This window comes from Paenibacillus hemerocallicola, from assembly GCF_006265175.1.
Taxonomy (GTDB): Bacteria; Bacillota; Bacilli; order Paenibacillales; family NBRC-103111; genus Paenibacillus_AB; species Paenibacillus_AB hemerocallicola.
In genome coordinates, this window is record NZ_VDCQ01000004.1 from 58118 (window position 1) to 173460 (window position 115343).

Here is a 115343-nt window from a genome sequence, read left to right on the forward strand (position 1 = left end):
TAGCGCATGCTGCTGGACGACAAGATCGCCTTGCCCCGGCGCACCCAGTCGGCGAATACGAGCAGATCCGCTTCGTTGTCGACGAGCGGTTTATCCACGAAAACGGGAATTCCCGCCTCCACGAACGGACGACATCGTTCCACATGCTCATGTCCTTTGTCGGTCGAGACGATTACCGCGTCCACTTCTCCGATGACGTCCTCCGGGCGGGATACGATATGCGGAATGAGCGACGCCCGGGATACCCGAACCGCATCCTCCGGATCGTCGGTCCATATATGTGTCACATTCGCTCCACCGATTCTGAGCGTGCGCTTCGGCTCTTTCCCCAAGTACGCCGGAATAGCCGCATACGGGCAGTGCTTCATCTCTTCCGGATCGTAGCCGTTGAATATGGCGCTCCAGGAATATGGATGTCCGTTCCCATCCACCATCCCGAGCATGGCGAGACGGATCGTGTCCCGCTCGACCAACGGACGGACGGCAGCGTTTGCAGCCGTTCTCTGTACTGTCATGTCGGCTTTCCTCTCCCTATTTGCTATTATTTCGTCTCTCATTATGAGACTATGTATCTAATTAATATTGCAATTTCATTATATCCGACTTTGCCGGGGCTGTAAATCTTCATTTGATTGCCCGGATTCGAAATGGCGCATGTCGCGATTTGCATATTTGCGGAAAATGAAAAAACCTTCGAGATCGCCGGTTATCGTCAACGATTTCGAAGGTTTTTCGCTTTGTACGTTTCTATACGTTCACTTGCTTGATCGCTTTCTTCATCTCTTGCGTACTGTCGCTCAAGACGGAGGACGCCTCGCTCACCTGCTTCATCATGTCGAGCTGACGGCCGCTAAGCGTACGGATTTTGCGGCTCTGCTCGGAGACGCGGCTGGCGATATCGGCGATGCTGCCTACCGTTGCGGCCACTTGCTCGGAGCCTGCCGACAACTGCTCGGTAGTCGCGGAGATGTCGATTATCTGCTCGCTGACAAGCCGGAACGCCGATACCGTATGCCCGAACGATTCCGCCGCTTCGCCGGACAGTCGGACGCCCTCGGTTATATCGCGTGACGCTCCTTCCATCTCCTCGCTAATGCTGCCCGATTCCTTGCCTATATTGCCTAGCAGGTCGGTAATCCGATGAACGGCCGAGGCGGATGCGTCGGCGAGCTTGCGTACTTCCTTCGCAACGACCGTAAACCCTTGACCGTGCTCGCCGGCCCGTGCCGCTTCGATCGAGGCGTTCAGAGCGAGCAGCTTCGTCTGCTCGGCGAACTCGCGGACCGAGCCGAGCACATCGTCTATCTCGTCCGTATATGCTTTCAGCCGTTTGGCGTTGTCGAGCGTCTGCGCGGCCGTCGATGCGATGTCGCGAATTTGGCCGTTCATCGAGCCCATCGCCAGCTCGCCGGCACGGGCGATTTCAAGTGCGCGGATGGCCGCATCGGAGACGGTGGAGGACGACTCCGCTATGCGCACGATACCTTGGGAGATCTCTTCCATCGCGATCGCGCTGTCGTCGGCGCTTTGCTTCTGGGACTCGGCGCCCGCATCGATGTGCCGGACCGATTCGTTCATCGTTTCGCTTAAAGCGAGCATCCGATCGGCATGGCCCGCGAACGTTTCGGAAGACGCGACGAGCTGATCCGACGTTTTGTCCATATTGACCACGAGGCCGCGAACCCGTTCGTGCAAATTGCCGGACATCGTCAGCATCGATTTGTAGGCCGTGCCGATCTCGTCCGCCGAACGGACAGGCGTGGCGCGCAATATCGCGCTCGCTTGAGCGAGGTCGCCCCCGGCCATCAGCTCCGCGCTTGCCGTTAGCGTATGGAGCGGCTTGAGGGCTCGTCTTACGAACCAGATGACGATGGCGATACCCGCAACCGTTACGGCCAAAACGAGCGCATATAACGGTATGCTGTCCTTGATGATATTTGCGGTGAGCCGATCGAATACGGCGGCGTCCGTATCGATGCCGAGCGCTCCGACCAACGTGCCGTTCGCCAGCTTGACGGGAGCGTAAGCGGACAAATAAGTGCCGTATTCCGGGTTCACGATAATCGGAGTGCTGGCCGTACCGCCGGCTTTGACCGCCTTGATCGCATCGGGAGGCATGTCGGCAAGCTCGTTGATGGGAGACGCATCGGTGTCCCCCTGGGGCCGGCCGTCTATCATAATCCGCGGCTCGTTATTTTCATCCAGCTTGACGAAGTAAACGTAGAGCGCCCCGATTTGCTTGCGGAACCGGTCCAGCTCCTGACGCAGCGACCAGTACAGATCGCCCTCCTCCGGACGCTGCAAAAACTCGGCGTACCGCTCAGGCTGCAGCTGGCCGGCGTAGCTCTCGGCTATTCGCATATTGTAGCTGTTGACCGCTTCTTCGACGGCGGATTCGGTTTGAACGATTTGCGTGACGACGTTGCCCGCGGCGATCGCGACCATAACCGCCGTAATGACGGCGAGAATGCGAACGACCAAATGCTTCTTCATGAAATGTACCATGACCCCGATTCCCTTCCGTGCCCTGCTTCTCTCTAATGCCGAATTCGACAAGCACAGGCTGTCATATGTCCTATTTTACCATCGCTCAATAGGCCTTTGTTCTTATTTCCCTATTATACCAGATCGGTTCGAAAACTTATTGAAAAATGTGCGAACAAGCCCGCTCGCCCGCTACACGGTTCGTTTCCGGTATTCCCTTGGCGACAACCCGGTTTTCCGTTTGAAAATGGCATGAAAATGCTTCATGTCCTTGAAGCCCATCGCTTCGGCGATCTCGTACACTTTCCGATCCGTCGTCCGCAGCTGCTCGCAGCAACTCTCGATTTGCAGGGAGTGCAAATAATCGGTATATGTCTGTCCGGTCGCTTTCTTGATCAAACGGTTAAATTGCCTCTTCCCTATATTGATTTTCGAGGAAATGTCGGTAAGCGACAAAGGCGCATCCAGATGGAGTTGGATGTATCGGATCGCTTCCTCTATTCTCGAATCGGCATCGGCATACGTACTACGGGAATATCCGCCATCCGTCGAACGGTACAACGTCAGAAGCAGCTGGACCACATAGGTGAGGATCATCAGACCGCGGCCTTCCTGCCTCAACGCATATTCCTGGTAAAGACGCTGCACCAGATTTCTTACGTCGGCCGATTGTTCCTCAGCCTTAAGCCACTCGGTTCGGCTCCGAACGGCCAGCAGAGCGCCCGCATCCTCCGACGGGAGGAGCAGCGAATGGCTCCGGATAATCCGGTCGAACAGCTCCAGTCCGAAAATGCAGTTGTACACGATCAACGGCTCCTTCACCGCGGCGTCCGCCGGCCGGAACACGTGGGAGATGCCGACCGGGATGTAGAACAGATCGCCTTTCCTGACCGGAACGATCTCGTCGCCTATATAATGAAAGCCTTTCCCTTCCGCTACGTAAGCGATTTCCACGAAATCGTGCGAATGCTCCTGCAGGTTGAACGTCTCGCTCGCCCTGTTTACGTACACGGGAAAATCGTAGCCGAAATACATTTGGCCTTGCATCGATTCGATCGGTCTTCGTATCGTCATGACAACCTCCGGAACGGATCCTATCGTTTCATTCGGGATTCCATAGTGTCAGTATAGTCCTGTAAAAAAGTCAATTTCAACCTTTATTCGGCTATTAAGAGGAACATCGCGAGCAGCCTGTTTTGATATTCGGGGTTAGAGAACCCAGATGTTATTGCTTAGGCCGGCTTGGTCCGCCGATGAGACGGGAAGACAGAAATAAGGTTGAAATGGGCACTAAAGTCGGCGCAAAGCGGGAAAACGATGCGGATAGTGCTGAAATCAACCTTATTTGGGACGCAGACGGATGAATTCCTGTCGAAATCCGGCTTGCTGAAGGAAATAAGGTTGAAACAGGCATTAAAGTCGGCGCGAAGCGGGAAAACGATGCGGACAGTGCTGAAACCAACCTTATTGTGGCACGGACGGAGATGAAATCCGGCCAAATGGCTTCTATTTCGGCAGCACCGCCTTTACTGATTTCAATGACCTTTTCGGCACTCTGCTTCGCCTTACATTCTGCTTTCCAAGTTTCCAGACTTGGTTTTCGATAACCCCTATCTAGAAATTCGAAATAGGGACCTAAGCAGTAACACCCGGATTCATTAATAATGAACTTCATTTTACTCATTCCAGCTTAGGCAGCAGCTGGCTATAAATAAATAACTTCAGGTTGACGCTTCTCTCCATATTGTAACAATTCGTACGTGTATTCCATTCGAGCTTGGATTACAATAAAGTAAGAGACCGGACGGTACGGTTTCTAAAAATGAATGGTATTTCCGTCCTGCCGAGATGACGGTGTGGTAGCTCTTCGGACTTTTTACTCAAGTGATGATCGGCTTGAAAGACGCCGAACATGCAGCTCAGTATCCGAAATCTAATATTTTATGAAAGCGAAGGAGGATTTACGATGCATGTGCAAATCGTGTTGTTCGACGGATTCGATCTGCTGGACGCTTTGGCGCCATATGAAGTATTTTGTGCCGCGAAAATGTACTCGGGCGGCGCCTTGAGCGTGGAGCTCGTCACCGCCGAAGGAGCGAGATCGGTCGCCAGCGGAATCGACGGCCTTCCGATTGTTGCAAGCGGAGTGCTCGACCCGGAACGGGCGGGGATCATTCTGATACCCGGCGCGTCAGGAGAAGTAACGGGTGACGGACCGGCTTCCGTTCCGGCCATTTTACGGAGGACGGCGGAAACGCAGCTACCGCTCATGATCGGGCAATCGTTCAAGCGGTCCGATATTACCGTCGCTACCGTCTGCGGAGGGTCCCTCGTGCTTGCGTTGGCGGGATTGCTGGAAGAGCGTTACGCGGTCACCAACCGTCTCGGCATGGACGTTCTCGGAGCGACGGGCGCGCATCCGGTGGCAGCCAGAATTGTCGACGACGGCAATCTGGTTACCGGCGGCGGAGTGACATCCGGTCTGGACGTGGCATTATACTTGGTCGAGCGCGAGCTGGGTCCGCGAATCGCCCATGCCGTCGAAACTTTGTTCGAGTTCGAGCGGAGGGGAACGGTATGGCGAAATAGGGGGCTTGCGCCGGTCGACGGCCCTGCCATGCCCGTCTCGGAAGAAGAGCCCTCTCCCTTTGTACACCATGATGAATCGCTTCAATCGGCACGCAATCCCGGCGATCATTCCCGATTCGACGGCGACTGGAACGTCGCCATCGCTACGCCGGTAGGCAAGCTTTCCGTCTTGCTAAGCATTTCTTCCAAGGATGGCCGGATAATCGGAACGGCTAAGCAGGGCGGCGAGGTTGCCGAGTTTCAAAAGCCCGTCATGGACGGAAACCGGCTATGCTGGTCTCAGCGGGTAACGAAGCCGATGAGATTGAATCTGAAATTCGAAGTGACCGCATCCGGCAATGTCATGTCCGGAGTCGCCAAAGCCGGTCTGCTCCCGGCTTCCAAGCTGGCGGGCGAGCGAATTGCAGAACAGGGGAGATAGGCTGGATGTCGCTGCGCCTCTCCTCTCCATACAACGGAACTGCAGATCAAAATCCCGCCCCTGCCTGTCATCGGCCTGGACGGGATTAGCGTTACTTCAAAAAATAAATGAAAGGAATTCGCGGCACGCTGCGCCGACTACAAATTCCCTTCGCTCACCCAGGTGCCCGGCGTACCGGTTGCGGTACACCTCCACCCTTTCGGCGCGCCGGCCGCGGGAGTCCGGTTCGCGAGGGAGTCGCCCGCTCGCCAATATCCCGTCGTCGGCGCTGCGTTCGCTAGGCCCTGGAACGAGCCGCCAACGTACATACCCTGAATCGCACCGGCGGCGATCAGCTCCGCCCCGTTCCTGCAAGTGTTGCCATATATGCTTATTTTCCCCTTCTCGGAAGCCGCTGCGGATTGGGGACCGATCGCGACGGCGGGCAACGCGCTGCCGCCAAAGTCGTTGTCGCTGATCGTGACGTTGGAAAGCTCGGCGTTTCCGGCAATATGACGGTTAAGGAACGGATTGCCCTGCGGCTCGAATACGCAACCCGTCACGGCGATTCTGTCTCCGCTCGTCCCGAGATGGATGTTCGCCATCAAGGAGCCGTCGTTTTTGTGCCCGCATGCTTCAAATCGCGAATGATCGATTCGGATGCAGTCCGACCGGCTGCCGGACAACAGCACGTCGTATTTGCCGTTGAGCGCAAAATCCGCTTCTATCCGCGCTCCGTATACGTCGGACAGCATGACGCCCTGCTCCCATTTCGAGAAACTGCCCGTTACGGTCAGACCGGCGCATACGAGCTTGATCGCCACAGCCGTCCCGGCCGCTTCGGAAACCCTGGAAGGCTCGATCGGCACCGCATTGGCCTCCGTTGCGCTCAGAGGCGTCGTCTTGGCGATGATGACCGATTTATCTTCACCGAGCCAAATCCGGTGACCTCTCGGAACGGATACGGCCGGGCTGATCGCGGACAACAACATCGTCGTCGCCCCTAAGGCCAGTGCGGTCGTCAATGTGCCGGCGAACGTGGCGCCCGCAGCCGTCAATCCGGTCTTGCCTCCGGTTTGCGCCGCCGCCGTCCCCGCAGTCCGCGCATCGATCGTACAGCCGATGCACCCGTATATCCGGCTGCCGTTGGCAGTCGCGCCGGTATAGGCGATCCGGCAGTCATTGCTGTATTCGACCAGCGCCAAGTACTCGCCAACGGATTCGAAGCCGACGGCCGTCACGTCTTCCAGTGAAACGCCGGATGAGTAGTACACGAGAATTAGCGGACTGCCGCCGTATGCTTTCTCCGGCGACAATGAATAGGCGACTCCGCTTATGCGAATGGACGATATCGCGTCCAGCGTATAAGTCGGCCCGATGGGCGTACGCACCGTGGCGGAGGAGCCTTGGATAAAAATTGGCGCGGACGCCTTGTTGGCGGGCCTTGCCGGCGGGTCCCCTATTTCGACGTCGCGGATGACGATGCCGGTCTGGACTTTGTGCTTCTCCGCGTATACGGCAACCTGGGCGTAGACGTCGCCCGGAAGAATGCGGATCGGGCATATCCATCCGTCGAAAACGATATTTTCCACGATTATGTCGTATACCGCCGACAAGATGATGCCATAGTTGCCGACTATGTCGTTGTATGGCAAAAAGCGGATGTTGCGAATGACGCCGTCATGCGGATGGTACGAATACGTGACGGGCTTGTTATGAGCATCGCCGCTGCCGACATCGCCTCCCCAGTGAACGATAATGCCCGCGTCGAAGGGACCGTAGAAGACGATATCCTCCAAAGCGAAATCGTTTACTTGTCCGAGCACCTCGACCGCCTGCGCTTTCCGGGTGGCGTTAAGGCAATACAGCTTGGCGCCGTACACTCTGACGTCGGAGCAAACTTCCCCCGCAACGGCCTCATAGTCCCCTAGGCGAAACACGTTCCCGGTATTGCCGTCCGGCGGCGAAGCCGTATTCGTAACTTCGAAGGTCGCGTTCAGCACCCGCGTATTGGAGCGCAGCAGCAAACCGTTGTCGTTCGCTCCCAGCTCGAGCACGAGAACCGCGCCGTCGTCGAAAGCCAGCGTACAGTTTTCCACGACGATATTTTTGGCTTTCCAGCGTCCTTTCGGAAAACGCACCGCGCCGGACAAGCCGCCCTTCGCGGCGTCGATGGCGCTTTGGATAGCGTCCGAGGCGTCCGCCACTCCGCCGGAAACCGCCCCGTAATCGACGATATTGATATCCGCCGCTCCCGCTCCGTATACGGCGTTTGCGCTTCCTCCCATAATCCCTCCCGCGGCCATAGCCGCCCCGGCCAAGCCGAGCGATGTCAGCATGGCCCTTCTCGTCATGGTGTTGGTTTCCTGCATCTTTTAATCGCCCCGTTCCGTCAGAAATACGTTGCGCACGGCTTCCAAATAGGCCATACCGTATTCGGTATCCGGCTCGAGGTAGCTGCCCTCCGTCCATTCGTTCCATGCATTGATGGAGACGATGCGGGGACTCCGGTCCGTTTCCTCCACGAAAGCTTTCGCATCCCGTAAAGCCTGCTCGAACTGCTCCGGCGTATTGTCCGCCAGTACCGGCATGTACGGATATCCGAGATTGTCGAACCGGTCCGATTGGATCGTCCGGGGCGAGGAATCCCAGCCCATCGTCACATTCGGGAAATAAGGCAGCCGGTACTGCCCGGTCAGCGTCTCCATCGTCTGCTTCGCTTTCTCGCGGACTTCGCCGTACGGCGTCTCCGGAAACCGCTCCAGCCTGTGATGATGGATCCAGACATAAGAGGCGACCGAATCGAACCCGAGCAGATCGAGCATTTCGTTCGCGTTCGTCACCTTCTTCTCGCCGGGCAGCAGCTGCACGCCCCATACGACCGCATTGAGGTGAAGCTCCCCCAGCCCCGCATCCCGCACCATGCTACGGAACCGCTCCAGCGCCTCGCGCGTCGCATCGATCGAACCGAGCCCGGCGACGAGGCTCATCAATTCGTATATAGAAACATATAACCCGCCGTCAACGCGCCAGTAGGACGGGTGATGGAGGTAGGTGCGAATCATATGCTCGCACGCCTCAAGAAACGCCTTTCTCGAGACGGCGCCGGAGGCGAGCGTCTTGTACGGCCGGCTTCGCGTGGCGGGGTGAATATCTTGCCAGTCGTGGTTCGCCCACATGAGCGAAAATTTTATCCGGCCATTGTTCTCCGCCTTCAGAAATCCTTCCTCCAGGGCGCGCTGCAAATAAGGTCCGTCCTCGTACCAATACCAGTCGAAAATGAACGCGTCGATCCCATGGTCGGAAGCGGCGTCGATTTTCCTCGCCATTACCTCCGGATCAGCTTCATCCTCGCAGCCCCAGAGCGGCACCTTCGGCTGCGCATGTCCCGGAAACCGGGGAGTCGCCATCCGGACGAGCTCCCATTCGGTCCAGCATTCGCCATGCCATTTCGCGTTTCTCGGATCGGGGTGGTAATTCGGAAAATAATACGCCGCAACTTGAATGCGGTCCGGCTGAGATTTCTCCATACGTCACTCCCCCTTTGTCGGCCGCCTCGTTCAAGGGGCAAGCTCGAACAATTGAATTTCATTCAACCCGGCCCATCCGAACGATGCCGTTACCGTCACTTTGACAAAGCGGATCGTTTTGCCGCAATCGAAATATTTGTAATCTACTTCGTTCATGCTCGCGTTCGTATACATCTGTACGTTATCCCAGTTAATGCCGTCCGTCGATATTTGCACGTCCGCGGTTTCCGCATAGCCTAATTTTAGTAAAATACCGATAGTTCCAATCGTATGGTTGCCTTGCAAATCGATCATGAATGTCGCAGGAGACGTCGGTGTTGCGGTCGCATTTTTGAAAGCTGCGCTGCCGTAGGCGATGCTGCCGTCAAGCGCGCCTTTCGGACCTGTGGCCGAGTTGTTCGGGTCCGAATACTGCATATCCGCCGTCACGGTAATGGCCGATGACTGGTACATGCCCGCGAGGTTCATCTTCGTGCCGAAATCGCCTTCCCAATTGCCGAGCTTGGAATACGTGCCGCCCAGGATCTGCTTATGCGCATCGTAATAGACGGTAAACAACCGGCCGTCATCCAGCAGGACGGTGGATGAATAACCCATATCGGACGTCAGTCTGTTCGAATATAAAAGCCGGCTTGCCGAGCCGTTCCACGGGTCGCTCAGGTCGCCGATTTTCACGACGACCGGGCGGCCCCCGCCAGGATACTGAAATTCGCTCCATGCCTGGAATATTCGATCGGTACCGGGAATGCGGAACAGCTCCGGGGCATGTATTTTCTTATCAAGCTTTACGGGAGTGCCCCATGTGGCGCCGTAGTCATAGGAATTTGCCTCATAGCCCAAATTGTCCGCCGATGACACTCGGATGAGCCCGCGAATATGTCCGTCCTCCAGCTCGGCGATCGCTTGCTCCACCATATGAATGCCTTGTATGTAGCCCATAACCGTCTCGGTCGTAGAAGGCCATGTCGCCCCCTGATCGGTGCTCCGCACTACGGTAGTTTGCTGATAACCCTGACCGGGGGCAGGGCCGTACAGCGGTATGAGCAAATCGCCGCTCGACAGCTCGATTATTTTGGACGAAGTCGCCGCCCAAGCCATATTCGTTCCTACCGTAACCGTACTGCCCCAAGTCGCACCGTTGTCCGTACTGCGAATAACGCGTACGTCGATAACCCCTCCGCTGTACGTGAACCACGATACGAGCAGCGTCCCGTCCGATAATGCGGCAATCGACGGATCGCGATCGTCGTATGTCGTATCGGTTACGGTTTGCGCCGCGCTCCAGGAGACGCCGTCATCCGTGCTCCGCTTCATCATGATCTTGCCATTGCCGCCTGCATGACTTTCGGACCAATAGTAAACGACGACCAAATCGCCATTGCCCGCTTTGACGATATCGGGAAAATACGGCTTGTAGCTGCCGGAGGCCGATACGACCGTACTATCCGGAATGGTCGTATGCCGCACCTCCGCGAGCGCCCTGCCTGCGGGAAAAAGCAGAACAACGAATAGCCATAACGATACCGCAATCGCCGCATAAGAAATACGCTGAATGAAAGTCGCTTCCATTTCCGATTCCTCCTCGTTTGTTCTTGTTCCTATGCCATCCCTTCCCCGTCGGACCCTCGCGGATGGCGGCGATCAATCAATCTCGCAGATCGTTGCCGCGATGTATCGATGCCGCTCGCCCGGCACCGAATAGTAGTACATGACGATTACCCGGCCGTCCTGAAGCTGGATGGCGCTCGTGTAGCCGATGTCGGAGCCGTGTCCGTCTTCGCGAAGAATGACTTCCTCCGCCTCATCCAGCCGTTCGCATTCGGCGTCCAGCAGCACGGCGCGAATGCCGAACGGCCGAAACCGGTAACCGTAAGACATCAGCACCCGGCCGTCGGCAAGAGGGAGCACATGGAACGGACTGGGCGAATAATACGGATGCCGGACCGGGCGGCTCCAAGTCAGTCCTCCGTCGCTCGATTCGCATGTGACTAGCGGATAAGCCGACTGGCCGTCCGCCGGCTCGGGCTTCGCTTTGTGACAGCGGATGAACAAGACGAGCTTGCCCGACGGCGTTCGATGCAGGTTCGGCTCGAAGAGACCGTAACCCGCTTCGGGAGCGATTTCGGCATGAACCGACCATGTAACGCCAAGGTCGTCCGTCTTCCCGACGACTACCCTCGACACGCCGCCTTCCGAACCGTAAAACGGGACGAGCAGCGCTCCGTCGTCCAGCTGGACGCAGTTACCGCGGATATATACGTCTCCGAGGTTCACGGCCGCCGGTTTATCCCACGTCCTTCCCCCGTCGGACGAGCGCAGCGTATAAGAACCGACCGGCCTGGCGGCCCATTTTCCGAAGACGGTGTGCGTATACCCTCCGAGCCGCTCCGCGTCTGTCTGATCGGCCACCTTCAGCATGAACAGCGTGGCGAACAGGCTGCCGTCCCGAAGCACGTTCAGGCACGGGTCCTGCACGCCATAGAAGAAGTCGTCGTACAGCACGGATGCTGTCTTGCTCCATTCGATCCCGTCTTCGGACGTAACGAGCACCCCCTTGGACGACGGATCGATATGATCCATGCCGTACGTATCCAGCCGGTTCGGGGCTTGCCGGAAAGCGGCAACGTACAGTCCTTCCCGATTGCGGATAACGTTCGGAAACGTATTGTATTGCTCATCCTTGTATACGATCATGTGGCGGACAGGCTTGATTGACAATGGACTTGCTCCTCTCTGATAGGCATATTCTTCTTCCCGGAAAACCGAAAACCCAAGTACTGACGGCCTACTTCGCCTTTTCCGCCTTGATCGCGGCGTTCGCCCGTTCGGCCGCTTCGCGCAGCGCGGTATTGACATCCTTTTTCTGCAGGACGTTCGCTTCCAATGCATATTGAAGCTGGTTTCTGGCCAAGTTGTTGAATTTCGTGAACGCCGACGCCTTCGCGTACTTGGCCGGCAGCATCGCCTTCACGTTTTTCCCTTTATACATGGCGGTGTCCTGCCCGAACGAATTGCGCAGCGTCTCGCTCGCCAACGCGGTCGGGAATTGGCCTTGCTTCACCATCGGCAGCTGGTACTCTTCGGATGCCAAGAATGCGATCACTTCAAACGATACGTCGCGATGCTTGTTCGTCGCCGTCATGTAGAACGAAATCGGGTAAGGCTGCGGCCCTACGCCCGGCAGCTCTTTGAACTCGGGAAAAGCCGCCATATCCCAGTTCATTCCTCCCAGCTCTTTCTCGGTATATAGCGTGCTAACCGGAAGAAGCATGGCAAGCGTCTTATCTTTTGTGAACATGTCGCGCATGGTACCTGCCGACAGCTTCTGCTGTGTCGGTTCTACGCCTGGCAGTTCGAAAAACCGGGCCACATTGGCCGTCATTTTGTTCCATTTCTCGTCGGCGAATGAAGTCGTGTCCGTGGCCGGGTCGACCATATTGAGCGAGAACTGGTTGCGCACCATCAGATGCTGGAACGATACCATGAATCCGTAATATTGAACGGAACCGTCTTTGCGGGTCACCTTTTTGGACAGCTCGTACAAATCGTCCCAGGTCATGTTGTCCTTCGGATACGGAACCCCGAACTTGTCGAATATGTCTTTGTTGTAATAAATAGGCGACGGCGACATCAAAGTTGGAAGCGCATACATACCGCCTTTGGACATTTCCTTCATCATGTCGACGGATACCGGATCGATTTTGCCGAGATCGTACTTGTATTTCTGGATAAGCGGCGTAATATCGGTTTGCATGTTGTACTTGTTAATGACGTCGTTGAACAGCCCGCTCGAAGCGAAAATGATATCGGGCGGCTGGCCGGCGGATATCAAATCCTGCACTTGGGTCAGCTTCGTAAACGGCGAAAATCTCGGCGTCACGTGCGGAAATTTCTTCTTGATCGGCTCGCCGATCTCTCTCATGAACCGCTCCTCGGTATAATCGGATACCCCGTCGTAGAATACGAGCTCGACCGGTTCCTTCTTCGCGACCGCCTCCTTTTCTTCGGGCTTGGCCGCCTTGCCCGGCTCCTGTTGTCCGCTGCCGTTCGAGCAGGCCGCAGCTATAAGCAGCGATCCCGACAGCAGCGCCAATGCGCTCTTCTTGAACATAATCATCCAACCTTTCTTGTTTGCCCCCGATTTGCATGGCGATATCGGCTTGCAATAATGATACTATTTTGCCGGCGATAACCGCTGCTCCCACATAGAAGGGAAACGGTTTCATTCGGCGAAAACCGTATTGATATATTTAGAATATACGGTACAATGGTTATTAACAATAGAATGAAATTTCGATAAGGGTGCATTATTTTGCTATATCCTCACGCCGAGTTGGAGCGCCAATCGTTCCATACCCGCTACTTGACCCCGATGGCGGACAGCCTTCGGCTGACGTCCATCGGCTGGGAATACGTCAATTCATCCGCCTATAAATGGGACGGCCTGAACCGCCTGTCGCAGGACGCGGGCGTCTTTCAGTTCACCTTGTCCGGGCAAGGCGTCATCCGCTACAACAACCGGGAATACGTCGTCCCGAAACATTGCGGCTTTCTGTGCACGATACCGGGCGACCACGTCTACTACTTCAACGAAGACGATGGCGATTGGGAATTTATGTTCATCTCCGTTCAGGGCGAAGACGCGATCCGGCACTGGAAGTCGTTAATCCGATTGTTCGGGCCGGTCATCTCGTTTCAGGACCAACCCGAACCGATGTACATCGTCAGCAGACTGTACGCTCATTTGTACGACAACCTCGACTTTGACAAATACGCCGTCTCGGTCGAGCTGTACCGGTTCGTCATGGAAATGCAGCGAATCGCGGAAGGACACGATATCGTACAGCTCGCGGAAACGCCGGAGCCGATCCGCCGCTCGATCCAACTGATGCGGTCGCAGTACGCCTTGCCGCTTACGCTTGAAGAGCTCGCGGATTGCGCCGGCATATCCAGGTACCATTTCTGCCGCACGTTCCATGCGAAAACCGGGCTGCAGCCGATGCAGTATTTGCGCAAAATCCGCATCGAGAAAGCGTCCGCTCTCCTCAGCCAGACGCGCAAAACGGTCGAGACCGTCGCCCGCGAGACCGGCTTCGACAACAGCAACTACTTCATCCGGGTGTTCAAGCTGCTCGTCGGCATGACGCCGAACGAATACCGCCAAAGCTGCAGCGCGGAGTCGACGCATTCGCTGCGCATCGAGAAATGATGACGGTCACAGCTCGATGCGGACCACCGTTTCCCGGCGGGACGCTACGTCTTCCGTCGGACAGAACACCCGGTACAATCCGGCCTTCTCGTCCGCCGTCTCCACATCGGCGGGCTTGCCGTCGACGAATGCCGAGAGCGGCTTCCTCTCCGAGACGAACGAGAACGTGCCGCCGTCCTTCAGCCTCACCTGCACGTTTCCCCCTTCCCATGCAGTCTCCAATACGGCATCGGCGGCGACCAGCTTGTCGGTCAAGCCGATTGCGGTGAACGGACCTATGGCCGCCGGGACGATCAGGAATAGCGCGGCTTCGAGCCGCTCCAGACGGACCGGGACCGTTTCTCCCCGCCGCAAGCGGTGCGCCGTACCGCGGAACGAATCGTATACGACAAACGCCTTGCCGGCCAGTCCGGGAATATCGTCCGGGCCTATTTCACCTTCGACCGGCCGATCGCCGTCGTACACGTGAAAAGCGGCTACTATGCCCGCCCCGCCCGCCGTATTCCATACTTTGAACGCACCGGGAGTAATCAGCGGATTGACTGTCAGCCATTCCTTCGTAGGCTGGCCGACCCGTTCGCAACGGATGATTTTGCCGTCGCCGTATACAAGCGGCCGGATGATGTCCGGGTTCGTCCGTCCCGGACCGTCGCTGAAATAGACCGGCCCCCCGCTGACGGCGCGCAGCGTCATATGAGGAACGGCGTCGTGGTGCCCGGTCCAGAACATGTCCCAGTCTCCCCAATAGAACGGGCCGTGGTACACCGAGTTGTATGCATTTTGCAGCGCGTGTTCCCCGAACCCGTCGGCGATTTTCGGCAGGAAATCGTTGCTGCTCCGGGATACCGAGGTCAACGGCCGGTGCCAGACGTTCTCCGACGCCATGCCCATGCAGTTGATCATGCAGCCGTCGAAATGAAGGGCGACGGACGCCTCCAGACCGGCGTGAAAGGCATGCGCCGTTTTGGCGATCGACTGCTCGCCGCCCATGTACGAATAGAGCGAGCTTTGGTTGTCCACTTTGACGAAATCGATGCCCTGCCGCTTCAGACGGGAATGCCACAGCTGCCAGAAGCCGAAGTTTCGCCCCGCGTCCGGATGCGGGATCCACCTGCCGGTTCGCGTCTTGTACCCATAGTTCCGCGCCTCCGCAAACGCCTCTCCTTCCGGATCGATCCCACCCCAATAACCGGCAATGTTGTGCCACGCCCCAACCCAGCGGATGCCGTGCTCATCCTTCAATCGGCGTACGGTGCGGCCGAGTCCGCCGGGAAACTTCTCCTTATCGGCGCCGAAGGAGGCCAGCTTGCGATCCTTGACATCGGACCAACCGTCGTCGATCATGAACCAGCGTACGGGCAGCCCCAGTCTTCCAAGTTCCGCGGCCTTCTCCTCCAGTCCCTTCTCGTCCACATCGGCATAGAAGGCGTCCCAGCTGCACCAGCCCAAATATTCCAATATTTCGGGGTACGCTTTCTCTTCCTTCGGAACCCCTCCGGCATCCCGCTCGGCAAACCCTACAGCAGCGGCATCGGCTGCCAGAAGGTACGGATCGATTCCAGCACCGAGAACGAAAGAAACGGTACGAATCGATTCGCGACCGCTCTCGAAGGCGGATATTTGAACGGCCAGCCCGTCCTCGCACCCGGTCAGGTCGGTTCTGTACAGCTCGTCGCACACGGGAAGCATGTAGCCGTACCCTTCATCCGTTTTCCACAGCAGCGACTGGGTCCGCGCCGGAAGAAGGCGCAGATCGGTATCGAAATGCGGCCTCGTCCACCATTCCTTATGCCTGGAGGCGGCCAACAGCCCTTGCAGCCCGTCTAATTGCCGGAACACGATGCGGATGCCACCTTCGGCCGCGAACGTGCGCTGGGCGTGGTATGCCGTATCGTTGCGGATAACGGCGTCCACGCGCACCGCCATGAACGGCCCATTTGCCGACAAATGCAGCTCCGCCCGGATTCTCCCCTGCGAATCCTCGTACAGCAGCTTATACTGCTCCGTCCGAGTGCCGGTACTTGCATCCGGTGTTGCCGGGTTCGCGGATTTCAGCAGCAATTCGATTTCTCCCTCGCCAGCGACGGACACCCGGACGCCGAATTCCTTCAGGACGATGGCGGGTTCGCCGGTGAACGCGATGGATGTTGTTTCTCGTTCGAATACGAACATAGCTTGTGTAATCTCCCTTATGCCATATTATCGAAGCGCGGCGTTCCAGACGAATGCAGCTCATCGTTGACAAATTAACCATATTCGTTCCCGCAAAGTCCGACAATAGCACGAAGTTTCGATCGGATGGAACGATTTTGCTCGTGGAGTTCAGCTGATACCAAATAGTCACCAAAGTACCGGTTGGAGTAATACGCGTCCCTGTTAGCCGAGAAAAAGAACGGCTATAATGCAGGTAACATTCACGCGGAGCATCTTGGAACAACGACGAGAGGAGGGCAAATCGGCAGTTCTCGACGCCTGCTTGCACGCGGGCATAATCCGGCATCCAGAACGACTACCGAACAAACCATCGTTATTGGAGGGTATTTATGGTCCGAACATGGATGAGAGCGATACTCGCATCGGCACTGGCGCTGGCCTTGACTCCTGTCGCCGCATTCGCGTACACCCCGGGACAGGAGGTCCCTATCCCGTTTCCGAAACGCTATTTGCCATTCGACACGCCGTACGTCAACTTTACCCCAACAGGAGGACAGGTCCTCGTCTCGAACGCGCCGGAAACGATTAACGAGAACGGCGCGAAGCGTGCGGACGGTAGCGAAATAACCGGACAATACAACGCCGCATTGTACAGGGACACGGTAACGGGGCCGTTCCGCTTCTGGGCATCGCATTACAACAAAACGACGCATAAGCTGAAGTTTTGGCTGCATGTGAAAAACGTCTCCGGCGAGCCGATCCGGTTTTACAAAACGATGGAAGCTTACGACGATGCGAATGTCACGGCAGCGGCGAGCAATGTGACGAAACGGTTTATGAACGCTGAGCCGAACCCGGCGCTGCTCGCAACGATTCCCGCAGACGGTTCGTATTATTTTGCGATCTCGGATGCGGATCATGTGAGTATCGGGGAATCGATGGTCTATTTGGCCGAATTTAACGCCGTAGCGGAGGACGACGGTGCGAGCGCCAACGTATTGATGTCGCATGTGGTCACAACGGACTCGGTTAACGACCCTACTCCTTACGCCGCGACCGCGACGATCGCCCGTACGAATGCAACCGCCGACCGGTCCGACGACTATCGCGGATTGTTGGCGCACTGGGGTAGAGCGGGGGCTGTCAACTTGACGCTGACGGACGCCAACCCGTTTACGGGATTGAGGATCTCCGATCTGGGCTATTCGGGAGAGCAAGAGAAGCTGATGACGCGGTGGGACGTGCTCGGAAACCCTGTGGAACAGCGCGAAGTACGCTTCATCACCCCGACGGTGAACAAGCTGCGTTTGGCTTATTGGTATACGGACTATAACGTCGATGTGAACATTACGAACGAGACCCGTTATCCGATCGTCCATACGTTGTACGGAAGCAACGGTTCGAATCCCGGATTCGTCAATTATCAGGTAAACGGGGCGCCGGCGCTGAACTATCACTTTAGCACGAACACGGTAGTACCCGTCGCATCGACCGGAACGTATCGGCTAAGAACGATGGTCATGCCGTCGGCTTCGCTACCGTTAGGATTGTTTTTCGCTGCGGGAAGCCCCGATGCGGTTCCGAACGAGCTCGCCGTCGTTCAAGCCGAGACGACAGCCCTTCAATCGCATGCGGATCAAGCCCGGACCACAGTCAATGCGATGGCGGATAGCGCGGATAAAACAGCACTGCTGCAAAGGCTCGCAGCACTTCAAGCGGTCATTGCCGCATCCGGGAAAATGCCGGCGGCGGAACAGGCGGCCGCCGCATTCGAACAAACGCTGCAGCAGGCGGATTTGTCGATCGGCAACCCGAAGGAACGCGAGCGAACGCTCGCCGGTCTGCGAACGGAATTGCAGAAAGTCCGGGATTTGCGCGAGAACGTTCAAAGCTTGATCGTCGCTTTGCCGGCATCCGATCAACCGGTTGTACAAGGTCATATCGATAGCTTGGCAAAGCGTTCCGCCCGTATCAACGGCATCGTTCAATCTCTTCAAGCCATATTAACCGAAGCGGAAGACCCGATGAGACAAGGCAACGGAACATTGCCCCGTTTTAAGGCCGAGCGTGGAGCAACGGTCGATTTGGGAGAAATGGCCGCGGATGTCGTCGGAACGGCCCCCGCTATCCGCTGGATCTCCTTCGACTCCGCGATCGCATCGATCGATCCGGAGGGCAGGCTGACGGGGAACCGAAACGGCGTTGTGAAAATCGCCGCATATGACGATCTGGGAGTACACTATGTAATCGTCGTCGTTCATCATTGAAACAGTAAAGCCGCTCCCGAAAGGAAGCGGCTTTTGAATTGGAGGTTTGTCCATCTTTGAGCCCACGGCTGCCCGGTGCTGTTCATGATCTTACCGTTCGCCGGCCGGTGCCCAAATTAGATCATGACCTTGATCACGATTTTTTTGACCGGTAGGGCCGTTTCAAGCCGGATGCCGGGCATATGCACGTCATGCGGAGCGAACAACGCAAAGTGTCCTTCATGGAGCGTGAAAAAATCGCCCGATGCCGCGAATAAGGCGTAGTCCCCGTCCTTGTCATAAGGGCGGGTCACTTCAGTCCGATCAATCGGGACATACCCCAACGTCTCGCTGCCTTCCGCCATATACTGAACGTCCAAATATTGCCGATGCGCCTCCCAGAGCCCTTTCTCCTTCGGCTTGGTCTCATAATGCTGAACAAGGGCATACACATGATCGCCGTCAATCTCGTATTTCCCCGGTTCCAGCATCTCGCAATCGCGGGTCGCAAGAAATTGCGCCGCCAGCTTCAGCCTGGAGTGCACGCTTGCATATTGTCCGATGTGCCGTAACGAATCTGTAATCAATGCGGGTTCTCTCCCTTGTATATGCTTTATGCTTTACATAGCCGACAGCCGGCTTTAAGTAGTCAACACTTTCCCGGGGACCGAATTAAATTCGCCGCTGCCCGGAACGAACGGATATTTGTTTTTAATCTCGTCGGTCATAACGATGCCGAGGCCGGGCTGCTCCGGAGGCCATACGAAGCCCCCTTCCAACCGGAACGAATCGCGCACGATATCGCTGTGAAGTCCGGCGTAATCGGGCGGAATTTCCAAGATGAGCGTGTTTCCGCTGGCGAAACCGCAATGAATGTTCTGCATGAGGCAGCCGCCCGCTCCCCAGGCATGGGTCGCGATTTTGCGTCCGTTCGCTTCCAGCATGGCCGCCACTTTCATAAATTCGCCGAGTCCGCCGGTAAAGGCGGCATCCGGCTGGCCGATATCGAAGCAATTCAGATCGTCAAACAGCTTCCATTCGCAGCTTCCGGTCAAGCATTCGCCGCCGGCAATCGGAACCGTCGTTTTTTTGCGCAACTCGGCATAGCCCGCCGCATCCGTATAATGCAGCGGCTCCTCGAAAAACAACAGATCGTAAGGCTCGAGCGCCTGCAGCACCGTAACGGCCGTATCCACATCCCAAGTATTCGTCGGACTGTTCCCCATATGCCCGTCAAGCATAAGGTGAACATCCTTGCCGACGCGGTTGCGGATGAATTCCAGTTTATCGGCTTCGAATTCGGCGATTTCCCTCTTCGAATTCGGCATGTGCCAGCCGCCGCGGCTCGTATCTAGACAGCCGGCTCCCAGCTTCACTCCGTTGAAGCCGAGCGATAAATAATGATCCAGCTTGGCCGCAAGCTTCTCCTTCGGATAATTGCTCGGACCTCCCGTGGCATAGCAAGGAAGGCGATTATATTTCCTGCCTCCCAGCAATTCGTATACCGGCAGTCCGTACATTTTGCCCTTCAAATCCCACAGCGCGGCTTCAATGCCGTTCAGTACGGAAAGGCCCATGCCGACCCTGCACCAGAAATTTCCGCTATGGTACATGCGTTGCCACAATTCCGCAATGTTATCCACCGGCTGTCCGATCAAAATCGGTTTGAAGAAATCGACGATTGTCGGCACGCTTTCCGGAAAAAAGTAGCCGATATAGGTCTCGCCGATGCCGACCAGCTCCGTATCGGTCCCAATCTCGATAAAGGCGGCGCTGCGCAGCTTGCGCGATTCGCTTAAAAACGGATCGTTCGTGCACGGTCCTGTCAGCAGAACCGTGCGAACATCGGTAATTTTCATAGTCATAGCTCCCTAAGGTATCATTGTCCTTCCAGTTGGGCGGGCGACAATTCGTTCAGTAGAGGCTCCTCTTGGGCAAACCGCCTCACGTTGTCCACAAATATCGACCATATCCGCTGTTTGAAATGCGTGCTCTGCGAAGATCCGGAAATATGCGGCGTCATAATCACATTCGGAAAATCCCAGAGCGGATGGTCGGGCGGCATCGGGTAATGGTAATGCGTATCCAATGCCGCTCCGGCGATCCAATGCTCGCGCAGCGCGCAAAGCAAAGCGTCTTCGCGAATGATCGGCCCGCGGGACGGATTAAGGACGAAAGCGGTCCGCGGCAAAGCTCGCAGCTCCCGCTCCCCGATCATCCCCTCGGTCTGCCCGGTCAAGGGGACGGCTACGACCAATACATCCAAATCCCGCAAAAAATCCGCCTCCTGCCCGCGAGCGAATACCCGGTCAGGCAGCGTGCCTCGGGGATCGCCGGTGCCGGGAACGCGGTACGTATGACCGCGTTCCTTAACCTGCTCCCGAACGAGCACTTGAACATGCATGCCCATCGCTTTGGCGAGACGCGCCGTCTCCCGCCCGATTCCGCCATAACCCCATATCCCTACGTGCAAGCCGCGGATTTCCGTCTGAAACTTTGCCGAGCGATCCCATACTTTATGCTCCTGATTGCGGAACATCCCTCTCATATCGCGCGCCAGCTGAAACATCATCGCCATATTCCATTCCGCGATCGGCACGTCGAATACGCCCTGCGCGTTGCAGGCGCGAATGCCCCTTTCCGCCAAACCGACGTTTACGACTTGGGTATAACCGACGGAGCTGATCTGGATCAAACGCAGTGCAGCGCATTCGTCCATGTTGGACGGCGGGAATGTGCAAAACAAAATGTTCGTGTTCTTTGCCAGTTCCTCCGGCAATGGCTCCGGCCTTTCGCGTGGAGCAATCGTCCGGACACGGACGCCAGGCATGCTCCGCAACTGCTGCAGCAGCTCGTCGTCTATCGGCATATCAACCAATATGTTAAACATAGGAACCTCCAACGGGTCCCCAATAAGTGAAGGCAGCCTTCGAAGCTTATTCCTAGTACTTTTCGGGGAGCCCCTTCTTAATCATCAAAACCATTCATTTACAAATTCAGCAAAAACCTCGTTCCTTTCTCGTACCAGCGGTCGCCCATCGTATGGCCGGGATCGTCGGTACAGAAAAACTCGACCAGCGATTCGGGATGGCCGCAAGCCAGATTACGCTCGGTCAGCTCCGTATACAGCTTGCAGCAGCTTAACGTGCTTACCCGGATATCCCGATTGCCGATAGCGATAAACAACGGTTTGCCCGCCAAGTTCTCGACATAGCGGTGAAGCTTGAGCGCATCCACTTCGTCCGAATCCTTGATCGCGCCGAACTCGCTCAAATAACGCCAATCCGTAACCGGCGCAAAGCCCGCTGCCCGCGTTACCCGCGAGTCGGCGATAAGCAACCGAAAGGCCAAGTACGCTCCCCTGGAAGCACCGCAGACCGCGATTTTGCCCGGGGTTGCAAAGCCGGATCGGATGCAGTCATCAATGACTGCCCTGGCGTCCCGTACGAAACGTTCGAAGGGATCCTCCCCGGATCGCAATGCATTGCAAAATCCGCCAATCCCTTCGCCATAAGGCTCGATGCGCTCTCCGTGACAGGGGATATCGAAGCTTATGGCATAATGGCCGTTAGCCAGAAAACCGTCGGCGGTCGCGCGGTAAGGCTCAGTTGCCAGAGGCGTTCTCCAATCGGCGCCGACCGTAATGAGAAGCTGCGGATCGTCATGAATACGGTGACCTGCCGGACGCCTCATTACATATTTCAAGCTCTCGCCGCAGCTTTGAATCACATGCTCGGAAACCAGTTCCTTACGATCTTCTTCCATTAATCAACACCTCTTCGAATAGCGGAGCGCCCCTTATCCCGCGAGGAGCACTCCGGTTTCTCAACCTTTCACGGCGTTATCCTCCGATCGGGGTCGGTTCGACGCTACTCAGGCTTACTCCGTATACGGCATACAAGATGGGCTCCTCGGCGCCGCTCCTATGGAAGACAACCCTGATACGCACCTTTCGCCCTGCCAGTCGCTCAAGCGGCTCGCCCGGCCACTCCATAGACGATTCCAAGCCATCCTGACGAACGATCCCGCCGTTTTCTCCCGAGAATCCGGCAAGCGGACGGAACTGTTCGTCCGATAGTTCGATGCGAATTCCTTGTACCCCCTCGGCATTGACCCGAAACTCGAAATCGCGCTGGGGCAGCGTAACCGGCGAAGACCATAACGACCCTTCCTCTTGATCGGAATGCAGTCGCATTGAGCCCCAACGATCGCGGGGCAGTACAGCGAGAGCAATTTCCCCATAATAGCGATCGAGAACATCATTCCATGTATTCCGCCATCTGCCATGATAAATCCGGGTTTCGTCGCCTACGTTCAAAAATCCGTTCGCTTGGCAAAGCACGGTGTGGTAATACTTATCCGGGTGCGGTGTAACAAGCGATTGCTCACTATGCAAGTACACGTGTCCCTTTACCGGCTCGCGATAACGCAAACCGTCATCGCTCAGCACCAGACCGAAATCCCCGCTTATTTCCGTAAAGGTTTCGCTATTGTGCCAGATCGAGTACAAACCAACGGCAACATTCCCATAGATCATCGGCGCCGTCCCAAGATGCACTTGATCGTAGCTGCCTTGTTGCCCGCGTTTGGCCGGATCTTGCGGGTCGGGGAGCGCGAACGATTCCGCGGTTTCCTGCAGCCAGCTGTCGAAATCGGCCGAAATATAGGCGAAGCCCTGTCTGCCCCGATCCGATCCTCCCTCGCCTTTCCGCCACCCGTTGCTTGAATGGCCGTTAACGATGTAATAGCCGTTGAACTTGTAGAAAGAGCAGTGCTCCACGAATTCCTTGACCGGAACTTTGGCGCCCGCCGTCCAATGGAGGCCGTCGGGACTAGTCGCCGTACGCATCGTCGGCCAGTTGTTCGTCTCTTCCGTATGGAGGTAATACTGGTACACCATTTTATAGCGCCGACTCGGGTCCGGATCGTCTTCATCCTTAATTAGCGTTGGGCAATGGATAATGGAGTCGGGAAAAGAAATGGCGTTGTTGTTTTTGCCGCCATGAAACGGCAGCTGCCCCAAATTCGGCTTTTCCCACCGGATACCGTCCTCGCTTTCGGCATAGCAAATCGGTCCCTGCAAAATTTTGGCAAGCGACTTCCTTACCCGAAGCTGTTCCAAATCCTCCGGGGGCATGTCGGGATTGAGTCCCAGACTCATACCCACATACCACATCCTGAATTTCCCTTCGTCAAACAACACGGTGCCGTAAAAATGCGAGGCCAGCGAATCCGGCTCGCCCGGACCGCCTGGAGTCAAGACAGGCTCCGGTCTGACGATCGGTTTGTTCATATGCACGCATACATTTTTCCGGAACGGGAAGCAGCTGTCGTCGAATGAAAACAGGCTCGCCCTCTCTGCAGCTATTCCCGTGGATTGAAAATAAAACATGCTTGTATTCCCCCGATCAAGTTTTAACAGACTTTGAAATTCCTTCGCGCAAGCAGAAACGATGGCTGTGCTTTCTGCTAATAGGCGTTGTCCACCACGATCAATTTCTTGAGCTCCTCGACTTTCTTCAACGCCTCTTCTTCGGCTTTGCGCAATGCCGTGTTCATATCCGCGGTACCGAGCAGCACCGAGTTTCCGCCGTTGGCATAGATCGTATTCAGGTCGACTGCCATGGCGCCGTTATACGTAAAGGTGGCCCATTTGTTGTAGTAAACCGCGCCCCAGTTTTTGCTTTTAAAGAAATTTTCAGTTCCCAGCAGCTTCTGCACCTCTACGTTTTTCACTACCGGAGCGATCCCTTTCTTCGCCAATTCGCTTTGGACTTCATTGGAGACAATATAGTTCAGCACTTCCATGGCGGCGTCTTTGTTCTTGGCCATCTTCGTAACGGCCATCCCCGTCGTAATCGGCTGCGGACCCGTACCGGGCAGCTCCTTCCATGTCGGCAGCGACACCAGATCAAAGTTCATGGGCTCGAGCTGCGCTCTGGAACTTATCATATTGGCGCCGACAAGCGTTCCCATTGCGCTCGTGCCGGCCGTAAGAAACTCGTTAATATCGTTGCGGCCTTTAAAGTATGCCGGCTCGACCGTATTTGCGGCATCCGCAATATACTTCTGGAAAAAAGTTTTCCATCTGTCGTCCGTATTGATCGTGGGAGTTGTTGTGCCCGGCTTCAACATCGGGATGGAAAGGGGATTCGCACGGAACAAATAATTCAGGGAAGGTATGTATCCCGAATATTGAACCCCTCCCTCGTTGCGCGTCAACCGTCGGGATACGGCGTACAAGTCGTCCCAGGTCATCCCGTCTTTCGGATAGGGAACTCCGAATTTATCAAAGAGCGTTTTATTGTAGTACAGCAGGGGAACGTCGGCTTGCACCGGGAAATAGTAAATGCCTCCGCCAAACGATTTACCCAAGATGTCGCTATAGGATGGATTAAACCGGCTTAGATCGACCTTGTTCTTTTTGGCCAGTTCTGTCATATCGTATGCGTAGCCGTATTGGAACAGCTGCTTCTCGAGCCAGCCGGTCGAGGCGAAGACAAGATCCACATGCGTTCCGGTCGTGGCCAATCTTGTCAGCTTCTCGTCGTTATTTCCGGCCGTATCCGTCATATACTTGATCGTATAATTCGGAAATTTTCGGCGCACCTGATCGCCGAACCGCTGGTTAAAGTAATCCTCCGTATCGCCGGCCATCGTATAGATGACAATTTCTGCCGGCTCTTGCACACTTTTGACGATCTCCTTTGCCTTCCCTTCCGAGCCGGTGCCAGGATTGGCGTCCGAGTTGTTGCAAGCGGAGAGTATAGCTATCGTCGATAATGCAATGAAAAAGCGGCCGCTTCTCTTCATGGAAAATGTCCCCCTCGTTTGATCATTTCCGACGCAGCCCAGTCAAAACTGCGATACCGCTTGCTGTTGACGATCCAGTCCGCCCCTGTGATACAATGTAATAAATTTGACCGCGAACTTTGCCGTTGAGGAGTGAACCCCATGACGAATTCGCAAATCCGGACCGTCCCTGTCACTTGGGATCAATTGAACTTTAAAGTCCGCTTCGGCTCGCTGCTGTTCGACTTTCTGCTCGACAGCAATATTTACCCGATGAAGATCGACTACAACAAGAAGCACAACCATGCCGCGATCGAACTCCAATTCATCGATTCCGGTATCGGGACGCTTGTATTGGAAGATCGCGAGCAGCATCTTGAAACCGGTTCCATTCATATCATCGGCCAACACATCTTTCATTCGTTCAAGCCGGATCCCGTTCATCCGGGGGAGCGCTCCACTCTCCGCTTCACCTTCCGGGACGTTCCGACCGTGGACCCCTGCTTTCCGCAAGAGGAAGCGGAACAGATCAAGTCCGTGCTATCCGGGCTGACTTACAGCCAACTGACCGACGCAACCCCGAATCGTGCCATTTTCAGCTTGCTGTCCGACGTACGAACCGAAATTGAAGCGCCTTCCATAGGCTCCTATACGAAAGTACTCAGCTTGTTCGCCCAGATTATCGTCGATCTAATACGCGCCATCCAAATGGAGCACAAGACGAATCTCGGATATCCAATGCCCAACAAGGAAAAGCACGACCGTTGGTCTCCTCTTATCGACAGCTTCTTCTCCGATTGCCAGCAGCCTCTGACGCTGGATATGCTGGCGTCCACGCTGAATTTGAGTACCAAGCAGACGAATCGGCTTCTCAAAAAACATTTCAATACCTCGTTCAAGCACAAACTGATGGATACGCGGGTGGAAGTAGCCAAGGACCTGCTGCGAAGGAGCAAGCTGTCTATCGAGAGTATCGCGGGCGATATCGGCTATGCGTCGACTCAGTATTTCTGCTATCTGTTTCAACAAAAGACCGGCATGACCCCCTCGGAATACCGCAACATGGAACAAAACCGAAATACCGTGCCCGGTAACACTTGATGCTGCAATGGACGAGGCTGCATCACCTCCTTGTCTGCCATACTCGCGCGATGACTTTCACCACAAGTGTAGCCGACGAAACGAGCAGCCAACAACAAGCTGAACGGACATCTTTCTGCGAATATTGTCCTGAAATAGGAACGACGGTGCGGCCGGCTTTCGCAGTACACGGAAAGAGCGGCCACTCCGTGTTTCGATTCGAGTCCAAGCGAATTGTTCCATATCCGTATTCCATTTTGTGGTATGATACGGATAGTTGAAGCGGCGGGAGAATCGATAACCCATGAACATGGCGGAAGCCGAAGCCATACGTTCCATTCATTTCGAGAAATGGAACCGCAAAACGTTGAACGCGTATTGGATTGTCGTCCTCATTTCGGTCGTCGCCGAACTTGTCGGGGCTTTTTTTGTGTGGCGGCTCGATTCGCGACCGCTAGGCCTCTATTTCCTCGAGACGCTGCTGCTGCCCTCCTCTCTTGCGGCCGCGACCGTGCTCGTCTCGGAATGGGTCAACAAGCACTTACCCGCATGGAGCATCTATTTGCTCATCACGGCCGGCACGCTGATCGCCGCCATCTTCGTGACGATCCAGCCGAAAATCGACGGCCTGCAAATGACCTTCGTCATACCGATGCTCGTCTCGGTCTATTACTTTCAATGGCGCAAGCTGATGTTCTCCTTCGTCGTAAACCTTGTCGCCTTGTGCCTCATCCTGCTGCTTGATCCCGAGTATTCGGCCGACGTCGACTGGCGCGAGGTAGTCAGCGCCGTTACCCTCATGACCTGCGGCGTCGTGCTGGCTTACGGCATTATGAGCCGCGGAGCGGAAATCCAACAATATTGGGTGCGCACGACCCAGGAGCAGCAGGAGCTTCTCGTACGCAACGCGCTGATGGAACAGCTGTCCAAGACGGACGCGCTTACCGGACTGTACAACCACAAGACGTTCCACGAATATTTGGACCGGCTCGTCGAGCAAGGCGAGAAGCACGGATTGAAGCTTCAGCTCGCGATTATGGATATCGACAATTTCAAGACGATCAACGATACGTACGGCCATTGGGTCGGCGATCTGGTATTGAACCGGGTCGCACAGACGATCAAAAGCTCGCTGACCTGCGACGATTTCGCCGCACGGTATGGAGGGGAAGAATTCGTCGTCATTTTCGCGGATAAAACGGAGGATGAAGCATTCGGGACGGTAGAGCTAATCCGAAACGCCGTATCGCGATACGACCATGAGGAGCTGGGCCGGCAGCCCGTGACGATTAGCGCGGGATTGCGCGGTCATGTCCCGGGAATCGGGAAGGAGCGGCTGTTCAAGGGAGCGGACGAAGCGCTATATGACGCAAAGCTTGCGGGGAAAAACAGGACGGTCGTATACCGGAGCTCCGCGGAATAGCCGAACCGGTTAACGGTGATCCGAATTCCCGAATCGCAGGTACAGAAAAAAGTCTCCGGACGGATTACCGGAGACTCTTCTTGAAATTGCTCTTACTTTACCTGGAACGCATACAAGTCCGCATCCTTCATCCGGAAGCGTAATCGGACCGGTCGGTCCTCCAGTCCGCGAAGTCCTGTACCGGACTTCCATCGCACCTCTTCCTGCAGCGAATCCCCGTACAACGGCAGCATATCGTCGAACGACAGCCCATCCAACGCGACGCCGGATTCATCGGCAACCTCGACTTGAAGGAAGCCTGCGGCCGACGTCGAGTAGTTCAGCATGAGCCGTTCTCCCGCGAACCGAACCGGCTCGGTCGCAAATTCTCCTCCGGCGTAATCGGCGTGTACGGACGCGAAGCCGTGCTTGCGGACGGCCACCCGGCGCAGGCGAACGGTTTCGAAGCGATAATGCTCCGTAATATAGAACGAAAATTCCGTATCGCTCTCCACGCAGCCGTACGCCGTCATAATATTCCGATCCGTCCAATTGCGCTCGTCCAGACCGGGCCGGATCCAGCCTTCCATGAAAGTCCGGTCCCAAGTCGTTCCGTCGCGACTCGTCATCAGAACCGCGTCGTTTACGCCGACATGCCGGTGTGCTTCCACCTTTTTACGCTCCTGAACGAACCTCATCGGGAACGACAAATACAGATGCTCGGCTTGCGGGCAAACGATCGTGGCATTCGTATAAAATTGCTCCAGCGGGACGTCATGCGCATATGCATTTCGCTGCTGCAGACCCCAGTGGATAAAATCGTCCGATACGGTGCTTTGTATGCCCCTGATCCTATCGTGGGTAAAGTAGCGGTTGTAACACCGGTATTTGCCGATGTTGACATCCCAGAAGGCGATATTTTGCGAGTCGAACGCTCCGTCCGTCAGTACGGGCTCCTCCCTCAGCATCGACCAGCGGATGCCGTCCTCGGAGCGCAAGGCATACAAAGGCGATTGGTTGTTGAGCGTCTGCACCGAATTGCCGATTCCCGCAACGCCTTTATACCGCCCTGTCGACTCCGCTCCGGGGGATCGGTCGTAAAATGGGGCGAAATTGTGCGCCAGCACCCCTTTCAGAACGATATTGTTCCGCTTCGTTCCGTTAAACTCGAACAGTCCCAGCTCCGGTTTGACGAAATGAATGCCGTCCGCGCTCTCCGCATAACAGGTGACCTGCTCCTCCGAATCGTCGGTCGAACAATTGCCGCGGTAATACATGCGCACTTTCCCGCTGTCGCTATCCTGTAAAACCGTGAAATACGTGCACTGCGGTCCTTCCCACGATTCCGGAAACGTAAGCACGACTTCCTTGCGCTCAGGCCGGTTCAGTTGAAGTCGCAATCCCCGCATATCGGCGATAAGCCGGTCGTCCGTGAACATTTCGATACGCGACCCGATCGATATCGTTTCTTTCATTCCCAGCCGCCTCCTATTTATGCTTTACAAATGCTACCGATACCAACTACAATGAACTCGGGAAACACGCTGTCTCTAATCGTGTCACAATAAATGCATTCATTACAAGTATGGGAGAGATCGAATTGATAATCGACACAGTAGCCAACCTCGGCCAATATGCCGGAGTGCATCCCCGCTTCAAGCAAGCGATCGAGTTTCTGAACACGCATGACGTGAAGCAGTTGGAGCCCGGGAAGTATGAAATCGACGGCTCGCACCTATTCGCTCTGGTCCAGCATTACGAGACGAAGCAAAAGGAGCAGAGCATCTGGGAAGCCCACCGCAAATATTTCGACATTCAAATCGTCGCCGAAGGCGAAGAGACGCTGGGCCATTCGCCGATCGGGCTGACCGAGGTTACAACCGCTTACAAGGAAGAGTCCGACTACGCCTTGTTCTCGGCGGACAGCGGCAATTTCTTCACGCTGAAGGAAGGGCATTTCGCCTTCTTCGCCCCTCAGGACGTACATATGCCTTGCGTTGCCGTCGACGGCAAGCCGGGTCCGGTAAAGAAAATCGTCATCAAAGTGGAAATCTGATTCGCTCCGGGTGGCCGTACGCCGCTTTCTTCCGAGGAAGAGAGCGGCTTTTTGCGCCGCGATCGGGCGGATTCCGCACTCAGATTTCGATAGACTTCACCGACCATTCGGGGATCGCTTCTTTCAAAGGAATGAATACGGCCCTTTCTTCCGGCGACTTGTTCGGAATATGGTAGGTCAGCATCCACTCGTCCTGCAAATCGCGGAATATCATGCCGTGTCCCCCGTCTTTCCCGAACAGCGTCCGTTCGTCATGAGTCCAGGGCCCAAGGACCGAGCCGGAGACGGAACGGGATAAGCCTATCGCGTATCCGTCGCGGCCGAAGCTCGACCACATCATGAGCAATTGGCCCCCGGAGCGGAACAGCCACGGACCGTCGGTAATATAATCGATGCCCGTCCCCCTCGGCATCGCCCAAGGCGCCCCGGACGCATTGAACAGCAGCGTCGGCTCGCCGGACGGCCCATCGAGCGAATCGGTCAGCGGTATCGCGCACATTTCGCCGTCGTGCACCTGCAGCCATTCGTGGCAAAACACCATCCAAGGCTTCTGCCGCTCATCGATATACAGCGTGCCGTCCAAACATTCCCAATCCCGTGGAGTAACCGGGCCGTCGCTGCATAGACGGAACGGACCGAGCGGATGCTCCGCTGCGAAAATTTGCGTTCCCCTGCAAGCTCCTTCCGCCTTCAGGGTAGCGAACATATAGTACCGTCCGCGGTACTCGTGAACCTCGGGGGCCCAATAGTCGCGGTCCGCCCAGAAACCGGCTTCAGGACGAAAAGCGGGAAACGGCCCCTCCCAATGCTCCAGATCCCGGCTCGTATATACGTCGAAGCCTATCAAATGATTCGTTCCGTACAAATAATAGAGCCCTTCTTCGATGTCGGTCAGGACGTACGGGTCGCGTATTCGCAAATTTTGCCGTGATATCATGCTCGGGAATCCTCCTGTCTCCTTCACCGGAATCGCACTCCGTTTTGTTCACCTATTATCTTATCTGCAATACGATCGGATCTATATAGGATTATGTTTCGATCGAAGTAAACTATATTGCTGCAGCTTCCATTGAAAAGGTTATCTCTCAAGCGAGCAAATCGTCCCCGCAATGTAGCGCTCCCGCTCGCCCTCCAGGGAATAATAATACGCGATCAGCACTTGGCCGTCGTGGAGCTGTACGGCGCACGTGTAGCCGATATCCCCGCCGTATCCGTCCTCGCGGATAATCGTCTCCCGCGCTTCCGGCCAACGCTCGCATTCCGCGTCCAGCATGACGGCTCGTATGCCGTACGGCTTATACCGGTAGCCGTAGGTCAGCAGCACGCGTCCGTCGCGCAGACGAAGCGGATGAAACGGACTCGGCGAGCAGAAAGGACGACGGACCGGAGCGCTCCAAGTCAAACCGTCGTCGAGCGACTCCGCCGTAACGAGCGGGTACGCCTCGCGGCCGTCCTCCGGCAGCGGATTCCGTTTATGGCAGCGGACGAACAGAACGAGCTTGCCCGAAGGTGTCCGGTACAAATTCGGCTCGAACAAACCGTAGCCTTCCTCCGGTTCGATAACCGCATGCTCGGACCATGCAACTCCGCGATCGTCCGTTCTTCCCACGACAACTCGCGATACGCCGTTCCGGACGCCGTAGAACGGAACAAGCAGGCTCCCGCCGTCCAGCTCGACGACGTTGCCGCGAATCGCCAATGTTCCGAGTTCGATCGGAAGCGGGCGATCCCACGTTTTACCGCCGTCGGCCGATCGGAGCGTATAAGCCCCGACCAGCTTGCCGAGCCAGTTGCCGTACACCTTGTACTCGAACTCGGGGTTTTGTTGCACATCTTCGCGTTCCGCAACCTTCCACATGAAGCAGGTGGCGAATATCGTGCCGTCCGCCAGCACGTTCAGACACGGGTCCTGCACGCCGTAGAAGAAATCGTCGTACAGGTCGTTCGCCTCGGAGCTCCAGCTTTCTCCGTCCGCGGATGTGACATACACCGCCTTGGACGACGGATCGACATGCTGCAAGCCGTACGTGCTTTGCCGATCCGGCGCTTGACGGAAGGCGGCGACGAACGTTCCCTCGCCGTTTGCGACGACGTTCGGAAACGAGTTGTACCGCCGGTCCTTGTACAGAATAATATGTTTTACAGGTACGATTGTCATAAGTCCCTCCCGATTCCTCCGTCAACGTGCAGCTATCCGCTCCGCGTACGGTTCAAGTCAGGCTGGCGACGACGCCGGAGCCGTCCTTGAATTTCAGCTTGCCGTCGGCGGAATCCATGAACAAGGAGCCGTTCGGAACGGAAGCCGCTGCGCTCAGCAGAAACGACACGAATTCGCCATTAAGCGCTTTGGCGTTGACATAGCCGTTCTGCAGCGTTTCTTTGCCCGTTCGATCGCCTACGGATAAAGCCCCTTGCCATGCCGCTTTCATGAGCGGCTTGAACGTGCCGTTCGACATGGCGTTGAACTGCAGGTCGGCCTTCTCCGCGCCGGCCGACGAGCTTTGCTGCAAGGCGACCACTTCGCCGTACAGCGTTTTTTGCGCCGAAGCGTTATGGGTGTACATCCGCATGCCGAATGTCTCGGCGGCCGCGTTGCGTTTGTATGCCTCCGCGTATCTCGGTATTCCCGGCTCGACGACGTCGGTCGTATCCGGAGCCGTATTGACGATAAAATCGCCCGATTGGTTGAAGCCGAAATTGTCGATCAGCTTGGAGCCCGTCGCTCCGTTGTGAATACCGTTTTTATGTGCCGCGCCGTTCGGCACCGTCGATCGGATCATATTGCCGGCGATCATGTTCTGCGAACCGGCTCCGATACGGATGCCGGCATATAGGGAGCCGTCGATGTCGGCCCGTTTGTTCGGGGACAAAATGTAGTTGTCCTGTATGACTCCCGCGCTCAAGTTGTAAATGTATATGCCGTCCCGGTTCGTAAAAGTAATGACGTTGTCGTTGATAAAGCCGTTCTGCAGCAATGCCGTTTCCGCTACGATGCCGTGATTCATCTGCTGGGTGGCGTCGCTCGTCGTCTTGTTCCAGCCGAGATTTTGCGCGCCGACGAATATATTGCCGCCAATCTCGTAGCCTTGCTGGAACAAGGTCGTCACGCCGTCGGCATTGACGATTCTCACGCCATCGCCGAACGAATTGTACGCCTGGTTGTCGTTGATCGAGCTGCGGTCGACCGGGCCTTTGTAAAATCCTTTGCAAAAATCGGCCATATTGCCGAGCACCTGATTGCCGTATGCCCGTATCGACGTAAACTCGATGCACCACGATTCGACGCCGGGAGCAAGCGAGGACAAATCTTTGCCCATCGAGTGGAACCGGTTCTGGACGAAGCGGTAGCCCCGGCACTCCGCGTTCGGATACTGGTCGACGATGATCGCTTTCACGCTGTTGGAAAAAATGTTGTAGTTGAAAAAGACGTTGCGGCCGACGCAACGGACGCATTCGTTCAGTTTGAAAAATCCGCAAAACTGGATGTCTCCGTCGAGATTGGACAGCGTCTCCGCCCCGGTTCCGTCGGAACGGTCGAACAGAATGCCGCCGACGGTCGGCACGTACGGATTTTGCGTCAGAACGCCGTCGCCTTCGAGCTGCAGTCCTTTCATGCAAAAGGCGTAGTGCTTCGCCCGGACGATCCAAGTGTTTGCTGTCGTACACAGAATACGCGGCGTATATTCGCTCTTGAAGTCGGAATACAATGTCACTTCGGGCTGGCTCACGACGAGCGATGCGGTAATCCGGTACGTTCCTTGCGGGAAGTAGATGTTGCCTCTCGCTCCGCCTGCGTCGATCGCGCTCTGGATAGCGGAGCCGTCATCGTTCGCGCCATCCCCTTTCGCCCCGAACCATTTGACGTTCAACGAACCGTCGAACCGCCGTTTGAATCGGGCTCCCGAAGCCGACACGAGCACCGTGCCGCCGTTATCCGCCGACGACGTATCCCCGGGGACGTATAGGAAAGGTCCCGCCCGCTTGTCGTCGGTGACGAAATAAACGCGCCCCTCTTCCGGCACCGTCAACGAACGAAGCTCGTCGATCGTGACGGACAAGCAACAGTCCAAGCCGTCCGCATTGGACGAGCCGCATCCATATACCTGGTTCGTTACCGACGCTCCCGCTCCAAGCACCGTGCTGGTCGTCCCGCCCATTACGCCGCCGACGGCCATGGCGGCCCCCGCCAGTCCGAGCGAGGAAAGCATCGCCCTTCTCGAAAGCTGCCGCGGCCTGACCGCAGCTCCATTTTCTTCATCCGGCATCGCTATCGATTCGCGTTGTTCCGCCATGTCCGAAGCCTCCGCTCCCGTATGGAATAATAAACCGCCTTACTCTTGGCTACTGTTTATAAGATCGACCCATTTGCCCCATATCGTAAAAGGATTCGGGCTCGGGAATCCGTCAGCGAAGCTGAAATGCCAGTTCGCCCCTTTGTCACCCGTCAGAAACAGACGGTTGTCTGCGCCTACGGCGAGGCCGGTATATCCAGTCGTCGTGCCCTCGTACGTTGTCGCGAAAGAAGACCAGTTGCGTCCGATACCGTCCTCCGACAACAACAAGCGCGTATCCGGACGGCCGTAGCTGAGCACGAGCTTGCCGTCGGGAAGCGCACGCAATGCCGGCAGGACGCTGTAGGCGAGCTCCGGCTCCGGCCCCGGCAGGATAGTCGGCTCGCTCCACGTCCGTCCGTTGTCGGCGGAACGCGATTGGTACAACGGCTTGTTGCTGCCGATGCGCATGACGCACAGTAACGTACCGTCCGCGACGCGCGCTACGGTCGGCTCGCAATACCCTTCGGGGCCGATCGCAGGATCATAGGCGACCGTCGATACGATGGTCCAGGTCACGCCTCTGTCCGTGGACTCCGCCCATACCGTCCTGTATTTCGTGTCTGCTTCGTAGTAGCCGTACAGTACCGCGCCCAGCACCCCGGCCCCCATATCATGCATCCAGGTGAAGGCAAATCCGCCGCGGCCAGAGCCTTTGACGACGCTTCTCATCGGGTGCGGCGAGATCAGCCGGCCTTCGATAACGCGCCAGGTCGTTCCGCCGTCAGGCGACTCGATCCAGCGGACTCGCTGCTCGCGCGACACATCCCCGCCGACCATCTCCGTCACGAACGACGGACCGCCGATCGCGCCGTCCGCCAGCTTCGCGAGAGAGATCGGAAACCATTCGTGGGACTGGTAATGCGGCCACGTAGCCCCGCCGTCGTCGGACATGCGCAGCCCGACGGAGGGTGGGATATTCGCGTCGTCCTTCGTCTGGCTGAAATAGACGAACAGTCTCGTAAACGATTCGTCTCCCGAATCGACGGGAAACGCCGCAGCCGCGGGGAAGGCGCAAAGCCGTTCCCCTTCCGCCTTGTCGACGATAAACGGCTCTGTCAGTCGAAACTCGCACCGGCTCGTCGTCATTCGTCTCTCCTCCTTCGCGATCAATGATAAGCCGGCAGCCAGCTGCCGTGCCGTTCGATCAGATCGTCGCACATCGATACGATATCGTCGATCGACAGCTCTGCCGCCGTATGCGGATCGAGCAGAGCGGCTTGGTAAATCGCATCCTTCTTCCGCGTAATCGCGGCTTCGAGCGTCATCAGCTGGGTATTGATGTTCGTCCGGTTCAGCGCCGCGCACTGCGGCGGAAGATCGCCGACATGGGTCGGCGTAACGCCGCTCGAATCGGCGATGCAGGCGACTTCGACGCACGCTTCCCGAGGCAGGTTCGTGATCAGCCCGGTATTCATCACGTTGCCGCCGAATTTGAACGGCACGTCGGTCTCGATCGCATCCAGTATATACGAGATGTATTCGTGGGAGCGCGTATGCGTCAGTCCTTCGTTGCCGACCAGCTCGTCGCGCATCGTCTTCCACCGATCGATCGCCCAGACGCAGCGGCGCGGATACTCGTCGAGCGGAATGTTGAACCGTTCGATCAGCTCGGGGTAATTCCGTTTAATGAAATACGGATGATACTCCGCGTTATGCTCCGACGACTCGGTAATGTAATAGCCGAACCGCCGCATCAGCTCGAAGCGGACCATGTCGCCGTGCTTTTCCCGCTGCTTCTCGGCCGCACGGCGCTTGATTTCCGGGTACAAATCTTCCCCTTTCCTGGTCACCTCCAGCAACCAGGCCATATGGTTGATGCCGGCTATTTTCCACTGCACGTCCGTCGGGTCCATTTCGAGGTGCTTCAGCAGCCGTGGCGCGCACACCTGTACGCTGTGGCACAGACCGACTGTCTTCACTCCGCCGTACGTATTCATCGCGTTCGTCAGAACGGCCATCGGGTTCGTATAGTTGAAAAACAAGGCTTCCGGGCAAACCTCCCGTACGTCGCGGGCGATATCCAGCATAACCGGAATCGTGCGCAAATTGCGGAAAATGCCGCCAATCCCGACCGTATCGGCAATCGTCTGACGCAATCCGTACCGGTTCGGCACCTCGAAATCGGTAATCGTGCACGGATCGTAGCCGCCGACCTGGATCGTGTTGATAATATATTTCGCTCCCCGCAGCGCCTCCTTGCGATCGGAATAGGCCTTCACGGAGCTGCTGCTGCCCAGCTTGCCGATCAGATGGCTAAGCATCCGCTCGGCATCCTTCAGCCTCTCCGCGTCGATATCGAACAAGGCGAACTCGAACGACTGCAGCGACGGCACCAGCATACAATCGCCGAGCACGTTTTTGGCGAACGCCACGCTGCCCGCTCCAATAAACGTAATTTTGTCCACTTTCCATTCCCTCCGAAGCAAATGTCATTTCTTTGCTCTATATTTGTGCTATAAAATCTCTTACAATCGTTATCTTATCTGCTATACTATTGAATATATATAGCAAATTCTGATGATCGGGGTGGATAATATTGCTCTTCCCGCATGAGCAATGCAGCCGTAAAACGTTTCAGTACCGGTACTTGACCCCATCCACGTTAAGCATGCGCCTCGGCGGCATCGGCTGGGAGTACGTAGATTCGCCGAGCTACCGCTGGGACGGGATCAAGCGTACGGACGGCGAAGGCGTCATTTTCCAGTTCACGCTGTCCGGTCAAGGCGCGATCCGGTACGGCGACCGTGAATTCGTCGTACCCAAGCATTGCGGCTTTTTGTGCACGCTGCCGAGCGATCATCTTTACTTTTTCGATTCCGCGTTCGGTCATTGGGAATTTCTGTTTATCGCCGTACGCGGAGAGGACGCCATCCGGCATTGGCAGTCGCTGATCGAGCAGTTCGGACCGGTCATCTCGTTCGAGCATCAGCTGGATCCGATTGCCTGCATCAGCGAGCTGTATTCGCTCATTTACAGCAATACCCAGCTCGACAAATATTACGTCTCCTCCCAGCTGTACCGGTTCGTCATGGAGCTGCACCGCATTTCCGAAGGCTACGATATCGTGCAGTTCAAAGATTCTCCCGAGCCGGTCCGCACGGCGATCCGGTACATGCAATCGCAATACGCCGCATCGCTCTCGCTGGACGATATCGCCGACAAGGCCGGACTGTCCAAATACCATTTCAGCCGCGTCTTCCTGGGCAAAACCGGCATCCAGCCGATGCACTATTTGCGCAAAATCCGCATCGAGAAAGCGTCCGCGCTACTCAGCCAGACCGGCAAGACGCTCGAGATCATCGCCCGCGAAACCGGCTTCGACAACAGCAACTACTTCATCCGCGTCTTCAAATCGCTCGTCGGCATGACTCCGAACCAATATCGACTCAGCACGGGTGCCCAATCCTCGCACGCGCTGCGCATCGAGAAGTGAACGGAGTGCGCGCTCGACTTTCCATATCCCGGCTGCCGTTCCGTCCCGCATCCGGCTTTATTTGCTCTTCTCCTTGGCAAGCTCCGCCTTCAGCTTCTCGTCGAGCTGTCTTAAGCCCGTGTTGATGTCCGCCTTGTTCGTGGCCACGTCGTGGAAGGTCTGTGCCATCGAATCTTGCTGGATAACGGTTGCGACGTTGGACAGTCCCGCTTTCCGCTTGGGCGAGTACGGCGCCCATTCCGAATAGTAAAACAGCGCTTTGATGTTTTTGCTCTGCAAGTCCGGACGCTCTTTTCCGAATGCGTCCTGGATGCTTTTGTTCGCCACGGTCGGCAGCATCCCTTTCTTGGCGTCGGCCAGTTGGATTTCGTCGGACACCATATCCATGATGACCTGGAACGCATCGTCTTTGTGCTTGCTCGTCGCCGAGACGGACCAGTAGGCGGAACCGCGCCAGGCCATCTTTTTGGGCGCATCCTTGAACGTCGGGTAAGAGACGATGTCCCAATCGATTTCGTTAGGGATCGGCAAATATTGGCTGTATTGATTGATTTGCATGGCGACGTTGCCCTTCTTGAAGGCGTCGTTGATTTCCGCCGGACGCGTCGCCTCGATCGTATTGTTCGGCAGCTCGTAAAATCGTTTGAAGTTGCCGAACAGAGGCTTCCATTTCTCCGGATCGTACAGCGCGTCGGCGTTCGGATCGAGGATCGGATAGCCGTACGGGTTGTCGCGCAGCATCGCCATAATGTTCGCGCTGAAGCCGCGGTACGTTTTGCCGCCTTCGGCCCGGCTCATTTTCTGGGCGATTGCGTATACGTCGTCGAATGTCATGCCGTCCTTCGGGTACGCGACTCCGAACTGGTCGAACAAATTTTTGTTGTAAGTCAGCACCATCGGAAAGTAAGGCGGATACGGAATGCCGTACAGCGCCCCCGTCTGCCCCGCATCGATCATTTCCTGGATAAAAGGCGCGTTGAAGCGGGTCAAATCGACCTTGAACTTTTTCACGTATTCGTTCAGATCGGTGCCGAGCTTCAGATCGAGGTAGTTGTTTTTCAAATTCGGCACGTCGGTCCGGATCAAATCCGGCGTTTCCCCGCGGGCGACCAGCTCCGGCAGCGAGTTGCCTTTATCCGGCGGGATGTATTTGAACGTGATGTATGGGAACTTCTTCTCGAGCGCGGCCCGGAACCGGTCGTTGAACTCCTGCTCGGGAACCCCGAGCCCGAATACGGTTAGCGTGATCGGATCTTTTTTTACTTCCGGAGTTTGCGACGCAGCCGGGGGTTGCGTATTCCCTTGTGCGGATTGTCCGTTGGAACCGCCGCATGCAGATAGTGCCAGCATCGCGCCGCCAAGCACCAGCGTAAGCCCGAGTTTCTTTTTCATTGATAGGACCTCCCCATGAAATATGACCGAATAGTTGTAAATATGGAACGAACAGGAACGTATGTTCGATTCAGTGCGCGGCATCACCTCCCTAACGCTTGCTGCTCCGTCTTACGGAGAGACGATCGGGCCGAATGCTTTAAACTCGGCAAGCGGTCCCTCGTATCGGAGGACGGCCGTTCCGTTAGAAGCAATCCCGCCCGTATGGGTCGGCTCGGCCGTTCCAGTCGCCCCCGCCGCCGTACATCGATACACCCGCTTTGCCGTCGTATACACGACCGAGCCCGCAGTCAAGGACGTCGAGGCGCTCCAGGCTGCATTCGCCATCGTTCCGGCTTGCGTGCATACCCACCCTACGTACCCTCCGGCTGCCGGGGCCGTATTGTATACAAGATCGGCGGCCATCCAAATACCGGCAATCGGTGCCATCGCGGCTCTGACGATCCGGTTGCCGCTATCCGCCAGCGCATGGCTCACTCCGGCGCCTTTGCGAAGCTTGCCTTGGCCTAGCAGCCGGTTCGCTTTATACGTGTTCGTCCCGAGAGCCAGCGCCGCCGCATTCTGATCGAAGAAGTCGAAGGCATATTCCGTTGTATTTCGGACTCCGAGCGAAATGTTGTCCTCCACGACTGTGTTGGAGCACGTATCGTGCACCTGAACGGAGTAGGCCGTTTCGTTGGCCTTATCTCCGAGCACATTGTCGCGGATCGTCAGCATGTTCGTATTTTTGGCTACGATTTGCCCCGTATAGGTCGGAGAAGCGACGTTCGGATCCAGCACGTTCACGCCGCAACGGCGGATCCGATTGCGCAGGATCGAGACGTTGGACAAGCCGACCGACGAGCCCATGCCGCCGTAAATGCCGTAGTAGAACAAGTTGTCCATTTCGCAATCTCTGACGGTAACGCCATCGACATGGAACGGATAATAAACGCCGGAATGGCCGTTCCGTATGCTGCATCGGACAATGTCGATTTCGCGCGCGACGTTCGAGGAGATGATTTGCACGCCCGCCGGCGCCGCAATCGCGGATGGCTCGATATGGAATGAAGTTGCCGTAGTCGTAACGTAGTAATCGCTTACTTTAACCGTACCCGCACCGACAATTTCAAGCAATTGGCCGTATTCCAATGAATCGAAGCCAGCCGTCACCGTCACCGTCGTATCCCCGACCTGCAAAGGCAGCGCCAGCGCAACCGTTTTGAGCGTTCCTTCGATGCGCACCGGATACGCATCCGCATCGTTTCTCACATTGGCTTGTTCCAGCCGGATGTTCCCGTCCGTGATTTTGACATGGCTGCTTTGCTGGATCATGACGCCTCTCTTCACATCCTGCAAAATCAGGTCGGACAAACGAACGTTGTCTACGCGATACATATATACGGAGTAGCCCTTATAGTTGGCCGCCCGGATATGGTCTATCGTCAAATTGGAGAAGCGGTCGATCTGAAAGGCATAATGGGACGTATCGAGGCCGCTAACCTCCACATTCCTGATCATGCCGGACGATTGTCTCGCCCTGTACCAGACCGTATTTCCTTGCGAGTCCTTGATGGCACCCATCAGGCCGAAATAAATCGCGGTCGTCTCGACCTTTTCCGCGTACACATTCTCCAGCACAATCCCGGTCATCGCCTTTCCGCGCTGGTCTTCATGCGTCGTGCCGTTCCCGGCATAGCTTCTCGAATCGCCCAAGTCTCCGGGAATCGCCCGGAACACCGTTTTCACGTTTCTGGCCTTGAAGCCCGATACTCTGAAATTGTAGGTGGACGAAGGACAGATGGCGGCTTCCTGCGAATCCTCGATATCGACGTTGCGTATCTCGATATCGTGCGGATGGTACGACACGAGGGAGTTGTTGTTGGCGGGAGCGTCGCCGGACCAGTGCGCCATAATGCCGATAACGTTTTTGCCGCGAACCTTTATATGTTCTACCAGCACATGATGCGCGTCGCCCGAAATGGCCAAGGCGTTGTTAAGATAGCCCGTATCCTGCCGGGTCAGCCATAAATCCCGGATGACGATATTGTGCAAATTTTTGTAGCTCGCCGACTCGTACTCCCCTACTGTCACATTGTTGCCGCGAAACCCGTGCAGGGTGGAGGTCAGTTTCACGTCGATGTACAGCCGTTCGACGACCAAATCGGACCCCAGCACGAGCACGCCCGTTGTTGTAGCGGTATTGCCGGCCAGCTCGAACACGAGCTTGGAGTCGGCATATTGCCCCGTCAAGTTCATCCTGTCGTTCAAGACTAGCGCTTTCTTCAGCAAAAACGTGCCCTTCGGAACGAAAACGGTCCCTCCGTTCGCCCGTACGGCGTTCAACGCATTTGTGAAAGCGGCGGTATTATCCGTCACACCGTCCCCAGTCGCACCGAACCAGGTAACGTTGATCGGCTCTTTGAATATGCGCTTGAACCTGTGACCCGCACTCGACACCACGATCGTACCCATATTGGAAGCCGTATCCGTATCGCCGGGATCGTACAGGAACGGCCCTTCTTTGCCCGGATCGACGACAAAGTAAACGTATTGGGGATTCGGATCGTTCGACGCCTCCAGGTCGGCAATCGTGGTCGCTATGCAATAGTTCAAGTCCGGCAAGCCGGATTCTCCGCCGTATACGGACGTCCATACCGACTGCCCTCCTTCGCCGTTCGACAGCGCATTCACGTTCCCTACTGCGGACATGGCGGCAGCCGCTCCCGCCGTACCCAGCAAAGCAAGCAGCTCCCTTCTGCTGACATGCGACATTAGCGTCATATCTTTATTCCTCCCTTATCAAATGGTCCCGCGCACAAAAGGTAAACGCTTACAAATCGGGCGAATCGCAAAAGATTGCTGCTGCTCCATGCGCAATTTCCAATAGGCGTATATCGCTTCGTAAGTCGTAAAATTGCTTGTTACTTGGATTATATAGATTATCGGCCAAGTTAAAAATAGGAGATTGTTTTGATTCCAGTTCAAATTATTGCTGTCTGACTACGTTCTCGACTGCGGGACGAAGGCGGCCTTATGTCGGAGCAAACACAAAGAAACGACGGAACCGATCTTTCGGATTCGTCGTTCGCTCCGGATTATAAGCAATCTTGCAGACTAAAAAATACGGTGTTTTTTTATTCGGGTATACTTTCGTACTGTCGGCCATTTTCAACTGCCGGCATCATCCTTCACGAGGAGTCGCCGCCACGCAATAAACAGGCTCAGACGCCGGAACCTTTCCTGTATTGCAGCGGGGTGCAGCCGGAAGTTTTTTTGAACACTTTGCCGAAATGCGCCAAGTTTTGAAAACCGACATGCTCCATAATGCGCTGCACCTTCCACTTCGTCTCGCGAAGCAGCTTCTGGGCGGCATATATTCTGACGGTGGCGACATACTCGACGTAAGTAAATCCGGTCATCTTCTTGAACAAGCGGCTCAAATGATAAGGACTTATATAGAACCGGGCGGACAGAGCATCCAGCGTAATCGGCTGTCCGTAGTTGTCGTTAATAAAGCGGACGATCTCGGAAATTTTCTGATGATGCGGGTCGTCATACTCGTTCGTCTTGTCGCTTGCGGCCCGGTTGTGCCTTATGCCGACGATCAGCAGCTCGGCGAGGGCCGCTCTGATGACGCCTTCGAACGCGATGTTGCGTTCGCGGTATTCGAGCTCCATCGTTCGGAATATTTCTTCCACCCTTGTACGGACGGGCAAGGGCAGCGAAAGCACATGACGGCCCGAGGCGAAAGGGGACAGCTCGTCCTCGATCCAGACCCGATCGTCGCCCAGAAACGTTTTGCTGAAATTGATTACGATACTGTCATTATAAGGAACGGACGTATTCGTCGCCCGATGCAATTCATAGGGGGATATAAACACGAGATCGCCGGTAGAGATCCGGTAAGTCCTGTCTCCGATCAAATAGTTTCGTTCACCGGAAACCAAATAATAAATTTCGTAAATATCGTGAAAGTGGGATTGTCGCATTTCGCTGCTGCTCCTGAATCCCTTCTGTAAATAAAACGTGCACTCCGCTTCGTCGGACAAGGCCGGTGGAATACTCAGCTTGGTTCGGATAACCGGCACCCCCCTTCCCAGTTAAGGTATCGCAGCAACGTCGGGCTTCGTTTTGCCGCTTAGCCCAGTTTAGCACTTTAGGGTCATGAAAAGAGCAAAAAAAACAGCATTTTTCGTAAAATCGGCAAAAAAACCGGAAGAACTATACGGAATTTTATCATACTTTTTAAAGTAAGACTTTGCAGCATGTTCTCATTCCGATTAATAAAAAACCAAAATGGCGGTGAACACGATGGCGGACCACCTTTTATTCGCGACGGACCACTACATGGACAACTTGCACGATCAAACGGCTCGGGAGTTCGACTATACCCGCGTCTTAAAATCCGGAGATTGGACCTTGTGGCAGCATGCGTTTCGAAACCGATTGGCAGATTTGACAGGGCTGACCCGCATGCGGGAGCTGTATCGGGATGTTCCCCTTAATCCGAGAACGGCGGAAGTCGAGTCTTTTCCGGGTTACTCCAGGGAAAAGCTGTATATTTCCACCGAACCGGGAGTCGAGATCCCGTTCTACCTGCTAATCCCCGAGAGCGGCACGAAGCCTTATCCGCTCGTATTGACCCCTCATGGTCATGGCAGAAGGGGGAAAGAAGTGTATGTGGGCAACTTCGCCGACGACGGGGAGCGCCGTGAATCATTGGCGGGCGAACGTGATGTCGCGCTGCAAGCGGTTGCGGAAGGCTATGCGGTGATCGCGATGGATGTGCGGGGCTTCTGGGAAATGTCCCGGGAAGAGGAGTTCGGCAAAAGCAAGGTGTCCTCCTGCGACGAGCTGCAGAAACGGGCGTTCATGTACGGGCGTACTTTAATCGGCGAAAGGGTTCACGACATGGGACGGCTCATCGACTACGCCTCCACGCGTCCCGAGATCGATACAAGCCGGATCGCCATCACCGGGAACTCGGGAGGCGGTACCGTTTCGTTTTTTGCGGCCGCCTTGGACGAACGAATCTCGGTCTGCGTGCCAAGCTCGTATTATTGCACGTTCCGTGGCTCGCTGATGCATGTCCCTCATTGTCTGTGCAATTTTATTCCGGGCGTCATGGAATTGGGCGAGATGTACGACATCTCGGGACTGATCGCGCCGCGACCGGTATTGTTCGTAAACGGCGTGAAAGACGCCATATTCCCGATCGAACAAACCCGCGAAGCGTTCGCCCATACGAAGATGATTTACGAAGCGATCGAACGGACACGCACGGACCTGTGTGAGCTGTATGAAGGAAGCGGCGGGCATCGGTATTATAAAGAGCGGGTGTGGCCTTTTATCCGGCATCACTTCGGGCATTGAGCGCCCAGTCCTCCCACCGCCAAAGCCGGAACGGCTAACGTTCAAATCAGCACTATTTCTGAGATTTACCGCGAGTCCGTCGCGAATAGCGTTTGTTTAAGCTTTATTTCTTGCGAATCGGTACCTTTACCTGAATATCAAAGTATTTGGATAAAAATAAGGTGCGTTTGAGCATTATTTTCATGGAACAGCGCCTCGTCGGCGTACACAGTGTTCATTCCAACCTTATTCTCGGTTCTTTTGAATGAAGAAGCGGCAGCCGCATTAAGCTTTCTGGAACGTTAAAGATGCTCTCCAGCGGGAGAGCATCTTTAACGCATTCGTCCGCCGCATTACTTTTGCTTGCTTTTCAACAATGCAATCGTGTCCATCGACAGTCCCGTTACTTTGGCTACAAGAGTCGCGTCCAAACCTTCGCGCAGCATGTTCGCGGCAATTTCGCGTTTCTCGTGTTCAATGCCTTTTTCTACGCCTTTTTCTATCCCCTGTTCAAATCCTTTCAACATGCCCTGTTCTTCGATCCATTCCAAGTTCCGTTCCAGATTGGAGATCACGGCCTTCAACCCTTTCTTCCGAATATCCGATACGATGTTCTGAACATCCAGCTCTTTGTCCTTCGTCTTCAGCAGCCTTAGCAAAATATGCTCCAGCCAAACCGCAAATTGCTCCCGCTGCTCGGCAGGCGTACGATCAATGGCCGGAGCAAGCTTTCGAAACAAGCCCACCAATTCGCTGATCTTCAAATCCGACTGCTGCTCGATAAGAAACACCGAGCCGAACAGGTTGGATAACTCCTCGAGATCCTTTGGCGTACATGAGGATTGTGGACGGGCTCCTTCTGTTCCGACATCTTCAGAACCTCTTCTTGGTTTTAGCTCCATTATACCATACACGAGCAAAGTTGCATGATTCGATTGCGCTGTGCGACATAATGCGGATCACAGTTAACGAACCCGGTCCCATCTTCACCGCTCGAACATCTGCTCCCTGCGGGGCCCGACCGATACCATCCGCACCGGCACACCGATCAGCTCCTCGACGCGACGCACATAGGCTTGCGCCTCCGCGGGCAATTGCTCGAACGAGCGCACATCCGAAATTCCCGTTCGCCAACCCCGCATCGTCTCGTATACCGGCTTCGCCGATTCCAGCTGCGCGTTGACCGGGAATGCGTTGGTCGTTCCATGATCGGTCCGATACGCGACGCACAGCCTGATTTCGTCCAAATAGCCCAGTACGTCGAGGTTCGTCAGCGCTACCTCGGTCGCCCCCTGCACCATGCAGCCGTACCGCGTCGCTACCGCATCGAACGAGCCGACCCGGCGCGGCCTGCCGGTCGTGACTCCGTATTCGCCGGCGTCCCCGCCCCGTTTGCGCAGCTCTTCCGCTTCCTCGCCATGAAGCTCCGTAGCGAACGGCCCGGTGCCGACACAGCTGGAATAGGCCTTCGTCACGGCGACTACGCGGTCTATCGCATAAGGAGGAAGTCCCGCCCCGACCGAAGCGAATCCGGCCAATGTCGAAGAGGACGTCGAGTACGGATAAATACCGTGGTCCGGATCGCGCAGCGCGCCGAGCTGGCCTTCGACCAATATCGAATCGCCCCGCTTCCACGCCGTCTGCAGCAGCTCGGTTGTGTCGCATACATAGGGCTTCAACCGTTCCGCGTCGGACAACAGCTCCTCCGCCAATGCGGCGGCATCGAGCTCCGGCTTGCCGTACAAATGCCGAAGCAGCACGTTTTTCGCTTCGAGCGCCGCTTCCAGCTTGCCCAACAGCCTGCTTTTATCGAACAAATCGGCCACCTGGATGCCCAGCTTCAAATATTTGTCCGCATAAAACGGCGCGATCCCTTTCTTCGTAGAACCGAATTGCCGGTCGCCCAGCCGCTCCTCCTCCAAACCGTCGAACAGGATATGATACGGCATGACGAGCTGGGCCCGCTCGGACAGTCTCACATCCGGGACGGGAACTCCCTTGTCCGCCAAATTGTCCAGCTCCGCGAAAAAATCTCCGGCATGAAAAGCCACTCCGGGTCCGATCACATTGATCGTTCCGGGACGGCATACTCCCGACGGGAGCAAGTGCAGCGCAAACTTGCCGTATTCGTTTATAATCGTATGTCCCGCATTGCTTCCGCCTTGAAACCGGACCACCATATTCGACGTTCCCGCCAAAGCGTCCGTAATTTTGCCTTTTCCCTCGTCTCCCCAATTCGCACCGACAATCGCCGTAACCGGCATAATGGCATAACCCCTCTCGTTCTTGGCATCTTCCTTGCAATCCGATTATAATAAAGCTGTTACCATAAATAAAATGAATAGTATTGATAGCTGATATAAATTGAATTAATACTAAATGGACAAAGGATGTTCGCCATGATCGAAAATATGGAATGGTACCGCGCGTTCTACGAGGTAGCCCAGACGGGCAGCTTCTCCAAGGCGGCCGAGCGTCTGTTCATCACGCAGCCTGCGGTCAGTCACGCGATCAAGCAGCTTGAATTCCGGCTCGGGGGCGCGCTGTTTTTCCGCACGTCCCGCGGGGTCAAGCTTACGGCCGAAGGGGAAGTCCTCTTGAAGTTCGTCTCCCAAGCGCATCATTTTCTCGAGAACGGGGAGAAAAAAATAGCCGAAATGCGCAAGCTGATGGCCGGAGAGGTGAAAATCGGGGCAGGCGATACGCTGTGCCGCTACTATTTGCTCCCTTACCTGGAATCGTTCCACCGCGATCACCCGAACGTCAAAATTCAGGTGACGAACCGGACGACCCGGGAGACGGTCGCGTTGCTGAAGGAAGGCCGCATCGACTTCGGCATCGTCAATTTGCCGATCGATGACCGGCAGCTGCAAATTCGCGAAAGCATCGCGCTGCATGATTGCTTCGTCGCCGGACCGGCGCATTCCGCCACAGCCGCGCTTCCGTTAAGCTGGGAGCAGCTGGCCCGCCTCCCGCTGCTCATGCTGGAGCGGGGCAGCAGCATACGCCGCCACGCCGACGCCTTCGCCGAGCGGCAAGGCGTCCGCCTCCGCCCGGAAATCGAGCTCGGCAGCATCGAGCTGATCGTCCAGTTCGCGCGCATCGGCCTCGGAGTCGGCTGTGTCATTCGCGAATTCGTGGCCGGAGAGTTGGCTGACGGGACGCTTCGCGAGCTGCCGCTGGAGGAAGCTTTGCCTGCCCGACGCGTCGGTCTCGTCACTCTGCGCGATGTCCCGCTGTCCGCAGCCGCACAGCGATTGCTGGAACTGCTGCCCTGACCGGTAGCCGCCTTTTTTCTTGTTGGATGCATATTCGGTGCCGCATGGGCAAAAAATGGATTTGTTCGCAAAAATTGCCCAGGAGGATTTACAAATGAATTCGGACCAAATGCACGGAACGAACGCCGCCGGAGCGGGAAGCGCCGCCGATCCGAGGATGGGGTCGGGCGAAGGCGAGATGACGCTTACCGATCGCCAAGGGCACCCGATCTCGGACAACCAGAACATCCGCACGATAGGAAGCCGCGGACCGTCCACACTGGAAAATTACCATTTTATCGAGAAAATATCCCACTTCGATCGCGAGCGAATTCCGGAGCGCGTCGTGCACGCACGCGGAGCCGGCGCTTACGGCTATTTTGAAGCGTACGGCAAAGTCGGCAGCGAGCCGATCGCCGCCTATACCCGGGCCAAGCTGTTCCAGGAGGCGGGCAAGCGCACTCCCGTATTTGTCCGCTTTTCTACCGTCGTGCACGGCGGCCATTCGCCGGAAACGCTGAGGGATCCGCGAGGCTTCGCCGTAAAGTTTTATACGGAGGACGGCAACTGGGATCTGGTCGGCAACAATCTGAAAATTTTCTTTATCCGCGATCCGTTGAAGTTTCCCGATATGGTACATTCGTTCAAGCCCGACCCGGTGACGAACATCAACGACCCGGAAAGAATGTTCGACTTCCTGTCCAACTCCCCGGAAGCGACGCATATGGTGACATTCCTCTTCTCCCCGTGGGGCATTCCGGCCAATTACAGGCAAATGCAGGGCTCCGGCGTCAATACGTACAAGTGGGTAAATGAGGAAGGCAAAGCCGTCATCGTCAAGTACCATTGGGAGCCGCTAAAGACGGCGATCCGCAACCTCACGCAGAAGGAAGCCGACGAAATACAAGGAAAAAACTACAGCCACGCTACGCAAGATTTGTACGAGGCGATCGAACGAGGCGATTATCCGGAGTGGGAGCTGGCCGTGCAAATTTTGAGCGACGACGAGCATCCCGAGCTCGACTTCGACCCGCTGGACCCGACCAAGCTGTGGGATGCCGGGCAGTTTCCTTTTTTGCCTGTAGGCAAAATGGTGCTGAACCGGAATCCCGAAAACTATTTCGCCGAGGTGGAGCAAGCCGCCTTCGGCACCGGAGTGCTGGTCGACGGGCTGGACTTCTCCGACGACAAGCTGCTGCAGGGCCGCACGTTTTCCTATTCGGATACCCAGCGGCATCGCGTCGGGACCAATTATTTACAGCTGCCGGTCAACGCCCCGAAGAAGCATGTGGCTACCAACCAGCGGGACGGACAAATGGCTTTCGTGGTCGATCGGGCGCCGGATCAAAACCCGCACGTCAATTACGAGCCGTCCTCGATCGGCGGACTGAAGGAAGCCGTCCCTACTGGCAAAGAACACGAGCCGGCCTATAGCGACAAGCTGGTCCGCCGCAAAATCGAGCGCGCCAACGACTTCAAGCAAGCCGGGGAAACGTACCGCCGCTTCGAAGATTGGGAGCGCGAAGAATTGATCGCCAATTTGACCGATGCGCTCCTTGTATGCCGTCCGGTCATCCGCGAGAAAATGATCGAATATTTCACGAACGCCGACCCGGACTATGGCCGGAGAGTGTCCGAAAGCTTGGCGAAGGCGGGCTCGATCGGCGAACGGATGGGCTCGGTCTATGAGCAGCAAGGCGTAGAGATGGCCGACGAAATGGGCCGCAGCACGGACGGGTATTGACGCTTCGACGACGGCGGCGCGACTCGACTCGACCGGCCGCGTGCGGCGCTTGCGCTGACGTGTCCGGGGGGACGTCCCGCTTCAAACCGGCCGCTCGCGCGGGCTCCAGCTCCCCCCGGATCGGGCTTGCTCCGGATCGGCCGAGAGTACCCGGCCTAGGCCAACGATCACGGGAAATAACGGAATTTAATTCCTCTATTCCCCGTTTTTTTGTTACTTCGAGAAAATAGAGGAAATTTATTCCGCTAATGTTCTCCTATGCTGGTATCGGAACGGTGAAATGAAGAAATAGCGGAATACAGTTCCTCTATATGCTGAAAGTTTGTTGTTTTCGCGCAAATACCGTACTGGAGTTCCGCTAATAGTTGGAGCTGCTCGAACGCAGACCGCTAAAGCTGCTCGAACGCGGACCGACTCGCATCCGGTTGTGGGGAGCGGGCTTGTTCGCCGCTCACCCGACTGCACGAAACCGATAGCCTGTCATCGGCTCAACTATAAGCGCCATGCCGAAAAGCCGAAACCGCCGCGACCAAATAGGTCATGGCGGTTTCGGCCGAATCGGAGCCCTGCCGCGTCGGGCTCAGTGGAACTCGATATCGATCTGCTTTCTCGGCGGCGGCTGCAGCTTCCGCATGCGGATTTCCAGAACTCCGTTCCGGTAGCTCGCTTTGATGCCATCCTCGTCGACGGCGGACGGCAGCGTGACCGACCGGTGAAAACGCCCGAAGAAGCGTTCGCGCTGATGCATCTGCTCTTCCTTCACTTCATGCGTCCGGTTGATCGAGCCGGCTAAGGTAAGCATATTGCCCTGCACGTCGATTTGCACGTCTTCCTTTTTCTCCAAGCCCGGCAAATCGCACGAAGCCACGACTTCCTCGGCCGTTTCGTGCACGTCGATCCGATGCGCGCCAAACTGCTGGTCCCCGCGCACGAATGCGGGAAAGTCGTTGAACAAACGGTCGAAATCTCGTTTCCAGCCATCCACATTGCGGAATGGCTCGAATGGAATCAAAGCCATGATCGGCATCCTCCTTGGGAATTGTCGTTCATGTACAGGTTTCCATTGTATGGACAAAGGTATGCATCGCCTGCCGGGGCAAAAGCCGGTTTACGGCTCCATATGTCCCGGGGCGCATCGATGGGTCAAAGACCGGCTGAAATAATCGTCCAGAAGCTCCAGTTTGAACTCGGAGATCACCTCCCGAACCGTAAACTCATCCGTTTCGCTGGAAAGGAGAACCGAACCGAGCAGACCGGGATCGTGGATCTTCACCTTGGAGCCGTATTTCTGCTTGATCGCCCGGAAGTGGGCGCCGTTCTCGTCAATGTGCAGGACCGCACAGTCCAAATTGACCGTGGTCGTCACGTACGGGTAATAATTCGTGCTTTGGGCTACCGTTTCGCCGAGCGGCGAGACGATCGAGCACGGCAAGCCGGCGATCGATCCGACGAAATGGGCGCGGCACGAATACGCCCAATAATTTTGCATAAGCGCCCCGTGATACATCGACGGGAAGACGATCAAGTCGGGCTTCGCCTGTACGTATTTCAACCTCAGCTCGTCAAAGTTCAAATCGAAGCAGATGGCGCAGGCGACCCGCCCGAAATCGCACTCGAACACGGGGGCATCCTTGCCGTACAAAATGCCGTTCAGGTTGTACTCGTTGGGGACGAGATGATTTTTGTGATAAGTGCCCGTCACCCGACCTTGCCGGTCGATCAGCTGCGCCGTATTGCGCCAGCTTCCGTCTTCGGCTTGCATGTGGCTCGGGTATACGATGTTGCAGCCATGCTTTGCGGCAATGCCGGCAAAAAAGTCGCGTATCCGGTTGCCCCGCACCCGGTAATACTCCATCCGCCGTTCTGTCGGATACGACGATTTGCTCGGTCTGTCGCACGCCTCCGGCAGGACGATCAGATCCGGCTTGTCGGGAAGCACGAAACCGAGCATCCGCTCCCAATGCGCGATCATCCTTCCGACCGCTTCCTCCGCCGGGACGGTTGCCTCGATAACGCAAGGCGCCGGACCGAGACTGCTGATTTTTACATAGTTGGCCATCTCACGCACTCCTTCTCCCTATATCGTTTATTTCGTTTTCTGCTTCAATTCCTCCAGCGCCTTGTTCAGCTTCTCGTCCGCCTCGCGCATCGCCGTGTTGATATCTTTGCCGCTGTAAACGATTTCGTCGAACGCATTATTGGCGAAAGTATGGGCGGCTACGCCTCCGAACGTCTGGATGCCGGCCATCTTCGGTTTCGTGAAGGCGACCATATTTTTCGAAGCCAGCTCCGGGTAGGTTTTGCCGAATTCGTTATGAATCGGCTGGCTCGTCAAAACGGACATCCACAAATGGCGCGACATGTCGAGCTGCACCTCGTCGGACAGCATGACGGAAATGACTTTGAAGGCGGCCTCCTTCTGCTTGGCGCCGTTCGGGATCAGCAGGAAATTGGGGTCGACCCGGGCTCCGTAGCCCGGAGCTTTTTTATTCTGCGGATACGTCACGATATCCCAATTGAGCCCCGGCACGGTCCTCATCGATCTTGCACGCGTAGCGGAACTGGCGATCATCGCCAGGCTCCCTTTCGTGAACAGGCCCAGATTGTCGGTGCCTTTCGGCGGAAAGCCAGGGACGTTGTACAGACTGTACCATAGCTCATACAGTTCCTTCCAGCCGGGAGACTGCAGCATGCTTTTGTTCGTCTGCACATCGACCCAAGGCAAGCTCAACTGATAGGCTCCCCGGAAAATATTGTCCGGGTACAAGCCATAGTAGGATACGCCGCCGTCGTCTCTCCTGAATTTGACCGCCAAATCGCGGATTTCTTCCCAAGTCATATTGTCTTTCGGATACGGCGACGCCATCTTGTCGAACAAATCCTTGTTGTAGAACAAGGCGAAAGCCTGATTGTAGAAAGGGAGTCCGATCAAATCTTTCCTGCCCGTCGTACTCTTGATCGTATTCAATATTTCCGGATTGATTCTCGCCGTGTCGAATTTGTTCGTCTTGATCAGTTCCTCGATCGAATATTCCAGCCCGAGCTCCGCGTACTGGGACAGATCCAGCGCGCCGTTCATATACAGGTCGGGTATTTCCCTGGCGGCGACGAGCTCCGTAAGCGTCGTCCCTTTCTGGCTGAAATCGATCCGCTCCACCGTAATATGAGGGTATTTTTTGCTAACCGGGACTTTGACGAAGGTATCGAAATCCTCCGCTGTAATCAAACTGCCGCTCATCGCGAATTTGACCGTTACCGGTACCGGCGGCTTCTCCGCCTGTGTCGTATCGGCACCGTCTTTCCCCGACGCCGGCTCTCCCGCGCCCTTCCCGTCCGAACATCCTGCCAGCGTCGATACGATCAACGCCATTGCGCATACTGCGACCGTCCCCCGAAATCCCACTGTCACCGCACCCCCCGAACTTGGTTCCTTGCCTCTTCCCTGAATGGTCCATTCCGGATAAAAGTATGAAACTCGTTCCCCCGTCGATGCCATGCTTGCAAATCGGACATGCTCGCATTATCGCGGCACTAAGCTCATTGACGTCAACACCTCACTCTTTGGTATTTTCTTGGTATGTTATTGATTATATGCCGCCATTGAAACCGCTGTCAATACATGAAATCCATATGTCCAACTGTCGATCGATCGCACCGCGCCATGACAAAACGGTCCATTTGAACTATAATAATAGATGAAAAAGGACGACATGCCTTTGGCCCAATAACATACCAGCGTCCTGTCATGCAGCATTTGATTTGGATCACACGGAGGATAGCCATGAACGTATACGAAGCGAAGACGACTCCCAAGGCCAGACTCCTCAAAATGGTCACGACATTGCGCGAGGAAATCGTTGCCGGCAAACGCAGGGAAGGCGAATTTATTCCTTCGGAGCTGAATTTGTGCGAGCAGTTCCGGCTAAGCCGCAGCTCCGTTCGCAAAGGACTCGAGACGCTCGTGGCCGACGGCTATATCGAGAAGGTCGAGCGGATCGGCACGAAGGTCAAGAAGCGGCCGCAGTCGGATACGGTCAACTTGATATTCGGCATCTATTCCAGCCTGCTGAACGAAGTCAATCTGCAGGAGCTTATCGACGTCTTTCACGGGAAATACCCCAATATCCGCATTCAGATGGTCGATCATTATTTCCCCAACAACAGGCCGGCGATCATTAGCCATACGCAAACGAAAGGCATCGACGTCATGATCGTCAACGCCTACCATTTCGAGACGATCGAGGGGAATGGGCAGGAGGAGCATTTGCTGGAGCCGCTCGAAGCGAATGCCGGCATTTATCCTTTCCTGACCGAGCACTTTACGAAAAACGGCACGCTGCTCGCCCAACCGTTCATCTACTCCCCGGTCATCCTGTGCTACAACAAAGACCATTTCCGCGAGTTGGGCTTGTCCGAGCCGGACAGCAGCTGGACTTGGGAGGACGTAAGGACGGCCGGGAAGCGGCTGTCCAATGGAAACGACAGGTACGGACTGTATTTCCACGTGCTGTCGGATAACCGCTGGCCGTTGTTTTTGCTGCAGAACGGAGTAACCTTTCAGAAAAACGGACAAGGAAAATACCAGTTGGACGACCCGAAAATCAGGGAAGGCCTGCAATATTGCATGGACCTGATGAACGATCGCGATTTGTTCCCGGCCTATTTGTCGGAGAGCAATGTCGACGTGGAGGCGTTGTTCCTGAAGCAGAAAGTATCCATGATCGTCGTAACCTACAACAGCCTGAACGCGCTCCGCGACGCGCCTTTTGCCTACGATATCGCACCGTTGCCGTATTATCGCGAGCCGAAAACGCTGCTCAGCCTGATCGGATTGGCCGTGAACCGGCAATCGAAGCAGCAGGTCGCCGCCAAATTGTTCATAGACTTTCTGGTATCGCACGAATCGCAGCTGTCGATCCGCAAAAATACGATGAATATTCCCGCGCTGAAAATCGCCGCCGAATGGAACGGCGATGAAACGGTCGGCAATCGGCCTTCCCGCTTCCATCTGTTTCGCGAAATTATGCCGACGTTCCGCTTCTTTACGGAGCTGAACGTCCCGTTCACGAGCTTCTCGCTGATGCGGGACGAGCTGAAATTTTACTGGGCCCGTCTGGACGACCTGGATACCGTGCTGCAAAGGATGGAGGACAAGCTTTCTTAAACGCTCCGGCCCCGACCGTACGGCAAAGGAGAGCTCGCCCTTCCGCCGGCTTGCAACGGCAAAAGAGAGCTCGCCCTTCCGCCGGCTTGCAACGGAAAACGCGAGCTCTCCTTGTCGGATTTCTGTATGACCGCAAAATAGGGGCGAGCTCATCGAACGAACCGAACCGAAATCCTCGGGTCTCTAGCTCTCGATCGCGCCGAATCGCTTCCAGACGCCCGGGTTGCCCGCGGTTACGCAGACGAAGGCCGCATACCCTCCAGGCGTCGCGCTTCGAATCGTCACCTTGTCCCCTACGGCCCAGCGGCCGGCGGTGGGCGCCGTATCCGAGGCTTGATCGTAAACGAGGCGAGCCGGGTAGTAGGTCCCTTTCACTTTGTCCAGGTCGACATCAACAAATTTCATGCCCGCGCCATTGGAGCTTGTCACCACATACGAATTGGGGGCGGCCCCGTTAAACACGTACATGTTCGCTCCGGGGTTTCCGATGATCGTGTCGCCGACCGCAAGCCGGTCTATTTCGGCGTTCAAATCGCCCAAAGAAAACTTGTATGCCGACAAATAGTTGCGAATCGTATTTCCTTGAGAAAGAATGGTTCCGACCGGCCCCATGACGATCCCGGTACCGACACCCGCTATGCAGTTGTTTTCCACGTAAAGCTCTTCGAGCCGCAAGGCGACGACGCCGTTCCCCCTGTTGGCCGGAGACGCGATGTTGTTGCCGGATATGACCATTCGTCCCCTCTTTTGGTTGTTCACTTTGTACAGCTGGATGACATTTCCAAACGCTTTTGACCGCATGCTGTTGTTCGTAACTTGAAAATTCGCTTCGGACGCGATGGCCGTATCATCCGAATAATCGTTCAAATAAATGAGATCGGAAGCGGGCTGATTGTCTGCCGGGCTGCGATCGTTCTCCATTATGTTGTTGTCGATGGCGATGGTCAATGGCGGAACGCTCGTTCCCGGGTTCCAATCCATCAAAATCATTTTGAAAGCCGAGCTATGGATATTGACGACCTGAAGCGTACTCCGGTTGATGTAGCTTACGGCAAACGAAAGCCGGTTGCCCGCAATCGAAACGTTCGAGCCGCGCGTAATTTTAACGCAATATTGATAAATTTCCGTAAACACATTGTCGGCCAAATGCAAGTTGGAGCAGCCGAGATTGGACAAAAAACCGTAATAGGTCGGCAGCGACTGCTGCCCCCCGACCGTCGATATGCCGCTGTCCCTTTTGCCGTCCACCATATTTCCGACGATCGCCGCGCCTCTCGCGTTGACTTGTATGCCCGCCCAGGCGGCGGCGCGTATCGTGTTGCCGACGATGGTCAAATTCGAATGACGCGCCGCGTTTTCCATCAAATCGGCGGCAATGCCCCTACCGCCCATATCGCTGATAACATTGTCGGCAATCGTAATATTTTCGCAATGCGTTCCGCCCGGAGTCGCGTCTTCCCCATACCAATTGTCCAAACAAATGCCGTTTTCCGACTTCTCGATCATGTTGTTCGAGACGATCACATCTTTGCATTTGGAAATGTAGATGTTGCCGGAGCCTTCGCCGTTGCGCGTAAAATAGCAATTCGTCACCAGCACGTCTTTGCAGCCGTAAATGGCGAGCGTAACGCCTTGTCCGTCGATCACTCCCGCCGGTGGAAAGGAAACCCCTGCTCCGGTCACTCCTTCTATCGACAACCCGTCGATCGTAATGCTTCTTTTGTCCTTGGCGTTCAGCATGTTGATCCCGGTCGGGTTCGATTCCATAAAAATCTTCGCAGAGCGGGTTCCGCGAATGCAGGAACGATCCCGCAAAAAGAGCGGATTGCCGATTTTATAGTCGCCCGGCGGAAAATAGACGTTCGAGTACGAATCAATCGCAAGCTGTATCGCATTCGTATCGTCTGCGACGCCGTCACCTTTCGCTCCGAACCATTTGACGTTCGCCGCTCCATCGAACGTTCTGCGGTACCGGGCCCCCGAAGCGGAAACGAGAATCGTCCCCGTATTGTCCGCCGACACCGTATCGGCGGCATCGTATACGAAAAGCCCTTCTTGTCCGGCATCCGTCACATAATAGACGTCATCGGCAGCTGGAGTAGTCCAGGAGCGAATTTGCGCGATCGTGGCCGGTTCGACGCAGCGGGAACATCCTCCGTTGCCGCCGTATACGGCTCCCGATACCGTCTGTTGTCCTTTTCCTTGCGCCGATCCGAACGCCGTTCCGCCCAGCGCCGCCGCTGCGCCCGCCATCCCCATCGCCGCCAACAGCTTGCGTCTGCTCATCGTTTGCTCCATCCGAGCTTGTTCCATACGCGATCAACTCCCATAATCATAATAGGATTTGGAAATTTGGTTTATTTGGCCCGTTCTTCGGCGATTTTCTTGTCGGCAGCTTCCTGGGCGTCTCTCAGCGCCGTGTTCAGATCCTTTTTATTCGCCAGCATGCTGCTCAGCCCTTGGGCTAATAACGTGGAGGAAATGACGTCATAGTCCGTCGGCGTTACCATCCGGGCCGGCTTGCTCTTAAGCGCCGCAGTCAGATCTTTGCCCTTCATGACCGCCAGCTCGCCGCCGAATTGATTTTTGATCGCATCGTTGTTCAGCACGGTCAATCTGCCGTTTTTGGTGATCGTAGTCTGGACTTCTTCGCCTGCCAGAGCGTTCAAAATCTCGAAAACCAGTTCTTTATGCTTGCTCGTCTTGGATACGGTCATCAGGTGGAAATCGACCGCTCTTCCTATTCCCGGTCTGCCCTTAAAGCTTGGGTAAGTCGTCATCCCCCAGTTCACGGGCTGTCCGTTCTTCTCGAGCTCCGTCAGAGGGCCGATCGCATTGGAGATCCACTCCGCATTCATGGCGAGCGTGCGATCTTCCATAAACGTTTTCAGCGCCGCAGGCGTTTTGCCGTTGTCCGAAGCTCCGGGTATGGCATAGAAAGGCGCCATAAACTCGAATACTTGTTTCCATTCGTCGTTATGGATGGTCGCTTTATGCTTCTCCTTATCGGCATAGGCGAGGGATAGCTGATCGCCTACTTGCTTGATGGCCGGCATGATGATGCCCCGGAACTGGGTCGTTCCGTCCATTCTCGTCAGTTTCTTCGACAGCTCGAGAATGTCGTCCCATGTGGACATTTCTTTGGGGTACGGGACTCCGAACCGATCGAAGACATCTTTGTTGTACAATAGGGCGGCGAAATTAAGCGAGAACGGGACGGCATACGTATTCCCTGCGGTTCCGTACTTGGCCAGGGCGTCCACGACCGAGGGCTCGAAGCGGTCCAATTTCATGTCGTCCTTCTTCATAGACTCGTCCAACGTTTCCGCCAACCCCATCTTGATGACGACTGGCAGCGAATAATTACTGGTGAAAATAATGTCCGCCTGATCCCCGGAAGCGAGCATCTGCTCCAGCTCGCTTGCATTGGTAGTCTTCGCGCTCACGAAATTGATCGTGACGTGGGGAAACTTACTTTTGACGGGCTTGGCGATATACTGGTCGAACTCCTGCTCCGTAAGTCCCGCGTAATACCGGAACAGCGTAAGGGATACGGGTTCCTTGGCCGGGACCGGATTCGCGGCCGAGTCTTTGGGCTCCGTATTGGAGCAGCCTGTGGCCACAGCGGCGGCCAGCACCGCCGCAATCGTTATTTTCTTTATCATGGGACACCCCTTCTGAATTAGATGCATTCGTGCATCGTCGGGCCGACAACCCGGTTCCGAATGTTGCGAAACGATCGTATCGTATACGGATTTCGCCACGACTCCTTAGATAGCGCTTTCGCGATTTTTATCACGCGTCGGCCCAAGCCTTTCGTTCCGTCATTCTGAAGTTGCGGATGGGAGGCAAGCGCTTACTCGCTTGCCCGGGGGCGGAGCCCTTGAAGATGTTATCGGTTCCGGCATCCCGGTTCGCGGCATTTCTATATTTTCAAACGTTAAGCCGGGCTTCCGAACGATACACGCTTGGCGGACATCCGACCGTCCTTGCAAACAGCCGGTTGAAAAAGGAAGGGCTTTCGTACCCGACGAGAGCGGCAATGCCGATAATCGTTTCGTCCGTTTCCCGCAGCAATTGCTTTGCCCGTTCCATCCGATTGTGGTGCATCGTTTCCATGACGCTCAAACCCGTTTCATTTTTCAATATCCGGTTGAGCTGTCGGGAGCTGACGTGGAACAATCGGGCGATCGATTCGACATCGATGGCTTGAAAGCAATGCCTTTCCAAATATCCGCTAATGCGCCTGGCTCTCATATCGTCATCCACATCCGTTATCCCTTCCGCAACCGTTTCGTTTAGCTGCTTCTTATAGTACCGTGACAGCAGCACGAGAATTTCGACAAGCTTCATCTTGATTAACGTACGGTAGCCGGCGCTCGTCTCCTTCCATTCCTCGATCATGCCCTCCATTAGATGCAGGACGGTAGCGGATTCGCGGCCCGCAAGCCGAAGCCGGTGGTGAAAGCGCTCTCGGTCGTTCAGAAAAGGAAGCACGTACAAAAAATCCATCGCTTTCATCAACTGAAGCTCGTGCAGCAGCGACTCGTGAATGAGAGCGGGAGTAAACAAGCAGTTGATAATCTCCAACGTTTTCCCGTTCCTGATTCTGTAGGTGTGCACCTCCCCCGGATTAATGATAAACACGTCGCCGGGTCCGATCGAATAGCGCTCGCCCTCGAACTCGTGGATCGCCTCGCCTTTCTCCACATACACCAATTCGACGAAATCGTGGAAATGGGGAATGCGGTCCGAATCGTGACGATACTTTTTGATCCAGAACGGAAATTCGGCATCCATAAACATATGGGTCGCATACTTGAACGCCATGCCGTATCATCATCCTTTGAATGGTTTCGTTTATCGCCTGCATCCGACTTTCGTTTTGTTCATCCCTTACTCCCGCCCCCTCGCAACGGATGGACACCTCCTTTAATCGGACACTTCTACTGATAGGATAGAGCGAATGGCTCTTGTTATCAACGCCGATTCAGACATCGCATGCATCCGTTTCGGACACCGTGGAATAGCGATGAAAAAAAACTACGGCAGCTTAATCCGCATACAACCTGGATGCCCTTTTGATGAGGCATGAGCAACACATTGCCGTATATAAAGGAACTGGATTCCGTTATTGTCCCGAATTTCGCTCCACCCCTGAATATAACGGCACAGGCTTCCGTTATTTCGATCTATCAGGGTGAAAATGGGTAGTGAACAGCAGAATAGCGGAGCGGATTTCCGTAATGTTGGTATCGACACTGGGAATGGGGTCAATAAGATACGCCAGTTCCGCTATTCCATGGATTCGGGTCTCCCGAGCGCCGGTAAGGCGGCAAGCCTTCACCGATCATCCGATGCATGCACTTCTGTACGCGAATTATGCTGTCGTAGAAAAAAAAGAGAGCTCGCGCTCCCCGTCAGCCTGTGACGATGGGCGCAAGCTCCCCTTGTTGAATTTGAACCATTTGATAATATTTCCCTTGCCGCCGCATAAGCGTATCGTGACTGCCCCGCTCGACGATTCGGCCGCGGTCGAGCACGAGAATCAGATCGGCGTTCTTGATCGTGGACAGCCGGTGAGCGATGATGAACGTCGTCCGGCCTTGCTTCACGACCTCCAGCGCATTCTGGATAAGCGCCTCCGTCTCGGTGTCGATGTTGGATGTCGCTTCGTCCAAAATAAGGATGGCCGGGTCGAACGCGAGCGCCCGCGCGAATGAGATGAGCTGCCTCTGTCCCGCGGACAGCGTGCTCCCCTTCTCGATTACCGGCTCGTCGATGCCCTTCGGCAAATGCTTGAGCAGCCGCTCCGCTCCAACATCGGCAAGCGCCTGCTCCACCCGCTCCCGGGTTATTCCCGGGTCATCGAGGGAAACGTTGGAGGCGATCGTTCCGGTGAACAGGAACGGGTCCTGCAGCACGATGCCCATATGCTCGCGCATCGTTTGTCTCGGCATTTCCCGGATATCGACGCCGTCAATCGTGATCTTGCCCCGGGTCGCGTCGTAAAACCGGAACAGCAAGTTGAGAATCGAGCTTTTCCCCGAACCGGTATGACCGATCAGCGCGACGGTCTGGCCTTGCTTCGCTTCGAACGAGATGCCTTTGAGCACGTAGTCGTCTTCCTTGTAGGCAAACGAAACGTCGTCGAACTTCACATTGCCCTCGAAGCGCTTCATGCTCCGGTCCGATACGTCCTCGCCCTCCTCGTCCAGCAGAACGAACACCCGCTCCGCCGATACGAGCGCCGTTTCCAGATTCGGCAGCTGATTGACGATATTGACGATCGGATTGAACAGACGGTTCAAATAATCGACGAAGGCGTACAGCACCCCGAGCGTCACGACCGACTCCGGACTGCTCACCGCCTCGCCGCCGAAATACCAGATGAGCGCTACAAGGGCGATATTCCGGATGACGCCGACCAAATTGTAGCCGGTCCACGAGTTCAGACCGAGCAGCTTGTTGCGGAACGCGAACAGCCTCGCGTTGATCGCCTCGAACTCCGCCTCCATCTTTCGCTCGCCGCGAAATGCCTTCACGACCTGCATCCCCTGAATCGACTCGTTGATTACGCCGTTAATTTCGCCCACGGCGGAACGGATCGTCCGGTTGTAACGCTTCGCTTTTCTCCCGTACACGTAGATCCATACCGCCAGCACGGGAAGGATAAACAGGCAGATGGACGCCAGTCTGGCATCGAGAACGAACAGAGCGGTAAAAATGCCCGCCATATAAATCGTCCCGGTGAAAAAGTTGGCCAGTACCGTCACGTACAGCTCGCGAATCGTCTCCGTATCGTTCGTAATGCGCGAGACGACTTTGCCAGCCGGCAAATTATCGAAATAGCGAATCTGCAGCCGGTTCATTTGCCCGAATACGTCGGAGCGCATATCGCGGATAATCCGGTTCGAGGCGGCTTGCAAAACATAACGCTGGCCGTACGAGAACGCCGCCGATACGACGAGCAGCCCGAAGTAATACCAGCATAGCCGGATCAGCCCGCCGAGCTCCGGCCGGAAGAACGCGTACAGCTCCGCCGAAGCAAGCTTGCGCGCGTCGTACAGTCGTTCCTCCGAGCCTCTCTTGATGTGCAGCTTTCCGTCAGGCGTCACGCTTCTCGCGCCGTCGAAGGCAACCGGTCCGGCAATGAAATAATAATTCCGGTCCGCCTGCAGCACTCTCGCTTCCGCTCCGCGCGGCTCGCCTTCCCCGAAATGATCCGTTCGCTTGAATGTGGCTCCGTCGTAACCGACCGCATAGGGGCCGTCCGCCTCCGTCCGGTGCCACGGCTTCTCGATGCCGGTAATGTGGACGTCGATCAACCGTTTCGCCACAAGCGGCCCCGCCAGCTCCGTGCCGACGGCGACGGCGAGCATGAGCAGCGCGAGCAGCAGTTGCGTTTTATAATGCAGCGCGTACTTCACCAATCGTTTCAACGTCTGAAGCTGGTTCCCCGTAGACCGGTCGAGCTCCAGATCGTAATGTTCCGTTTCATCGTTCACTTATTTCTCACCGCCTTCCGATCGTTTCGCTTCCACCTGCTGCTTCTCGAACTGCTCTTTATACCAGCCGCCCAGCTGCATCAGCTGCTCATGCGTGCCCTGCTCGGCGATTCTTCCTTCGTCCATGACGACAATATAGTCCGCCTCTTGAATGGCCGACAGACGGTGCGTGGCGATCAAGGTCGTCTTTCCGGCGCGCGCGGTGCGGATGTTCCCGACGATTTCCGCTTCGGTACGGGCATCGACCGCGGACAAAGCGTCGTCCAGCATCAGGATCTGCGGATCGGCGATCAGCGCCCGCGCGATCGACACCCGCTGCTTTTGTCCCCCGGACAGCGAAACGCCTTTCTCTCCGACCGTCGTCTCGAGACCTTTCGGCAAAAACGCCATGTCCCCCGCCAACGCCGAGTTGGCGATCGCGCCCTGCAGCTCGGCTTCTGTCGCATCGCCGCTGCGGCTGCCGAACAATATGTTCGCCCTGACCGATCTGGAGAACAGGAAATGCTCCTGCGGCACATAGCCGTACCACGATTTCAACCGGTCCATGTCGATGCGTTCGACCGGAGCGCCGGAGACGGACACCGTGCCTTCGCCCGGCGGATATTCCCGCAGCAGCTGCTTGATCAACGTCGTCTTCCCGCTGCCGGTTCGTCCCGCGATGCCGAGCGTCCGGCCGGGCTCCAGCTTGAACGAAACTTCGCGCAAATTGTCCACCGCGGACGACGGATAGCGGAACGTTACGTTGCGGAATTCGATTGTCCCGGGACGCTCTTCCACCGGGACCGTCTCTTCGCGCTCCGGCTCCGCCACGTCCGGCTTCCAGCCGAGCGAAGTATGGACGCGGTCCAGCGACGCGTTGCCGCGCTGCATAATATTGATCAGCTCGCCGATGGCGAACATCGGCCAGATCAGCATCCCCAAGTATACGTTGAACGAGACGAGACCGCCGATCGTCAATTCGTTGTGATACACGAGATAGGCGCCGTAGCCGAGACCGATCAGGTAGCTCGCTCCCGTCAATATTTTCATCGTCGGCTCGAATAGGGCATCGATCCGCACGACCGCCAGGTTTTTATCCAGCACGTCCTTCGTCACGGCGGCGAAGCGGCTCTCCGCCGCTCGTTCCTGGACATAGGCGCGGATGACCCGGATGCCGGATATCGTCTCCAGCACGCCGTCGTTCATCGAGCCGAAGGCGTCCTGCGCGTCCATAAACCGTTTATGAATCCATTTGCCGTAAATGCTGACCAAAATCGCCATCAACGGCAGCGGCAAAATCGCCGCCAGCGTAAGCTTCCATGAGACGAACACGCACATCGTCGCAAGCAGGGTCATCATCCACAGCGTAGAATCGATGAATGTCAATATGCCGAAGCCCGCCGTTTGCGCTACCGCCTGCAAATCGTTCGTCGCGAGCGCCATCAGGTCGCCGGTCCGGTTCCGCTCGTAGAAAGTCGGCGTCATTTTCAGAAAATGCCGCATCAACCGCGAGCGCATCAGCCGCTCGACCACGAACGCCCCTCCGAACAGCTTGTAATGCCACACGAAATTGATCAAATAGGCGCAGGCCGTAATGGAAAGCAGCTGCACCAGGGTGAGCCGGATCGTTTCCCAGTCGAGTCCTCCGATGTTGATGGCATCGATCGAGCGTCCGACCAGCATCGGAGGAATGATCTCCAATATGCCGGAGATGACGATCAGGACGACCGCGACCGTATATCTCTTCCATTCTTGCTTGAAAAACCAGCCCAGCTTATGCAGTACGGAAAGCATTCTCTCTAACTCCTCTCCTCATCCCCGGGGGATGCAAACCTTTGGCGTCCGACGACTACACACCTAAACTTCTCCAACAACAAAAAACACACCGCCCGCGAGCGATGTGCATGCCGTATCAAGAAGGCGCACGCCACGAGCTGACGTGACTTGCGCCTTGAATACCGAGGATGTTCGGAACGCCGAATTTAACGCGTCCGTGCCGTTCTCCCGTCCGTCAAGGATACCCTGTCACGTAGGATGAAATTCCGTATAGCTTCATGCCGACCGGCATTGCGGCGGAATTTATCGTTATTCATGACGGCTGCTCCTTCCCGGGCTCACAAATGATGCTTACATAGGATACGTTATCACGGGCGGATTTCGTCTGTCAATCGTTCGTAAGTCGAAAAAATGATTAAAACGATTCGCGCCCGTACCGAAAATGCTCAATAAAAGCAAATAAGACGCCGAAGGACAATGCGCTCCCTCGGCGACTTTGCTTTCTTAAACTTGCTTACCCGTTACCCGTTGGTCACGGCTTGTCCGCGGATCAACCCGTAGCTTTCCACAAGCGGCTGCATCGCTTTATCGCCGAAATTTTGACCCATGATCGCGTAGCCTTGACCGTTCGGATGGAGGTTATCCGGCAAATGCTCGGCCGACTGCTCGTCAAAAATAGTCAATCCTTTGACGTAATGCAGATGCTTGTCTCCGAGGGCGGCCATACTCGCTATCGCTTCCTCGATCTCCGCCCGCATCTCGATCAGGGTAAACCCTGCCGTATTTTTCACGTCCTCGCGCGGCGGCGACCAGATCGGCGACATCAGCACGATCGGCGTGTCCGGATGCTTCTCTCGGATGATTTGCACAAATCCGATTACGGCCGATTGGAACGTCCGCTTATTCAGCGTATTGCCTCCATAGACGTTAATGCCCAGGCAAAGCGAGATGACGTCCGCCTCCAAATCGCGGATCAGACGGGCTACCATCGGCTCGATATGGCAATTGCCGGAATAGCCGAGACACGTCAAATGCAGGCCGAACCGGCGCGCCACGATCGCCGGCCAAGTCCGAGCCGGGCTGAATGCGGCGTTGCATTGCGTGATCGAGCTGCCGTATGTAATCCATTTCGGCCTCGAATCTTCCGGTATATGCCATCCAGCTCTTTCATCGATGCGAAGCGCTTTCACGACGGTCGGCGCTTTTTGCGGCAAATAGATCTCGATTAGCTTCTCGCTGCCCGGCAAGCCGTCAAACGTAACGACGGATTCGCCCGCCTCCACGATTTGCGTTTTGACAAGCTCTTTTCCAATAACGAGATCAAGCTGGACCACAACCTCCACCGGTTCGATCTCGACCGTTACCGATGTCGTATCGCTTGCAAATCCGATGCGCACCCCGGCCGAGAGATGCGCCGTATTGTTAATCCCGTTCGGCGGAAACAAAGCGTACTCCTTGTACGGAATTCGCCATGGCTTGATTCCGCCGCCAACCTGCTCCAGAGAGACCGCTCCTTGAAACAAGGCACGATCCAATTCGATGCTTTGCATTCGATCCTATCCCCTCTCCAATGATCGTCTCTTCCTAATGTACAGGCAGAAGGCCGGTCATGCAACCTAAATATTCCCACCGTCCATGAACGAACCCTCCCTGCTATTCCGACATCAGGGAGGGAATATATCCGCAACGACAAAGAGTAGCCGAATCCTGCTAAAGAAATCCGATTATATACCTGAGCGGGTCGCTTGCGCTTACAAGGGTAATCTGATTGTTCGTGTCGATCGACGCAATGAGCTTGCCGTTGGACGTGGCCACATTCAAATAGTCCGTCCCGGGTCGGAAGCCGGACGTATACCAGCCCCTTGCGGTTTCGTGGCGCAGATCTCCCCCGGAGACGGAGCCGGTCGCCACGATCAAGCTTCTATACTTCGTTATATCGTCACTCAGAGCGATCGTCCCGCTCGTCGCGTTCAGATTGGCGGTCAAAAACCGCTCGCCGTTGTCCGCAACGACCACCGTATCGGCCGCATCGCTGCGGATCGTACCGGACGCGCCGGGAACCGCCGAGTTGCCGCTTATTCTGACGTCGGTGCTGCCTGCCGGAATATAGACGGCGTATTTGTAATTGTTCGCATAGCCGGCATTGCTGATCGAATTGCCGGAAATATCGACGTTCGCGCAGCCATCGGCGCGAATTCCGTAGTATTGGTTGTTCTGCGCCTGACAGACGCCCCGGAATACGTTATTTCTCAGCACGATATCGTTTGTATTCGTTATATATGCCCCTTCGCGATTGGCTGCCGAACTGTAATTCCCGTCGATGACGATACCCGATCCTCCGATTACGCGGATGGGAGAGTTGGCCACATTCGTGACGACGTTGTCGGACACGGTCACGTTGACGGAGGGCTCGTCGAAAACGCCGGCCGCCGTTTTGCGGGAAATGGTGATGCCGTGCAGGCTTGTTTGGCGAACCGTGTTGCCCGAAATGATCGTATTCCGGCAAGAATATGCGGCAATACCGGCACTGCCCGCATTCTCGATCGTATTCCCCGTGACAACGGCGTTCCGGTAGCTTTCCGGCTTGATCGCGATATCGGCTATGTTTCGGAACAAATTGTTGACGATCCGGATATTGTCGTGAAATATTTGGCTGCCCGCGCTGTCGTATTTGGAGCCGTGGGTGCCGACCCCTCTATGCCCGTTAACGAATGAGCAGCCTTCGATCAGCACGTCTTGGCAAGGGGTATCGTCAAACGCTCCGAAAGTCGGAAACGCCTCGGCCGTGGCGAAATCGATCTGTACCATCTCGTACTGGCCGGACGACGCGACGACTTGGTCCTTGAACGTGCAGTGAAGCAGCTTGACGTTGCGGCTGGAATTGAATTCGATGATATGACCGTTATGGCCGTTGATGAAATGGACTCTCTCGATATGAACGCCGTCGGCATGGGCGATGCCGAACGCCTGGAAATTGCGCGCCGGGTTGGTTGGCGGATTCGATTCGCCGCACAGATCGATCGTCCCGCCTATGACGGAAATGTTGCCATCGCCTTCGTAGCCGTTGGCATAGTAGTCGTCGCCCATGTCGCCGTTCACGAACAGCTTCAGGTTGGAATCGGGATTGCCCATTTTCTTCAGCACGGCCCCGTCTTCCATCCGGATATACGTATTTTTGTGAAGACGGAGCACCCGTGTGATGACATACGTTCCGGGAGGTACATAGACGACTCCGCCGCCGCCCTCTTTCACCTTGAGCAGCGCCTGCTCGAAAGCCGCCGTATCGTCCGTTGCACCGTCTCCGTTCGCCCCCAATCGCCTGACATCGTAAACGTGCGCCGGATCGTGCTTGCCCGGATGCGGATTGCCGGAGTAAACGCTTTCCGTCACGGAATGACCTCCGCCCTCCTCTTTATCCTTCTCCGTAAAAGGCTTGCCTTGAGCCATTGCCGCTCCGACGGAGCCGACGGCCATGGCGGCGCCCACGGCGCCAAACGTTTGCAGCAGCTTCCTTCTGCTGAGCTTCGACTTCGAAGCGGGGTTATCCCGATTGGACGACATCTTTCTCCACCTCGCGGCAATTATTGGCCTTTCGCCTTAATATCGCTGTTGATCTTCTCTTCCGCATCCCTCAGCGCCGAATTGACGTCCTTGTTTTTCTGGAACATATTGCGAAGCTCCGCTTGGATGACGGTCATCGCGCCCGTATCGTACAGCGACGGCTTATACGGATCGGCGGTTGTCGTCTTGAATACGGCCGCGATGTTTTTGCCTTTCAGGAACGGCAAATCCTGGCCGAACGCCGTCTTGTATTTGTCGTCTTTCATGATGCTGTTGCGGCCCTGCTTCGCCATATCGAGCTGAACCTCGTCGGAGATCACCGTCTGGATAACGTTGTACACCGCATCCGGATATTTGCTCGCGCTCGTCGGTACCATGATGTGCAGATCGGGCCCCATTCCTTTCCCGGGCGCTTCGGGGAACACCGGATATGCCGCGAAGTCCCATTTCAGGTCGGTCAGCTCGCCCAATCGCGCGGTGGTAATGATGTTGACGTCCGCGAGCATGGCGAGCGTCCGGTCTTTCGTGAACGCGTTGATGCCCGACGTTTTCCAGGCATGCTTTTCATTGCCCGGAATTTTGTATATATCGGCCGCCTGCACAAGCACTTTTTTCCACAGCTCGTTATTGATGACAGATTTGTTCGTGTTCGTATCAACGAAAGGCAAGGACAGCTGCATGGCCATCCGCTCCGGTACGTTCGGCTCCAGCCCGCGATATTGGGTCGTGCCGTCCAGCCTCGTAAGCCGCTTCGCCAGCTCCGTCGCCTCCTGCCACGTCATGCCGTCCTTCGGATAAGGGACCGCGAATTTGTCGAAAATGTCTTTGTTGTAGTACAACGCGCTGAAGCTTCTCGTGTACGGAATCGCGACCAGATCGTCTCTCTGCGCGGCGGCTTTGATCGCTTCCAGCGACTGGGGCTCGAAGCGAGTCAAATCGACGGAGTGCTTCTTCAGCCCTTCCGTCATGGACGTCAACAGCTTCGCGTCGCTGATCGCGGGAATCCCGTTGACGTTATTCGTGACGATGATGTCGGGAACTCCGTTCGAAGCGATCATCTCGGGGATCAGCTTGTCGTCGTAGTCGATTCGTTCAGTCGTAATCCAAGGATATTTTTTGACGACCGGATCGGCAAAAAATCGCTTGAACTCTTCATCCGTCAAATAGCCGCTTTTTTTGACGCCGATTTTGAGCGTAACGGGGGCGTGTTCTTCTTTCTTGACCGCTGTCTTCGGATCGGCGGATTGCGAGCAAGCTGCCAGCGCGGCTATCGCTGCAACCGGGATTGCATATCGCAGCGTGCTGCCGGCCGTTGTTTTTACATTTCTCCAATTAAACATGTACGAGGACTCCCTTCGGAAATACGCTTTTTCGTAATCGATTACATTTCGGGAAACGCTTAGCGGTTGCTGTATGAATCCATCTTGCACGTACGATCTCCGGCTTTGCTCACCCCCTTAGCTTAATTCATACGTGACGGTTCGGGAAGCGGAAACTTCGCGGGCTGTTTCCGTAATCGATTACATAGTAAGCTGCACGCGATTTCCCGATCAACACCACAATAGCAGCGTATTGTAAAATCGGATGCCGGTTTTCGTAAAGAAATGATGAATTTCCGGCGTCCGCCCGTCAAGCCCATTTGAAAAACGTCTCCATATCGGACATTCCGTACATACTGATGCCGGCAAAGCGCAGCCTCAATCCGCTCATGCCCGGCTCCATTCGCTCATTCAGCCGCCGAACGGCTTCCTCTGCCTTCTCCCCTAGCTCCTTATTGCCCAAATATCCGATCGATACGTGAGGACGATACGACTTCGATGCGGTTGCGATACCGAATCTCTCTTCGAATAATTGATTCAGCTTCTCTCTCTCTTCCTCGATCCCTCTCAGGACGTCTTCCGAACGGCTGTCGGCCGGCTTCAGCCTCGCCACGATCGAAGCATTGTTCCATTTCTCCAAGCGATCGAATTCGAATTCGATCGGGTCCATGCGAATGCCGATCGGTTCGCCGCCGCGTCCGGCAAGGAGCCCATGCTCCGGATCGAACGAGCCCGGCAGCCCTTGCAGCCATCTCTCCGCTTCGGCCCGTTCCCCTTCAGGCAGCCTGCGCACATTGAAATCGTTAATGCCGTCCCATACCGTCACATGATACGAATGCAAGGGCAGCGGACAAAACAAGTACGAGCATACCAATTCGCTCGCGCCGCTGCCGACGTCCCACAGTGTCCGGTAAAAAGACAGCTCCGGCCGATCGTAACGGCAATCCATCTTTGCAAGCCTCGGGAAATCGCTTAACCGCGAGCAGCTGTCTCCCGGATTATCGAATAATAGGGAGAAGCCTTTGAACGGAGCCCAAACGGGCACGAAGCCTTGCACTTTCGGATTGGAAATCATATTCATTTTTGCGTGCTCCTTCCGACCGCTTATCAGAACCGTCGTCTTGAATTGTCGCGAGAGTCATTTGTAATCGATTACATTTTAGTCATAGAAACAAACGACTTTTACATGCATCGTCATGTTTCTCTTATAACCATATGGTGGGGCAGTAGGACGAGGCCTTCCTCTTCCCCTGCCTCTGCGGATTCGTTGACCAGCTTCAATATGAGCTTGTGGACCGAGGTGTAGCCCAGATCGTACAAAGGCTGAACGATCGTCGTAATGGTCGGATTCGTAATCTCGGCCAGGAACGTTCCGTCAAAGCTGATCATGCCGACCCGTTCGGGAAGGGCAATCGACTTTTCCTTGATCCCTTTCAAGATGTATGATGCCTGGAGGTCCGAATGAGTGATGATTCCGTCAATCGGCAATCCTTGGCCGATTATGCCGTTGACCGCTTCCTTGACATGATCGAACCTATTTTTCGCGCCGGCGATCCTATCCGGCCGGTACGGAATGCCCGCTTCCTTCAACGCCTCTTTGTATCCTTCGATCCGGGCCGTAACCGAGCTGGACTCCCTGTTCCCGGTTATATAGGCGATATGGGAGCAGCCGCGGCGAATCAGCTCCTTGGTCGCCTCGTAGCCGGCTCTTTTGTTGTCGATCGCGACGCAGGTAGCGTTGATCCCCGGGTAATATTCCGTGCACAGCACGATCTTGTACTCGTCCATCAGCTCCTCGAGCAATTCCTTGTTGACGCTGGACGATACGAAGACGATGCCTTCCGCCAAATTCGTCTTGAGCATATTGATGTACGTATCCAATATCCATCGCTTCGACTCGATCGTACCGATAATGATATTATAAGCGTTGTCGTATGCCGCAGCCTGAGCCCCTCTGGCGATTTCCGAGAAATAAGGGTTCGACATGGACGGCAGCACCATCACGATCGTCCGGCTCGCCTGCTTCCTTAAATTTTTGGCCAGCATATTCGGCTTGTAATTCATTTCTTTAATGACCCGCAGCACCTTGTTCTTCGTGGCGGGCTTGACGACCGGATCGTTGTTCAGCACTCTGGATACCGTCGCGACGGATACGTTGGCTTGCTTGGCAACCTCTTTGATCGAGCTCATGGCTGACCTGTCTTCCTTTGCGGATAAGGTAATGGCAGTAAAGCTGGAGGCTGCAGCAAGCAGCTCCGAGTGTAATCGATTACAAAATGATGCGATATATAAAAGATACCACATCGAAGTGGAAATATCTACATCTGTTTCTACAAGGGCGGGAGCGAAGAAGACTGTGAGCAGTGAAGATTTGAAAGCAGCGGTGAGAAATCGCGCGATTCCAAACGTACCCTGAACGAATGCGAAAGTCCGCCAACCTGCTCTTCCAACGCAGTGTCCAGTAAGAGCGGTTTGAGACCGTTATTGGCCCCGTAATCGAGACGCAACAAACAAATGCTCCCGAATAAAAGGTACGAGAACCTCTTATTCGGGATACATTTTCAATTTGGCGTCAACCAAGAGGTGCAAGCGGCTCTTATTATTTCATTCCGATACCGCCGTCAGCCGCTGCAAAGCGATGCCGGCCAGCAGCGCCGCGCCTACGGGGATGCAGCTCTCGTCCGGATTGAAGCGCGGACTGTGCAGACCGGCCGCCCGCTCGGCATCCTCCTGCGGCCCTGAGCCCAGCCAGAAAAAGCAGCCTCTGGCGAACCGCAAATATTCCGCGAAGTCTTCCCCGTACGTCATCGGAACCGGCTCCGACCGATTATCGCGCCCCAGCATACCGTCCGACACTTCGGCGACAAAGCCCGTCAGCGTCTCGTCGTTCAGCACCGGCGGCACTTGCTCGATATAGTCGACTTTGCCGGAACAACGGTATGCTCTGCTTGTGTCCTCCACGATTCTGGCAATCGTGGCGGGCATCGTCGCCCTCCACGACGCATCGAGATTGCGCACCGTTCCGGTCAGCTCTACAAAGTCGGGAATAATATTGTTCGCGGTCCCGGCGTGTATCGTGCCGATCGAGACTACGACTCCTTTCGTCGGCGGCGCTTCCCGGCTGACGGCCGACTGGAGTGCCATGACGACCGCGGAGGAGGCGATGATCGGGTCGAAGCACGTTTCCGGATAACCGCCATGCCCGCCTTTGCCGTCCACGCGTATTTCCAGACGGTCGATGGAGCCCATCAAAACTCCGGTCTTCAGACCGATCGTCCCGGCCGGAAGCGACGGCAAGTTATGGAGGCCGTATATCTCATCGACGCCGTCCATGACGCCCTGCTCGATCATCGCCTTGGCTCCGGCCAATATTTCCTCCGCCGACTGGAAAATAAACCGGATCGTCCCCCGAAGCTCGGCTCTCTTCGCCGCGATAATCTTCGCCGCGCCAAGCAGAACCGTCGTATGAATGTCGTGGCCGCAAGCATGCATGACGCCGGGAGTTTCGGAGGCGAATTCAAGCCCAGTCTCCTCCAGTATCGGCAGCGCGTCCATATCCGCGCGCAAGGCTACGGCGGGACCGCTGTGCTCGCCCTGCAGGTCGGCCACGACGCCGTGTCCGCCGACACCCGTGCGGACTTTCATTCCGAGCCGTTGCAGTTGCTCGGCCACAAGTGCGGCCGTACGTGATTCTTGAAAGCTAAGCTCCGGATGGCGGTGAAGCTCCCTGCGCAGCCCGACGAGCTCCGGTCCGATCCGGCCCGCCTGTTCCAAAAGCTCTTTGTACTTGTCCATCAGTTCCGCTCCTTCTGTTCCTTGCCGTATTAGTGGAGAATGCCCGCGACTCTCGAATCCCGGTCATATATAAGCGCGTCCACTTGGTGGCTACTGTGCCTGATGCCGCGCTTCGTTCCTTCTTTATCTTAATCTTAATCGCTGCCGCCTCCATATACAACAACAAGGTTGAGAGAAAAGCGTCTTTCATTTTCATATAGAAGCCGGTCGGCAAAGGGCAAACAGCCCGCAACCGCAAAGGATGGCGGGCCGTCGGAAACCGATAAAGCGAAGCCGAACCGTTACTCCGCCTTGCGCTCTTCAGCCTCCCCGATAACGATGCCGATTCGTCCGTCATCCACCCGGACGGGGTAACTGCGCGTTCTCACTTTCCCGTCGAAAAGCGACCTGCCCGTCTTGATGTCGAATTCCCAGCCGTGCCAAGGACAGCGGACGATTTCCCGGTCTTTGCCGTAAATATATTCGTACACGCCGGACGCCAGCGTCGTCCCGCATATCGGACCTTTGCACAGCTTCGCGCCCTGATGCGGGCAGTAATTATGAATGGCGTAATATTCGCCCTTAATATTGTACACGCCGATCGATCTTCCCGTGACATCCACGATTTTGAAGGAGCCTTCGGGAATATCCGCGGCGTCTCCAGCGTCAAATATAGCCATGGTGCTCTTCTCCTTCCGTTACAATCCGTACAGCTCTTTGGCATTGGCATAAAAAATGCGGAGTCTCGCATCATCCGACAATCCCGGCAATATCGCCGAAGGATCGTCGAAATCCCAATCCGGGTAGCCGCTTGCGAATACAATCATGCGTTCCGCATCGGTCATGTCGAACAGTTGGCGCATAGAGTCCGGATGATCCGACTCGTCAATCGGCTGCGTCGTAATGTAGAAATGATCGCGAATGTATTGGCTCGGCATTTTTTTCAGCAAAGGTACCGTAGATCGAAGCGCCTTGTAGTTCCGGTCCATCCGCCACATCAAATGGGGAAGCCAGGCGATTCCGGCACCGGCGATTACGAATTTCAGAGACGGAAATCGTTCGAAGACGCCTTCGCCGATCAGGCTGATCATATGCGCTATCAGACTATGGGGAAGCGCGGTATGGAACTGGAAATAATCGCTTACGTAACCGGCTGCGGTGGGCGGATTGGCAATGCCTCCCCCTTCCGTGCCGGGGTGGATCGCGATAGGCAGTCCGCGACGCTCGGCGGCCTCATATATCGGGTAGTAGCACCGCTGTCCGTAAGGAACCGGCGCGCCGCTGCTTACGCCGATCTGTACGATGTCCGGATGACCTCCTATCCTGTCGATTTCCCTTGCAGCCTGCTGCGGATCCTGCATGGCGACCGTCATAGCTCCTTTGTATCGCGGACTTTTCGGCAGCCATTGCCCGACGAGATGATCATTGTACGCCGATGCCAGGGCAGCCGAATAGTCGGGGTCGGCGTGAACCGAGATCGCATACATGCTCCCGGTCAAAATCGCATACTCGATATCGTAGGCGTCCAGAAATGCCCCGCTCAATCGATCCGGATCGGCGGCGGCGTCTGCGCCTTCGGGCACATAGGCGGAAGCGACGTGCGATTTTCCCGGCGGTCCGTATGTGCGCGGGGAGCGGAAGCCGAATTGCTTCACCTGCGTTTTCCATGGCTCCTCCACGTACGGCAGCAAATCCGCCGGACTGCGGAATGCGTGGTGAACGTTGCAATCGATAATCCTGGTCGGTGTTCTCATCTCTCCACCCCATCCTTTCCAGCTGTATTGGTTTCTTGCTAAGTATAGAAAAAGAGCAAGCACTCCACGATAAAGAAATCAACGATTATTTGGACGATTCAACAACCGCGGAAGGAGACGACCGTCCAATCTATAACTACTTAAAGGGGAGGTGGATGCGCTTGTTCGAATTGGTATCCGTATTTACGGAGGAGGTTGGCTCGGACTGGCATAAGCCAGAGTCGGTCATGGAGTACGACGTGTTCCTGTTCGTCGAGAGCGGTTGCTTGACATACGTCATCGACGGGAATCGTCTTCCGCTCGTCAAGGGCGACCTGTTGTATTTTCCCGCCGGGAGCTTGCGTTACGCGGCTGCAGACGGTATTCACGGCCATCAAAAATATGCCGTGCTCTTCCAGCGCACCGTCGCGGAAACGTCGATTCCGCTGCTGGACAACCGCCTGCATCGGCTGGTCCATAGCCGCAATTACGATTATGTGAAGCAGCGCTTCTCGCTCCTGATCCAGCAATGGCTCGGCAAGCTGCCGCACTATGAGACGATTTGCCAGGGCATTTTGCTGGAAATGCTCGGTATCGCCGGACGCGAGCTGGAAAACGCCCATTTGCCGGCGAAGAAGCTGTCCTTGGCAAGCGAAATTCAGCAATATATTTTGTCGCATTACCGGGAGACGATCCGCATCGAGACGCTGGCGGAGCTCGTAGACCGCACCCCGAACTATGTCACGAAAATATTCCGGGAAGTGACGGGGCAAACGCCGATCGGTTACTTGCATCAGGTTCGCATTACCGCGGCGCGGGAATTGCTCGTCAATACGCACCTGACGATCGGGCAAATTGCCGACATGCTGGGGTTTTGCGATCAGTCGTACTTCAACCGGGTATACAAAAAGATGATGGGATACCCCCCCTCCAGCCATATAACGGAAAAGAGAGCCAAATAGACGGCTCTCTTCCGATTTTGAATCAACTAACACCCGTGGGGTCAGCTCAAGTTGTAGAGCTGCTTCGCATTCCGGTACATGATCTTGTCCTTCGTTTCTTCGTCTATGCCTCTCATGATCATAAACGGGTCGTCGAAATCCCAATGCGGAAAATCGCTGGAGAACAGCAAAATGTTCTCGGCGTCCATCATTTCGAATATTTGCTGCAAATGCTTCGGATTTTCCGGCTCTTCGATCGGCTGCGTCGTCAGAAAGCAATGCTCGCGAATATACCGGCTGGGCATTTTTTTCAGCCAAGGGGTCGTCGCCCGCAGAGCCTTGTAATTTTTGTCCATCCGCCACAGCAAATGGGGCAGCCACGCGACCCCGCCCTCGACAAGGACGAACTTCAAGCTCGGGAACTTCTCGAATACGCCTTCGCAGACGAGACTGACCAGATGAGCCATGAAATTTTGCGAAAGCGAAGTATGCCATTGCATATAGTTGCTCACAAAGCCCGCCGCGGTAGGCGCATTGGAAATGCCGCTGCCTTCGCTGCCCGGATGGATGGCGACAGGCAGGCCGTGCCGCTCCGCCGCTTCGTAGATCGGATGGTAGTAGCGATGCCCGTACGGGATGCGAGCCGCGCTGGCCAATACAAGCTGTACGATGTCGGGATGCGGGCCGATCCGGTCGATCTCGCGTTCAGCCTGCTGCGGGTCCTGGACGGCAACGGTCATCGAGCCTTTGAACTTCGGATTGTGGGGCAGCCATTCGTTGATCAAATGATCGTTGTAGGCAGCCGCTACGGCACAAGCGTAATCGGCGTGCGGGTGGACCGAAATGTCGTAGGAACCGCCCGTCAATATGGCGTATTCCATCTTGTACGGCTCGATCAAAAATTCGGTCAAAAGCTGCGGATCGGCCGCCGCGCTCTCTCCCTCGTCGGCATAGGCATCCTTGCGATGTACGCCGATCGGCGAAGCGTAAACTCCCGCTCCGCCCCCGGGGATAACGCCCTTCCAATGCCCGTTCAAGTAAGACATGAACTGGCTATGGTCCTTGAAGGAATGATGGACATCGCAATCGATCACTTTTGTCGCCTTTTTCATAACGCCATCCCTTTCATATCGTCGTCGAATCAAAACAAGTATAGAGCCAATCCCGCCGCTTCACGATAAAGAAAACTACTGTTTTTTGGATCATTCAACAGTTGGTCCGCGGACATCGGCTTCGGCAACCGAAAAAAGGGAAACCCCTTAACCGCATCCGGAACGAGGCAGGTCGAGGGGCTATGGGAAAGGATACGTTATTTGGCGCCTCTGATCTCGGCGATCTTCTTCTCGATCTCCTCGGCCGCTTCCCGCAATGCCGTATTGCTGTCCTTCTGGCCGCGGATCACTTCGACCGCTTTGGACACCAGCACGCCCGAAGCCGCGCTATCGTATTTGGTCGGCGTCGTCGCCGCCGGGATTTTGTTGATTTGCAGCGATTTCATATTTTTCGATTGCAGGAAGCTGTCGCCCTTGCCGAGAGAATCTTTTACCGTAGGATCTTTTAGCGTTGGGAAGCGGATCAGCCCCCCGCCTTCTATTTGCACTTCCGCAGAAGTGAGCAACGAAATAATATGGGTAGCCAGCTCCTGCTTGCCGTTAGCAGCGGAAACCGCCCAAACCGCGCCAAAATATTGAGTTCCTATGCCGGGGGCTTCCTTGAACGTGGGCAGCGAAACGATATCCCAATTGAAACCCTGCCCCTTCTTCTCGAGGTCGATGAGCATCGGGTAAACGGCATTTCCGGCCCATATCGCAACATTGCGTTTCGTAATAAACGCTTTTTGGCCCGAGGCGTCGAAATCGGCCGGATCGACCTCTCCTCCCAGCTTGTAAAGCGAAGCAAACGTATCGAGAATCCGTTTAAAGCCTTCCGCCTGAACGAGCGCTTTGTCCGTTTTCGGATCGACTAACGGGAGCGACAGCTGATTTTGCCCCAACATATTGCCGAGATTAAACATGATGCCGCGAATGCCGTCCTGCGGTCTGTTCAATTTGACGACCAAATCCCGCAATTCCGGGCTGTCCCATGTCATGCCGCTTTTCGGATAGGCGATTCCGTAACGGTCGAATATGTCTTTGTTGTAAAACAAAGCCGTCGAGCCGTAGGTCCAAGGAAGCCCGAACAATTCGCCCTTTGCGGATATTCCGCGGATCGATTGAAGCATCGGGTCCTCGAAGACGGTCAGATCGATTTTGTTCGTTTTGGCGATCGGGTCTATGTCCGCCAACAAGCCCCTTTCCAGCAATGCGGGAACGCCGTTTGTTGCGGTCAAATAAATGTCGGGAATTTTCTGGGCCGCTATCAGACTGTCCAACCCGTTTCCGGGGTCTCCCGGATTGATATGCTCGATTTTGACATTCGGAAACTTCTTCTTGATATGCGGCTCGACGTAGTCTTTGTAGTAATCCGGCGATACGGTTCCGTTAAACATGGTCAATGTCGCGGATTGCTGGAAGTCGAACGTTTTGTCGGCCGTCTTTCCCGTCTCCCCCGCATTGTCCGCTCCCGTCCCGGATTTGCCGCTGCAGCCAAGCGCCCCCATAATGAGCACCATCGAAACAAATATCAAACCCGCCCTTTTTCCTTGTCGTTTCCTCATCCCGTTCCCCCTTCTCACCTGCATTGCGTTTCGTTCACCATGATTATATTGGAAAGGCTTTCAAAACGATATTAACGATTCCACATTTATTAGCACCATTCAACAATCGCGTCAAACAAGGCGAACCTCCCACAGACTCGAAGCCACAAAAACTATGACAGCATAAGCCGTATGCACTCTTGATGCAGGGCTGACGCATATGGTCGTAAATAGAGGAACTGGATTCCGTTATTGCCTCAAAATCCGTTTCACTTTTGAGGATAAAGGAACAGACTTCCGTTAACTCGATCTTTCGGGATAAAATTGAACGTACAACAGCGGAATAGCGGAATCGTTTTCCGTTATCTTGCAGCCGACAGAACGACTCGGGGCCAATAACATACTCCGGTTCCGCTATTCGATATTCACGGTTCCGCGGTCACCGGCAAAGGCTGCCAGTCTTCACCGTTCATGGATACATGCACTTTTGTACGCGAATGTGCCGACATAGAAAAAAAGCCCGCGGATCGCATCATCCGCAAGCTTCCAACCTTATTCCCGGCCCAGACCGAAACGCACTTCACGATCCGATCGTTCCGAGCGGCTTCCACGTACCGGGCGATCCGCTTGCCGCGCATGCCCGGCCGGTCGTGCCCCCCGCCACAGGCGCATAAAAGACCGGCTCATATATAACCGACGATCAAATCTCCAGGTCCGACGTCGAACATGGAGGCGCCTATGATATAGTTGTAGCCGCTTCCGTGAATATTTGACAATTCCTATTTGGGGTGGGCACGGGTCTCGGGCGGCGCCTTCTGTCGTAACGGTACACAAACTTATCCACCAGCGGGAATATTGCGCGTAGCGTAACCGCATCTTCTCGGGCATCAGAACGTTTGCTTCAAATAGTCGATAAACACCTTCGTCGCCGATGAAATAAACATATCGTTCCGATACACGATGCCGACCACCCTTTGAGGCGTAGGATCGACAATCGTTATGATGCGAGTCCGCTTCGGATCGACCCCGGACAAGAACGTATCCGGCAAGATCGTCAAGGCGATATTGCGGTTGACGAGCTCCAGCAGCGAATCGAGCGTAGTCATCTCCACGACGGGATCGAACCGGAACCCTTTCGATTTGGTCGCGATATCGACCATTTGCCGCACCAGAAATTTGCGCGGCAGCAGCGCCATCGGCGCGTGCTTCAACTTTGCAAGCTCAACCTCGTCGCTGGCGGCCAACGGATGATGGTATGGCACGGCCAACGACAGCTTTTCCGTATACAGAGGAATGCTCTCCAGCTGCTCGCCCTCGACGGGCAAAAATACGACGCCCAAATCAAGCCGGTTGTCCAGCAGCCCTTGTCTCGTTTCCTCGGTGCTTAATTCCGCCACATTGATTTGGATGCCCGGATACGACTGGTGAAACGAAATAATGGAGTTGATCAGCATATGATTGCCCGAGCTGCCGATGCGGATTTCCCCTCTCCTTAAGCCCTTCAATTCCCGGATCGCGGTCTGCGCCTGCCCGAGCTCGTCGAACATCCGGACGCAATGGCGGTATAAGATTTTTCCGGCCTCGGTCACGACGACCTTTTTGCCGACCCGATCGAACAGCAGAGTGTCCGTTTCCAGCTCCAACGCGCGGATTTGCTGACTGAGCGTAGGCTGGGAGATGCCCAGCTTCTCCGAGGCTCTCGTAAAATGAAGCTCTTGGCACATCGTCATGAAATATTGCAAATGCCTAAGCTCCATGCCCATGTCCTCCTCGCCAATAATTGGTATTACCAATGATAATAATAGAAACGATTGGATTGTTCAATGATCGGAATAGGACTATAATGATTAAATAAGCTTATCGAAACCGACAGGGAGTGGAACAAAGATGAACGAAATCCGTATCGAGAAAAGCGCCTCACTCAAACCGAAGCCCGACGCCAGCCAGCTGGAATTCGGCAAGCTGTTCACCGACCATATGTTTTTGCTCGATTACTCGGAAGAGCTGGGCTGGCACGATCCGCGCATCGTCCCGTACGGTCCGCTGACGCTCGATCCCGCCTCGATGATTCTCCATTACGGCCAAGCCGTCTTCGAAGGCTTGAAAGCATTCCGGACGAGCGATAACCGGATTTTGCTGTTCCGTCCGAACAAAAACGCGGAACGGCTGAACGTGTCGAACGAGCGTCTCAGCATACCCGAAATGGACGAAGCCGCTTTTGTCGAATATGTGAAAGCGCTCATCGCCATCGATCGCGATTGGGTTCCTTCCCTCGAAGGCACATCCCTGTACATCCGGCCGTTTATTATCGCGACCGAGCCTTGTCTGGGCGTCCGTGCGGCCAAGCAGTATTTGTTCGCGATCATTATGTCGCCGGTAGGAGCGTATTACAAGGAAGGCATTCATCCCGTCAAAATCAACGTGGAGAACAAGTACGTCCGCGCCGTTCGCGGCGGAACCGGCTTCGCCAAGACGGCCGGCAACTACGCCTCGAGCATCAAGGCACAGGAAGAAGCGAAGCACGACGGCTTCTCCCAAGTGCTGTGGCTGGACGGCAAAGAGCATGCCTACATCGAAGAAGTCGGGAGCATGAACATTTTCTTCAAGATCGGCGGGGAAATCGTCACCCCCGAGCTGAACGGAAGCATTTTGGCCGGGGTTACCCGGGATTCCGTCATCGGCCTGTTGAAGAGCTGGGGCTATCCGGTTACGGAAAGAAAAATTTCGATCGAGGAAATTCGCCGCGCGTCCGAGGAAGGCAAGCTGGAGGAAGCGTTCGGGACGGGTACGGCCGCCGTTATCTCCCCTGTCGGACAGCTGCACTGGGAAGAGCATACGATGACCATCAACGGAGGCGAAACGGGCGAGATCGCACGCAGGCTGTATGACACGATTACCGGCATCCAAAGCGGAAAGCTGGCGGATTCGCAAGGATGGAACGTAGTGGTGGAGTAGTGATTAAGTAAAACGAAGGACCTCCATGCGGTGGTCCTTCAGGCTGTTGAGAAAGTCATAAAGAGAATAGAACCCTCTAAAAGGGGGTGGGGAAATGTACGTAAAGCGAAGCGTCTGACTTTATAATCGAGTTGTAACCACTACTTTTCATGAAGACAACACGATTTTAACAGAAGTGGAGTGCATTCCCCCACCCCATTGCCTTCGATGCATCCTCTTTTTGATCACTTTCTCAACGACCCGAAGGACCTCCATGGCGAGGTCCTTTCTTTAACCGAAAAACGTCCGGTACAGCAAGTAGGCATTCAAAGCGATGATGACGGCCGCTATTACCCACGCCACCAGCTTCAGCCAAGGCGGATTGGCGAATTCCCCCATTTTCTTCTTGTCTCCGGTGAACTGGATCAATGGAACTACCGCGAATGACAGCTGCAGCGACAAAATGACCTGGCTCAAAATGAGCAGCTCCGTCGTTCCCTTCTCACCAGCTATGGCCGTGACGATAACCGCGGGTATGATGGCGATCAGCCGGGTAATCAACCTGCGCAGCCACGGGGCCAGACGAATGTTCAAGAACCCCTCCATGACGATTTGTCCGGCAAGCGTACCGGTTAGCGTCGAGTTTTGTCCCGAAGCGAGCAAGGCGACGCCGAACAAAATGCTTCCGAGCGTCGTGCCGAGCAATGGCGTCAGCATCCGGTAGGCGTCCCCGATTTCCGCGACCTCGTTCATTCCCGCCTTGTGGAAGGTGGCAGCCGAGACGATCAAGATCGCCGCATTGATAAAAAGAGCGAAGCAGAGGGCAATCGACGAGTCCCATGTCGCATATTTGATCGCTTGCCTTTTTCCCGAGCGGGTCTGCTCGATTTGCCTCGTCTGCACGATGGACGAATGCAGGTACAAATTATGCGGCATGACCGTTGCGCCCAAAATGCCGATGGCGATGTACAGCATAGCCGGATTGCTGACAATGTCGGTACGCGGAATAAACCCTTGCATAATGGCTCCCGTATCCGGTTTGGACAAAAAGATTTCGGTGGCGAAGCACCCTCCGATCGTCACGATCAGTACGACGACCAGCGATTCGATAAACCGGAAGCCTTTATTTTGCAGCAACAGCACGAGAAGCACGTCAAGAGCCGTAATCAGAACCCCGTATACGAGCGGAACGCCGAACAGCAGATTCAGCGCGATCGCCGAACCGATTACTTCGGCCAAGTCGCATGCGGCTATCGCCAGCTCGCATAAAATCCACAGCGTAAAAGCGATCGGCTTGGTGTAATGGTCGCGGCACGCCTGCGCCAGATCACGCCCGGTAACGATGCCCAGCTTGCCGGCCAGAGCTTGCAGCACTATGGCCATCAGGTTCGACAGCAATATGACGGATAACAGCGTATATCCGAACATAGAGCCTCCGGCAATGTCCGTCGCCCAATTGCCCGGGTCCATATAGCCGACCGCCACCAAATATCCCGGCCCGACGAAAGCGAGAAATTTTTTGATCCACGAGCCTGTTTTCGGAACGGAGAGACTGCCGTTCACTTCCGGAAGCGTCGGCATCGTTCTTGCCTGTCTCCAGCCTTCTTCGCTCGTCGCATGCAAGTTTGACCCGTTATTGCTCATGATGATCACCTGATTTCAGTAAAGTTTCTCTACGTAAAATATGTTTACCCAAGGAAACTCTTGGAGTAAAAAGAATTGCACGACTGAGGTCATGCAATGGAATCCGAGTAGTTTGCAGTCATTGTTTCCGCTGCCGGTTGAGGTTGATGATGTTTATATCCGATGATGTTTATATCCCAAATTGTACTCGCGCAACTTTTTTTGTCAAGGAAAACTTAATGGGGCGCTTGCGCTTTGCCGACGCTCGCGAGACTGCGAACCCAGAAATAGCGGAACCAGCGTATATTATTGACCGTATACAAGTGTCGACAGCAAAATAAAGGAAAACCATTCCTCTATTTCGCTATTCACTACCGATTTTCACCGTGTGAGATCGAAATAACGGAAGTCTACTCCGCTTTATTCAGGAGTGTAACGAAATTCGAGACCATAACGGAATACAGTGCCGTAATAATTCGGGCAACGTCTTGTCACGCCCGCCAAAACGCCTTCGCCTGTATGCGGATTATGCGCTCGTATAAAAAAAACGGACGGAATCATTCACTCCGCCCGGCTTTTCTGCGACGCTGCTGGTTTTGCTTCATCTTCTCTTCCGTCCCCTGCTCGGACGCTTCGAAAAACACGGTGTCGCGAATCGCGTCCGGCAAATATTGCTGCTCCACGTAATGTCCGGGAAAATCGTGCGGATATTTATACCCGGTATGCCCGAGCTGAGTGGCGCCTTTGTAATGCGCGTCTCGCAGATGCAGCGGCACGTCAGCGGACTTCGTACGCTCGAACGATTGCATGACGTTCGCGATCGCGATCGGGATCGAGTTCGATTTCGGGCTTTCCACCGCGAACAGGATCGCTTGGGCGATATTGTATTTCGCCTCCGGCCAGCCGATCTTATGATAGGCGTCCATCGCCGTGACGGCCTGCACCATCGCCTGCGGATTGGACAGCCCGATATCCTCGCTGCACGCCACGATCAGACGTCGCAAAAACGTCATCGGGTCCATGCCAAGCCGCTCGACCGCGTACAGAAACCAATAAAGCGCCGCGTCGCTGGAGCCGCGCACGCTTTTGTGAAAAGCGGACAGCACGTCGTACTGGGTCGATTCGTCGGCCTTGATCGTCGGCTTGCGGATCGATTCCTCGGCCACCTCGAGCGTAATCCGGATCGTCCCGTCCGGCTCGGGCGATGTCGTAAGGGCGGCCAGTTCCAGCGCGTTCAACGCCCGGCGTATATCGCCGTTCGCCATTCGCGCTATGTGCTGCAGCGCCTCCTCCCCGGCTTCAATCCGCATAAAGCCCAGACCGCGCTCCTTATCCGCCAGCGCCCGCTTCATCGCTTGCAGCGAATGCTCATGCGTCAGCGACTTAAGCTCGAACAACGTAGACCGCGACAGAAGAGCCCCGTTCACATGGTGGAACGGATTTTCTGTCGTCGCGCCGATAAACGTAATAATCCCCTGCTCCACGGCGGGCAGCAGCGCATCTTGACGGGACGTGTTGAAGCGGTGCACCTCGTCGAGAAACAAAATCGTTTTTTTGCCGTATAGCGATTTGTTCGCCTTCGCCTGTTCGATCACCTCGCGCACATCTTTGACCGAAGCATCCACCGCATTCAGTCGGACGAATTCCCCATTCGTCGCGTTCGATATAATATTGGCGAGCGTCGTCTTCCCCGTCCCGGGCGGTCCGTACAGCAAAATCGAGCTTACCTGATCGGCCTCGATCGCCCGGCGCAGCAGCTTCCCGGGTCCGACGATATGCTCCTGACCGAAATATTCGTCCAGCGTCCTGGGCCGGATCCGGTCGGCCAGCAGCTTCCCGCCTGGCTTTGACGCGTCATCGTAAGTGAACAAATCCACCGATTTCCCCCACCTTGCCGTTAAATCCCCCCACAAGGTTATGTCGTAGGCTTTGCAGCTTATTCCAACTCCTTTGCGAGGGGACCCGAAAGTGTGCACAAAAGCCGTCACCAGGGCGATGACGGCTGTGTGCCTTGTCCTTGTTCAATTATACCAGCGTATTGCGCCCCGAATCAAACGGGTTCGTCCGAATGCGAGCTGACATAGGCAAGCCCGCTCTTCGCTTTCCCCCCCGATTCGATCCGCTCCTTCCGATCCATGAACGGCCACCAGTTGGCCGGGCCGAACATTCGTACCATGACCGGAATGAACAGCGGCAGGATGACCAGCGCGTAGAGGAACAGCCCGCACAGCACGATCGTGGCGATTTGCAGCAGCGACATGACGCCGGAGGGCAGCATCGCCGCGAAGGTCCCGCCCAGTATGACGGCTGCGGACATAATGACCGTCCCCATTTTTTGCATCGCCTTGAGAATCGCTTCCTTCGGAGGCATATGGCGATACTCCTTGAACCGGTCCATCAGGAAAATGCTGTAGTCGATGCCGAGCGCCATCAGCATGACGAAGCCGAAGAAAGGCACAGCCCAACTGATTCCGGTATATCCGAGTATCCGGACATAGATGACCTCGGTAATCGCCATCGACGTATAGAACGTCACGAGAAGCGACAAAATGAGATAAACCGGCATGACGATCGAACGGAACAGCACGATCAAAATAATCGTTATGCCAATTAGCATGAGCATCATCGTGCGGGAATAGTCGTCCGCGGAAATGTGCTGCAAATCGTTGTTCATGCTCGTGACCCCGTCTACCGCATACGCGGCTTTCTCGAAGCCTGTTCCTTGCAACGCCCGTTGCACGGCGGCATTCAAGTCGTCGGTTTTGCCGAGCGTTTCCGTATCGTAAGGGTTGCCTGCAAATACGACGTCGAATTTGACGATTTTCCGATCCTTGGACATGTAAACGTCGAGCGATTTCTGGAAATCCGCATTCGCAATCGCTTCGTTCGGAATGTGCCAGCCGGTCAATTGCTTGTTCGGCGCGCCAGAGAGCTCGGTCAGAAACGATTGCGCCGAGGAAAGGCCTCCCGTCACCTGCTGCAGTCCGCCGACGCTTTGGTCCAAGCCGCTCGTCAGCTGACCCAACTGGTCGTTCAAATCGGCGAAGCCGGATTGGAGCTGACGTTGGCCTGCAGCCAGTTCGTCGATTCCTTTCGTCATATCCGGAATTTTCGCGACGATTTGCCCTTGGCCGTTCGCAGCTTGCTCGATGCCAGCCTGCAGCTGTTCTATTCCTTCTACAAGCCGGCCAAGCCCTTCCGCCAGCGCCGACTGACCGGCTGCCGCTTGCTCGAAGCCCGCATTCGCTTGCCCGATTCCCGCATGGATCCCGTCCAGCTGCGCATTCAACCGCTTCAATCCGTCGCCAATTCCGACAGCACCCGTCTGAAGCTGCGTCACCGAGCCGATCATTCTGGCATAATCCGGGTCCTGCTTCAGCTCCGGATATTTTTGCTCCAGTCCTGCGAGTCCGCTTCCCAGATCCGCCAACCCTTTCGCGACATTTTCTTGCCGGGCGGCCAGTTCGCCGTACGTTTGGGCCAATTGGCCGATGCCGCCGATTTCCCGGTAGCTTGCCAGCAATTGCCGGCTACCGGCGGCCAGCTGCTCCGCGCTCGCTTTCGCATCCCCCAGGCCGGCAATTAACGAATCCGCACCCGCAGAACCGTCGCGCAAGCCGGCTTCGATCCGCTTCATACCGTCGCCCAATTGGACAACGCCGGTTTTCAGCGCATTCGTGCCTTCAGACAATTGCTCCGCGCCTTTAACGGCCTCGTTCAGCTTCGGGGCGTTGCCGCTCAGCGCCTTGCTTGCCTCGGATAAGCCTTGACCGATTTGACCCAGGCCGTCCTTGCTTTGACCGAGACCGTCATCGACCATCCCGATTTGATTCGTCACTTGAAAATTCTGCATCGCGTCTCCGGTAGGCCGCGTGGCGCTGCGTACCGTTTTGACGCCTTCCACCTTGGCGAGCTCCCGGGATATTTGCTCGACGGCGGCCAAGCCCTCAGCCGAATCCATCGGCTTGTCGGATTTGATTACGACTGCGGAAGGCAACGAGTCGCCGGGTCCGAAGCTGTCCGAAATGACTTGGAACGCCTTGACCGAATTGTATTTGTCGCCGATCTCGTCCAGCGAATTGAAAGAGATCGAGCCTTTGTAGGCACTCAGAAACGGAACGATGAGAACCGCCAATACGACGAGCGCCCAGATCGGCTTTTTCAGCGAAAAGGAACCGACTGCGCCCCATAGCCGGCTCGGCTTGTGCTCAAGCGATCCTTTTAACGGCCAAAATATCGCTTTGCCCAGCACGGCCATAAAAAACGGAACGAGCGTGAACAACGCGAGCATCAGCACCGCAACGCCGACAGCTACCGCAACGGCGGAACGATACAGCACGAAGGTGGACATCCCGATCGAGGCGAATCCGACCAGCACCGCAAGTCCGGAAAACAGCACCGTCCGTCCCGCGGTCCGGTACGTCTCGACAATCGCTTCCGTCGTATCGCCGCGATGGGCCAATTCCTCCTTGAAGCGGCTGATCAGCAAAATACAATAGTCCGTACCGATTCCGAACAAGACGGCAACGAGAAAAATTTGCGTAAAGTTCGAGAGCGGAAAATCCAAATAATGAACAAGAAAGGCCACTGCCGACTGGGATACCAAGTACGTAAGCCCGACAGACAATAGAGGGATCAACGGCGCAATCGCCGAACGGAATACGAGGAACAGAATGGCCAAAATAAACACGACCGTAATGCCCTCGGTTTTCTTCAGCCCTTCCTGCGAGCTCTCGACCACGTCCTCGTTAATGAGCCAATTGCCGGTATAATAATGATCGACTTTGACGTCCGATACGGCGTCGTACAAGGACGATCTGACTTCCGCGGGCGTCCGGCCGTCCGACGCGGAGCTGACGAGAACGAGCACCGTTTCGCCGTCCTGCGATACCATCTGCTTCTCCAATTCCTTCATATCGAAGTGCGTCGTGACCGAAGCAATTCCGTAGACGTCTTTGCCGTTCTTCAGCTTGTCGACACCGCGCTCGACCTCGTTCATATCGGCGGAGGACAAACCGCCGTCCTTATGGAAGACGAGCACGGAGGATAGGCCGCGCGCTTCTCCGGCGCCTTCATTGCCCGCATTCATCTCCTTCAGCAGCTTCGCCGCCATCGTCGAGGAATAGCCTTCCGGGACAGTAATTTGTCCTTTGTCCCGCACCAATTCGGCCATGTTCGGCGCCGTCAGGAGCAGCGCGACCGCTCCCGCGAGCCACAGCGCCAAAATGAACCATCTCAGCTTGATGATCGTCTTCATCATCCTGTCGTGCTCCCTTCAAATATTTCACCCGAATCCGCGAATATTGGCTTACTTTTCGCTTTTCGGGGTCGGGTCGGCCTCCAGCAGCACGCGGGCCAGCTTCTCGTAAGTCGCGATAAACGCCTCGCCCTCCCGCTCGTCGAATTGCGCGATATACCGGGTCAGCAGCAGTTGGATTTTCCGTTCCATCTCGCCCGTTACCCGCTTCCCCTCTTCAGTCAGCTCCAAATAGGTGACCCGTCTGTCCTTGTCGTCGGGGATGCGCCGGATCAGCCGCTTGTCGAATAAACGCGTAATGATTGCCGTAATCGAGCTTTTCCCTACGCAAAACGTATCCGCCAGCTCGGAGGAAGTACATCGGCCATGCGCGCACAAGTAACGCAATACAAACACCTGATCGACCGTCAGCTCTACCGGCACCAAGTCCCGCAGCAGCGCGTTAAGCCTGCGGTTGACGATGAACGATGCGTTCTCATACCGGGTAATGACTTGCTTAAGCATTTCTTCGTTCATGGGGGCTCCCTTCCCGATAACTTATTCTACTCTAAAATTATTTCACTATAGAACTATTTGATGAAAGAACTATATCACACCTCGTTTTCATCGTCAAACTTAACTTTTGCCCGGCTTTCGTCGGTCGAAAACTGGCCCTAAGTCCGGAATTCGCTTCCGCCGCCGGCCCGTTGTCCGGCAAACGCCTCCGATGCTACACTGAGTACAGTAAGCTACGCCGGAACAGGAAACAAAAACTATAACCATTCGATAAGGTAAGGTGAACGGATCATGAAAAATTTTTCAATACTTGGAGTCGTTTTGATCGTGGTGCTCGTCTGGGGCGCTTTGACGATGTGGGATTCGGGGAAAGGCTTTGCATGGGGCTGGTTGTCGTTCGGCACGAATAAAGTGGACATGGCCGAATCGTTTGACGCCGGCCGCTACCGGAATGTCGGGATCGAAGTCGGGAGCTCCGACGTGAACGTCGTTCGCGGAAGCACGGACAAGATCGAAGTCCGGCTCCACGGCAAAACGGATAAAGGCAATGCCGGCAAAATCGGGCTGAAGACCGATTCGAAAGGGGATACGCTGAATTTGGGCATCGAGAAACCGGAAGGGATGCAGCTCGGCTTCCGCATAGTCAGCCTGACGATGACCGTGGAACTGCCCGAGAAGCAATGGAACGAGCTTAAGGTGAAAGCGGGAAGCGGCGATGTCGAGGTCGCGGAATTCGAAGGAACGTCCATCGAGGCCGAAGCGAGCAGCGGCAATGTAGAGCTTTCGGCAAGCAAAGCGAAGAAGATTGCGCTCAAGACCGGCTCCGGAGACGTGAAGGCGAGCGACTTCAAAGCCGATACGGTCTCGTTCGATTCGAGAAGCGGCAACGTCGTCTTGAAGGACGGGGAAGCCGAGCTGAAGGGCGAGACCGGCTCCGGCGATATCCGGATCGAGATGGACGAGTTGCTCCACGATACGGACGTGTCGGCCGGCAGCGGCAATGTGACGATCGGGCTGGACCGCGAACCGAAATCGTTGACCGTCGATTACCGCGGCAAGTCCGGAGACGGGAAGATCCGCTGGAAAGGCTTCGACTATCAAGAAAAGGACGAGGAAGGCCACACGATCAAGGGCGCGTTCGGTAGCGGCGGGACTAAGCTCAAGGTCGCAACCGGATCGGGGAACTTCACGCTGGACTAATCCTATTTCGAAGCGGTAGCATCCGGGAGCGCGAACGAGCGCTCCCTTTTCTTTCGTTCATTCACGCCCGAAGAGCGGCATCTTTACAACGGATTGACTTGTACCGCCGCTTGCTTGCCGCTGAGCTGGATTCCCGTAGCCGGGCGTCCGGACGGCTTCAGCTCTTTGATCAGCGATTCCAGCAGCTCCTTTGCCTTGGCGCCTTCCTTGCCTTGGATGCGGACTACGAGCAGGACGGCGTCTCCGGACTGCAAATGCTTCTCCGCCTGCCGCTTCTTCGTATCGTAGTCATGCTCCTCGATGTGCGGAGTCAGGCGGATTTCTTTCACTTTGGCCTCCCTATCGCGCTTGCGGACTTGCTGCTCCTCCCGCTTCGCGGTTCCGGCCCCGACCAGCCTGCACGGCGGCGGACTGCTCAGCAGCGACGTGCAGACCAGATCTACCTTATGCTTTTTGGCCAAAGCGAGCGCCTCGGACGTCGCGACAATACCCAGATCTTCACCGTTGATGCCGGTCAGCAAAACTTCGGACGCTTTGATTCTTTCATTCATTATCATTGTGGACACCCCCGAACTTTCGCTATAATGTTCCATATTACGTGTTCGAAGGGGATTATACAATGCGCGATAAAGAAATGGAAGAACGCATCATCCGCAACTACGAGCGCGACGAGAACATGATGATTCTCGTATTCGCCCAATGGTGCGTCAACAACGATCTCGATCCGGTCGAGCTGTACAAGCTCGCCTATCCGGATCAAACCGACAATCCCGCCCTGCTCCAGACCATCGAGCTGACCGTGCCGAAGGACGAGGCAGGCGATATTCCGGACGATACGGTGCTCGGCGTGCTGTCGCTGTTCGGCAACGAAGAGCTTGCTTTCGTCGTAACGCAGGAGATCGGCAGACGCGGCAAACGAACGTAAGAGCCGCGATGCATAAAGAGGCCTCCCGGCTCGGGACGCCTTATGAGAATAACAATCCTTTATGCTTCAATGAGGTGGACAGCAGGCTCGCCTTGCTGACCAAGTCGCGGAAGGAAAGCGAGAAGAAGCCGGGCTCTCGCGAGCCCGATACGACGCCAACCGCCGTCGAGACGGGAATATCCTCGATGACAAGCGGCTCGCGCAAAACGTCAAGAAGCTGTTGAAGCGAAGCTTCCGAGCGAAGGGTGACGATGACGAATTCGTCGCCGGCATACCGGCACAAATAGTCGTCCGCCGTGCCGATCGACAGAAGCAGGTCGGCAAATCCTTTAATCATGTCGTCCCCGACCGGATGACCGTATCTTTTGTTGATTTCCCCGAAATTGTTCAAATCGATAAACAGCAGGTGAAACCACTCCCGTCTTCGGAGCAGCTCCGAGCCGATCGACTGCACGTAAGCCGGGCGGAACAATCCCGTCAGCGGATCCTGCAGCTCGCTCAATTGGATCCGGATCGTATCGCGGGTAATGAGGCCGCACACCCGGTCCTTGTCGGTTACGAGCAGACGCTCGATCCGCAGCCGTTCCATCGTGCCGAGCGCATCCCACACGAAATTGTCCGCGGGCACGCTGACCGGATTCCGCGTCATCGCATCGGCTACGATCCGATTAGGATGCGTTTGGCGGACGTCGCGCGACGTCACGATCCCCACGATGCTTCCGTGATCCTGCACGACGAGGGAGCCGATTTCCAGCTTGGCCATCAGCTCCGAAGCGTGCCGCACGCTTTTATCGGATGAAACGGTCCGGATCGGGGAGGACATCAGCTCTCCCACCTTCATGAAAGCTCCACCTCCCGCTGAACGGATACTTCGATTTTCAGCTCGGAGCGTATGACCATCGTATCGCTGATCATGCGGTCCGCCTCCTCCAGAACGATATTGATCAAGATGTCCTTGTCCAGCATTTGCAATAGCGAAGTACGGATCAGTACCGCCTCCACCTTCGGATGCTCGATCGTGATGATCGTGAATTGCTCGGGCGAGAGCGCCTCCGCCATCCGTCTGACCGCTTCGGGCCCGATCGGAGCTTTACGCCCGATCACGAGCAGGTCCTGCATCGGCGGCACCTCGAACTCGGACATTTTCAACGACAGCGTGGCTCTTCTCGAATAGATTCGTTTTTGATTCATGGATGAGCATACTCCTTAAGCCCAATCATTTCCCCCTCCGGAAAGATTGCACATAGAATAACGTTCCTTCGACGGCAAGCTGCTCCAAGCGAACCGGACTCGGATCGTACAGCATCGGATCCGGCAAGCTCAAAAATTGCCGTACGTAACCTTCGTCAAACTGGATGCCGCTTTGTACGGCCAACTCCTCCTTCGCTTGCTCGATGGTCATGCCCTCTTTGTAAGGCCGATCGGAAATCATCGCGTCGAAAGCGTCTATGATCGAGCACATTCTGGCCATGGCGGGTATGTCTTCGCCCTGAAGCCCCATCGGGTACCCTTTGCCGTCCCATCGTTCGTGATGGAATTTGACGATGTCGAGCAGCCGGCTATCGGTCATCTGCTGCTCCAGCAGCAGCTTCTCGCCGCATTCGGGATGCGTTTTCATCACGTCCCACTCGTCCCTGTCCAGCTTCGAGGTCTTGCGAAGAATGGCGCTGTCGATCAATATTTTTCCGACATCATGCACGCAGCAGCCTACAATAAAAGCTTGCCTGTCCTCTTGAACGGGCATTTCGTAGTACGAGGTCCAGCATTGCGCCAGCGCCCCGACTCGCAGCACATGCCCGAACGTCTCCCTGTCTTTAACCGACAATCGAATCAATAGACGGTTGATCGCGTTCAACATGAGATAATCCCCCTTATTCGGCAAAAAAACGGTTTCAGGATCGAACGGGGCATTGTTATGTACGGTCAATCCGATCAACAAAAAAAGCCCTCGAATTCGAGGGCGCCCGTCTCACAATTCGGTAACCTGGCTGGCGTGATGTAAGTCGAATTACATGGTAGCCCCATTGGTTTTGCGACCCTATCTTTCGATAAGTGTGCCTTTGGATTCGTTTATGAACACGATTATTGATTCTATAAACCTATTGCATGCAAATTAAAATGATCCGATAGTTTGATTGTACCCCATTTGTATATTTTTGTCACCACCATCCGCAAAACTTGTCGAATGTTTAGGGCGATCGAACGATCAACGAGGAAGACCGGACTATCCACGCACGAGCTGCGCAGATCGGGCCAGTCCTCCTCGCCTATTAAACGAAACGGAATGCCGTTCGGGGGCCGATAAACCGGAGCAGCCCGCGATCCTCCGGAACGACTCGACCGAGGACGTTTACCCGCTCGTCGGCCGGGAGATCGATGCGCGCAACTTGCAGCTCCCCGGCGTAACGGGTATATAGCGCGTTGTCCATCGTGACCGTCCCGGCAGGGCGTGCGTCCGTATTCGACGGTGCCGGAGCGATGCCGCGCTCCAGCATATACTTGCGGCCTCGCGCGGAACGGATTACCTGCTCCGCGCCGTCCCACGGACTGGTATGCGTCTCGGACAGAAGCGGCATCAGCTCCTCCGGCGGCGTCTCCGTCCACGCTACCCGCAGCGGGATCGTTCCGCCGGCGATAAGACCGGCGGCCATCCAGGCATACTCGTCTGGCGCCGGGTCACCGTAATAGACGATATCCGTCAGCTGCTCCGCCATCAGCTCGGCTGCGGCTAATGCCGAAGTCATGTGCCTGTGGGCCTCGACTGTCGGCAAACCGGCATACAACGGCGCTCGAGGCTCGCCGTGCGCGGGGATGAAGCCCGCCGTCCGGATGCCGCGCTCCTTGAACATCCGGTTCTGCATCCGGTAGAAGGATAACGATACTCCCGTTTCCCGGCGCGGGTAAAAATTATGCACGGCGATCAACCGCTCCCGCTCGATACCGTTGTTCTCCATCTCCAGTAAATCGCCGGGTGTCGTCGAGCCCGCATTGATCTGGAACGAAAAGCCGGGACTCCGAAGCATATGCAGCGTCTCCTCCATCGTGAAGCCATGGTCCAGGCGCAGCGTACCGATGCCGAGCCCGGCGATGGGAGACAAATCGTCCGGGGCGGCACCGAACATGGAGAGCGACGCCCGGCTCACATCGGCCGCTACGCTAATTCCGGCGCCGGCCGCTATCTCCAGCAGCCGCCTTACCTCCGCCCAGTCCTCCACCTCCGCTTCCGGTATATGCAGGGAAGTAAACAAATGCTTGCACCCTGCCCGGATCGCGTCGTCAAGGTGCCGTCGGGCGGCACTTAATCCCAGTGTCGGGTAAAACGATCGTCCTAATTCCGTCACCGTTTAGCCGCCTCCTTGCGTTATCGTACTCCCGATCACGATGCCGATCTTGCCGTCACGCAATTCCACTTTATAGCTCCGGGCTCTTACCTTCTCATTAAACAGCGACTTGCCCGTCTTGATATCGAACTCCCAGCCGTGCCACGGACAGCGTACGATCTCGCCTTGACGCCCGTATTCGTACCGGTATACGTCGGACGGCAAATTCGTTCCGCATACGATTCCCGCGCACAGCGGGGCGCCCTGATGGGGGCAGTAATTGTGAAGCGCGTAATACTCGCCGCCGATCCGGTAAATGCCGATTTCGCGTCCTTCCACGCTTACGATCGCATGGCCGCTTTCCGGAATGTCGCCAGCATTCATCACGAAATGAACCGGCATGGCCTTTTTCCGCCTTTCCGTTACAGGTTATAGAGCGCCCGCGCATTTTCGCAGAAAATTTTCCGTTTTGCCTCCGGCTTCAGCTTCTTCAATATTTCCGTAGGCGGATCGAAATCCCAATGCGGGTAGTCGCTAGAGTACAAAATCATATTCTCGGCGTCGATCATATCGAACAGATCGACCAGGTGCTGCGGATTGTCGGGCTCCTCGATCGGCTGGGTGGATACGTAGCAATGATCCCGGATATACTGGCTCGGCAGCCGGTTCAGCCAAGGCACCGTGGAGCGGAGCGCCTTGTAATTTTTGTCGAGCCGCCACATCAAGCCGGGCAGCCAGGCGATGCCGCCTTCGACCAGCACGACCTTGAGCCGCGGAAACTTCGCGAACACTCCTTCGCACACCATGCTGACCAGATGCGTCATGAACATCTGCGACAGGCACGTATGCCACTCGATATATCTCGACGGGTAACCGGCCGCGGTAGGAGGCGTCGAGCTGCCCGCCCCCTCGGCGCCAGGATGGATCGCCAGCGGCAATCCGTTGCGTTCCGCCGCCTCATAGATCGGATGATAGTACCGGTGCCCGAGCGGCATGCGGGCCGCGCTTGAAATAATGACCTCCACGATATCCGGATGGCCGCCGATCCGGTCGATTTCCCGCGCGGCCAACAGCGGATCCTGCGTGGCGACAGCCATCGCGCCTTTGAACTTCCTGCTCTTGCCGAGCCACTCCGCGATCAGGTAGTCGTTGTAGGCAGAGCAGACCGCCGCCGCGAAGTCCGGATCATGGGTGGCCGATATGTTATAGATGACCCCGGTCAATATCGCATACTCCATATCGTATTCCTCGACCAGCTGCTTGAGCATGAAATCGGGATCGGAGCCGGCTTTGCCTCCTCCGGGGGGAACCGAGTCCCGGCGCAGTACGCCAACCGGCGAATAATAGCCCGAACCGGCCATGCCGATGCCGCCGGCGGCCACCCGGCTTTTCCAAGGCTCCGGCAAATACGGCACGAATGCGGAATCGTTTTGTTCGTTATGGACATCCACGTCGATGACTTTGAAACGTTCGGACATGCGGGCTCCTCCTCGCTTCTTACTTGCCGTATGTGCGCTTGTAGGACGTATTGTACATCGCGAGCAGGTCATCGGAGCCGAGCTTCTTCGCCTGCTCGATAAACTGGTTGTAGGTCGTGTCGTTGATCGGCGTTTTGCCGGTGACGAACTCGGTCAGCCTTTGCTCCAAAAACTTGTTCAGGTTGCTCAGCTTCGACTTTTCCAGCTCGAGCTCCTCTTTCGTTTTGACGATCGCTTTCGGCGCGGGAATGACGTACGGCGCATACTTCGTATTGATCGCCTTGCTCTTCTCGTTCATCCCCCGCTCCCAAGCGTCACGCGAGATGGCGTTATTGAGCGTAATGTTGTCGTACCACACCCCGAAATCGCGGCGCAGCGGAACGTATGGCGTTTCCCCGAATTCCTTCATGTACACCGGCTTGCCGTTGTCCAGCGTATACGACTTGCCTTGGATCCCGAGCGACAAATAGTTGGTGCCTTCCTCGCTCAGCAAGTAATCGAGGAACTGGACCGCCCGGTCTTTATCCTTGACCTTCGCCGAGATCGCCCGGCCGGTGGCGCCGACGAGCGCGCGGGAAAATTGGTAAGGCTTGATCCCTGGGGCGGCGAACGGAGTGATGACATCCAGCTCGTAATCCGCGGGAGCTCCCGCCTTCTTGGCGCTGTCGGTCAACGTCGGCAAATTCGCTTTCCAATAATAGGAAACCAGAGCCTTTCCTTTCATGATCCGCTCATCCCACTGCGTCCCCGTCAGGAACGGATATTCCGGGTCGAGCAGCTTCTCGGCGTACAGCTTGTTCATGAAGACGATCGCATCTTTGTAGCCTTTCTGGTAAGGGGCGAACGCGTATTTGTCGTCCAGCGGATTGAGGTTGAAGAAGCCCTGGATGCCGGTAAACATGCTGCCCATTACCGTGTACAGTCCAACTTCCCCGACCATCGTCTGCGGAGAGAACGGGTACGTGTCCGGATATTTTTCCTTCAGCGCCTTCAAATATTGGTAAAACTCGTCCGGCGTCGTCGGATCCTTCAAGCCGACCTTGCTCGTCAAATCTTTGCGCACGAGCCAGACGAAGTTGAAGCCTTTTCCTTCCGCATCGCCCTCCAGCACCGGCACCGTATACAAGCCGCCGTCCGCGCCGGTCGCGAGCGCCTTCGCCTCCGGGAAGCTGTCGTAAAACTTTTTCAGATTGGGCGCCTTGTCCAAATAATCTTTCAAGTTCAGGAACACTTTCTCGGGACCGTTCTCGCGGCCTTCCTGCGCCGTCACTTGAATGAAGTCGGTTACCGAATTCGTCGCGATCATAATTTGCCGCTTCTCGTTCAGCCCTTCCTGGCTGACGACCTGGAAGTCGAGCTTGACTCCCGTCTTCGCCTCGATTTCCTTGAATATTTCCCAATCCTGGCGCACCTTGCCCTCCGTCCGATCATACACGAGCCACGAGAAGGTGATCGGTTTTTTGGACGATCCTTCCGGCGCCTTCGCGTCGCCTGCGGGCTGATCCTTGCCGGCCGTACATCCGACGACGACTCCTCCGAGCATTACCGTTGCTAGAGCCGTTGCGATCCGTTTCTTCATTTGGCCTGCCTCCCTTTTCAAACGAATGGTTGTATATAGCGACGAATGCCCGGATTGCGGATGACCCGGGAACCCGCAACTAGCCTTTGATTCCGCCGATCATGGCCCCTTGGACGAAATATTTCTGGATAAACGGATAGACGCAAAGGATCGGCAGCGTCGCCACGATAATGAGCGCGTATTTCAACGTCTGCAGCTGGCTCGTGTCGCCTTCCACTTGAATGGTCGCCCCGGCGACGAGAATGTTGCGAAGCATAATTTGCAGCGGGTACATGCTGCGGTCGTTCAAATAAATCAACGCGTCGAAAAAGGCGTTCCATTGGCCGACCGCCGTATACAACCCGATCGTGGCCATAACGGGCATCGAGAGCGGCAGCACGATGCGAACCAGCACCTGGAGCGAACCGCAACCGTCTATCGTGGCGGCATCCTCCAGCTCGTCGGGCAGCGCTTCGAAAAACGTTCGCATGATGAACAAGTGCCAGGTGCTGATCAAGGTCGGAAGCACGATCGCCCATATGGAGTTTAGCAGCCCCAGCTTCTGGACCACGAGGAAGGTCGGGATCATCCCCCCGCTGAACAGCATCGTGAATGCGGCCATAAGCAAAATCGCTCTGCGGCCGGGCAGCCATTTTTTCGCGAGCGGATAAGCCATCGCGGAGGTGACGATCAAGGTAAGCACCGTGTGCACTACGGTGTAGCGAATCGTATTCCAGTAGCTGATCCAGACGTCCGGATTTTTCACGATCGTCTCGTATGCATGTAGCGTCACCGCCTTCGGCAGCAGCAGCACTTGCCCGCTCGCCACCATCGCATCGTCGCTGATCGACGCGGAGAACACGTACACCATCGGGTACAGCATGACGATGACCAGGAGGATCATCAGCAGCACATTGAACGTGTCGAACAGTCTGGACGCGACGCTTTCTTTGATTTTCATCGGGTTCCCTCCTTTACCAAAGACTCGTCTCCGAATATTTGCGGACGATCCGGTTAGCCAGGACGACCAAGATAAATCCGATCGCCGATTGGAACAAGCCGACCGCCGTCGCGAAGCTGAAATCCGCGTCCAAAATCCCTCTCCGGTAGACGAACGTGTTGATGACGTCCGACGTCTCATAGTTCATCGAGTTGTACAGCAGCAATATTTTCTGGAACCCGGTTTCCATGAAATGGCCGAGATTGAGCACGAACAGGATGATCATGACCGGAACCATGCCGATAAACGTAATGTGGCGCACCTGCTGCAGCCGGTTGGCGCCGTCTATTTTGGCCGCTTCGTACAAGGTCGGATCGACCCCGGATATCGCCGCCAAGTATAGAATCGTGCCCCATCCGATCTTCTGCCAAATTTCCGAGCCTACATATATCGTTCGAAACCATTCGGGCAAGCCGAGGAACAGGACCGGCTCGATGCCGAACCCTTTCACGAGCAGATGGTTGACGATGCCGGTCGACGGCGACAGAAACGTGACGATAATGCCCGCGATAACGACAGTGGACAGAAAGTGCGGCATATAGCTGATCGACTGGACGAGCCGTTTGAACCATTGGATCCGCAGCTCGTGGAACAGCAAGGCCAGCACGATCGGCGCCGGAAAATGGAACAGCAGGTCGTATACGTTCAGCATGACCGTATTGCGGATCAGCTTCCACGAATCCGGCGTGTTGACGAAAAACTCGATGAAATGGTCCAGTCCGACAAACTTGCTGCCCAGCATGCCCCTGCCGATCGAATAGTTTTGGAAGGCGATGACGATTCCGTACATCGGCACATACTTGAATAGGAGGTAATATAAAATGCCCGGCAGCATTAACAAATAGAGCGCCTTATGCTTTCTGAGCGACAGCCCGAAGCGGTACATAACCTCACCCCTTTCTGAAAGCGATTTCACATTTCGATTGTCCATTCATCCGCTTCCTGGTGCCTACTATACGTTTCTCCGGGACTTGGCGTAAAGCGCGCATATTTTGGCGGAGTCGCCATTATTGCATCGCCAGCAAAACCGCACAGCCGCGCGGGTCGGGAGGAAAAAAAAGAGACTTCCGAAAAAAAGAAGTCTCATCATATCGAGAATGTCTGATTAGGCGTGTGCAACGTTCGCGTATATAGAGGAACCGGATTCCGTTATTATCCCGAATTCCGTTACACATCTCAACATAACGGATCAGGCTTCCGTTATATCAATCTTTTCGGGGTAAAATTGATCGTGAACAGCGGGATAGAGGAACGGCTTTCCGTTATTTGCCGTCTACACCGATTTGTTGGATCAATAGCATACTCCAGAACCGCTATTTATGGATTCGCGGTCTCAATCGCCTGCAAGGCGGCAAGCCTTCATTCATCATGCGCTGCACGTACTTCTGCAAGTGAACTATGCCGTCGCAGAAAAAAAGCAGTCTCATCTTTGGTAAATGGTCCGGTATTTGGCCGGCGTGATGCCTTCATATTTGCGGAATATCGGGATAAACGAATTTCTTCCCCAGTAGCCGACCTTCTCGGCGATCTCGTCGATTTTCAAGTCGGTCTCCAGCAAATATTGCTTCGCCTTCCCCATCCGCACCTTGGCGATATATTCCACATATTTCTCTCCGACCTCCTCCTTGAACGTGCGGCTGAAATGACCGACCGACATGTTCATTTGCTGGGCGAACCGTTCGATGGACAGCTCTTCGGCATAGTGATCATGAATATATTGCAAAATTTCGGCAAACTGCCGTCCCCGGTCGTACGGCTCGGTCGTCCGGAACATCAAGGCATGAATGTCGCGGAAGCATTGCCGGATCTCGTCCCCGGTCACGCATCGGTTGAGCATGTCGAACAAGCGGGAGTAGAAAGCGATGCTGAAATCGTTCCGGTCATCCTCCGCCGCCCGAATCCATGTGTTCAGCACGTCGGAGCATAAATATTTCACCTCGTAGGCGCGGGCGTCCTTGCCCGCATCGAGCAAATCGAACACCGATTGGAGCAGCGTGTCATGGTCGCGGGATTTGCATAGATTGAAAATCCGGTTCACCTCTTGAACCGATAGAAAGCTGTCCCAAGGCGCCCGATTTTCCTTCGCCCGTTCTTCTCCGCACAATTCCGCTTCGGGATGAAGTCCTTTGTAACGGAGCATCGCGATAGCGTGCTCGTAGGAGTGAGGCAGCTGCTCGATCGTACGGACGGTGCTCCCGATTCCGATCGTCGCCTTATAATAAGACGCGAACGGCTGAAGCTGCAGCTTGACCGTTTCCGCCGCTGCCTTTGGGTCAAGAGACGAAGCGGGCTCGTGATGCACGACGCATGCCAAAATATCCGGCTTCGTATGGCAAAGCCACAGCGTCGTCCCCGGAAACGACTTGAGGATGCTTTCCTTCAGCTCCGCCAGCAGGAACGATTTCGACGTCTCGGTCTGCCCTTCCGTAACCCGGGAGTAATATTGGAATTCGATGCACAGCACCGTACGGACCGCGGTCGGATCGTAAACGAAATCGACCTCCCGGGCGCAAGCGTCCAGAGCCGCCGCGTCGCGGTATTCGCCCAACAGCAGCTTCGTAATGACATGCTCCTGCACCATGGGCACCATGCCGCTCACCAATCGGGACAATTGATCGTTCTCCGACATGATCAGCTTGGAAAACCGTTTGATCACGTCGAAATCGTTCCCTTCGCGACGGGCCGTGCCATCGGGCTCGCGGTAAGTGGCGAGTCCGGTCTTGATTTCCAAAATCGGAGCATACAGCTTGCGGCTTAAATAATACGATACCGCGCTGCCCAGCACGAGAAAGAAGCCGAGGAACACGAGACTGAGCATCCGGATCATGCGGGCCGGCATGAGCAGCGTCTGCAGATCGACTAGGCTGACGTAACGCCAGGATTCGTTGAAGCGGGACGGGATGGAGGATACGGCCTTTTCCTTCTCCGCTTTGGCGGACCCGATCTCCATCGCGCCGCTTTGAACGACCACTCCTGCTTCCGAGTCCATGATAGCCGTCCCGGTAACCCAGTCCTCCTTCTTGCTTATACGATCCCGCATTATGTCCCGGCTAACGTCCACGACCAAATACACTTCGGGATCGCTCGAATTGAACGGATAGCTCATGATCGTCGAGAGGACGGTTTGGGCAGTTTCCGCAGTGGCAGGCAGCAGCGGATTGGGACCGATCGTGTACGGTCGCGTGAAAAACATCGTCTTCTTGCCGGTTAAATGCGGAAAAAGGGCAGCCTTCTCCGCTTCCCCGATCGGATAGTTGTACTTGAAGTAATAAGCTTTGTCGTTATGCGTCTCGGAATCGATGACGAGGTCCTGCTTCGTAAAGTACAAGTATGCGTTGGAAATAAAGTCCCCGTTCTCCAGCTTGTTCAGCTGGTCCATCAGCGAGTGGATCCACTCGTTGCGCTGGTGGCTGTCGGGCGACCCTTCCACGACGGGGAGGAAGCTCTTGAGGTTGGAGTCGCTGAGCAGATGAATCATGCTCGTCTGAAGGGCGGTGAAAGCGGCATCGGTATGCTCGGCGTTATTGCTCATCATCATGTCGTTCCGCTGCTTGGCATCGTTCTCGATCAGGCGGACTACGAAAAAATAAGTAAATGTCATCGCCACGATAACGGGAATGAGAAACAGCACGAAGTATTTGGCGAAAAACTGCCAAAACAGAGCGATTCGAGGTTTATGAAGGCGGATCATAACCGAATTCGTCCCCTTTCCTCTTCATGCGGCCATCGGCTGACGCGCTTGATTTGGTACCGCTTACAAACTGATGTACAAAACATTATAACATTATGCAATATTATTACAACAGAGCACTCATTATTATGAACATTTATTTTACCGGACTTCAACCTCATCTCTTGTCCCGGAAATGGAGTCAATCCAGGCGAACGCAGTCAGGCGGTCTGCAGCTCAAGACTGCACGGCCGCCTTTCCCGCATACTTTCTTTCTCTACATTCGCTTCTCGGCCGCTTGGACATGACACGGCAATCGCTCGTATCCGCCCAGCTCCCGGATGACCGGCATAAGTCCCGTCAATGCCCGCTTGTCCAGCTTGCCGATCGTGGACGATTTGATCATATCCTTACTCGTTATGCCGGAGAACGATTTGGCATATCCGTTCGTCGGCAGCACCGCCGTTATGCCGATGCCGTAGTTGGCCGCCGAGAAAGGAGTATAAGCGCCGATCAAGATTTCCCCCGCGCGATGAATTTGTTCAAGCGCCTTCCGCTCCATTTCGTCGCTGCCCACGATCATGACATGCTCCGGAGCGAACTCGTTTACGAAATCGCAAGCCGTATTGAGGGAAGGCGCCACCACAATCGCTCCGAGACCGTTCTCCCCGAATACGCTCAGCAAATAATCCCGTCTGGGCGGCTCCACCTCGTCAATAAGCGCGGACAAGCGCCGCTCCACACGTTCCGCAAGCTCGGCGGACGTCGTTATCAGGAGCGAAGACGAATCCGGTCCATGCTCCCCTTCATTGATTAGATCGTATGCGATCATCTCGGCGTCGGCGGTTTCGTCCGCCACGATAGCGCATTCGGTCGGACCAAGACCGACGACCGTCTTCACGCCATAGGAGGATGCCGTACTCATCGCTGCGGCGATTCCGCCCGGTCCCGGTCCGAATATCCCGTTCGCCTTCGGGATCGAGGAAGTCCCTTGACAAAAGCCGGCGATAATGGCGACTCCATTGCCGATTACGAATCCGTCCGCACCGGCCAAGCTGGCGGCGGCGATCGTAGCCGGATCTCCGTACCCGTCCGGAAGCGGGGGCATCCCGACGACGATTTGTCCTACTCCGGCGGTTTTCGCCGCCGTTACGAGCATGAGCGCCGTGGAGAGGAGCGGTCCTTTGCGCGCCGGAATCCATATGCCGACCGTATCGAGCGGGCTGAACTTCTCCCCGATTATCGTGCCGGGTCTAATTTCCTTTTGCCACAACTCGGGCAGCAGCGCCTGATTTACCTCCCTGATATGGTCTCGGGCTTGTTCGATAGCCTGCTTCAACGATGGAGCGAGTCTATCCAGACACTGCCGGATATAAGACTCCGGTACGGTTACCCCGTCAATCCCGACGTTGTCGATTGATTCGGTAAGCCGCACGATTGCCCGGTCTCCATCCTGCTCCACTTGATCGAAAATCCCGTATACGCCTTGCAGCACGCCGCGGTCGAACAGCTTGCGCTGGGGCGCCAGCCGTTCGGCCAGCTCGAGCCGGTCTTCCGGCAGCCGATAAGATAGTTTGCTCATAGTTTTCCCTCCGAATTGTGTGATTGTAAAACGAAAAGAGCCGCACAGGTAATAAAAATACCTGCATGGCTCTTTATAAGCTGCGCAGGTACAAGTGCAAAAAGCGCTTATACCTGCGGACGTTATCCGGGTACAAACGCTCTAAGTATGATGATGCCGTTGTCGGGAAAGCCGTAACGTTTGTCTCATATCGAAATACCGCCTATGAAATGGGATTTCCATATGTTACATCAGTCCCGGTAAAAATGCAATACCCATAGACTTCCAACCGGCACAATATGGTAGAATGTACTCATCTAGGAGACTTCGACGCCGAGGTGAGTGAAATGTCCGGAGCAAAAATCGCATTGTTTTTCGGGGCCGGCGCCGAGATCGCGTACGGGCTTCCTTCAGGCGGCAAGTTCGCGCTCGATTTATTCCGCACGCCCGTTGAAGAGGATAAGGCCGAATTTCGCAGACAGCTCGAGAACGTCGACGGCACCTCGAATTATGCTACGAAATGGCTGCCGAACGGTTATTTGAAGAAAAGGGTCCACGTGTTCGGAAAGGGCGATTTCGAGGGGATCGTCGCATCCAGCCTGGAATACAGGCGGGAAGACATTTTAACGTATTTGGAGCTGTTCGATCGACACGCAGCCAAGCTGCTGGAGAGATGGGTTCTCGATGAAGAGACCGTTCGGAGCCGATACCATGAGGAGATCGGAGCCGATATCGGGGATATTTCGTACGGACAGGTTATCAAGCTCAACAACCGGCTGGCGGAAAGCGTCCGCCTGTTCGAGTCCGATTTTTTCTCGGCCATGCTGAAAACGTTGGAAGCGTCGCCGGATCACAGGAAATTGCAGCAAACGGTTCGGGCCATACTCGAGCTGCTTGTCGGGGCATGCGGTCAACGCCTCGTATCCAGGCTGAACGAGGAGCTGTTCGAAGCCGCGCCCGATCAGCTGTCGGTATTCGACGACCTTTCCGGCATATTCAGTCTGGATTATCGGAACGTCGGCCAAACGGGCTTGGAAATCGTCATCGAGCAACCGCCGGTCCCGGTAACGGCCGAAAGCGATTTGGCGGACATCATGACCGGACTGGGCCGGGCCGTTCTGGAAGACGTATATGCCAAGGTGATCGATTACCAGGCTTTAATCGACAGCCATTTCCGCTATTTGTACAATCCGAAAGCCCATTGGGCCAAATTTACGAGAATAAGCATCTTCCTCCATACGGTTCGCCGTTACATAAGCACGAACAACGATATCGATGCCGGCAAGCTGGCCGTCGGACCCGGATTTTACCACGATTTGATCACGTTGTCCGAAGTAGCTTCCATTCACGCGATAGGCACGACGAATTATAACAGCTACGTCGAGCAGGTGATCGGCGGCAGCTCTCTCCCGCCCGTACCCGTATATCATCTGAACGGGAGCGTGAACGAGTATTACGATCCATACTGCAACCACATCTCGACTAACGAAGAATTGAACGGACAGGCCGGAACCGCCGGACATATAACCGTCCCCTTTCTATTTACGCAAAGCGGAGTCAAGCCGTTGACCTCGATCACGATGTCAAGACGATATGTGGAGCTTTACGACAAGTTCAAGCAATCCGATGCGATTTGCATAATCGGCTATGCGTTTAACGGGGATGACGGCCATATAAACGGACTGTTCCGCTCTCTTGCCGTTGAAGGAAAACCGATCATGATCTATCATTACGGCACCGAAAACGAGCTCGTACTGAAGAAGGAATACCAGACGAAGCTGCGGCTTCCCGCTCCCGACAACCTGCACATTTTCACCATTGACGGCGCCCGCAAAACGAAAGGGAGCATCTGGTGGGAACGAGCGCTGCAGGAAACGATGTTGATTCCCGCTACATAGCGGCAAAGCAAAGGGAGAAGGCGATTGCAGCGCCATCTCCCTTTCTCTTGTCGTAAAACGGGCAAACCCGTCTCAATGATTCGGCTTCCACCATGAATCGTAAGGAGTAACCGGCAGCTCCCGCTTGTGCTGCGACTTCAAATATCTTTCCTCGATTTTGGCTGCCGCATCTTCCGGAACCGACTTTCCTTCCAGATAGTCGTCCAGCAGCTCATACGAGATTCCGAGCTCGGTTTCGTCCGCTTGCCCGGGCTTGTTGTCCAGCAGATCGGCCGTGGGCATCTTCGTATAAAGTCGGGAAGGAGCATCCAATTGCTGGAGCAGCCGTTTTCCTTGCCTTTTGGTCAATCCGGTCAATGGGGTCATATCCGCTCCGCCGTCTCCGAATTTGGTGAAAAACCCGGATACCGCCTCGGCGGCATGATCCGTCCCTACAACCAAAGCGCCGCCTTCGTGCGCGCCCAACAAATACTGCGCGACCATCCGGACGCGCGCTTTCACGTTTCCTTTATCATAGTCCCGGACCGCCCTGCCCGTCGCGTTCTCGCACTCTGGAATGAAGGCATCCGTCGCCGCTTTGATATTGAACGTGTATACTTGGTCCGGCTTAATGAACTCGAGCGCCTGTTGCGCATCCACTTCGTCCTGCTGCACTCCATACGGCAGGCGGACGGCTATAAAGCGGTAATCGTCGTCGGACGTTTCTGCGCGAAGCTGCTCCACGCTCAGTTGGCACAGTTTGCCCGCCAGTGTCGAGTCTTGTCCTCCCGATATGCCGAGAACGAGCTTCCTCGAACCGGTCTGCTTCAAATAGCTTTTCAAAAATTGGATCCGGCTGCGTATTTCTTCCTTCGGGTCGATGACCGGGTTGACGAACAAAGCTTTCATGATTTGTTGCTGAATCGTTCTCATCGTCGATCTCTCCTCCTTATTGGGCGTAAAATTCGCGAATGACTCACCCATCGGTCATACCGTATATGAAAAATTGCTCTCAAGTCTCGAGAAACAGAACCGCGTTCAAATACCGTCTGGCCAAGGAGTGGAAATACGAGGTTTGGATCGAAATGGTGGCGATAAACAAAATGCTCCGGAGCGCCTCTTTCTGCTTGTTGGACATGTGCGGAAGCTTCGCGGCATGCCGTTCGGCGACGATCCGGATCGCGTTTTCCGTTAACGCGTCCTGATTGCGGCTCTCCTTCACGTGACCGGCTGTATCCATCAGTTGGTCGTTGTTTGCATCCAATTCCTCGAACATGGTGGAATAGGAGACATATAAATCCATCGGCGAGATGAGGTCGTCCTTCTCGTTGCTTTCATCCAGAAAGACGATTTTAAGCAGCTTCTGGATCGATATGAAATCCAGGTTCGATTTCAGATCGTCTATGATGAAAATAAGGGCGGCCTGATTCAGAGAATATTTTCTGCCCATTTTCGGGCTATCGAAATACGCTTTAAAATCGCGCTTTACCCAATTTTGAATCGCCGTAATGGACAAGTGCGAATACTCGATCAGCTTCCCCAAATCGGCGATTTCCTGCAAGGAAAAGCCCTTCGTTTCGCTTCCTCTGATCATTCTCTCCAATATCGGCGGCAGCTCTGTCGATACGAGCGCGGGCAGCGCCTGGCCCGACTCCGGGTAGTTGCGATGCGCTTTTTTCCACGCTTCCTGAAGAACTTGCAGCGGGGTCTGACTGGATCGACCGTCCAAGGCAACCAGAAGGGAAGCCATCTCTTTACGGGTCATGTGAAAGGACTCCAAATCGTTTCCTCCTCTCGATACGGGTTCATGCGAACTATAATACGACTAACGCTAGAACTTGTAAAGACAAGATAATAGCCAATAATCGGTTGTTTCCTCCTCCTATTCGTCCGTGGTTGGCTGTAGCCGCCCGGTACCCTTCAATCGCGACGTTGCTAACGAGGGCTTAAAGTTCGTATTATAAGATCATAAGAACTTCAAATCCAAAAGTAAAGGATTGTGTTAAAGGACCAATGGGTATAGGACTGAATCTGTTCTTGTTTGTACTGCTGATTGTTTTGACGGCTTTCTTCGTAGCGACGGAATTTGCGATTATTCGAATTCGTTCCAGCCGCGTAGACCAACTGGTTCTCGAAGGAAAGAAAAACGCTATCGCCGTTCAACGAGTTACAAGCAATCTGGACGGATACTTGTCGGCTTGTCAGCTGGGCATTACCATTACGGCTCTCGGACTCGGTTGGCTAGGCGAACCTACCGTAGAGAAATTGCTTCTCCCTTTGTTTGATCGATGGGATGTCAACAGCGAAGTCAGTCATATTTTGTCTTTCTTTATCGCTTTCATATCCGTAACGTATTTGCACGTCGTCATCGGCGAACTGGCCCCGAAGACGGTCGCGATTCAGAAAGCGGAAATGATTACGTTTATGGTAGCCAAACCGATTATCCTGTTCTACAAAGTCATGTACCCGTTCATCTGGGTGTTGAATGGCTCCGCCAACAAGCTGGTCAAATTGTTCGGCTTGAAACCGGCCAAGGAGCACGAAGAGGCGCACACCGAAGAAGAAATTCAAATTATTCTTAGCGATAGTTTGCAGAGCGGTAAAATCAACAATACCGAGTACGGTTACGTGAGCCGGATTTTCGCCTTCGACGAAATGCTGGCCAAAGAAATTATGGTTCCCCGTACCGATATGGTTTGCTTATATACGAATCATTCTTTGCAGGATAATATGGATGTAATCCGCAAAGAGCAATATACGCGGTTTCCCGTGGCAACGGGCAGCAAGGACAATATCGTCGGCACGATCAATACGAAGGAGTTGTTCCTGCAGCTTCAGGATGACGAGAATTTCGATTTCAAAAAGCTGGTCCATCCGGTTATGACGGTACCGGAGGTCATGCCGGTCAAAACGCTACTGAAACGGATGCAGCAGGAGCGCGTGCATATCGCCCTTCTCGTGGACGAATATGGCGGCACGTCGGGACTTATTACGATCGAAGACATTTTGGAGGAGATCGTCGGAGAAATCCGCGACGAATTCGATGCGGACGAACGCAAATCGATCGAGAAATTGGCCGATGACTGCTACCTGCTCGACGGTAAAGTTTCCTTGTCCGAGTTGAGCGATATGATCGGCGTCCACTTCGACAACGATGAGGTCGATACGATCGGCGGCTGGCTGTACAGCCAAATTCATGATCCGCAGCCCGGCGAGGAACTGACATGGGACAACATCAAGTTTATTATCCGCGAAGCGGCCAATCATAGGATCAAGAAAATCGAGATGATCATCCTTTCCAAAGAGGATGGTCAAGCTGCCGAAACCGTTGCTTCCGACGCTTAATCGGCGAATCGGGCAGACGGACGGGATCTGGGCAGCAACGGCCTACTATACAGCGGTCGCATTTCATGCGCAGAGGCACAAAGGATCACCCTTGGCGGGGTGATCCTTTGTTGTTGCGAACCATAATAAACATCGGCAGCCGAGGAGCCTAAGAGTTGCGCAATTGCCTGAACGCTCGTTGTACCTACCCATTCGCGGAAAACCGGCCATAATGCGATACCCTGATCCCGCCGCCGCCCGCGGTACATTAGTGAACCTGATTTTACTTTTTGTGAACGGAAATGGAAGAACCTCCATTACCGCCTGCAACGCGGTCAGGAGGTTCTTTCGTTCCTAAACCAAATGGTTCATTAGGAATTATTCATCGGACAGTCCCATTCGTACTTAGCCTTGCTGACCGCCTTGCGCCTTGGCCGCTTTCGCGAGCAGGTCGCGCACGACAACGCTGACCATGATCAAGCCGGCAACAGGCGGAACGAACGAATTGCTGGCTGGCGGCTGCTGCGCCTTGCGAATATCCGGAGCGTTCTCCGGCACGATGCGCTGCGTCACGTCCTCGCGCGGCTTGATCGGCTCCTCCGTCGAGAAGACGACTTTGACGCCTTTTTTGATGCCGTCCTTGCGAAGCTTTTGGCGGATTACCCGGGCCAGCGGATCGACCGACGTTTGCGAAATGTCCGCCACGCGGAACTGCGTCGGATCCATTTTGTTGGCCGCACCCATGCTCGATATGATCGGAATTTTCCGCTTCAAGCATTCCTTGATCAGATGGATTTTGTAAGTAACCGTATCCGAAGCGTCGAGCACGTAATCGAGCGGATAGTCGAAAAACTGCTCGTACGTTTCCTCCGTGTAAAACATCCGCAGCGCGATCGCATCGCACTCCGGGTTGATCAGCTTGACCCGGTCGCGCATGAGCTCGGCCTTCGGCTGGCCTACCGTCGTAGTGAGCGCGTGAATTTGCCGGTTGATATTCGTCACGTCGACGACGTCCTTGTCGACCATGATGACGCGGCCGACTCCGGTCCGTACAAGCGCTTCGGCGGCGATCGATCCGACCCCGCCGATGCCGAGCACGGCCACGGTGCTCTTTTTCATAACGTCGAGCCCTTCGGGTCCGATCGCCAATTCCGTTCGCGAAAACTGATGGAGCATTACTATACCCCCAAAAGTGAAGTTAGCCTTTGCAGCTTATTCCGAGTACTTTTGGGGGAGCCCCCGAAGACCCTCCCCAAAAGTGAAGTGTGCCTCAAACGATCAAGATTTCGAAGCGGCTTCCTTGACTGCGAGCCTGATGGACAAGTCGTCCAGCTGCTTCTGATCGACCGGGGACGGCGCGTTCATGAGCAGATCCGTAGCGCTGGCCGTTTTCGGGAAAGCGATCGTTTCGCGCAGGTTCGTGCGTCCCGCGAGCAGCATGACGAGCCGGTCGAAGCCGAAGGCGATGCCGCCGTGAGGTGGCGTACCGTATTCGAAGGCGTCAAGCAGGAAGCCGAATTTCTCGTACGACTCTTCCTTGGAGAAGCCGAGCGCCTGGAACATTTTCTCCTGAACGTCGCGCTTGTAGATCCGCATCGAGCCGCCGCCTACTTCGTAGCCGTTCAGTACAAGGTCGTACGCTTGCGCGCGGATTTGTCCCGGATCGGTATCGAAGTAGTGCACATCCTCTTCCTTCGGACGCGTGAACGGATGATGTTCCGCCACGTAACGCTTTGCTTCCTCGTCATAGCCGAGCAGCGGGAAGTCGATGACCCAGGCGAATTTGAACACTTTGTCGTCGATCAGGCCGAGGTCGCGGCCGATTTTCAGACGCAGGTTGCCGAGTACGTCGGCGACGACTTTTTTCGTGTCCGCCGAGAACAGCAGCAGGTCGCCTTCTTCCGCGCCAAGCCGCTCTTTAAGCGAAGCGATTTCTTCCTCGCTGAAAAACTTGACGATCGGCCCTTTCCATTCGCCGTCCTTGATCTGGATCCACGCCAAGCCTTTCGCTCCGTAGCGGGACGCGAACGGCAGCAGATCGTCGATTTCTTTGCGGCTCCATGTTCCGCAGCCTTTGGCGTTAAGTGCCTTCACTTGGCCGCCCTTCTTCGTAACGTTAGCGAAAACCTGAACGCCCGAGTTTTGCACTAGATCGGACACGTCGACCAATTCGAGCCCGAAACGGAGATCCGGCTTGTCCGAACCGTATTTGCCCATCGCGTCGGCGTAGCTGAGCCGTTGGAACGGACGGGAAATGTCCGCACCGACCGTTTCCTTGAACAGGCGGACGACAAGCTCCTCCATCAATTCAATCAGCTGGTCGCGGGAAAGGAACGAAGTCTCGATGTCCACTTGCGTAAATTCCGGCTGACGGTCCGCGCGAAGATCCTCGTCGCGGAAGCAGCGGGCGATTTGGTAATACCGTTCGAGGCCGCTGACCATCAGCAGCTGTTTGTAGATTTGCGGCGATTGCGGCAGCGCGAAAAATTCCCCCGCATGAACGCGGCTCGGCACGAGATAGTCGCGCGCGCCTTCCGGCGTGCTCTTCGTCAAGATCGGCGTTTCGATTTCGAGGAACCCGTTATCGTCCAGGAAGTCGCGGAACACTTTGGCCGCTTTGGAGCGCAAGTAGAGCGTCTTCTGCATTTCCGGACGGCGCAGGTCCAGATAACGGTACTTCAGACGAAGCTGCTCATCGATTTCAATACCGTCCTCGATAAAAAACGGAGGCGTTTTGGCCGTGTTGAGAATTTCGATTTCATGAATCTGCACTTCAATCTCGCCGGTAGCCAAATTGGGGTTGACGGTCGCCGAATCGCGCTCGACGACTTTTCCTTTAACCGCAAGCACGTACTCGGACCGGGCCTTGTCCGCGATAGCCAAGGCATCGCCGGAGAAGTCCGGGTTGAAGACGATTTGCACGATGCCGCTCCGGTCGCGCAGGTCGATGAACAAAACTCCGCCAAGGTCGCGGCGTACCGCTACCCAGCCGTTCAATACGACGGATTCTCCTACGTTAGCTTTGCCCAGATTGCCGCAATGATGTGTTTTCAACATATTGTTTTCATCCTCCACAGATCGATTCGATATTGATGCCGGTTTTATTGTTTATTGCTCCAGCTTTGATTTCAATGTTTCGGCCAGGCTTTCGAGCTTGACCTCCTCTTGCTCTCCCGTAGCCATCTTCTTCAATATAACGGTGCCGCGGTTCAACTCGTCCTCGCCCAAGATGATCGTAAACTTGGCGGCAAAACGGTCGGCGGATTTCATCTGGGCTTTCATCTTGCGTCCCAAATAATCTTTCTCCACGGTCAGCCCCGCCGAACGAAGCGCGAACAGCTGCTTGGCGACCTCGTTCTCGGCCGCCTCTCCCATTCCGATCACATAAGCGTCGAGCGGCCGTACGCCCGGAACCGCGACGCCCTGCGCCTCCAGTACGAGCAGCACCCGCTCCAGCCCCAATCCGAAGCCAACGCCCGGCTGGTCGACCGAGCTGCCGCCGATCGTTCCGACGAGACCGTTGTAACGTCCGCCGCCGCTGATCGTATCGATTGCGCCTATGCCCGCGGCTTTGTATTCGAACGCGGTATGCGTGTAATAATCGAGACCGCGAACCATACGGGGATTGATCACATATTCGATGCCCATGTCGGTCAAATGACGCTGCACTTTGCCAAAGTGGGTCGAGCACTCCTCGTCCAGAAAATCGAGAATGGACGGAGCCCCGATGCCGTATTCCTGATCCTTCTTGCAATCGAGAATGCGCATCGGGTTGCGGTCGTAGCGCGACTGGCAGTCTTTGCAAAGCTTGTCCTTGACCGGCGCGAAAAACTTCTGCAGCTCCTCGCGATACACCGAGCGGCATGACGGGTTGCCCACCGAGTTGATCTCGACCTTGACGCCCTGCAAGCCGATCTCCTTGTAGAACAAATACCCCATCGCGATCACTTCCGCATCCAGACTCGGATCGACCGAGCCGATCGCTTCGATGCCGAACTGGTGGAACTGACGGTACCTACCCGCCTGCGGCTGCTCGTAGCGGAACATCGGCCCTATGTAATACAGCTTGTTGATGTCCGGTTCGCCGTACAGCTTGTTCTCCACGTAGGCGCGTACGACGCCGGCCGTTCCTTCCGGCCGGAGCGACATGCTGCGGTCCCCCTTGTCGGAGAACGTGTACATTTCCTTCTCGACGATATCCGTCGTGTCTCCGACGCCCCGCTGGAACAGCTCCGTATGCTCGAAAATCGGAGTGCGGATTTCCCTGTAATTGAACCGGCGGCATACGTCGCGCGCTTTTTCCTCGATATACTGCCATTTCTCGACGACGCCGGGCAGCAGGTCCTGCGTCCCCTTCGGCTTCTGAATGCTCATAATACCCTCCCGACACGTTGCTTCTCTATACTGGCGAAAACACAAAAACCGCCCCCGGCTGCATTGCCAGGGACGGGATATTCGTTAGCCGAAAAAACCCGCGGTACCACCCGCATTCGCGCTTCGTCCCGGGGATGCTTCCATTTCCTCCGCCGACGCCGGATCCGGTTGGATATGGCATTAAGCCGTGTATCCAGCGATCCGAAAGCCCGCACTTTAATGCGGTTAACGCCCGCCATACGCGATACGGCTACTGCCCCGGCATTCCAGCATCGGTCTTCCGACAGCTGCCGCTTGCGCCAGCCCCGTCCCCGATCTTGGTCCCGCCAGAGGTTCCCCGTTCGTTCTCCGGGAAGTTATTCGTTCGTCCATCGCCGGGAAGCTTGCAGCCGTGGCTTCCCTCTCTGCCGGGCGTGGGTTCGAGCTACTGGGTCCCATCCGCGAATCAACAAAGTTATCTTCATGATTGTATCCAACGGACCGGGCAAAGTCAAGAGACGGGCGGCATTTCGCGTATCTTCCTTCTAACTCTCGTGATAAAATGGATGTGACGGCACCCCGGAGCCGCCGGATGCACGCTATAGCATAAGGAGGCAATTCCATGGATATGGTCGGCAACTGCTGCATATGCCATACCGCCATCTATTGCAAGGGCGGCTTTCTCGATGGAGTGGTGGAGCGTCATTCCTTGTACTGTCATTCCTGCTATGAATCGGTCGACGACACAAGGGAGCGCGAATCCGGATCGGAGTCAGCCGGCGGTTCTGCCGATTCCGGTGGCGCCGCGCGCGCCGTCTCCCCGCTTCGCAACCGAAGCGGCCATAAGAACAGCGCTGACGGCTCCGATCCAACCTAAAACGGCAGCGGGCGAACCCACGTTCAAGCCTTGACGGAAATAGATCAGATCGCGCAGTCCTTCCACACTGAATCGGAACGGGATCCAGGAATACAGCCAATCCCGCGTCGTGGCCGGCAAAAATTCGGGCGGCAAGCTCAAGATCGGCAGTCCGAAGAAAAACAGCAGCACGAGGACGGGCATCCCCTTCAGCCCGATCCAAGCGAGGATCGCGGACTGCAGCAAGAAGAAGCAGAACACCGCGAGGAGCAAAAACAAATACGTATTCGTCCAATCGGGGATATCGAGACCGAACAAGCCGCCTGCTAGGAGCAATTCCGCTCCGGCCGCAACTGCAGCGTATACGGCTCCCGCAGCCAGCTGCGAACAAACTACGGTCCATCTTCTTGCCGCTCTCAGCTTGCTCCCGGCTGCGTAAAGCAGCGCGCTGGCCGCCAAGGCAGCCATCCAAGCCAATTGCGTCAGCACGACGGGGGTATTCCCGTTCGCGGTATTCGGCATGATCGGATGGACGACTTCGAACGATACCGTCAGCGGCGCAGCCAGCGCCTTCGCCTGCGCGAACGATACGCCGGAGCCGGGAGCCTGCTGAATTTGACCAAGCGCCTGCTCTCTTAGCTGGTTGTTTATTCCTTCGATCATTTTCCCGACAGCTTGCGTGACCATGGATGCCGCAACTCCGCTTTTTCCTTGGTTGATCAGCACCTTTACTCCGGCCGCTTGCGGATTCGGGGACATGAAGGATACGAAAGCGGTGCTTAAGTTTTCCGGTAACACGATAGCCGCGTAATATTGCTGACGATCCAGTCCGTCCGATGCCTCCCGCTCGTCGTCCAAAACCGTCCATTCGAACGGGGAGGGTTCGCCCGTTGGCGTTTGCGCCGCGGTCAGCTTCTCGCGGAGCGTATCTCCGATATTCACTTTGCCTCTCCCCGGTATTTCCGCTCCTTTGTCCGCTGCGACGAGCGCTATGGGCATATTTTTCGGAACAGGGTTTACCGTCGAGCCCAGAATCGCCCAGCCGAGCAATGCGATAACCGCGATCATTACGACAAGTCCGAGCCCCACTATTTTCTGCGCAAAAAATGATTTCATCCCGCTCATCTTGCACACTCCCGATCCGCATATTATTTTCATTGAACAATCAGTGAATGAAAAGCCGTAATGAAAGTCCCCTCTTGGAAGGAGACTTGGAAGCTGTCAATCAGGCGCGGAATCCGCTCTTTTCCAACCGTCGAGCAAATTGTCGATCAAGCGTTCGCGAAACGACTCTGTGTCCCCGTCGGTCAAATCGATGCCGGAAACGGTTTTGAATACGATCAGCATATTGATCGACATAATTTGGACCGCTGCGGCTTCGTAGTCGATTTCGCGGATTTGCCCGAGCGCGGCCCGCCGCTCGAGCAGCTTCGCCATTTGCGTCCGGCGCTGGCTCACCGACTCCGTCAAGTAGTTCAAGACGACCCCGTCGAGAAGCTCTTGCTCGCGGAACTGAATCCGCAGCAGCTCTTTATCCGACAGCAATATCCGGTAAATGGTCAACAAGAAATCGAGCAGGCATTGCTTTAACGGCACATTCGGATCGTCCTGGACAAGAAACCACGATTCGTCGATCCTACTGACCCTCTGCTCGTGGCCATCTCTGATGATGGTCTGAAGCATCTCCATTTTCCCGTCCGGAAAATAATGATACAGCAGGCCGTCGGCCATTCCGATTTTCTGGCTGATCATCCGCGTCGACGTGGCGTGGTAACCTTTCTCCGCAAATAACGACTTGGCTGCCGCGAGCAGCTGTTCTCGTCGTTCCGCCGCCTGTCTGTCCCGGCTAGTTGCGCTTCGGCTGCGGGGCTGTTTGCTCATCGTTGCTCACTCATTTCGCAATGCATTTTCATTCACCGATTGTTCAATGAAATCATATACCGGAGACAAGCCGATTGTCAATAAGCGTTCAGCGCAATAAAATGATCGCAAAAAGAAAAGAACCCGCAGCAGTCGCCGCAGGTTATCCATAGTTTATATATGAAAAAGGGGGTCGAGATTTATTATAGGCGTAGTACATTAAAGC

86 protein-coding genes and 1 riboswitch (1 of these 87 cut by a window edge) are annotated in these 115343 nt (G+C 55.5%); of the genes, 17 read left to right on the forward strand and 69 right to left on the reverse strand.

From position 1 onward, the window contains the following. From FE784_RS03940 to FE784_RS03955, 4 genes are all read right to left on the reverse strand, one after another. A protein-coding gene (locus tag FE784_RS03940) for a Gfo/Idh/MocA family protein (RefSeq protein ID WP_218103745.1) crosses the window boundary here: on the reverse strand, positions 1-515 show its 5' portion. Its footprint begins 502 nt before the window's first position; 515 of the gene's 1017 nt are visible here — the first part of the coding sequence; the start codon lies at positions 513-515; the stop codon falls past the left edge of the window. A 232-nt stretch (positions 516-747) separates the two neighbouring features. Continuing rightward, entirely contained in the window at positions 748-2505 is a 1758-nt protein-coding gene (locus FE784_RS03945; RefSeq protein WP_139600827.1) for a methyl-accepting chemotaxis protein, read from the reverse strand. Positions 2506-2676: 171 nt separating this feature from the next. After that, on the reverse strand, positions 2677-3558 hold the full coding sequence (locus tag FE784_RS03950; protein ID WP_139600828.1) for a helix-turn-helix domain-containing protein: 882 nt from the start codon (positions 3556-3558) through the stop codon (positions 2677-2679). A 151-nt stretch (positions 3559-3709) separates the two neighbouring features. Continuing rightward, positions 3710-4159, reverse strand: coding sequence for a hypothetical protein (locus FE784_RS03955; RefSeq protein WP_139600829.1), 450 nt, complete (start codon positions 4157-4159; stop codon positions 3710-3712). 291 nt (positions 4160-4450) lie between these two features. Here FE784_RS03955 and FE784_RS03960 point away from each other — a divergent pair, with 291 nt between their 5' ends. After that, complete coding sequence (locus FE784_RS03960; protein WP_139600830.1) at positions 4451-5494, forward strand: DJ-1/PfpI family protein; 1044 nt, start codon at positions 4451-4453, stop codon at positions 5492-5494. A 137-nt stretch (positions 5495-5631) separates the two neighbouring features. On the opposite strand, the gene FE784_RS03965 is transcribed toward FE784_RS03960, so the two are convergent. The 5 genes from FE784_RS03965 to FE784_RS03985 all read right to left on the reverse strand — a co-directional run bounded on the left by FE784_RS03965 (position 5632) and on the right by FE784_RS03985 (position 13114). Further along, positions 5632-7827: a glycosyl hydrolase family 28-related protein gene (locus tag FE784_RS03965; RefSeq protein WP_176705954.1), complete on the reverse strand. Its 2196-nt coding sequence runs from the start codon at positions 7825-7827 to the stop codon at positions 5632-5634. 21 nt (positions 7828-7848) lie between these two features. Further along, a complete protein-coding gene (locus tag FE784_RS03970; RefSeq protein WP_139600832.1) occupies positions 7849-9003 on the reverse strand; it encodes a glycosyltransferase WbsX family protein in 1155 nt (384 codons plus the stop codon). Between the two features lie 30 nt (positions 9004-9033). Further along, entirely contained in the window at positions 9034-10572 is a 1539-nt protein-coding gene (locus FE784_RS03975; RefSeq protein WP_139600833.1) for an exo-alpha-sialidase, read from the reverse strand. Between the two features lie 72 nt (positions 10573-10644). After that, positions 10645-11721, reverse strand: coding sequence for a sialidase family protein (locus FE784_RS03980; protein WP_176705955.1), 1077 nt, complete (start codon positions 11719-11721; stop codon positions 10645-10647). Between the two features lie 67 nt (positions 11722-11788). Continuing rightward, a complete protein-coding gene (locus FE784_RS03985; RefSeq protein WP_176705956.1) occupies positions 11789-13114 on the reverse strand; it encodes an ABC transporter substrate-binding protein in 1326 nt (441 codons plus the stop codon). Between the two features lie 201 nt (positions 13115-13315). Here FE784_RS03985 and FE784_RS03990 point away from each other — a divergent pair, with 201 nt between their 5' ends. Continuing rightward, positions 13316-14212 (forward strand): AraC family transcriptional regulator, encoded by an 897-nt coding sequence (locus FE784_RS03990; RefSeq protein WP_139600836.1) that lies wholly within the window; start codon positions 13316-13318, stop codon positions 14210-14212. A gap of 6 nt (positions 14213-14218) precedes the next feature. Here the strand turns inward: FE784_RS03990 and FE784_RS03995 are convergent, their stop codons facing one another. Beyond that, positions 14219-16384, reverse strand: coding sequence for a Sip1-related alpha-galactosidase (locus tag FE784_RS03995; protein ID WP_139600837.1), 2166 nt, complete (start codon positions 16382-16384; stop codon positions 14219-14221). Between the two features lie 371 nt (positions 16385-16755). On the opposite strand from FE784_RS03995, the gene FE784_RS04000 reads away from it, so the two are divergent. Further along, on the forward strand, positions 16756-18633 hold the full coding sequence (locus tag FE784_RS04000) for a hypothetical protein (RefSeq protein WP_139600838.1): 1878 nt from the start codon (positions 16756-16758) through the stop codon (positions 18631-18633). Between the two features lie 116 nt (positions 18634-18749). Here FE784_RS04000 and FE784_RS04005 read toward each other — a convergent pair whose 3' ends face one another. From FE784_RS04005 to FE784_RS04030, 6 genes are all read right to left on the reverse strand, one after another. Continuing rightward, a complete protein-coding gene (locus FE784_RS04005) occupies positions 18750-19199 on the reverse strand; it encodes a NanQ anomerase/TabA/YiaL family protein (RefSeq protein ID WP_176705957.1) in 450 nt (149 codons plus the stop codon). A gap of 54 nt (positions 19200-19253) precedes the next feature. Continuing rightward, positions 19254-20471 carry a mandelate racemase/muconate lactonizing enzyme family protein gene (locus FE784_RS04010; protein ID WP_176705958.1) on the reverse strand — a complete coding sequence of 406 codons (1218 nt, stop codon included), beginning with the start codon at positions 20469-20471 and terminating at the stop codon, positions 19254-19256. 20 nt (positions 20472-20491) lie between these two features. After that, positions 20492-21502 (reverse strand): D-2-hydroxyacid dehydrogenase, encoded by a 1011-nt coding sequence (locus FE784_RS04015; RefSeq protein ID WP_139600841.1) that lies wholly within the window; start codon positions 21500-21502, stop codon positions 20492-20494. A 98-nt stretch (positions 21503-21600) separates the two neighbouring features. After that, complete coding sequence (locus tag FE784_RS04020) at positions 21601-22377, reverse strand: alpha/beta hydrolase family protein (protein ID WP_139600842.1); 777 nt, start codon at positions 22375-22377, stop codon at positions 21601-21603. A gap of 76 nt (positions 22378-22453) precedes the next feature. Continuing rightward, on the reverse strand, positions 22454-24004 hold the full coding sequence (locus FE784_RS04025) for a hypothetical protein (protein WP_139600843.1): 1551 nt from the start codon (positions 24002-24004) through the stop codon (positions 22454-22456). Between the two features lie 77 nt (positions 24005-24081). Continuing rightward, positions 24082-25425 carry an extracellular solute-binding protein gene (locus FE784_RS04030; RefSeq protein ID WP_139600844.1) on the reverse strand — a complete coding sequence of 448 codons (1344 nt, stop codon included), beginning with the start codon at positions 25423-25425 and terminating at the stop codon, positions 24082-24084. Between the two features lie 141 nt (positions 25426-25566). Here FE784_RS04030 and FE784_RS04035 point away from each other — a divergent pair, with 141 nt between their 5' ends. Together FE784_RS04035 and FE784_RS04040 are read left to right on the forward strand one after the other, a co-directional pair. Next, entirely contained in the window at positions 25567-26505 is a 939-nt protein-coding gene (locus FE784_RS04035) for a helix-turn-helix transcriptional regulator (RefSeq protein WP_139600845.1), read from the forward strand. Between the two features lie 283 nt (positions 26506-26788). Further along, entirely contained in the window at positions 26789-27907 is a 1119-nt protein-coding gene (locus tag FE784_RS04040; RefSeq protein ID WP_139600846.1) for a GGDEF domain-containing protein, read from the forward strand. Positions 27908-27999: 92 nt separating this feature from the next. Here the strand turns inward: FE784_RS04040 and FE784_RS04045 are convergent, their stop codons facing one another. Continuing rightward, positions 28000-29361: a glycoside hydrolase family protein gene (locus tag FE784_RS04045; protein ID WP_139600847.1), complete on the reverse strand. Its 1362-nt coding sequence runs from the start codon at positions 29359-29361 to the stop codon at positions 28000-28002. Between the two features lie 125 nt (positions 29362-29486). Between FE784_RS04045 and FE784_RS04050 the strand changes: the two genes are divergently transcribed. Beyond that, complete coding sequence (locus FE784_RS04050) at positions 29487-29942, forward strand: NanQ anomerase/TabA/YiaL family protein (RefSeq protein WP_176705959.1); 456 nt, start codon at positions 29487-29489, stop codon at positions 29940-29942. 79 nt (positions 29943-30021) lie between these two features. Here the strand turns inward: FE784_RS04050 and FE784_RS04055 are convergent, their stop codons facing one another. The 5 genes from FE784_RS04055 to melA form a co-directional block, all read right to left on the reverse strand. After that, on the reverse strand, positions 30022-30879 hold the full coding sequence (locus tag FE784_RS04055) for a glycoside hydrolase family 43 protein (protein ID WP_139600849.1): 858 nt from the start codon (positions 30877-30879) through the stop codon (positions 30022-30024). A 141-nt stretch (positions 30880-31020) separates the two neighbouring features. Further along, entirely contained in the window at positions 31021-32100 is a 1080-nt protein-coding gene (locus FE784_RS04060) for a sialidase family protein (RefSeq protein ID WP_139600850.1), read from the reverse strand. Positions 32101-32152: 52 nt separating this feature from the next. Then, entirely contained in the window at positions 32153-34234 is a 2082-nt protein-coding gene (locus FE784_RS04065) for a glycosyl hydrolase family 28-related protein (protein ID WP_139600851.1), read from the reverse strand. Positions 34235-34273: 39 nt separating this feature from the next. Continuing rightward, positions 34274-35362, reverse strand: coding sequence for a sialidase family protein (locus FE784_RS04070; RefSeq protein ID WP_139600852.1), 1089 nt, complete (start codon positions 35360-35362; stop codon positions 34274-34276). Between the two features lie 20 nt (positions 35363-35382). Further along, the gene (gene melA / locus FE784_RS04075; RefSeq protein ID WP_139600853.1) at positions 35383-36681 is read right to left on the reverse strand and encodes an alpha-glucosidase/alpha-galactosidase; all 1299 of its coding nucleotides are present in this window, start codon (positions 36679-36681) and stop codon (positions 35383-35385) included. A gap of 131 nt (positions 36682-36812) precedes the next feature. Here melA and FE784_RS04080 point away from each other — a divergent pair, with 131 nt between their 5' ends. Then, a complete protein-coding gene (locus FE784_RS04080; RefSeq protein WP_139600854.1) occupies positions 36813-37709 on the forward strand; it encodes a helix-turn-helix domain-containing protein in 897 nt (298 codons plus the stop codon). A gap of 57 nt (positions 37710-37766) precedes the next feature. On the opposite strand, the gene FE784_RS04085 is transcribed toward FE784_RS04080, so the two are convergent. The 3 genes from FE784_RS04085 to FE784_RS04095 all read right to left on the reverse strand — a co-directional run bounded on the left by FE784_RS04085 (position 37767) and on the right by FE784_RS04095 (position 43072). Then, positions 37767-39101, reverse strand: coding sequence for an ABC transporter substrate-binding protein (locus FE784_RS04085; RefSeq protein WP_176705960.1), 1335 nt, complete (start codon positions 39099-39101; stop codon positions 37767-37769). A gap of 111 nt (positions 39102-39212) precedes the next feature. Continuing rightward, positions 39213-41864, reverse strand: a complete 2652-nt coding sequence (locus FE784_RS04090) for a glycosyl hydrolase family 28-related protein (RefSeq protein ID WP_139600856.1) — start codon at positions 41862-41864, stop codon at positions 39213-39215. A 440-nt stretch (positions 41865-42304) separates the two neighbouring features. Then, positions 42305-43072, reverse strand: coding sequence for a helix-turn-helix domain-containing protein (locus FE784_RS04095; protein ID WP_139600857.1), 768 nt, complete (start codon positions 43070-43072; stop codon positions 42305-42307). 322 nt (positions 43073-43394) lie between these two features. Between FE784_RS04095 and FE784_RS04100 the strand changes: the two genes are divergently transcribed. Further along, positions 43395-44456, forward strand: a complete 1062-nt coding sequence (locus FE784_RS04100) for an alpha/beta hydrolase family protein (RefSeq protein WP_176705961.1) — start codon at positions 43395-43397, stop codon at positions 44454-44456. 332 nt (positions 44457-44788) lie between these two features. Here FE784_RS04100 and FE784_RS04105 read toward each other — a convergent pair whose 3' ends face one another. Beyond that, positions 44789-45337, reverse strand: coding sequence for an RpnC/YadD family protein (locus FE784_RS04105; RefSeq protein WP_139600859.1), 549 nt, complete (start codon positions 45335-45337; stop codon positions 44789-44791). Positions 45338-45421: 84 nt separating this feature from the next. Then, entirely contained in the window at positions 45422-46699 is a 1278-nt protein-coding gene (locus tag FE784_RS04110; RefSeq protein WP_139600860.1) for an adenylosuccinate synthase, read from the reverse strand. 135 nt (positions 46700-46834) lie between these two features. On the opposite strand from FE784_RS04110, the gene FE784_RS04115 reads away from it, so the two are divergent. Beyond that, positions 46835-47713, forward strand: a complete 879-nt coding sequence (locus FE784_RS04115) for a LysR family transcriptional regulator (RefSeq protein WP_139600861.1) — start codon at positions 46835-46837, stop codon at positions 47711-47713. A gap of 94 nt (positions 47714-47807) precedes the next feature. Next, the gene (locus tag FE784_RS04120; protein WP_139600862.1) at positions 47808-49436 is read left to right on the forward strand and encodes a catalase; all 1629 of its coding nucleotides are present in this window, start codon (positions 47808-47810) and stop codon (positions 49434-49436) included. Between the two features lie 580 nt (positions 49437-50016). Here the strand turns inward: FE784_RS04120 and FE784_RS04125 are convergent. From FE784_RS04125 to FE784_RS04135, 3 genes are all read right to left on the reverse strand, one after another. Continuing rightward, positions 50017-50454, reverse strand: coding sequence for an Hsp20/alpha crystallin family protein (locus tag FE784_RS04125; RefSeq protein ID WP_139600863.1), 438 nt, complete (start codon positions 50452-50454; stop codon positions 50017-50019). A gap of 90 nt (positions 50455-50544) precedes the next feature. Continuing rightward, positions 50545-51495 carry a carbon-nitrogen hydrolase family protein gene (locus tag FE784_RS04130; protein WP_139600864.1) on the reverse strand — a complete coding sequence of 317 codons (951 nt, stop codon included), beginning with the start codon at positions 51493-51495 and terminating at the stop codon, positions 50545-50547. Positions 51496-51522: 27 nt separating this feature from the next. After that, the gene (locus tag FE784_RS04135; protein WP_176705962.1) at positions 51523-52845 is read right to left on the reverse strand and encodes an ABC transporter substrate-binding protein; all 1323 of its coding nucleotides are present in this window, start codon (positions 52843-52845) and stop codon (positions 51523-51525) included. 372 nt (positions 52846-53217) lie between these two features. Here FE784_RS04135 and FE784_RS04140 point away from each other — a divergent pair, with 372 nt between their 5' ends. Then, positions 53218-54600: an extracellular solute-binding protein gene (locus FE784_RS04140; protein ID WP_176705963.1), complete on the forward strand. Its 1383-nt coding sequence runs from the start codon at positions 53218-53220 to the stop codon at positions 54598-54600. Positions 54601-54783: 183 nt separating this feature from the next. Here FE784_RS04140 and FE784_RS04145 read toward each other — a convergent pair whose 3' ends face one another. The 13 genes from FE784_RS04145 to FE784_RS04205 all read right to left on the reverse strand — a co-directional run bounded on the left by FE784_RS04145 (position 54784) and on the right by FE784_RS04205 (position 74271). Next, the gene (locus FE784_RS04145) at positions 54784-56913 is read right to left on the reverse strand and encodes a right-handed parallel beta-helix repeat-containing protein (RefSeq protein ID WP_139600867.1); all 2130 of its coding nucleotides are present in this window, start codon (positions 56911-56913) and stop codon (positions 54784-54786) included. A 44-nt stretch (positions 56914-56957) separates the two neighbouring features. Beyond that, positions 56958-58265 (reverse strand): ABC transporter substrate-binding protein, encoded by a 1308-nt coding sequence (locus FE784_RS04150; RefSeq protein WP_176705964.1) that lies wholly within the window; start codon positions 58263-58265, stop codon positions 56958-56960. Positions 58266-58533: 268 nt separating this feature from the next. Continuing rightward, positions 58534-59430 (reverse strand): AraC family transcriptional regulator, encoded by an 897-nt coding sequence (locus FE784_RS04155; protein WP_139600869.1) that lies wholly within the window; start codon positions 59428-59430, stop codon positions 58534-58536. Between the two features lie 590 nt (positions 59431-60020). Then, entirely contained in the window at positions 60021-62108 is a 2088-nt protein-coding gene (locus FE784_RS04160) for an ABC transporter ATP-binding protein (protein ID WP_246131893.1), read from the reverse strand. Then, positions 62109-63881: an ABC transporter ATP-binding protein gene (locus FE784_RS04165; RefSeq protein ID WP_139600870.1), complete on the reverse strand. Its 1773-nt coding sequence runs from the start codon at positions 63879-63881 to the stop codon at positions 62109-62111. Between the two features lie 503 nt (positions 63882-64384). Next, positions 64385-65413, reverse strand: a complete 1029-nt coding sequence (locus FE784_RS04170) for an SGNH/GDSL hydrolase family protein (protein WP_139600871.1) — start codon at positions 65411-65413, stop codon at positions 64385-64387. A gap of 160 nt (positions 65414-65573) precedes the next feature. Beyond that, on the reverse strand, positions 65574-67424 hold the full coding sequence (locus FE784_RS04175; protein ID WP_139600872.1) for a right-handed parallel beta-helix repeat-containing protein: 1851 nt from the start codon (positions 67422-67424) through the stop codon (positions 65574-65576). A gap of 20 nt (positions 67425-67444) precedes the next feature. Beyond that, a complete protein-coding gene (locus tag FE784_RS04180; RefSeq protein WP_139600873.1) occupies positions 67445-68764 on the reverse strand; it encodes a type 2 periplasmic-binding domain-containing protein in 1320 nt (439 codons plus the stop codon). A 289-nt stretch (positions 68765-69053) separates the two neighbouring features. Further along, positions 69054-69824 carry a hypothetical protein gene (locus FE784_RS04185; protein ID WP_139600874.1) on the reverse strand — a complete coding sequence of 257 codons (771 nt, stop codon included), beginning with the start codon at positions 69822-69824 and terminating at the stop codon, positions 69054-69056. A 113-nt stretch (positions 69825-69937) separates the two neighbouring features. Further along, positions 69938-70933: a LacI family DNA-binding transcriptional regulator gene (locus FE784_RS04190; protein WP_176705965.1), complete on the reverse strand. Its 996-nt coding sequence runs from the start codon at positions 70931-70933 to the stop codon at positions 69938-69940. A 414-nt stretch (positions 70934-71347) separates the two neighbouring features. Next, positions 71348-72538, reverse strand: coding sequence for a M20 metallopeptidase family protein (locus tag FE784_RS04195; protein WP_139600876.1), 1191 nt, complete (start codon positions 72536-72538; stop codon positions 71348-71350). A gap of 281 nt (positions 72539-72819) precedes the next feature. Then, complete coding sequence (locus FE784_RS04200; RefSeq protein WP_139600877.1) at positions 72820-73197, reverse strand: Rieske (2Fe-2S) protein; 378 nt, start codon at positions 73195-73197, stop codon at positions 72820-72822. 18 nt (positions 73198-73215) lie between these two features. Next, the gene (locus FE784_RS04205; RefSeq protein ID WP_139600878.1) at positions 73216-74271 is read right to left on the reverse strand and encodes an amidohydrolase family protein; all 1056 of its coding nucleotides are present in this window, start codon (positions 74269-74271) and stop codon (positions 73216-73218) included. Positions 74272-74432: 161 nt separating this feature from the next. Between FE784_RS04205 and FE784_RS04210 the strand changes: the two genes are divergently transcribed. Then, on the forward strand, positions 74433-75212 hold the full coding sequence (locus FE784_RS04210; RefSeq protein WP_176705966.1) for an AraC family transcriptional regulator: 780 nt from the start codon (positions 74433-74435) through the stop codon (positions 75210-75212). A 41-nt stretch (positions 75213-75253) separates the two neighbouring features. Here FE784_RS04210 and FE784_RS04215 read toward each other — a convergent pair whose 3' ends face one another. From FE784_RS04215 to FE784_RS04225, 3 genes are all read right to left on the reverse strand, one after another. Continuing rightward, a complete protein-coding gene (locus FE784_RS04215) occupies positions 75254-76303 on the reverse strand; it encodes an amidohydrolase family protein (protein WP_139600880.1) in 1050 nt (349 codons plus the stop codon). Positions 76304-76500: 197 nt separating this feature from the next. Further along, positions 76501-77847 (reverse strand): ABC transporter substrate-binding protein, encoded by a 1347-nt coding sequence (locus tag FE784_RS04220; RefSeq protein ID WP_176705967.1) that lies wholly within the window; start codon positions 77845-77847, stop codon positions 76501-76503. A gap of 866 nt (positions 77848-78713) precedes the next feature. Next, positions 78714-79583, reverse strand: a complete 870-nt coding sequence (locus tag FE784_RS04225) for a LysR family transcriptional regulator (RefSeq protein ID WP_139600882.1) — start codon at positions 79581-79583, stop codon at positions 78714-78716. Positions 79584-79713: 130 nt separating this feature from the next. On the opposite strand from FE784_RS04225, the gene FE784_RS04230 reads away from it, so the two are divergent. Continuing rightward, positions 79714-80781 carry a branched-chain amino acid aminotransferase gene (locus tag FE784_RS04230; protein WP_139600883.1) on the forward strand — a complete coding sequence of 356 codons (1068 nt, stop codon included), beginning with the start codon at positions 79714-79716 and terminating at the stop codon, positions 80779-80781. Between the two features lie 270 nt (positions 80782-81051). Here the strand turns inward: FE784_RS04230 and FE784_RS04235 are convergent, their stop codons facing one another. The 4 genes from FE784_RS04235 to FE784_RS04250 all read right to left on the reverse strand — a co-directional run bounded on the left by FE784_RS04235 (position 81052) and on the right by FE784_RS04250 (position 88156). Beyond that, positions 81052-82404: an Nramp family divalent metal transporter gene (locus FE784_RS04235; RefSeq protein WP_139600884.1), complete on the reverse strand. Its 1353-nt coding sequence runs from the start codon at positions 82402-82404 to the stop codon at positions 81052-81054. 536 nt (positions 82405-82940) lie between these two features. Further along, complete coding sequence (locus FE784_RS04240) at positions 82941-84260, reverse strand: replication-associated recombination protein A (RefSeq protein ID WP_139600885.1); 1320 nt, start codon at positions 84258-84260, stop codon at positions 82941-82943. 173 nt (positions 84261-84433) lie between these two features. Further along, positions 84434-87640: an MMPL family transporter gene (locus FE784_RS04245; protein ID WP_139600972.1), complete on the reverse strand. Its 3207-nt coding sequence runs from the start codon at positions 87638-87640 to the stop codon at positions 84434-84436. A 51-nt stretch (positions 87641-87691) separates the two neighbouring features. Continuing rightward, on the reverse strand, positions 87692-88156 hold the full coding sequence (locus FE784_RS04250; protein ID WP_139600886.1) for a MarR family winged helix-turn-helix transcriptional regulator: 465 nt from the start codon (positions 88154-88156) through the stop codon (positions 87692-87694). Positions 88157-88426: 270 nt separating this feature from the next. Between FE784_RS04250 and FE784_RS04255 the strand changes: the two genes are divergently transcribed. Continuing rightward, on the forward strand, positions 88427-89335 hold the full coding sequence (locus FE784_RS04255; RefSeq protein WP_139600887.1) for a DUF4097 family beta strand repeat-containing protein: 909 nt from the start codon (positions 88427-88429) through the stop codon (positions 89333-89335). Between the two features lie 83 nt (positions 89336-89418). Here the strand turns inward: FE784_RS04255 and infC are convergent, their stop codons facing one another. Next, positions 89419-89892, reverse strand: coding sequence for a translation initiation factor IF-3 (infC, locus tag FE784_RS04260; protein ID WP_139600888.1), 474 nt, complete (start codon positions 89890-89892; stop codon positions 89419-89421). A gap of 62 nt (positions 89893-89954) precedes the next feature. Between infC and FE784_RS04265 the strand changes: the two genes are divergently transcribed. Further along, positions 89955-90260 carry a hypothetical protein gene (locus FE784_RS04265; RefSeq protein WP_139600889.1) on the forward strand — a complete coding sequence of 102 codons (306 nt, stop codon included), beginning with the start codon at positions 89955-89957 and terminating at the stop codon, positions 90258-90260. 40 nt (positions 90261-90300) lie between these two features. Here the strand turns inward: FE784_RS04265 and FE784_RS04270 are convergent, their stop codons facing one another. The 11 genes from FE784_RS04270 to hisD all read right to left on the reverse strand — a co-directional run bounded on the left by FE784_RS04270 (position 90301) and on the right by hisD (position 102868). Continuing rightward, positions 90301-91101: a GGDEF domain-containing protein gene (locus FE784_RS04270; RefSeq protein WP_139600890.1), complete on the reverse strand. Its 801-nt coding sequence runs from the start codon at positions 91099-91101 to the stop codon at positions 90301-90303. Next, a complete protein-coding gene (locus FE784_RS04275; protein WP_139600891.1) occupies positions 91098-91451 on the reverse strand; it encodes a hypothetical protein in 354 nt (117 codons plus the stop codon). The genes FE784_RS04270 and FE784_RS04275 overlap by 4 nt, the downstream gene beginning before the upstream one ends. Before the next feature lie 25 nt (positions 91452-91476). Continuing rightward, positions 91477-92118 (reverse strand): HD-GYP domain-containing protein, encoded by a 642-nt coding sequence (locus tag FE784_RS04280; RefSeq protein ID WP_139600892.1) that lies wholly within the window; start codon positions 92116-92118, stop codon positions 91477-91479. Between the two features lie 117 nt (positions 92119-92235). Beyond that, positions 92236-92329, reverse strand: a riboswitch (cyclic di-GMP riboswitch). Between the two features lie 201 nt (positions 92330-92530). Then, complete coding sequence (locus tag FE784_RS04285) at positions 92531-93601, reverse strand: MupG family TIM beta-alpha barrel fold protein (protein WP_139600893.1); 1071 nt, start codon at positions 93599-93601, stop codon at positions 92531-92533. A gap of 3 nt (positions 93602-93604) precedes the next feature. Next, a complete protein-coding gene (locus FE784_RS04290) occupies positions 93605-93982 on the reverse strand; it encodes a Rieske (2Fe-2S) protein (RefSeq protein ID WP_139600894.1) in 378 nt (125 codons plus the stop codon). Between the two features lie 20 nt (positions 93983-94002). Then, the gene (locus FE784_RS04295; RefSeq protein ID WP_139600895.1) at positions 94003-95058 is read right to left on the reverse strand and encodes an amidohydrolase family protein; all 1056 of its coding nucleotides are present in this window, start codon (positions 95056-95058) and stop codon (positions 94003-94005) included. Between the two features lie 19 nt (positions 95059-95077). After that, positions 95078-96637 (reverse strand): extracellular solute-binding protein, encoded by a 1560-nt coding sequence (locus FE784_RS04300; RefSeq protein ID WP_139600896.1) that lies wholly within the window; start codon positions 96635-96637, stop codon positions 95078-95080. A gap of 79 nt (positions 96638-96716) precedes the next feature. After that, positions 96717-97577 (reverse strand): carbohydrate ABC transporter permease, encoded by an 861-nt coding sequence (locus tag FE784_RS04305; RefSeq protein WP_139600897.1) that lies wholly within the window; start codon positions 97575-97577, stop codon positions 96717-96719. Between the two features lie 13 nt (positions 97578-97590). Next, positions 97591-98502: an ABC transporter permease gene (locus tag FE784_RS04310; protein ID WP_139600973.1), complete on the reverse strand. Its 912-nt coding sequence runs from the start codon at positions 98500-98502 to the stop codon at positions 97591-97593. Positions 98503-99039: 537 nt separating this feature from the next. After that, the gene (locus FE784_RS04315; protein ID WP_139600898.1) at positions 99040-101307 is read right to left on the reverse strand and encodes a helix-turn-helix domain-containing protein; all 2268 of its coding nucleotides are present in this window, start codon (positions 101305-101307) and stop codon (positions 99040-99042) included. Between the two features lie 256 nt (positions 101308-101563). Next, entirely contained in the window at positions 101564-102868 is a 1305-nt protein-coding gene (gene hisD / locus FE784_RS04320) for a histidinol dehydrogenase (protein ID WP_139600899.1), read from the reverse strand. Between the two features lie 326 nt (positions 102869-103194). Here hisD and FE784_RS04325 point away from each other — a divergent pair, with 326 nt between their 5' ends. Next, positions 103195-104745 (forward strand): hypothetical protein, encoded by a 1551-nt coding sequence (locus FE784_RS04325; RefSeq protein ID WP_139600900.1) that lies wholly within the window; start codon positions 103195-103197, stop codon positions 104743-104745. 72 nt (positions 104746-104817) lie between these two features. Here the strand turns inward: FE784_RS04325 and nadE are convergent, their stop codons facing one another. Both nadE and FE784_RS04335 read right to left on the reverse strand, forming a co-directional pair. Beyond that, a complete protein-coding gene (nadE, locus tag FE784_RS04330; RefSeq protein WP_139600901.1) occupies positions 104818-105657 on the reverse strand; it encodes an ammonia-dependent NAD(+) synthetase in 840 nt (279 codons plus the stop codon). Positions 105658-105736: 79 nt separating this feature from the next. Then, positions 105737-106504 (reverse strand): DUF1836 domain-containing protein, encoded by a 768-nt coding sequence (locus FE784_RS04335; RefSeq protein WP_139600902.1) that lies wholly within the window; start codon positions 106502-106504, stop codon positions 105737-105739. A 233-nt stretch (positions 106505-106737) separates the two neighbouring features. Here FE784_RS04335 and FE784_RS04340 point away from each other — a divergent pair, with 233 nt between their 5' ends. Next, entirely contained in the window at positions 106738-108069 is a 1332-nt protein-coding gene (locus FE784_RS04340) for a hemolysin family protein (RefSeq protein ID WP_139600903.1), read from the forward strand. A 384-nt stretch (positions 108070-108453) separates the two neighbouring features. Here FE784_RS04340 and FE784_RS04345 read toward each other — a convergent pair whose 3' ends face one another. The 5 genes from FE784_RS04345 to FE784_RS04370 all read right to left on the reverse strand — a co-directional run bounded on the left by FE784_RS04345 (position 108454) and on the right by FE784_RS04370 (position 115138). Further along, a complete protein-coding gene (locus FE784_RS04345; RefSeq protein ID WP_139600904.1) occupies positions 108454-109224 on the reverse strand; it encodes a tRNA threonylcarbamoyladenosine dehydratase in 771 nt (256 codons plus the stop codon). A gap of 102 nt (positions 109225-109326) precedes the next feature. After that, positions 109327-111105, reverse strand: coding sequence for an aspartate--tRNA ligase (gene aspS, locus FE784_RS04350; RefSeq protein WP_139600905.1), 1779 nt, complete (start codon positions 111103-111105; stop codon positions 109327-109329). 51 nt (positions 111106-111156) lie between these two features. Next, positions 111157-112422: a histidine--tRNA ligase gene (hisS, locus tag FE784_RS04355; protein ID WP_139600906.1), complete on the reverse strand. Its 1266-nt coding sequence runs from the start codon at positions 112420-112422 to the stop codon at positions 111157-111159. Between the two features lie 751 nt (positions 112423-113173). Further along, positions 113174-114382, reverse strand: a complete 1209-nt coding sequence (locus FE784_RS04365) for a YhgE/Pip domain-containing protein (protein WP_176705968.1) — start codon at positions 114380-114382, stop codon at positions 113174-113176. A 96-nt stretch (positions 114383-114478) separates the two neighbouring features. Further along, positions 114479-115138 (reverse strand): TetR/AcrR family transcriptional regulator, encoded by a 660-nt coding sequence (locus FE784_RS04370; protein WP_139600909.1) that lies wholly within the window; start codon positions 115136-115138, stop codon positions 114479-114481. Positions 115139-115343: the final 205 nt, after the last annotated feature.

What these genes read in the sequence shown, in the direction of transcription:
- FE784_RS03945 (WP_139600827.1), bottom strand. Translation starts at nt 2,505, where the DNA reads ATGGTACATTTCATGAAGAAGCATTTGGTCGTTCGCATTCTCGCCGTC.
- FE784_RS03950 (WP_139600828.1), bottom strand. Translation starts at nt 3,558, where the DNA reads ATGACGATACGAAGACCGATCGAATCGATGCAAGGCCAAATGTATTTC.
- FE784_RS03955 (WP_139600829.1), bottom strand. Translation starts at nt 4,159, where the DNA reads ATGAAGTTCATTATTAATGAATCCGGGTGTTACTGCTTAGGTCCCTAT.
- FE784_RS03960 (WP_139600830.1), top strand. Translation starts at nt 4,451, where the DNA reads ATGCATGTGCAAATCGTGTTGTTCGACGGATTCGATCTGCTGGACGCT.
- FE784_RS03965 (WP_176705954.1), bottom strand. Translation starts at nt 7,827, where the DNA reads ATGACGAGAAGGGCCATGCTGACATCGCTCGGCTTGGCCGGGGCGGCT.
- FE784_RS03970 (WP_139600832.1), bottom strand. Translation starts at nt 9,003, where the DNA reads ATGGAGAAATCTCAGCCGGACCGCATTCAAGTTGCGGCGTATTATTTT.
- FE784_RS03975 (WP_139600833.1), bottom strand. Translation starts at nt 10,572, where the DNA reads ATGGAAGCGACTTTCATTCAGCGTATTTCTTATGCGGCGATTGCGGTA.
- FE784_RS03985 (WP_176705956.1), bottom strand. Translation starts at nt 13,114, where the DNA reads ATGTTCAAGAAGAGCGCATTGGCGCTGCTGTCGGGATCGCTGCTTATA.
- FE784_RS03995 (WP_139600837.1), bottom strand. Translation starts at nt 16,384, where the DNA reads ATGTTCGTATTCGAACGAGAAACAACATCCATCGCGTTCACCGGCGAA.
- FE784_RS04000 (WP_139600838.1), top strand. Translation starts at nt 16,756, where the DNA reads ATGGTCCGAACATGGATGAGAGCGATACTCGCATCGGCACTGGCGCTG.
- FE784_RS04010 (WP_176705958.1), bottom strand. Translation starts at nt 20,471, where the DNA reads ATGAAAATTACCGATGTTCGCACGGTTCTGCTGACAGGACCGTGCACG.
- FE784_RS04015 (WP_139600841.1), bottom strand. Translation starts at nt 21,502, where the DNA reads ATGTTTAACATATTGGTTGATATGCCGATAGACGACGAGCTGCTGCAG.
- FE784_RS04020 (WP_139600842.1), bottom strand. Translation starts at nt 22,377, where the DNA reads ATGGAAGAAGATCGTAAGGAACTGGTTTCCGAGCATGTGATTCAAAGC.
- FE784_RS04025 (WP_139600843.1), bottom strand. Translation starts at nt 24,004, where the DNA reads ATGTTTTATTTTCAATCCACGGGAATAGCTGCAGAGAGGGCGAGCCTG.
- FE784_RS04030 (WP_139600844.1), bottom strand. Translation starts at nt 25,425, where the DNA reads ATGAAGAGAAGCGGCCGCTTTTTCATTGCATTATCGACGATAGCTATA.
- FE784_RS04035 (WP_139600845.1), top strand. Translation starts at nt 25,567, where the DNA reads ATGACGAATTCGCAAATCCGGACCGTCCCTGTCACTTGGGATCAATTG.
- FE784_RS04040 (WP_139600846.1), top strand. Translation starts at nt 26,789, where the DNA reads ATGAACATGGCGGAAGCCGAAGCCATACGTTCCATTCATTTCGAGAAA.
- FE784_RS04045 (WP_139600847.1), bottom strand. Translation starts at nt 29,361, where the DNA reads ATGAAAGAAACGATATCGATCGGGTCGCGTATCGAAATGTTCACGGAC.
- FE784_RS04055 (WP_139600849.1), bottom strand. Translation starts at nt 30,879, where the DNA reads ATGATATCACGGCAAAATTTGCGAATACGCGACCCGTACGTCCTGACC.
- FE784_RS04060 (WP_139600850.1), bottom strand. Translation starts at nt 32,100, where the DNA reads ATGACAATCGTACCTGTAAAACATATTATTCTGTACAAGGACCGGCGG.
- FE784_RS04065 (WP_139600851.1), bottom strand. Translation starts at nt 34,234, where the DNA reads ATGGCGGAACAACGCGAATCGATAGCGATGCCGGATGAAGAAAATGGA.
- FE784_RS04070 (WP_139600852.1), bottom strand. Translation starts at nt 35,362, where the DNA reads ATGACGACGAGCCGGTGCGAGTTTCGACTGACAGAGCCGTTTATCGTC.
- FE784_RS04085 (WP_176705960.1), bottom strand. Translation starts at nt 39,101, where the DNA reads ATGAAAAAGAAACTCGGGCTTACGCTGGTGCTTGGCGGCGCGATGCTG.
- FE784_RS04090 (WP_139600856.1), bottom strand. Translation starts at nt 41,864, where the DNA reads ATGACGCTAATGTCGCATGTCAGCAGAAGGGAGCTGCTTGCTTTGCTG.
- FE784_RS04095 (WP_139600857.1), bottom strand. Translation starts at nt 43,072, where the DNA reads ATGCGACAATCCCACTTTCACGATATTTACGAAATTTATTATTTGGTT.
- FE784_RS04100 (WP_176705961.1), top strand. Translation starts at nt 43,395, where the DNA reads ATGGCGGACCACCTTTTATTCGCGACGGACCACTACATGGACAACTTG.
- FE784_RS04105 (WP_139600859.1), bottom strand. Translation starts at nt 45,337, where the DNA reads ATGGAGCTAAAACCAAGAAGAGGTTCTGAAGATGTCGGAACAGAAGGA.
- FE784_RS04110 (WP_139600860.1), bottom strand. Translation starts at nt 46,699, where the DNA reads ATGCCGGTTACGGCGATTGTCGGTGCGAATTGGGGAGACGAGGGAAAA.
- FE784_RS04115 (WP_139600861.1), top strand. Translation starts at nt 46,835, where the DNA reads ATGATCGAAAATATGGAATGGTACCGCGCGTTCTACGAGGTAGCCCAG.
- FE784_RS04120 (WP_139600862.1), top strand. Translation starts at nt 47,808, where the DNA reads ATGAATTCGGACCAAATGCACGGAACGAACGCCGCCGGAGCGGGAAGC.
- FE784_RS04125 (WP_139600863.1), bottom strand. Translation starts at nt 50,454, where the DNA reads ATGGCTTTGATTCCATTCGAGCCATTCCGCAATGTGGATGGCTGGAAA.
- FE784_RS04130 (WP_139600864.1), bottom strand. Translation starts at nt 51,495, where the DNA reads ATGGCCAACTATGTAAAAATCAGCAGTCTCGGTCCGGCGCCTTGCGTT.
- FE784_RS04140 (WP_176705963.1), top strand. Translation starts at nt 53,218, where the DNA reads ATGAACGTATACGAAGCGAAGACGACTCCCAAGGCCAGACTCCTCAAA.
- FE784_RS04145 (WP_139600867.1), bottom strand. Translation starts at nt 56,913, where the DNA reads ATGGAACAAGCTCGGATGGAGCAAACGATGAGCAGACGCAAGCTGTTG.
- FE784_RS04150 (WP_176705964.1), bottom strand. Translation starts at nt 58,265, where the DNA reads ATGATAAAGAAAATAACGATTGCGGCGGTGCTGGCCGCCGCTGTGGCC.
- FE784_RS04155 (WP_139600869.1), bottom strand. Translation starts at nt 59,430, where the DNA reads ATGGCGTTCAAGTATGCGACCCATATGTTTATGGATGCCGAATTTCCG.
- FE784_RS04165 (WP_139600870.1), bottom strand. Translation starts at nt 63,881, where the DNA reads ATGCTTTCCGTACTGCATAAGCTGGGCTGGTTTTTCAAGCAAGAATGG.
- FE784_RS04170 (WP_139600871.1), bottom strand. Translation starts at nt 65,413, where the DNA reads ATGCAAAGCATCGAATTGGATCGTGCCTTGTTTCAAGGAGCGGTCTCT.
- FE784_RS04175 (WP_139600872.1), bottom strand. Translation starts at nt 67,424, where the DNA reads ATGTCGTCCAATCGGGATAACCCCGCTTCGAAGTCGAAGCTCAGCAGA.
- FE784_RS04180 (WP_139600873.1), bottom strand. Translation starts at nt 68,764, where the DNA reads ATGTTTAATTGGAGAAATGTAAAAACAACGGCCGGCAGCACGCTGCGA.
- FE784_RS04185 (WP_139600874.1), bottom strand. Translation starts at nt 69,824, where the DNA reads ATGAATATGATTTCCAATCCGAAAGTGCAAGGCTTCGTGCCCGTTTGG.
- FE784_RS04190 (WP_176705965.1), bottom strand. Translation starts at nt 70,933, where the DNA reads ATGAGCTCGATCAAAGAGGTTGCCAAGCAAGCCAACGTATCCGTCGCG.
- FE784_RS04195 (WP_139600876.1), bottom strand. Translation starts at nt 72,538, where the DNA reads ATGGACAAGTACAAAGAGCTTTTGGAACAGGCGGGCCGGATCGGACCG.
- FE784_RS04200 (WP_139600877.1), bottom strand. Translation starts at nt 73,197, where the DNA reads ATGGCTATATTTGACGCTGGAGACGCCGCGGATATTCCCGAAGGCTCC.
- FE784_RS04205 (WP_139600878.1), bottom strand. Translation starts at nt 74,271, where the DNA reads ATGAGAACACCGACCAGGATTATCGATTGCAACGTTCACCACGCATTC.
- FE784_RS04215 (WP_139600880.1), bottom strand. Translation starts at nt 76,303, where the DNA reads ATGAAAAAGGCGACAAAAGTGATCGATTGCGATGTCCATCATTCCTTC.
- FE784_RS04220 (WP_176705967.1), bottom strand. Translation starts at nt 77,847, where the DNA reads ATGAGGAAACGACAAGGAAAAAGGGCGGGTTTGATATTTGTTTCGATG.
- FE784_RS04225 (WP_139600882.1), bottom strand. Translation starts at nt 79,583, where the DNA reads ATGGAGCTTAGGCATTTGCAATATTTCATGACGATGTGCCAAGAGCTT.
- FE784_RS04230 (WP_139600883.1), top strand. Translation starts at nt 79,714, where the DNA reads ATGAACGAAATCCGTATCGAGAAAAGCGCCTCACTCAAACCGAAGCCC.
- FE784_RS04235 (WP_139600884.1), bottom strand. Translation starts at nt 82,404, where the DNA reads ATGAGCAATAACGGGTCAAACTTGCATGCGACGAGCGAAGAAGGCTGG.
- FE784_RS04245 (WP_139600972.1), bottom strand. Translation starts at nt 87,640, where the DNA reads ATGAAGACGATCATCAAGCTGAGATGGTTCATTTTGGCGCTGTGGCTC.
- FE784_RS04250 (WP_139600886.1), bottom strand. Translation starts at nt 88,156, where the DNA reads ATGAACGAAGAAATGCTTAAGCAAGTCATTACCCGGTATGAGAACGCA.
- FE784_RS04255 (WP_139600887.1), top strand. Translation starts at nt 88,427, where the DNA reads ATGAAAAATTTTTCAATACTTGGAGTCGTTTTGATCGTGGTGCTCGTC.
- infC (WP_139600888.1), bottom strand. Translation starts at nt 89,892, where the DNA reads ATGATAATGAATGAAAGAATCAAAGCGTCCGAAGTTTTGCTGACCGGC.
- FE784_RS04265 (WP_139600889.1), top strand. Translation starts at nt 89,955, where the DNA reads ATGCGCGATAAAGAAATGGAAGAACGCATCATCCGCAACTACGAGCGC.
- FE784_RS04270 (WP_139600890.1), bottom strand. Translation starts at nt 91,101, where the DNA reads ATGAAGGTGGGAGAGCTGATGTCCTCCCCGATCCGGACCGTTTCATCC.
- FE784_RS04275 (WP_139600891.1), bottom strand. Translation starts at nt 91,451, where the DNA reads ATGAATCAAAAACGAATCTATTCGAGAAGAGCCACGCTGTCGTTGAAA.
- FE784_RS04280 (WP_139600892.1), bottom strand. Translation starts at nt 92,118, where the DNA reads ATGTTGAACGCGATCAACCGTCTATTGATTCGATTGTCGGTTAAAGAC.
- FE784_RS04290 (WP_139600894.1), bottom strand. Translation starts at nt 93,982, where the DNA reads ATGCCGGTTCATTTCGTGATGAATGCTGGCGACATTCCGGAAAGCGGC.
- FE784_RS04295 (WP_139600895.1), bottom strand. Translation starts at nt 95,058, where the DNA reads ATGTCCGAACGTTTCAAAGTCATCGACGTGGATGTCCATAACGAACAA.
- FE784_RS04300 (WP_139600896.1), bottom strand. Translation starts at nt 96,637, where the DNA reads ATGAAGAAACGGATCGCAACGGCTCTAGCAACGGTAATGCTCGGAGGA.
- FE784_RS04305 (WP_139600897.1), bottom strand. Translation starts at nt 97,577, where the DNA reads ATGAAAATCAAAGAAAGCGTCGCGTCCAGACTGTTCGACACGTTCAAT.
- FE784_RS04310 (WP_139600973.1), bottom strand. Translation starts at nt 98,502, where the DNA reads ATGTACCGCTTCGGGCTGTCGCTCAGAAAGCATAAGGCGCTCTATTTG.
- FE784_RS04315 (WP_139600898.1), bottom strand. Translation starts at nt 101,307, where the DNA reads ATGATCCGCCTTCATAAACCTCGAATCGCTCTGTTTTGGCAGTTTTTC.
- hisD (WP_139600899.1), bottom strand. Translation starts at nt 102,868, where the DNA reads ATGAGCAAACTATCTTATCGGCTGCCGGAAGACCGGCTCGAGCTGGCC.
- FE784_RS04325 (WP_139600900.1), top strand. Translation starts at nt 103,195, where the DNA reads ATGTCCGGAGCAAAAATCGCATTGTTTTTCGGGGCCGGCGCCGAGATC.
- nadE (WP_139600901.1), bottom strand. Translation starts at nt 105,657, where the DNA reads ATGAGAACGATTCAGCAACAAATCATGAAAGCTTTGTTCGTCAACCCG.
- FE784_RS04340 (WP_139600903.1), top strand. Translation starts at nt 106,738, where the DNA reads ATGGGTATAGGACTGAATCTGTTCTTGTTTGTACTGCTGATTGTTTTG.
- FE784_RS04345 (WP_139600904.1), bottom strand. Translation starts at nt 109,224, where the DNA reads ATGCTCCATCAGTTTTCGCGAACGGAATTGGCGATCGGACCCGAAGGG.
- aspS (WP_139600905.1), bottom strand. Translation starts at nt 111,105, where the DNA reads ATGTTGAAAACACATCATTGCGGCAATCTGGGCAAAGCTAACGTAGGA.
- hisS (WP_139600906.1), bottom strand. Translation starts at nt 112,422, where the DNA reads ATGAGCATTCAGAAGCCGAAGGGGACGCAGGACCTGCTGCCCGGCGTC.
- FE784_RS04365 (WP_176705968.1), bottom strand. Translation starts at nt 114,382, where the DNA reads ATGAGCGGGATGAAATCATTTTTTGCGCAGAAAATAGTGGGGCTCGGA.
- FE784_RS04370 (WP_139600909.1), bottom strand. Translation starts at nt 115,138, where the DNA reads ATGAGCAAACAGCCCCGCAGCCGAAGCGCAACTAGCCGGGACAGACAG.